Below are 115,343 nucleotides of genomic sequence, written 5' to 3'. Positions count from 1 at the left end.
TATTGAAGACATCAGTTAGACAGTCGGAGACGCTATGCCTGAATTACCCGAAGTCGAAACCAGCCGCCGCGGCATTGAACCGCATCTGGTTGGCGCAACCATCCAGTATGCGATTATCCGCAATGGACGTCTGCGCTGGCCCGTCTCCGATGAAATCCACCGCCTGAGTGACAAACCCGTTCTCAGCGTTCAACGTCGCGCCAAATATCTGCTGCTGGAACTGCCGGATGGCTGGATTATCATTCATCTCGGTATGTCGGGTAGCCTGCGCATATTGACGGAAGAACTCCCGGCTGAGAAACACGATCACGTCGACCTGGTGATGAGCAACGGCAAAGTGCTGCGCTATACCGACCCACGCCGCTTTGGCGCCTGGCTTTGGACTAAAGAGCTGGAAGGGCACAACGTGCTGGCACATCTCGGCCCTGAGCCGCTCGGCGACGAATTTAACGCCGAGTACCTGCAACAGAAGTGCGCGAAGAAGAAAACGGCGATTAAGCCCTGGCTGATGGATAACAAGCTGGTGGTCGGGGTAGGGAATATCTATGCCAGCGAATCGCTTTTTGCGGCGGGGATTCATCCTGACCGACTCGCCTCGTCGCTGTCGCCGCAGGAGTGCGCGCTGCTGGTCAGCACCATTAAGGCGGTCTTGTTGCGTTCGATTGAGCAGGGCGGAACCACCCTGAAAGATTTCCTGCAAAGCGACGGTAAGCCGGGCTACTTTGCCCAGGAGTTACAGGTATACGGTCGCAAGGGCGAGCCGTGTCGGGTTTGCGGAACGCCGATCATCGCCACCAAACACGCACAGCGCGCGACATTTTATTGCCGTCAGTGTCAGAAATGAGTGGGTTGCGAGCCGGATGATGTCATCCGGCAAACGGCTATTTGAGCTTTTCCATTAACGCCTGATGGACGTTAGGCGGCAGGAAGTCGGTGACATCACCCTGATGACGCGCCACCTCTTTGACTAAAGAAGAGGAGATAAACGACCACTCTTTTGACGGCATCAAAAACACGCTTTCCAGTTCTGGCATCAGATGACGGTTCATGTGCGCCAGCTGCATTTCATATTCAAAATCCGCCACCGCGCGCAGGCCACGAATCAAAATAGTGGCCTGCCGATCGCGAGCAAAATTGGCCATCAAATCGCTGAAACCGACAACTTCTACGTTATCCAGATCCGCAATCGCCTGTTGTGCCAGCGCGACGCGTTCATTGAGATCAAACATCGGTTTCTTGCTGGGGCTGGCGGCAATTGCCAGAATCACCCGATCGAACATTTTGCTCGCGCGGGTAATGATATCGATATGCCCGTTAGTGATGGGATCGAACGTGCCTGGATAAATCGCCCGTTTTTGCATGACAGCCTCAGTGCGCTCTGGGTGGCAGATAAGGTTCCAGCAGTTGCAGCATGCGCTGTAGCGCGCCCTGATTTTGGTAGAGCACTTCAACTGCGTGTCGACCGTAGAAATTACGATAATCTTCGTCGGTCAGTAAAGAGGAAATCTCTTTCACCAGCGACGCGGCGTCGGTCACCGTGATCAGGCCGCTGGCCTGATCGAGACGCGCGCAGATGTCTTTAAAGTTGAACGTGTGTGGCCCCATGAGAACCGGAATGGCGTGCGCCGCCGCTTCCAGCGGATTATGTCCACCACGCTCAACCAGCGATCCGCCTACAAATGCGAGGTCTGCAATGCCGTATAACAGCATCAGTTCGCCCATCGTGTCGCCCACTACAACCTGGGTGCTCGCCGAGGGAACTTCGCCAGAGGAGCGTGTGATAAAGCTTAAACCGGCCTGGCGGACCAGGTTGATGGTGTCCGGGAAACGTTCCGGATGGCGCGGGACCAGAATCAACAGCAGGTCGGGGAAGGTTTTCAGCAGTTGCTGATGCGCTTCCAGCATGATGCTCTCTTCGCCTTCGTGCGTACTGGTGGCAATCCATACCGGACGATGCGGCGCCCACTGGCGGCGCAGGGTAATGGCTTTCGTCGCCAGCTGTGGCGTCACGGAGATATCAAACTTCAGGCTGCCGGTGACCGATAGCTGATTGCGTTTCGCGCCCAGTGCAATAAACCGTTCGCCGTCTTCTTCGTTTTGCGCGGCAATGAGCGTTATTCGGCGCAGCAGCGTCTGCACAAACTTGCCGAGTTTGGCATAACCCGCAGCGGAACGCGCAGACAGGCGTGCGTTGGCAATTACCAGCGGGATTTTACGTTTATGCAGTGCGGCAATCAGGTTTGGCCACAGCTCGGTCTCCATAATCAGCACCAGCTTTGGATCGACTTTATCGAGGAAACGGTTGATGGCGTCCGGGAGATCGTAAGGAAGATAAACGTGCTGTACGTCGCTGCCGAAGGCGGAAAGGACGCGCTCAGAGCCCGTAGGCGTCATGGTGGTCACGGTAATCGGCAGATCGGGATAGCGATGGCGCAGGGCGCGCACCAGCGGAATGGCGGCCAGCGTTTCGCCAACGGAAACCGAGTGCAGCATAATGCCGCCCGGCATCAGCGGCTTACGATAAAAACCGTAGCGCTCGCCCCAACGTTTGCGATATGCCGGCGCTTTACGTCCACGCACCCAAAGCCGTATCCAGATCAACGGCTGAATAAGGTAGAGGAGTGATGTGTAGAGCAATTGAAGCATAGTACGCAGCTGGCTTAGGAATGTGCTGAGGATTCTAAGTATTTAGCCCAACCTTTACCATCATTTTTGCCGATTTGGGCTGATTTAGCGGGAAAAATGGCTTTGCGCCATTAAACGTTAAACTATATTTGCTTTTTTATATGATTAATTGAGGTTGTTCCGGCGCGACCCAACGGTCTCGCCCTTAAACAAAACCACTTATGCAATCATATTACTCATTGTTTTAACAGAGAATATACTTAAGTAAGGTTAAAAAATATTCAATTCGGTTTGCTCAGGAATAAGTGATACACTAAGCCGCAATTAGAGCACGACGTCAGTAATCAGGTAACTGTAAGCCTGGGGCGGTAGCGTGCCTTTTTTCAATTCCGACTGGTTATTATCATAAAGAGCCGCTTGTGGAAAAAACGTTCACCCGAATTCTGGTTATTAAAATGCGTTTTCATGGGGATATGTTGCTGACTACGCCAGTTATCAGCACGCTGAAACGTAATTACCCTGATGCGAAAATCGATATGCTGCTGTATCAGGATACGATCCCCATTATTTCGGAAAATCCGGAAATCAATGCGTTATATGGCATCAGCAATAAAGGCACAGCGGCAACCGCGAAAATAGCGAATTTTTACGGATTGGTGAAAACCCTGCGAGCGAATCAGTATGACCTGATTGTCAATCTGACGGATCAATGGATGATTGCGGTGCTGGTGCGTTTGTTGAATGCCAACGTCAAAATCTCCCAGGATTTCGCCCATCGCCAGTCGGCATTCTGGAAAAAAAGCTTTACCCACCTTGCGCCGTTTCAGGGCGAACACTGTGTGCTGCGCAACCTTTCTGCGCTGGCGCCGCTGGGGTTAACTCAAACCTGTCTGGAAACATCTATGCCTTACGCGCCGGAACATTGGGAGCGTATGCGAAAGCAACTGGATGCTTTCGGAGTGGGTGAAAACTATGTCGTCATTCAGCCGACCGCGCGCCAGCCGTTCAAGTGCTGGGATAACGATAAATTCGCGCAGGTCATCGATTCGCTCCAGCAGCGTGGCTATCAGGTGGTGTTGACCTCCGGGCCCGGCGCGGAAGACCTCGCCTGTGTAGAAGATATCGCGGCACAGTGTGCATCTCGCCCGGTGACGGGCCTTGCGGGTAAAACGCGCTTTCCCGAACTGGGCGCGTTAATCGACCATGCCGTACTGTTTATTGGCGTCGATTCGGCACCCGGTCACATTGCCGCTGCGGTAAAAACGCCGGTGATTTGTCTGTTTGGCGCGACTGACCATGTTTTCTGGCGTCCGTGGACCGAAGACATTATTCAGTTCTGGGCCGGGAATTATCAGGCGATGCCGCCGCGCTCGCAGCTCGATCGCAATAAAAAGTATATGTCCGTTATTCCTGCTGCCGATGTGATTGCGGCAACGGAGAAAATGTTGCCGTCGGGAGAGGCGCTATGATCATCGCCTTCTGTCTCTATAAATATTTTCCATTCGGTGGCCTGCAGCGCGATTTTTTGCGCATTGCTCAAACCGTTGCGGCGCGCGGTCATCACGTGCGCGTCTATACGCAATCCTGGCAGGGTGACTGTCCGGCTGAGTTTGAGCTGGTAACCGTTCCGGTGAAATCGCGGACCAACCACGGGCGCAACGCCGAGTATTACGCGTGGGTGCAGACGCATCTGAAAGCACATCCGGCGGATCGTATTATTGGTTTTAATAAAATGCCGGGTCTGGATGTGTATTACGCCGCCGACGTCTGTTATGCCGAGAAAGTGGCGCAGGAGAAAGGCTTTTTCTATCGCCTGACCGCCCGCTATCGTCACTATGCGGCGTTTGAACGCGCCACGTTTGAGAAAGGCAAACCAACGCAATTACTGATGCTGACGAATAAGCAAATCGCCGATTTCCAGAAGCATTATCAAACCGAACCTGAGCGCTTCCATATTTTGCCACCAGGAATTTACCCGGATCGTAAATATAGTCAGCAAATTCCCGACGCCCGCGCGGTTTATCGCGCGAAAAACGGTATTGGCGAACACGATTTCCTGTTGCTTCAGGTCGGTTCCGATTTCAGCCGAAAAGGTGTGGACCGCTCGATTGAAGCGCTGGCCGCGTTACCGGATGCCCTTCGCTGCAAAACCACGCTGTATGTTGTGGGTCAGGATAAACCCGGGCGCTTTGAAGCGCTGGCAACAAAGCGCGGCGTGCGTGAGAACGTCCACTTTTTCTCGGGGCGTAACGACGTCTCTGAACTGATGGCTGCCGCCGATGTTTTACTTCATCCGGCCTATCAGGAAGCGGCCGGGATTGTGCTGCTCGAGGCGATTACCGGCGGCCTGCCGGTACTGGTAAGTGAAGTTTGCGGCTACGCGCACTACATCGCGGCGGCAAATTGCGGTGAGGTACTGGGCGAGCCCTGGAAACAGTCGGCGCTAAATGATGCGCTACGCAATGCATTGACGAATCCGCAACTCCGCCAGGCATGGGCTGAAAATGCCCGCCATTACGCGGATACGCAGGATCTCTACAGCCTGCCTGAGAAGGCGGCTGATATCATAATTGGTGATGTTCATGGTTGAGTTGAAAGAACCTCTTGCGACCCTCTGGCGCGGAAAAGATCCGTTTGAAGAGGTAAAAAAATTGCAGGGGGAAGTTTTCAGAGAGCTGGAAACGCGTCGTACGCTGCGTTTTGAACTGGCCGGGAAAAGCTACTTTCTGAAGTGGCACCGTGGCACTGCGATGAAAGAAGTGGTGAAAAACCTGCTTTCTTTGCGTATGCCGGTACTTGGCGCAGACAGAGAGTGGAACGCGATTCATAAATTGCGTGATGTCGGCGTGGATACCATGTGCGGCGTAGGTTATGGCGAAAAAGGCCTGAATCCGGTGCGCAAAGTGTCGTTTATCATCACCGAAGATCTGACCCCGACCATCAGTCTGGAAGATTACTGCGCAGATTGGGTCAACAATCCGCCACAGCCGCGCGTAAAACGGATGATCATCAACCGTGTCGCGACGATGGTGAGAAAGATGCACCTGGCGGGGATTAACCATCGCGACTGCTACATCTGCCACTTTCTGCTGCATCTGCCCTTTGATGGCAATGAAGAGCATCTGAAGATTTCAATTATCGATCTGCACCGTGCGCAAATGCGTAGCCAGGTACCGCTGCGCTGGCGTGATAAGGACCTGATTGGGCTCTATTTTTCTTCAATGAATATCGGCCTGACTCAGCGAGACATCTTCCGCTTTATGAAGGTTTATTTTGCGAAGCCGTTGCGAGAGATTTTGCACGACGAGAAAAATCTGATGGCGCAGGCGGCAGCAAAAGCTGAACGTATCAGAGAACGAACAGAAAGAAAGCATTTGTAGCCTAAACTAATTATTTGTTTCGCAAGACGAAAATCTAACCTACGATTTATTCTGCAAGCCTGTCGGTTAGCCATAACAACAGATAACACAATTGCGAAACGTTGATTCATCGCGCTGATGAGAAAGAGTGATTAATGAACCAGACTTACTTTGATGAGAGAGACGTCATTCTCTCAGTCAATGATTATAATTATCTGCCTGATTCAGAGGGTAGCGCATTCGATATTGCTTACGGGATTGATAAAAACTTCCTGTACGGTTGCGGTATTTCAATGGCATCAATCCTGTTTGCTAATCGCAATAGTCGTCTGGCGTTTCACGTTTTTACTGATTTTCTGACCGACAGCGTGCGGGATAAGTTTGCTGCGCTCGCGAAGCAATATCAGACTCGCATTGTTATCTATCTGGTGAATTGCGATACGCTGAAGTCCTTACCCAGCACCAAAAACTGGAGTTACGCGACGTACTTCCGCTTCATCATCGCCGATTATTTTGCAGGTAAAAGCGATAAAGTGCTTTATCTGGATGCAGATATTGGCTGCAAAGGAAGTATTCAGGAGTTGATCGACCTTCGCTTTGCCGATAATGAGATTGCTGCTGTGGTGATGGAAGGCAATACCGCGTGGTGGACAAAACGCGCGGAAACGCTGTCGACGCCGGGCCTGGCTGAAGGTTACTTTAATGCCGGCTTCCTGCTCATTAACATCGCAGCCTGGAATGCTGAAGAGATATCGAAACAAGCGATTGAAATGCTGCGGGACCCAGAAGTTACCCGCAAGATAACGCACCTTGATCAGGATGTCCTGAACATGCTGCTGGTGGGCAAAGCGCGCTTTATTAATCCGAAGTTTAATACGCAGTACAGTCTCAACTATGAATTGAAAAAATCCGTTGTAAGGCCCGTGAATGATAAAACGGTGTTTATTCATTACATCGGCCCAACGAAACCGTGGCACCTTTGGGGAGACTATCCGGTTTCAGCCTGTTTTCTGAATGCAAAAAATCATTCACCATGGAAGGATGATGCATTGCTGGCACCGAAAACCGCTGCCCAATACCGATACTGTGCCAAGCATCAGCTCCATCAGAAGCAATTTGTTAAAGGTACATTGAGTTACATTCTTTATTTTAAAAAGAAAATCACAAAATAATATATATATAGGTGATGCTGTGAACTCACTTCCTGTAATTGAAATATCTGAGTATAAAGTCTTTGATGATAGAACTCATACTCATGATGATAATGATGTGCTTAACATTGCGTATGGCGTAGACCGAAATTACCTCGATTGGGTCGGTATTTCTATTACGTCTGTCGTTATCAATAACAGTATCGATATCAATTATCATATTGTTGCTGATGAGTATAACTCATCTTTTCTTACTAATATCGAAGCATTAGCTAAAAAGTATAAACTTAAAATAAGTTTATACTTGATCAATGCCGAAAGGCTGGACTGTCTGCCGAGAACCAAAGTCTGGTCTCGCGCCATGTACTTCCGGTTATTTGCGTTCGAACTCTTTAGCAACAAACTGGATAAACTGCTTTATCTGGATGCAGATGTGTTCTGTAAAGGGCGACTTGATGACCTCGCCGCCTGTGATCTGACCGAAACGATTGCGGCAGTTGTAAAAGATGTCGACTCGATGCAGAAAAAAGTGGTCGATCGGTTAAAAGACCCTGAACTTCAGGGAAACTATTTTAACTCTGGTGTGGTTTATGCCAACTTGCAGGAGTGGGTGAAAAATGATTTAACTCACCGAATTCTGGCAATGCTGACACATGAAAACTACGACAATATTGTCTATAAATATCCTGATCAGGACGTATTAAATATTTTACTTAAAGGAAAAATAAAGTTCCTGCCGAGGAAATTTAATACTATTTATACAATAAAAAGTGAGCTAAAAGACAGAACGCATCAAAAGTATAAAGAAACTATCTTTGATGAAACGGTACTTATCCATTATACCGGTGTTACCAAACCGTGGCATAAGTGGGCTGTTTACCCATCTGTACGTTATTACTTGCAGGCACTTGCGGTATCACCCTGGAAAGACCAGCCACCTCGCGATGCACAGACGATTGTTGAATTGAAAAAACGCTACAAACATCTGCTTGTTCAACACAAATATTACTCCGGATTTGTGGCTGGCGTGTCTTATCTACTGAGAAAACATTCCATTCGCTGAATATTTTATTAACTTTTGGTTTATTATGAGTATTAAACATCACATTAATGATTATGTCGTTTTCACAAAATCAGATGGTGAAAAATACATCGATGTGTTTAACGATTTTTTATCCTACAATATAAAAATTATAAAGGTCTTCCGTAATATTGAAGATACTAAGGTTTTGTTGATCGATACCCAGTACGGGAAAATGATCTTAAAAATCTTTGCACCAAAAGTTAAGCAGAATGAACGTTTCCTGAAAGCAATGGTAAAGGGCGATTACTACGAGAAACTGTTCGAACAAACTGAGCGTGTCAGAAAAGAAGGCCTCGACTCTGTTAACGATTTCTATCTCTTAGCGGAGAAGAAAACGTTACGCTTTGCGCATTACTACATCATGCTGATTGAGTATATTGAAGGTGTTGAACTGGTTGATATTCCTGAAATTGACGATGAACTTAAACAGAAAATAAAAGCATCAATTTCCGGATTACATCAGCACGGTATGGTTTCTGGCGATCCGCACAAAGGCAACTTTATCATTGAAGATGGCGTTGTCAGGATTATTGATTTATCGGGTAAGTCCCCTTCGTCTATGCGCATGGCCAAGGACCGTATTGATCTTGAACGTCATTATGGCATTGTTAATGAGGTTAAAGATGCAGGTTACTATCGCCTTATTTTTAAGAAAAAGTTCCGTAATTTTATTAGAAGACTTAAAGGAAAAGAAGTTCGGTAAACTCATTAGTTATTATATGCGTCACCAATAGTTTTAGAAAAATTTATACTTAAAAATTATTGATGATCCAGAAATATAGAGTCAACTGTGGACAAACCCTGGTTTTAATTGTATATGCTTTATACGTTTTTGTGGAGTTCATCGTAGTTTAAGTTTGCTGCATTTGCCGGCGAAAAGTAGCCTATCTCTACAGGTTTTTTATGAAACACATTAAATATATTACACATGCTGATGTTCAGAGCCTGATTGAGCAGAAAACATCGGACGATGCGATCATTTTTCTGTCAGGCCCAACATCAAAGAAGACGCCACTTTCTGTACTAGAAAGTAAAGATGTCATCACAGTAAATGGCTCTGCAGACTATCTACTCAGTCATAATATTGCGCCATTCATCTACATTTTGACGGATGCGCGTTTTTTGCATCAACGGCGTGACGATTTCTACCGTTTCAGCCGCGGTAGTCGCTTTACGATCGTAAACACGGATGTTTATGAAGAGGCCTCAGAAGAGGATAAAAAATATCTTCGCGAAAATTGCCATATCCTCAAAGCATTTTATAAGCGCGAGAAGGGTGGAATAGCGAAGAAAATTAAACTCGCGGTGTTAAGACGCTTGTATCGCAATTTATTGATTAAGGTACCCTTTTCGAAGAGAGGACGCCTTGTTGGTTTTTGTAAGGATATAGCGATTGGTTACTGCTCATGCCATACCGTTGCCTATACGGCGATTCAGATTGCTTACTCGTTATGTTATTCGCGGATTGTATGTTCCGGACTCGATCTTACCGGTACCTGTCAGCGTTTTTACGATGAAAGCAATAATCCGATGCCGTCTGAGCTCAGTAAAGATCTGCATAAAATTTTGCCGTTCTTTGAGTTTATGAGCCACAACGTGCCTGATATGCGTATCTATAATCTGTCTGATGACACCGCAATCAGTTACGACATTATTCCTTTTATCAAAGTCTCAGAGCTGGCTGATGCGGCGCCTCAAAAGAGTGTGAATGCTAAAAAAAAATTCACTTCTGACGATACGCGTGTTCATGCATGATCAACATCAAGAACCTTTTGTTCAATAAAACCATGTGCTGGTAAACAAGATGCGCCTTGGAACATTTCATAAGAAAAAAAGATTATTAATAAATAAAATTAAAATCAACTTTCTCTCTTTTCTTTTTAGATCTAAAGGTGTGAGTCCTGTACCTGCAAACTGTATCAAAAGCTGTTTGCTTATTCATGATAATAGTAAGCTCGGCGATCTTATTGTATTGAGTGCACTTTATCGTGCTCTCGCTGAGAGAAATATATCTTTATCTATTATCTCCTGTGGTGTCGGGCATGCATTTTTGAAAGCCAACCCAGGCATTACCCACTTCTTTATCAAAGATTCAAATAATATTCCGGACGTTCTGAAGCTGCGCGGGGAGCTTGCGCGGCATCAATTCGATGTTGTGTTGGATCCTTTTGAAACGCAGCCCAGCTTCGGCCATGCGCTGCTTCTGTCAGGATTAAGAAAGCATTATATCCTTGGCTTTGATAAGTGGTACAAACGCTACTACTCCAGCTATCATCCGCATGATGAGCAGCTAACGGAGCACATGGCCACGCGTACACGCGTTATCTGTGAGCATCTCTTCGGCGAAGGCGTTCAGTACGATGAGCGTTATGATTTACCGCTTCCTGCTGATGTGGAACAGCAGTTACAAGAGTTTGTCGGGGATTCAAAGGTGGTGATTGTTAATCCCATCGGAGCAAAGAAAATTTGTCGGATGTCGAATCAGCAAATCCAGCTTATCGATAGCTGGTTAAAAGAGAATCATCCGGAACTGCGAATTATTTATACGGGGCATCCAAAAGACCTTCCGCTGATCCCGGTTGAGAATATCGAGACGCTGCCCTTTAAAGATTTCATCCACGCCGTCGCGCTGACTAAATATTGCCAGTACGTTATCTCCGTTGATACTGCGCTGGTTCATATTGCTTCTGCTTATGACAGACCCACGCTAGCCTTTTATCCGAAAGCGAGGCATGAAGATTATCCGTCACCGATCATTTGGGCACCGAATAATCTACGAGCGCAGCAGGTGATATCGCCAACCTGTAGCGCATGCGATATCAAAGAGACAGTCTTGCTGGATGCTTTAAAACGCTTATTCCAGTAAAAAAGTGAGCCATTATGGCTCACTTTTTTTTGGTTTTATTATTCCGGTCTGGCGGGGAGTTCTCGCTGGCTCTGGAAGAAGAGCAGTACCGTTGTACCGCAGATAATAATGATTGGCACACTGCGTGACCAGATCAGTACATCGCTTAACCCCAGGCCAATGACGGCCAGAGTAAACGTAAACAGGCCGAGCGAACGGTAGTAATAGACGGCGTAGAATAATCCGGCATAGAACAGCAGCGTTGATAATACCCCCACCAGTCCTTTCAGCGAGCCCGCTTCAATAAACTCATTATGCAGGTGCACATTGAGGAAGGGCATTATTCCCATCAATGATTTATCCTTTGCAACCAATGCCTTCGCGCTCTGAGCGCGTTCCTCCGCACTGCGCCATGCCAGCGGCGCCTCTTCAAAAATATCAAACCCGACCTGATACATCGCCAGGCGTGCGCCTAATGAAGACTGGCTGTTGTTTTTGGTCTGGTATTTCTCGATATCGTGCATTGCACTTTCATAGCGTTGAGATATCGGCTTACTGAAGATGAAGCTCAGGACAACGAGTAAAGCGAGGAAAGTAATAACGGATAAAAAGAGCTTTTTGGGTGCCTTACTAAAGTAGAGCACCAGCGTGATGGCACAAATTACCGGGAATAGCAGTACCGCAGAGCGAGTTTGCGTGAAGATTAGCGCCGTGAAGATAGCAGCAGTATTCAGCAGAAACAGCAGAGGATGGCTTTTCTCGACGTAGAGAATTGATATCGCGCTGATAATGCCAATCAGCATGATGGAGTAGGCCGCGCCCGTTGCCGTACCGATACCGAAATCAATCCGCGCCATACCGGCATTAAATTTAAGCCAGGCGGCATAGCCAAAAATAATAAATGACACTGCGTAAAAGAGATAAAGCAGCGCATCCTTCTTTACTTTAAATTTTGATGTCGATGCCAGTAGAACAATAAATGTTCCGAACAGAAAGATTTTCGCGGTGTTCAGATAGCTGTGATACGTGGCCCGAAAGGGTGAGTTATCCACTTTGAACAGGGAATACCAGATAACATCTACGATACCGATCAGTAAGATAGCCGCTGGAAGAATGCAGGCTTTGCCTGTTAGCGCGGCTGTTTTTCCCCTTGCGATTAACGTCAATATGGCCAGAATCCCGGTAATATTAAATAACTTCATGCTTAAGTTATTATTAATTAGCGCGGTAATTAATGTCACAGCACAGAGCGCAAATGTGATGATTTCCAGGACAGAAGCGGTTTTTTGGGTATAACCCTTCCAGCCTGGTACGGTTGTAGAGGCTAACATACTGGTCCTTTATTTAAGGGCTGAGATCTCATGCCATACGGCGTTTGCAGTCAGATGTGCTAAATCACCATTGGTAGAACAGCACGCGACCTGGTTCTTCCCATAACCACCAATTAACCCAGGGTCCGTTGGGCCATACAACGTAATATTGGGTCGATCCAGTGCCGCCGTTAAATGGCTAAGCCCCGTGTCCACCGAGACAACATAGTTTGCGCCAGCCAGAACATGTGCGATGGCTTCGAGGCTCAGGCGCGGCAGTACTTCGACATAATCAAATCCTTCCGCTAACCGCTTTGCCCGCGCTTCTTCGTGCGGCGCGCCCCACGGCAACTTCACCTTTAGCCCGCTCTCTTTCAGCAAGCCAATTAACTCTCGCCAGTGTGTTTCCGGCCAGTGTTTGTCATCGCGCGTGGTGGCATGCAGGAATACGACGTAAGGCTCGGTCGCGGTTTGCGTCAGGAAATGACGTGCAATCGCGTAATCACCCTGCGTTTGCGGCTTCGCGTAACCCAGGCTTTTAGCAAACAATTCACGCGTGCGTTCGACGGCGTGTTGCTGCTTCGCAATATGATGACGACGGTTATAGAACAGGCTTGCCAGCGGTTCGCGGGCAGTTTGCCAGTCCATGCCGTGCTTGATGCCGTGGGCCAGGCGTGTGACGAGCGCGGCGCTTTTCACCAGCCCCTGCGCATCAATCACCGCATCGTATTTCACCGCCTGAAGCGTCTCGCGAAACACTTTGCGCTCGGCTTTAATCGGCGCGGAGAACCACGCTTTGCGCCAGCGACGAATCGCCACCGGGATAACGCGCTCGACGGCTTCGTGCCACGAAGGGATCTGCGCGAACCCTTCCTCGACCACCCAGTCGAAGCGAATGCCCGGAATTGCCTGCATGGCGTCAGTCAGTGCGGGCAATGTATGCAATACGTCGCCCATCGAGGAGGTTTTTACGATCAATACCCGCATCCGTCAGGCTTCCTCGTCCAGCAGCAGGGCGTTCAGCTCTTCCAGCACACGGGCTGGTGTGATGTCGATCAGGCTTTGATGGTAGCCTTCTGCGGCATCACCTTTTCGCACTTTGTGGTAGCCGGTAATCAGACGAATGACGCGGGCTTTGTTCGACAGCGGCGGAGTGAAATCCGGGCTGCTGGGGCCGTAAAGGGCAACCAGCGGGCGGTTCAGGGCAGCGGCGACGTGCATGAGACCGGAGTCATTGGTGACAACCGCTTTGCAGGCGGCAATCAGGACCACAGCCTGTTCCAGCTGGGTTTCTCCGGCCAGGTTACGACACCATGCCTGCTGTTCGGTACTCAGCGCGGCGAGGATTTCATTGCCGGCCTCATGATCTTTCGCGGAGCCAAACAGCGCGATTTGATAGCCTTCGTCGATCAGCTGTTTCGCCAGTTCAGCGTAATGGTAGTGCGGCCAGCGCTTCGCCGGGCCGAACTCTGCGCCAGGGCAGAAGCCAATTATCGGGCGTTCAGAGGAGATATTGAAGGTGTTGCACATCTGCGATTTCTCGCCTTCGGCAACGTGCAACTGTGGCCACAGCAGCGGCTGCGGTAAATCTTTCGCGCAGCGCATCACGCCTTTATCAAAGGCCAGCGCCACATAACGCTCGACCATCAGCGGCCAGGCGTCTTTATCCAGTACGCGCGCGTCGTTGAGCAGGCCATAGCGCATTTCGCCACGCCAGCCTGTACGCAGAGGAATACCGGCAAAGAAGGGAACCAGTGCCGATTTAAACGAATTTGGCAGCACGTACGCGCGGTCATAGCGGCGGTTACGCAGGCTGTGACCCAGCCTGCGACGTTCGCCCAACTCCAGCGCCCCGTGGCCGAGCGGCATCGGGATCGCGTCGTTGACTTCCGGCATACGTGCTAAAAGCGGACGGCACCACGCGGGTGCCATCACATCAATGACAGCCTGGGGATAACGCGCCCTGAGCGTGCGATAGAGACTTTGCGACATCATCATGTCGCCCACCCATGATGGGCCAATCACCAGTATCTTCATGTTGGTTTCTTACGCGTCGCGGTTCAACCAGGCCATATATTCCGCCACACCTTCGGCAACGGTTTTGAACGGTTTGTCGTAACCCGCAGCACGCAGGTTAGTCAGGTCTGCCTGCGTATATGCCTGGTAGCGGCCTTTCAGTTTTTCCGGGAACGGAATGTATTCCAGCGTGCCTTTTTTGTGATACGCCAGTGCAGCATCCGCCACGGCCTGGAAGGATTCCGCGCGACCGGTACCCAGGTTGTAGATGCCGGATACACCGTTTTCCCAGAACCACAGGTTCACATCTGCCACGTCGCCCACATAGACGAAATCGCGTTTGAAGCCATCGCTGCCTTCGAACAGTTTCGGGCTTTCGCCGTTATTCAACTGAGTGTTGAGATGGAACGCCACGCTCGCCATGCTGCCTTTGTGGCCTTCGCGTGGGCCGTAGACGTTGAAGTAACGGAAGCCGACAATCGGCGAGTTCGCTTCTGGCAGGATCTGACGGACATATTCGTCGAACAGGAACTTCGAGTAGCCGTAAACGTTCAGCGGTTTCTCATATTCGCGGGATTCGATGAAGTCGCTGGTGCGACCGCCGTAGGTGGCTGCGGAAGAGGCGTACAGGAACGGAATTTCGCGCTCCAGGCAGTAGTGCAGCAGCTCTTTGGAGTACTGATAGTTGTTATCCATTATGTACTTGCCGTCCCACTCGGTGGTGGAAGAGCAGGCGCCTTCATGGAAGATAGCGTCGATTTCACCGAACTCTTCGCCCGCCATAATCTGGATCAGAAAATCTTCTTTATCCATATAATCGGCGATATCCAGGTCGACAAGGTTTACGAACTTAGTGCCGTCTTTCAGGTTATCTACCACCAGAATGTCGGTGATACCTTTGTCATTGAGCGCTTTAACGATGTTGCTGCCGATAAAGCCAGCGCCGCCGGTAACGATGATCATAAATGTAACCTTTGAAATGTGAGTACCCTGGACAATCCAGGGCGCTAATGACTCTTATCATAACATCACATCGACCCGCCTTCAGCCTTTCGCCGTCAAAGCCCCGGGCGACGCGTGATTTATGCTACAAAAAATGTAACTGGTGCTGCGTCATCTCGTACATACGTATAGCTTTAGGTAATATGTGCCGACATTTGCCGAATCTGGAGAGTTGCAATGCGTGGTGATTTTTACAAACAGTTAGCCGGTGACCTGGATACCGCCCGCGCGGAAGGGTTGTTTAAAGAAGAACGTATTATCACGTCAGCTCAGCAGGCGGATATCACCGTGGGTGATGGCAGCCACGTGATTAACTTCTGCGCCAATAACTACCTTGGCCTGGCGAACCATCCGGCGCTGATTGCCGCCGCGAAAGCGGGCCTCGACAGCCACGGTTTCGGTATGGCATCGGTGCGCTTTATTTGCGGCACCCAGGATAACCACAAAGTGCTGGAGCAGAAACTGGCGGAATTCCTTGGTATGGAAGACGCGATTCTCTATTCCTCCTGTTTTGACGCCAACGGCGGTCTGTTTGAAACGCTGCTCGGCCCGGAAGATGCGATTATCTCCGACGCCCTGAACCACGCCTCCATCATTGACGGTGTGCGCCTGTGTAAAGCGAAGCGCTTCCGCTACGCCAACAACGATATGCAGGAACTGGAAGCGCGTCTGAAAGAGGCGCGTGATGCCGGGGCGCGTCATGTACTGATCGCCACCGACGGCGTGTTCTCGATGGACGGCGTGATTGCCAACCTGAAAGGCGTCTGCGACCTGGCCGACAAGTACGATGCGCTGGTGATGGTCGATGACTCTCACGCCGTCGGTTTTGTTGGTGAAAACGGCCGTGGCTCCCACGAATATTGCGACGTGATGGGCCGTGTGGACATTATCACTGGCACGCTGGGCAAAGCGCTCGGTGGCGCATCCGGTGGCTACACCGCGGCGCGTAAAGAGGTGGTTGAGTGGCTGCGCCAGCGCTCTCGCCCGTATCTGTTCTCCAACTCGCTGGCCCCGGCGATTGTTTCAGCTTCTATCAAAGTGCTGGAAATGGTGGCGTCCGGCGCTGAACTGCGCGATCGCCTGTGGGCTAACGCCCGTCTGTTCCGTGAAAAAATGAGCGCCGCAGGGTTTACTCTGGCGGGTGCCGATCACGCAATTATCCCGGTAATGCTGGGCGATGCGGTTGTGGCGCAGGATTTCGCTCGCCTGCTGCAAAAAGAGGGGATCTACGTGACCGGTTTCTTCTATCCGGTAGTGCCGAAAGGTCAGGCGCGTATTCGCACCCAGATGTCGGCGGCACACTCCCCTGAACAAATCGAACGTGCGGTAGAAGCCTTTATCCGCATTGGTAAACAACTGGGCGTGATTGCCTGAGGAAGCCAGATGAAAGCGTTGTCGAAACTGAAAGCGGAAGAGGGGATCTGGATGACCGACGTGCCGAAACCGGACGTGGGCCATAACGATCTGCTGATTAAAATCCGTAAAACGGCGATTTGCGGTACGGATGTGCACATTTATAACTGGGATGAATGGTCGCAGAAAACCATCCCGGTTCCGATGGTGGTCGGTCATGAATATGTCGGCGAAGTGGTCGGCATTGGCCAGGAAGTGAAAGGCTTTAAAATCGGCGACCGCGTTTCCGGTGAAGGCCATATTACCTGCGGCCACTGCCGTAACTGCCGTGGCGGCCGCACGCACCTGTGCCGCAACACTATTGGCGTGGGCGTGAATCGTCCGGGCTGCTTCGCGGAATATCTGGTGATCCCGGCGTTCAACGCCTTCAAAATCCCGGATAACATTTCCGATGATTTAGCCTCTATTTTTGACCCGTTTGGTAACGCGGTACACACGGCACTCTCTTTCGACCTGGTCGGTGAGGATGTGCTGGTTTCCGGCGCAGGCCCGATTGGTGTGATGGCGGCGGCGGTCGCGAAACACGTCGGTGCGCGCAATGTTGTTATCACCGATGTGAATGAATACCGTCTGGACCTGGCGCGTAAAATGGGTGTCACCCGCGCGGTAAACGTCTCTAAAGAGAGCCTGACTGACGTAATGGCTGAACTCGGTATGACTGAAGGCTTTGACGTCGGCCTGGAAATGTCCGGTGCGCCAGCGGCCTTCCGCTCCATGCTCGACACCATGAACCATGGCGGGCGAATTGCGATGCTGGGTATTCCGCCGTCTGATATGTCGATCGACTGGACCAAAGTCATCTTCAAGGGGCTGTTTATCAAAGGGATTTATGGTCGTGAAATGTTCGAAACCTGGTACAAGATGGCGGCACTCATTCAGTCTGGTCTGGATTTAACGCCGATTATCACCCACCACTATGGTATTGATGATTTCCAGAAAGGCTTCGACGCTATGCGTTCGGGTCAGTCCGGTAAAGTCATCCTGAGCTGGGATTAAGGCTCATAGCCTCATGTCTCTTCAGACATGAGGCGTATTTCCTGAAGGTAATCTTAAAATCGCCTGATATATGTAAAACTTTGTCATTGTCATAAATGTTTCGTATTCGGGCATTAGTCTTATTTCATTACAAACCCCTCTGTTGCACGCTAATTCCTGTTTATAAAAATAAACTTCGCCGGATCGACGGAATGACGCCGAAATATCTTTCACCCTTAATTCAATCTTAAGGTGAGAAAGGTACAACGTAACCTACACGTTAAGGTGATCAGGTAATGAAAAAGATGAATAGCCCAGGGACACTCAGTGTCATCGTCCCCCTTTATAACGCAGGCGATGCATTTAAAGCCTGTATGGAATCGCTGCTGGCGCAAACCTGGACGGCGCTGGAAATTATCATTGTGAATGACGGCTCTACGGATAATTCTGTCGATATCGCAACCTGGTATGCCGAGAATTACCCACAGGTTCGTTTGGTGCATCAGGCTAACGCCGGGGCGTCGGTTGCCCGTAATCGCGGTCTGGAACTCGCACACGGCGAGTACATCGCGTTTGTGGATGCCGACGATGTGACGTATCCGCAGATGTATGAAACCCTGATGACCATGGCGTTGCAGGATAATCTCGACGTCGCGCAGTGCAATGCCGACTGGTGTGAACGTGAAACCGGCAAAACCTGGCAATCCATCCCGCAGGAACGCATCCGCTCAACCGGCGTGATGAGCGGCCCGGCGTGGCTGCGTATGGCGTTAGCCAGCCGTCGCTGGACGCATGTGGTCTGGATGGGTGTATATCGTCATGAATTAATTAAGCAATGTAATCTGAAATTTGTACCCGGACTGCATCATCAGGATATTCTCTGGTCGACGGAATTTATGTATAACGCTACACGTGCGCGATATACTGAAGAATCGTTGTATAAATATTTCCTGCATGATGTTTCGGTGAGCCGTAAAAAACGTTTTGGGCGTAAAAACCTTTCCTATCAACGCCATTATATTAAAATTACCCGCTTGCTGGATAAATTAAATCGTGATTATGCGGATAAAATTAAGATGCATCCCGAGTTTTACCAGCAAATAACCTATGAAGCATTGCGGGTTTGTCATGCGGTGCGTAAAGAGCAGGATGTGATTACGCGTAAAATGATGATTGCCGAGATATTTGCGTCCGGAATGTATAAACGGATGGTGGCTAATATTCGTAGCCCGAAGCTGGCGTATCAGGTGCTGTTGTGGTCGGTGCGGTTATACAGCTGGCAGGATCGCGGTCTGGCGAGCCGCAGGTTGGCACGAAAGGCGCTTAGCCTGCGTTGATGTTCAGCGAGATCTGTAGGCCCGGTAAGCGAAGCGCCACCGGGCATTTTCGCAGGTTACGGCTTATCCCAACCCTGCCACTGTAGCCGCAGGTACTGCATCACGGTACTGTTGCTGATGCTGTCCGCCATCACGGTAAAGAACTGGGTAGCGTAAACCGGCTCCGGCGCTTTCTTCGTTTTACACAGCTTCACGCCGCGGAACGGATTGCGCGGTGCGTCTGGCGTTGTGCCTTTCGGTGGCGTCAGATTTGGCGTGGAGGTGTCCACCTGTGGTTCGTTAAGCAGATCGCTCGGGCGTACCAGGGTGATATCCGACGGCAATGTGGGCAGCATCTGTTGCAGTACGCGCACGGTTGAGGGATGCGGGTGACCAATCGCAATCGCCGAACCATTACGGCGCGCCACTTCTACCGCCCGGTTAAACTGACGGCGAATATCGGCTTCGTTCTGCGTATCGTCGAGGAACACTTTGCGTTTAATCACCTTCACGCCCGTACCGCTGGCGGCGCGCATCGCCTGGCTGTTGCCAATCGTCATGCTATCGAGGAAATAAAGGTTATAGCGGCTCAGCGCCTGCATCACTTTCTGCATGCCGAACAGGCTTGAGGTCATCGCGCTGCCCATGTGGTTGTTCAACCCCACGGCATAAGGCACTTTGTTTACCGCTTCGCGAATGATGCGTTCGATTTCATCACTGCTCATTTCCGGACGCAGCGTGTCTCTTTCCAGCGGCTGCTTGCTGAGTGGCGCCATCGGCAGATGGATGAGCACTTCATGCCCGCTGTTATGCGCTTTGGTGGCCATTTCATGGGCATGTGGCGCATTGGGGAGAACGGCGACGGAAACGGCTGACGGCATTGCCAGCACCTGATTTTCGTTGTGCGGGCGATAGCCAAAATCATCAATGACAATCGCCAGCTTCCCCGCAAAGACTGGCGCCGCTAAGGTGAGGGCGCCAAGAAGAAGGATCCTGCGAAATTGAAGCAAACTTATCTTCCCAACCACGGCAGTGGATTGACCGCCTGACCCTGGCGGCGAATTTCGAAATAGAGCGACGGTCGGCCCTGACCTCCGCTGTTACCAACCAGCGCAATCGGCTGTCCGGCGCGAACCTGCGTACCTACGCTGACCAGCGCACTCTGATTATAGCCGTAAAGACTCATATCGCCTTTCCCGTGCTCAACCACTACGACTAAACCGTAACCCTGCAACCAGTCGGCCAGAATGACGCGACCATCGGCGATGGCTTTAACCTCAGTACCTTCGGAGGCGCTGATCACCATCCCTTTCCAGCGGAGCTCGCCCTGCAACTGTTCGCCATAGCGGTGCAGCGTAGTGCCGCGAACCGGCCAGTAGGCCTGACCTCTCGGTGCGCCGAGGCCGCCAGTACGCGACATCAGTGAGCGTTCGCTTTCGGTAGGTTTGTAGGTTTTGCCTTTGCTGGTGGCTTCTTTCTGACGGTCGCGAACCGCATCAGCTTCGCGGGCTTCGCGATCGGCGCGCGCTCTAGCTGCGGCAGCTGCGCGGGCGATGCTGTTACGCAAACGGGATTCGTTAGCCCGCAGTTCACTTAACTGCTGCTGACCTTTCTGGATAGAGGACTCAAGCCCGGCGATAGTTTTCTGCCGTTCGCTGCGCGCCTGCTCAAGTTTCGCCTGCTGCGCTTTTTGTTCATACAGCAGGGTTTGTTGCTGGCTTTGTTTCTCTTCCAGCTCTGCTTTCTGCGTGGTAACCAGTTCGCGTGTCTGTTTCAGCTCAGCGATGGTCTCCTGGCGCGCCTGGTTAAGGTAGCCAAAGTAAGCCTGCAAGCGCTGGCCGCGCTGGCTCTCTTCACCGCTGAGAATGAGCTGAATACCGGTGTGTTCACCCTGACGGAATGCGGCGTCGAGCTGAGCGGCAAGATTACGCTCCTGCGTGGCGCGTTGTGCTTCCAGCTTCGCAATCGAGGCGTTCATTTCGTCGATTTGCTTATTGAGCTGCGTTAGCGTGGCTTGCGTTTCGCGAAGCTGACGCGCGGCGGCGGCGATGGCCTGATCCTGCGCTTTCAGTTGCGCGAGCAGAGAGGAACGTTGCTGTTGTTGCTGGCGTACTGCGCGCTCTTTAGCGGCAATATCGGCCTGAATAGATTGGAGCTGCGAGCGATCGTCGGCGTGGGCAGATGACGCGCACAGCAATACGCCAGCGCTGAGTGCGCTGGCGTATAATGTGGACCGCAGCGTAACCGCGGCACCTTTAAGTACAAAAATCGCCTTTCCCCTCATGGGGAGGGATTATTCCACGATGAACAGCGGCTTACCAGTCATCTCTTTCGGGATTTCCATGCCCATCAGCGTCAACATGGTCGGCGCGATATCGGAAAGCTTACCACCATCGACAGCTTTCAGATTTTTCTCGCCAACGTAGATCAGCGGAACGGGCAGGTTGGTATGTGCTGTGTGCGCCTGGCCGGTAGCCGGATCACGCATCTGTTCTGCGTTACCGTGGTCTGCGGTGATGAGCAGTTGGCCACCAACAGATTCAACCGCTTTGGCAACCTGATCAACACAATTATCCAGTGCTTCAACGGCTTTGATTGCCGCATCCATCACACCGGTGTGGCCAACCATGTCGCCGTTCGGGTAGTTACAAATGATGGTGTCGTATTTACCGCTCTTGATTGCCGCGACCAGTTTTTCGGTCAGCTCTTCGGAGCTCATTTCTGGCTGCAAATCATAGGTAGCGACTTTCGGGGAGTTGATCAGAATACGGTCTTCGCCTTTGAACGGTTCTTCTACGCCGCCGTTAAAGAAGAAGGTGACGTGTGCGTATTTTTCCGTTTCGGAGATACGCAACTGGGTTTTGTCGTTCTTCGCCATCCACTCGCCGAAGGTATTTGCCAGAGATGCTGGCGGATACGCGCACGGTGCTTTGATGTCGGCAGCGTATTCGGTCAACTGGATGAAGTCGCCCAGTTTCACTTCTTTCTGACGTTTGAAACCGTCGAAATCAGCGTTTACGAAGGCGCGGGTGATTTCACGCGCACGGTCAGCACGGAAGTTCATGAAAATCAGCGCATCGCCGTCTTCCATTGCGGCATCGGCCTGGCCTGCGGCGCGGATAACGGTCGCTTTCACGAATTCATCGTTTTCATCACGCGCGTAGGCTGCCTGCAGGCCTTCTACCGCGGTGTCGAACTGGAACTCGCCTTTGGCCTGGGTCATCAGGTTGTAGGCTTGTTCAACGCGATCCCAACGGTTGTCGCGGTCCATGGCGTAGTAACGACCAATGATGGACGCCACGCGGCCTTTGCCCAGTGCGGCAAATTTGTCTTCGAATTTTTTCAGTGAACCTTCAGCGCTACGCGGCGGGGTGTCGCGGCCATCCAGGAAAGCGTGCAGATAGATTTTTTCCGCACCGCGTTCGGCGGCCAGTTCAACCATCGCCAGAATGTGATCTTCGTGGCTATGAACGCCGCCCGCAGAAAGCAGACCCATGATGTGCACGGCTTTGCCTGCTTTCGCGGCTTTATCGACTGCGCCGCACAGAACCGGGTTAGCGAAGAAAGTGCGTTCTTTAATTTCCACGTCGAGACGGGTCAGGTCCTGATACACGATACGGCCTGCGCCCAGGTTAACGTGACCGACTTCGGAGTTGCCCATCTGACGATCCGGCAGGCCAACTTCCAGACCGGATGCGTCGATCAGGGTGTGAGGACGTTTTGCCCACAGAGCGTCCATGACAGGGGTTTTTGCGCTGAAGATAGCGTTATCCTGGTGTTCTTCGCGATAGCCGTAGCCATCAAGGATTACCAGTACCATAGGTTTTTTAGAAACCGACATTGCGACAACCTCATGCTCGAAGGAGATAAAAAATTTTGCGTAATTTTACTACAGCTGAATCGATCAAACAGCCACTGAAGATCAAAAAAAGAGGAAGGATTAAGCAATGAAAGGGCGCTTTTGTGGCATTTTTTCCGGAGTACGCCGCAGAAAATGCATTACATCGCGCGGCCTGGCTGTATTTGCTCCACTGCACAGGTATACTCCTTCCCTGGTTTTTTAATCATTAAGTCGGGAGTCGTTACCCCCCATGCAAGAAATTATGCAATTTGTTAGCCGTCATCCTGTGCTGAGCATCGCATGGATCGCCTTACTGGTGGCCGTTCTGTTCACCACATTCAAAGGCCTGGCGTCTAAAGTTAAAGTGATCACCCGCGGTGAAGCTACACGTCTTATCAACAAAGAAGACGCGGTGGTTGTCGACCTGCGTCAGCGCGATGATTTCCGTAAAGGCCACATCGCAGGCTCTGTTAACCTGCTGCCGGCGGAAGTGAAAGCCAACAACGTGGGTGAGTTAGACAAGCACAAGAACAAGCCGGTGATCGTCACCGACGCCTCTGGCATGCAGGCTCAGGAATCAGCAAACGCGCTGCTTAAAGCGGGTTTTGAACAGGTTTATGTGCTTAAAGAAGGTATTGCAGGCTGGAGCGGCGAAAATCTTCCTTTAGTTCGCGGTAAGTAAGGATAATTGTCATGGCTACTATCGAAATCTACACCAAAGCGACCTGCCCGTTCTGCCATCGTGCAAAAGCATTGCTGAGCAGCAAAGGCGTTACTTTCCAGGAGCTGCCGATCGATGGCGACGTGGAAAAACGCGAAGAGATGATTAAGCGCAGTGGCCGCACGACGGTTCCGCAGATTTTTATTGATGCACAGCACATTGGCGGCTGTGATGACTTGTATGCGCTTGATGCACGTGGTGGACTTGATCCCCTGCTGTAATAGCGCATGTGCGTGAGCGTCACGCCGACACGTATCGGCCTGAAGAATAACGCGTATTTTAAGGACAACACGAAAGGGTTTTTACACATGTCTGAGCAAAACAACACTGAAATGAATTTCCAGATCCAGCGTATCTACACCAAGGACGTATCTTTCGAAGCGCCAAATGCGCCGCACGTTTTCCAGAAAGATTGGCAACCAGAGGTTAAACTTGATCTTGATACGGCTTCCAACCAACTGGCGGAAGGCGTGTTTGAAGTGGTGCTGCGTGTCACCGTAACGGCGACGCTGGGCGAAGAAACGGGCTTCCTGTGTGAAGTTCAGCAGGGCGGTATTTTCTCCATCGAAGGTATCGAAGGTACTCAGATGGCGCACTGCCTGGGTGCATACTGCCCGAACATTCTGTTCCCGTATGCGCGTGAATGCATCACCAGCCTGGTTTCCCGTGGGACTTTCCCGCAGCTGAACCTTGCGCCGGTTAACTTTGATGCGCTGTTCATGAACTATTTGCAGCAGCAGTCCGGTGAAGGTGCAGAACAACATCAGGATGCCTGATGAACGCACTTAATGCTTCAATGACTGTGATCGGTGCCGGCTCGTACGGCACCGCTCTTGCCATCACGCTGGCAAGAAACGGCCACCAGGTCGTACTCTGGGGCCACGATCCTGAACATATCGCGACCTTACAGCGTGACCGCTGCAACGTGGCGTTTCTTCCCGATGTTCCCTTCCCGGATTCACTGCACCTCGAAAGCGATCTCGCGACGGCGCTGGCCGCCAGCCGCAATGTGCTGGTGGTGGTGCCGAGCCATGTCTTTGGTCTGGTGCTGCGCCAGATGAAACCGCTGATGCGCAGCGATGCGCGCGTGGTGTGGGCGACGAAAGGGCTGGAAGCGGAAACGGGGCGTCTGTTGCAGGACGTCGCGCGCGAAGCCCTTGGCGATGATATCCCGCTGGCGGTCATCTCCGGGCCGACGTTTGCCAAAGAGCTGGCGGCCGGTTTGCCGACCGCGATCTCCCTGGCATCAACCGATCCGGTATTTGCTGATGACTTGCAGCAACTGCTGCACTGCGGCAAAAGCTTCCGCGTTTACAGCAACCCTGATTTTATCGGCGTACAGCTGGGCGGCGCGGTGAAAAACGTCATTGCCATTGGCGCGGGGATCTCTGACGGCATCGGTTTTGGCGCGAATGCCCGTACGGCGCTGATCACCCGTGGTCTGACCGAAATGTCACGGCTGGGTGCCGCACTGGGCGCCGATCCTGTCACCTTTATGGGGATGGCAGGGCTGGGCGATCTGGTACTGACCTGTACTGACAACCAGTCGCGTAACCGTCGTTTCGGCATGGCGCTCGGCCAGGGCGCAGACGTTCAGGATGCGCAGGATAAAATCGGCCAGGTGGTCGAAGGTTACCGTAATACCAAAGAAGTTCGCGAATTGGCGCACCGTGTGGGTGTCGAAATGCCAATAACCGAGGAAATTTATCAGGTATTATATTGCGGAAAAAGCGCGCGCGAGGCAGCATTGACGTTATTAGGTCGTGCTCGCAAGGACGAACGCAGCGGCAAGTAAATACAGGAAACCTTTGTCACCTTAAATGACCCGGCCGGCACAGAACTGGCCGGTCATTCATCATCGTCTGGAGTATGCAATGTCGTGTGAAGAACTGGAGATTGTCTGGAACAACATTAAAGCTGAAGCCCGGGCACTGGCCGATTGTGAGCCGATGCTGGCCAGCTTTTATCACGCGACGCTACTCAAGCATGAAAATCTCGGCAGCGCCCTCAGCTACATGTTAGCCAATAAACTGGCATCGCCGATTATGCCTGCTATCGCCATTCGCGAAGTGGTTGAAGAGGCCTACGCGGCTGACCCGGAAATGATCGCTTCTGCCGCTTGTGATATTCAGGCGGTGCGCACGCGCGACCCGGCGGTAGATAAATACTCAACGCCGCTGCTTTATCTTAAAGGTTTTCACGCGTTGCAGGCCTACCGAATCGGCCACTGGCTGTGGTTGCAGGGGCGTCGCGCGCTGGCGATTTTCCTGCAAAATCAGGTCTCTGTGACGTTCCAGGTTGATATTCACCCGGCTGCGAAAATCGGCCGCGGCATTATGCTCGACCACGCTACCGGGATCGTCGTGGGTGAAACGGCGGTGATTGAAAACGACGTCTCGATTCTGCAATCCGTCACCCTTGGCGGTACCGGGAAAACCAGCGGCGATCGTCACCCGAAAATCCGCGAAGGCGTAATGATTGGCGCAGGCGCGAAAATTCTTGGCAATATTGAAGTTGGTCGCGGTGCGAAAATTGGCGCGGGCTCTGTGGTTTTGCAACCGGTGCCGCCGCATACGACCGCCGCAGGCGTACCGGCACGTATTGTCGGTAAGCCAGACAGCGATAAGCCATCGATGGATATGGACCAGCACTTCAACGGCATTCACCATACGTTTGAGTATGGCGACGGGATTTGATTTAACCGCGTAAAATGGCGCCCGGATATCCCAACTGGCGCCATGCTTCATACACCACTACCGATACCGCGTTAGACAGGTTCATGCTGCGGCTGTCCGGCATCATCGGAATACGAATTTTTTGTTCTGGCGGCAGGGCATCCAGAATAGACGCTGGCAGGCCGCGCGTTTCCGGGCCAAACATCAGATAGTCGCCATCCTGGTAGCTCACCGCGCTGTGCGCAGGCGTACCTTTGGTGGTCAGGGCAAACAGACGCTGGGGTTTCTCTGCCTCAAAAAACGCGTCATAGTTTTGATAACGCGTGACAGCAGTAAATTCGTGATAATCCAGCCCCGCGCGGCGCAGACGCTTATCGTCCCAGGTAAAACCCATCGGTTCGATGATGTGCAGACGAAAGCCGGTATTGGCGCAAAGGCGGATGATATTGCCGGTATTTGGCGGAATTTCTGGTTCGAATAAAACGATGTTAAGCATGCTGCCCCCTTAAGTGCGGTGGGCAGGATAGCAGAAAATAACGTCACCCTCACCCTAACCCTCTCCCTGAGGGAGAGGGGACAGATAGTGCAGGGTGAGGGTTTTCTCCCTCTCCCTGTGGGAGAGGGCCGGGGTGAGGGGCCTACGCCGCATTCCCCTTCGTCAGTGGCGCCAGCGCCGCAGGCAAGGTTTTCCCCAGTTCCTGCACAAGCGAATCACGGCTGATTTCGCTGATCGTTTTCGCGCCCGTCAGCGTCATCGCCACCTTCATCTCTTTCTCAATCAGGCTCAGCAGATTGGCTACGCCCGCCTGGCCCGCCGTGGCAAGCGCATAAAGATATGCGCGGCCCAGCAGAACGGTATCTGCGCCCAGGGCAATCATGCGCACCACGTCCAGCCCGTTACGAATACCGCTGTCGGCCAGAATCGCGATATCGCCTTTTACGGCATCGGCAATCGCAGGCAGCGCGCGGGCAGAGGAGAGTACGCCATCCAGCTGGCGGCCACCATGGTTGGAAACCACAATACCGTCTGCGCCAAAGCGTACCGCATCGCGCGCATCTTCCGGGTCGAGGATCCCTTTGATCACCATCGGGCCATCCCAGAATTCACGGATCCACTCCAGGTCTTTCCACGAAATGGACGGATCGAAGTTGTTCGCCAGCCAGCCGATGTAATCTTCCAGTCCGGTCGGTTTGCCGAGGTAGGCGGAGATATTACCCAGATCGTGCGGACGCCCGTTCAGGCCCACATCCCACGACCATTGTGGATGCGTGACAGCCTGCCAGTAGCGGCGCATTGCGGCATTTGGGCCGCTCATGCCTGAGTGGGCATCACGATAACGAGCGCCCGGTGTTGGCATATCAACCGTAAACACCAACGTGGAGCAGCCCGCCGCTTTTGCGCGTTCCAGCGCGTTACGCATAAAACCCCGGTCGCGCAGCACGTATAGCTGGAACCACATCGGGCGCTTGATGGTAGGCGCGACCTCTTCGATGGGGCAAACAGATACAGTAGAGAGCGTGAATGGAATACCGTGCGCATCGGCAGCTGCCGCAGCCTGTACCTCGCCGCGACGTGCGTACATACCGCACAGGCCCACCGGCGCAAGGGCGACCGGCATAGAGAGCTTTTCGTTAAACAGCGTAGTTTCCAGGCTGAGGTCGGCCATGTTCTTCAGTACGCGCTGGCGCAGGGCGACCTGAGATAAATCTTCCACGTTGCGGCGTAGGGTATATTCCGCATACGCGCCGCCATCGATGTAGTGGAACAGGAACGGCGGCAGAATGCGCTCGGCGGCGGCACGGTAGTCACTCGCGGCTGAAATAATCATGCTTTTTTCTCCCTGGAATTTTCAGCGTGGTCGTCGGGCAGGCGGGTGATGCGTGCCTGGCGAGCCAGATCTTCATCAAAACGTTTAATGGTGGTGTGAACGAAACCTAGATGGGCCATCATCGCCTGGCGTGCGCCTTCGGCGTCACCGGCCACAATGGCATCAAGAATGGCCTGATGTTGTTCGGTCAGGCGGGCGAAGACCGGCGGCACCAGATACATGCGCTGACGGCTCAGTTTGACTGAGGATTGCAGCAAGTCGAAGAAACCGCGCATGGTTTGCAGTAGCACCACGTTGTGCGAGGCTTCGGCAATCGCCAGATGAAAACGCACATCGGCCTGCGAGGCGAGATCCGGGTCTTCACTGAGCGTCGCTTCAAAGCAGAGGGCGATTTTCTCTTTGTCGGCATCCGTTGCGCGCATGGCGGCGTGCCAGGCGGTGCTGCCTTCAATGGCGTGTCGCGCTTCCAGAATATCGAAGCTGTAATCCGGGTCATCGGCCAGCAGCGTTTTTAGCGGCTGAACGATGTTTTGCTCTGACCACGCTTCATGTGGCCAGCGCACAAACGTGCCGCCGCCGCGACGGCTGAGCAGCACGCCTTCACTGACCAGTGTCGCCAGCGCCTCGCGCAGGGAATTGCGCGACACGCCAAGCTGAGCGGCTAACTGGCGTTCAGCGGGCAACTTCATGCCCGCCTCCAGCTGTTGTTCTTCAATCAGCGCCCGCACGCGAGAGGCAATCTCGTCGGACAGGCGTCTGGGCATCACTATCATGGGATCATCCAGGTTAAGACATAGGCCTGAAGCGTGGTAATTACGCCCACCATGCAGGTGAAAATCAGGCTGTGTTTCACGGTAAAGCGGAACAGATCGGACTCTTTGCCCACCAGACCCACTGCCGCACAGGCGATGGCGATGGACTGTGGCGAAATCATCTTGCCAGTAACGCCGCCGGTGGTATTGGCAGCAACCAGCAGTACGTCAGAAACGCCAATCTGCTGTGCGGCGGTGGCCTGCAACGCGGCAAACAGGGCGTTGGATGAGGTGTCTGAACCGGTCAGGAAAACGCCCAGCCAGCCGAGGAACGGCGAGAAGAAGGTAAATGCATGCCCGGTATGGGCCAGTGCCAGCGCCAGCGTTGAAGAGAGGCCGGAGTAGTTCGAGATAAACGCGAAGGCCAGCACCATCCCGATGGAGTAGATAGGCAGCGCCAGTTCTTTCAGTGTGGTACCGAAAGTGCTGATAGCGTCTTTCGGCTTCATGCGCAGCCAGACGATAGAGAGCAGCGCGGCAAACAGAATCGCTGTACCTGTAGCCGACAGCCAGTCGAATTTGTAGACCGCCGCGTAGGCCGTAGCTTCGCTCACAACAGGCGGCATGCGGGCCACGAGTTTGTCGAGGAACGGAACCGGAATATTAATTACAAACTCGTACATCGCCCCGCCCGGTGCGAAGAGGGCTTTAAACGGCGGAATACTCCACAGCGTAACGGTGGCGGTCAGGAACAGGAAGGGTGACCAGGCGCGAACAATCTGCCCGGCGGTATAATTGGTGCGCGCCAGCGTCTGATCGACCTGTGATGCGCCCATATCGCCAAAGCGGAAGATACGTACCGGCTGCCAGCGTTTCAGGAACAGCGTCAGGCACACCAGAGAAACCAGCGAAGAGATAATATCTGGCAGCTCCGGGCCAATAAAGTTAGAGCTCAGGTACTGGGCAATCGCGAACGAACCGCCCGCAACCATCACCGCAGGCCAGGTTTCTTTAATCCCGCGCCAGCCGTCCATAATCGCCATGATCCAGAACAGCACGATAATCGTCAGGAACGGCAACTGGCGACCCACCATCTGGCCAATCTCAAAGCTATCCAGACCGGTGACCTGCCCGGCAACCAGAATCGGGATGCCCATCGCGCCAAAGGCGACCGGCGCGGTGTTGACGATCAGACACAGACCCGCGGCATACAGCGGGTTAAAGCCTAAACCGACCAACAGCGCAGCGGTAATGGCTACCGGAGCGCCAAATCCCGCGGCCCCTTCAAGGAAAGCACCGAAGGAGAAACCAACGATCAGCATCTGTAAACGCTGGTCGGGTGTAATTGACAATATTGATGAACGGATGATGTCGAACTGCCCGGTTTTCACCGAAATTTTGTAGACAAAAACGGCGGCGATGATGATCCAGGCAATCGGCCACAGGCCGTAGAAGAAGCCATACACCACCGATGCCAGGGCGTTATCCACCGGCATTTTGTAGAACAGCAGGGCGACGGCGAGCGCGATGGCGACGGTCCAGCTGGCGGCGATGTAGCCTTTCAGCTTGAGCTTAATCAGCGCGAAGAAGAAAAAGAGGATCGGAAGCGATGCTATCAGGCTCGACAGCCAGATGTTATTGGCCGGGTCGTAGTTTTGTTGCCAGAGGCTCATTGTGCAGGTCTCCTGGGGGCCTAAACCCGTTTCGCGGTGAGTCTGCGCTCATCTCGGCGTCACAGATTTTGTAAAAGTGGCCCTTCCAATGTGATGGTGTAGGGATAATGACAATGAATGGTTAACTAATTGTTATGTTCTAGCAACGGTATTGTATGAATAAATAGCGAAAATGTGAACCACTGGAAGGAAAGATGAGAATTGGTTGGGCCAATTGGCAGGCGAAAAGAAAAGGGCAACTCAGTTAACGAGTTGCCCTTATTAGCATCAGTTTAACGACTTTTTACCACTGAATACCTGCGCCGATGGCGGCAGAATATTCACCCTGGCTATTGGTACTACCCTGTAATTTATAGACCCAGCGACCATTCGCGCTGACCATTGAGACGCCTAATGCCACGGCAGATTCACCGTTATAAGAGCCGCCACCAATCGATGCCATGCTGGCTCCTGGTGAATAGGCTTGAGGCAGGCCGGTCATGGCCATTGCGGAGGCAATCCCGCCGCTCAGCTTGCTTTCCGTTTTGGACAGTTTGCTATCCATCTGCGCCATCCGCTGATCGGTGTATTGCTTGGTTTCCTGGACGCTTTGTTTCAACTGCGCGTAGTTAACCGCGTCGTTGTTTTCCACGCCAGCGGACACGTTGCTGATACGCGTTGTCCCTCCGTTGCCGCCGCCAAGCGTGATATTACTGTAGTCGATAGACCCGTCCGCTTTGGTGTCGTAACGTACGCTGCCCGCTTCAGAAGACTTCAACTGCGAAACGTTAACGGCATCGGTATCATTGATACCGGCAGCCACGTTGGTGATTCTGCGTTGGTTGGTTGAGGAGCCGACGGAGACGGTATTTGCTTCATTGGCGACAGACCCGGTCCCCAGCGCCACGCTGTTGTCAGCGGCGGCAATGGAGCCTGAGCCCATCGCAACACTGTCTGCACCCTGCGCATTGGCATCCGCGCCGGTGCTGTTGGCCTTGAAGTACTTGGTGCTGCCGGTGGTGATAATGTCGCCCATTCCGTTCTCAAGGTCAGTCACACGGGTATCGAGATTGCTGACCTGATTGTTGAGATACGAGATGTTCTGGGTGTTTTGCGACACACGCTCATCCGTCACTTTCAACTGACCCACGTTGACGGCATCGGTATCTGCCGAACCCGCTGCAACGTTAGTGATCTGGCGCTGACCGTCTTCGCTACCTACGGAGAATTCACCGACGGAGTTTTGCGGTGCGTCCATATTGTAAGCGGTATAGCCTGTCTGAGCCCCGCGCGTGGTTTGAGAACCGTTACCCATCGCAATACTATTCGCGTGATTTGCCTGGGCGTAGCTCCCTATCGCGATACCGTTGATGGCATCTGCCATCACCAGTGTATTCAGGCCAATACCAATACCGGCATTGCCGTTAACGATAGTTTTCGCGCCCATTGCCAGCGAGTCTTCACCGATAGCCAGTGAGTCTTCCGCCGTTGAATTGGCGTGATAGTATTTGGTCGGCGTGGTCGCGACTGCACCAATCGCATTCTGCAACTGGCGAACCGTAACGGCGTCATGGGCTTCAGAACCATCGGCTACGTTGATGATTTGACGATACTTACCGTCGTCACCGATCGACAGCGCGCCAAGCAGTTCGCCGTCAGTTGTGTCGTAACCGATCTCGACCCCATTTTCCGTCACGCGGGTATTACGGGAGCCTGTCTCAATGACACGGCTGGAAACGGAGCTGCTACCCAGCGCGATACCTGTTTCAACGCTGCTATAGCTGTCCTGACCGATGGCCACGCTGCTATCGCCTTTGGCCACAGAGTTATACCCCACGGCGGTAGAGCCAATACCCGCTGCGCTGGCATCGGTGAAGGTTAAACCGGTGTCATTGGTGCGGACGTAGTTAATACCTGCACCGTTTTCTTCGATATAGGTGTTGTCGGTATTCCCGGCGAGTTGATTAATGATCTCACTGTTTTGAGTGATCAACATATTGGTGGCGTACAACTGAGAACCATTGACCGCGTCGGTACTGGTATCCGAAATCGTACCGGCTGCGACGTTGGTGATCTTGCTGGTGGCCTCGGAACCATGAGCAGCACTGAATGCGCCCGCGGTGTTATCCCATTGCAGCGCATCCTCGCCAAGACTGTCCACAACGTCAGTCAGATTGGTGATATTGGTGGTGTTAGTGGCAATGTTGGTGGTGTTAGTCGCCACATTGTCGTTCGTGGCTTTTAACTGAGCGCCGTTCACGGCATCGGTGCTGTCATCACTGAGTTCACCTGCGGCAACGTTGGTGATTTTAGCGGTGGTTTCCGTGCCGTGTGCCGCGCTAAATGCGCCCGCTGTGCTATCCCACTGCAGAGCATCAGCCAGAGAAGCGCTGGTGGACGTGTTAATTGCCGTCAGTGCATCGCCGATACTGTTGTAACTTACACCGTCGATGGTATAGGTAGGGCCTGTAAAGGTCCCATTGGCATCAACTGTGGCGTTCCCCCCGAATGAGTTGGCGATAGAGCTACTCAAATCATAGAGTTGCCCACCGTTAATGGCATCGGTGCTGGATGATGACACTGTCCCTGCGGCGACATTCGTAATTTTATTGAGGGTATTGGCACCGTGAGAGGCACTGAATGCGCCTGCCGCACTGTCCCACAGCAGAGCATCATCGCCAAGGCTGTCCACGGCGTCGGTCAGGTTGGTGATATTGGTGGTGTTGGTGGCGATGTTGGTGGTGTTAGCCGCCACGTCGTCATTGGTGGCTTTTAACTGTGAGCCGTTAACCGCATCGGTACTGGTGTCAGTGAGATCGCCCGCTTTGACGTTAGCGATTTTACTGGTGGCCTCAGAGCCGTGCGCCGCACTGAAGTGCCCTGCCGTATTATCCCATAGCAGTGCATCACCCAAAGAGGTTCCAATTGAAGTATTAATCGCTGACAGGGCATCACCAACACTGTTGTAGCTTGTACCGTCAATGGTATAGCTCGGGCCTGTAAAGTTCCCATTCGCATCAACGGAGGCATTTCCCCCTAAGTAGCTGGCGACGGAGCTGCTTAAGCCATAGAGTTGCCCACCATTAATGGCATCGGTACTGGATGATGACACCGCCCCGGCTGCGACATTGGTAATTTTATTAATGGTGCTGCCGCTATGCGCGGCGCTGAATGCGCCTGCGGCGTCATCCCATTTCAGGGCGTCTTCACCGAGGTTAGTCACCGTATCAGTCAGGTTAGTGATATTGGTGGTGTTGCCAGCCACTTCGCTCGTCAGGTTAGTGATGTTGGTGGTGTTGGTCGCCACGTTATCGTTAGTGGTTTTCAACTGAGAACCGTTAACGGCGTCGGTGCTGGTGGCGGAAAGGTCGCCAGCGGTGACGTTAGTGATTTTGCTGGTGGCATCTGTACCATGTGCCGCACTATATCCCTTTTTAAGGGTGTCCCATTGTATCGTATTCGTGTTTAGATCCGCTAAGGCGTCGCCAACATTGCCATAAATACCATTTTTCAGTCTGTAATTCGGGGAAGTCACGACGCCCTGTGAATTGACGGTCGCACCTCCACCAAGATTATCCGCTACTGACTTACTGATAGCATAAAGCTGTGATCCATTGATGGCATCAGTACTGTTAGTATCGATATCACCTTTTGCCATATTGACAATTTTTCGCTGAACGGTTGTGTTACCCACAGAAACGGTATCCGCTTCAGTCGCGACAGAACCAGCACCCAGAGCAATTGAATTTTTACCTTGAGCAGTGGCCTGAGCACCAATTGCAATGCCATTTTCTAAACCGGCATAACTGCCTTGTCCAAGAGCAATGGCATTTGCCCCACCGGTAATACTCCCATTTCCCAGTGCGATTGCATTTACGCCGTCAGCTTTATTCCCCTGACCGATGGCAATGGCGCCCGCAGCGATTGCCTGGCTTTGGTTACCCAGAGCAATCGTGTTATCGGTATTAGCAATACTCCCGTAGCCCAACGCGATACTGTTAAGCCCATTTGCCTCCGCTTTAGTACCCACTGCCGTCGCATTTTCAGCGGCTTCGGTCTCAGCGCCAATCGCAACCGCGTTAGCGGCGCTGGCGACGGACAGTCTCCCGAATGCAAGGGCATTCGCAGCACTTGCTACCGTATCCTTGCCCAACGCCACGGCGCCTTCACCTTTAGCTTGAGCAGAGTTTCCTAACGCGATGGTATAATCGCTGGTCGCTTTAGCCGCACTGCCGATGGCGATGGATCGGCTACCAGTCGAAGAAGTTGCTTGCCCTAAGGCTACCGATCTTTCTCCTGATGAGATACTTGAGAAGCCAATTGCGGTACTTCCCATCCCTGCGTTCGCTTTTGCCCCGATCGCAACACTTCCCGTGCTTGTAGGTCCTGTGCCGTTTGAATTTGATGATGCGACTGCCTCCTTACCAATGGCAATCCAGTTATCACTCAGTGGCGTTGCCTCTGCGCTTTTACCACCGTCAAGTGAAACCGAAGCATTGGCCCCAACTGATGAGAGTAATCCACCCGCAACCAATGCAGAAATTAACAGCTTACTGCGCCCGCTCTTCTTTCCACGACTTTTCGCCGTTTCGCTGGCAACGCTATAGCTGCCCGTCGCAGGATTCCAGATAACTTTAAATATTTTGTTCATTCGTGATGCTCTCTATTCCTTGATATAAGCGCAGAAGCTGCATTTATTTTTTGTTTTTCCGCTGCCGGGTTTCAGCAGGTTGAACAGTGTCGAACTGGAGATTGGCCATGTTGATGGACAATTTCAGATACTTCAGGTTATTAGGTGAAACGCCTTTTAATGTCAGGTTAATGTCTTGCCATTGACCAGGCATTAATTGTAGGGTGGAGTTCATGGTGGTGTTGAAAAGCAGTTGCTGCCATTTCGCCAGTGCGTTGATATCGACAGGGCGCTCATTTCCCCACGTGGCATTGAAACCGATATTTGATACAGGAACGCTTAATAAGTTGACCAGCGAGATGCGAATAACGCTGCCGTTCTCGATGGCATCGATTGATAAGATGCGCCCGGCTAAACCCACTGAGCCATTATTCAGGATGAAATATTTTGTTTGCGCGGGATTAAATTCTGTGAAGACAAATTCGTCCTGTTTGTTTTTAATTGCTCTTATAATGGTCGAAAGTGCCTTGTCATTGGATGACATTGCAAGTTGTTGTTTTTCAATTATTTCAATTTTATTTTTGTATTGTTCCTGCTGTTTTTCAATTGCAGCAATTTGATTTTTTTGTTGCTCTTGTTGTTTGGCAAGATCGTTAATAAGCGTTGTTTTTTCAACATAATCACATCCTGTTGAGGCAACGAGAAAAAATGTAAATGAAACACGTAACAACGCACTATTGATATTCATATAATGAATCCCTTCATGGTCAAACTAAAGACATAGACGATGTAATCATTTTATGAATGATTTACGCGTCGTATGTTCGCAATGGGTTCTGCAAAGAGTGAGTGTAAAAAGGTTGCATCGCGAACAAGCGATCTATTATCAAAAAAATATAAATTGCAGCCAAAGATATTAATCGCGCGGATTTTAATGATCGGTGCAGTTGAGTGTCAAATATTTAATGGTATCGGCAAACAAAGAGGATTTGTTTTTATTCATTTTATTGATGTTTTAATCTAGAAATTATAATTTTATTTGATAATCATATGAAAATAATATGGTTTTAAGCCGATTAATTTGAGTATTCATTTAGGAGGGGTATGTATTGGCATTTTGCAGACAACGCATTTTCGGAATTTTGCCTGAAAAATACCGCAGGTAAACAGGTGAGTTGTTTAAGAAAGGTGAATAGATTTAGCGGAATTTCCCCACAAAATTACGCTCCTGTAAAAAAACAGGAGCGTAAAGCAAGAGGGCAAGCAACGTTGATATCGACGTGAAAGAAAATCAGAACGCCGTTTTTGAGAAACCGGTCATTACCTGCAGGCCCATTTCACGGCCCAGTGCCGTCATTGGGTGAACCACAATCAGCCCGCGCACGCTTTTCTTCAGCTTGCCCATATCAGCCTGTTCTTTCTTGGTGATCGGACGGCTGAACGCCATTTTGGTGAGCTTTTGGGCCTCTTTACTGAGCTTCTGGGTATGAACCTCACGCAGACGCGCGATTTCCACTTCCAGTTTCTCTTTCTCGCTTTCGAGCTCGGCATACTTCTCGGCGTTTTCGACCAGCGACAGTTCTGCCTGCTGATGACGGATGGCGTCCAGGCGGTCGCTCAGGCGTTTAATTTCGTTTTTTTCGATTTCTTTCATTTGGCGTATATCTGATAAAAAATGACGTAATAGTGGGTAGTATGCGCGACAGCGTTCATAACCGATAGCGAAGAATCGTAAAAAGTCACCTTTTGTCGCGATCTCTCATGCTGCATATAAGAACTAATATTATGAATTTATTATGAATTATTGAAAAGTGTTAGACAGGTCTCTTTTTGACGTTTTGCCAACAAGAATACGCACATTTACCCCAAACGCGTCACTCTAAATTGGTCATTCTTAAAGCAGGAATCATGAGGAGGATGACGTTATGGGCAAACTGGGTGAAAACGTACCGCTTGTCATCGATAAAGCCATAGATTTTATGGCATCCAGTCAGGCATTTATGGAGTACCTGAAAAAATCGCCTCGCCTGAGCCACGTACCGGAGGAAATCCCGGAAGAGAAAGCGGCGATATTTCTGGAGCGATTAGAGCACTATCGCAAACTTTATCAGCCGGTCGAAAACCAGGCGAAAGAAGTTTGAGTCCGTTATTTCTGGAAGGCTTTTTTCAAGCTGATTCGGGAAATCAGCTCGGTCAGAGAAAGTACCATCGTTGAGCGAACGACCTGTTGATAACGCTGTTTTTGCATTGCCAGCAGGTCGGCATCGCTATCGTCAAAGAGCGGCGCGGGCGGCAGGGCAGAGACACAGTGCAGCTCACCCAGCGGCCCGAGAATCTCATCATCGGTAAAGGCGTATTCGCTGCCATCATGATTTAGCTCTTCACGTAACGCCATCAGCAATTCCGCATCTTCATACTCCGGTCGACTGATTACGCCCAGCCCATAGATAAGCTTGAGCCGGACCGAAAGGTCGCCCAGCGGGCCGCTACCGTCCAGCAACGGTTCGACAGCGTATTTCACCGCGTAATCGTCTTTGCGGAAGACCTGAAGCACCAGAATATTGACCGCCTCGGTCAGCAGCTCGACGGCGGCAATCAGGAAACTTCTGACGGTTTTGCCAGCATTCAGACGCTCAAGCACACGGTTTTCAAAAGCCTGTGTTTCTTCCATTATTGCCTGCATATCTGACAATCTACTGTTCAGGCGCAGGATAGCCTGCGCCGGGTCTTGCATCATTTGCTGGCGTTATAGAGAGCGACAGCGGCTTTCACCACGTCGCTGTTAGCATCCAGACCAGAGATCTGCGCCAGCGCGGCCTGCGGGCCTTTTTCATCAATCAGCGCAGCCAGTTCCTGTGCCTGCGGATCTTCTTCACTGCGGAAATGCATCGCCGCGGCAATCCCTTTCACCAGATTAACGTGCGGCAAACCGTATTCCAGCGTACCCAGCAGCGGTTTAATCAGACGATCGCCCGCGCTCAGTTTACGCAGCGGCTGACGGCCCACGCGCTCAACGTCATCTTTCAGATACGGGTTTTCAAAACGACCGAGGATTTTCTGAATGTATGCCGCATGTTTCTGCGCATCAAAGCCGTAGCGTTTAATCAATACCGCGCCGCTTTCTTCCATCGCGCCATTTACCACCGCGCGGATTTTCTCATCGAGGATCGCGTCGCGGATAGTTTGATGCCCGGTCATTTTGCCGAGGTACGCGGTTATAGCATGACCTGTGTTCAGCGTGAAGAGTTTACGTTCGACAAATGCCATCAGGTTATCGGTTAATTCCATACCTGGAATATTCGGCAACGCGCCCTTGAACTGGGTTTTATCGACGATCCACTCGCTGAAGGTTTCGACGGTCACTTCCAGTGGATCATTGGTTGCAGAGGCAGACGGCGGTACGATGCGGTCAACGGCGGAATCCACGAAACCGACATTGGCTTCTACCCACGCCTGATCTTCTGCTGCAACGGCAGCCATCACGTGGCCTTTCAGCTGGCTGGTGCCGCGCACCATGTTTTCACAAGCGATGATGTTCAGCGGGGTATTTACGCCCTGCGCTTTACGTTTCGCGAGACCTTTGGCGATAGCCGGTGCAATACGCTCCAGTACAACCGGGCCCACCGCAGTGGTGACCAGGTCAACCTGGGCAATCAGCTCCACAACGTCGTCACCGATGCTGCTGACGGCGTTTACGCCTGAAACCGTATCAACCTGCTCATTTTCACCCACGACGTGAACCTGATAGCTATGACGGGCATTCAGGGCATCCAGAACGACCTGGTTTACATCGGCGAACGTCAATGTAATGCCCGCGTCGGCCAGCAGTTTGCCGATAAAGCCACGTCCGATATTACCTGCGCCAAAATGTAATGCTTTCATAGTATTAACCTTCATTAATGTTTTTGACCCGAGAGGGCTGGGGTGAGGCTTTTCCCTCACCCTAACCCTCTCCCGATGGGAGAGGGTATAGCGTCTTACTTCTGCAACAGCGCCAGAACTTCGTCTACGCTGGTGGTTGTGGCCAGGCGTTCGATGACGGACTCGTCATCCAGCGCGTTGGTCAGGCCGGTAATCACCTGGATGTGCTCGTTGTTACGCGCAGCAATACCAATCACCAGACGGGCAATGTCGTCCTCGTCTTCGCCGAAGCGCACGCCTTCCGGATACTGACAGAACACGATACCCGTTTTCAGCACGCGGTCTTTAGCTTCGATGGTGCCGTGTGGAACCGCGATGGACTCGCCCAGGTAAGTCGGGGTCAGTTTTTCGCGATCCAGCATCGCTTGCACATACTCTGGCTCGACGTAACCGCCTTTTACCAGTTGCTCACCGGCAAACAGAATGGCTTCTTCTTTGGTAGCAGCTTTGCGGCCCAGGAAGATGTTTTCTGCACCCAGCTTGAACAGGTTAGCGCTGCTGTCGTCAAAGCTGTCTTTCAGGCTGTCTTTCACCTTCACTTCGTTGTCAGTATGGCGCTGTGCAGCAACCAGACGCTCGGTCAGGTTGGTATACAGACCGCTGTCGAGGAAGTTGGTCAGCGAAATATGCTGTGCCTGCGGAACCTGACGCATTGCACGCTCGGTCAGGTCGCGGTGGGTGATGACCAGGTCAACATCCGGCGGCAGGTTGTTAATCGCGCAGTTGGTGACCGAGATGTTGCTCAGGCCCGCATCCTGCACTTTCTTACGCAGCACGCCCGCACCCATTGCGCTGGAACCCATACCGGCATCGCAGGCAACGATGATTTTGCGCACGTGGCTCAGGTCGTTAGTGACATCGCCAGCCGCCAGCGGAGTACCGCCTTTGGATTCTGCTTTCATGTCATTCATACGACGAGTTGCCGCTTCAATGTCATCTTCTTCTTTCACTTTGCTGGTTTTCAGCAAGATGGCAGATACGATGAAGGAGACCGCCATTGCCGCAACGATAGCCGCGATGTTCGCGAAGTACGCGCCTTTTGGCGTCATCGCCAGTACGGCCAGGATGGAGCCCGGGGAAGCCGGAGATACCAGACCGCCGTTCAGCAGCGTCAGGGTGAACACGCCAGTCATACCACCCAGAATGACCGCCAGGATCAGACGTGGGTTCATCAGCACATACGGGAAGTAAATTTCGTGGATACCACCCAGGAAGTGGATGATTGCCGCGCCGCCTGCAGACTGTTTAGCACTGCCGCGACCGAAGAACATGTACGCCAGCAGAACGCCCATACCCGGACCTGGGTTGGCTTCAATCAGGAAGAAGATAGATTTGCCAAGGTCATGAGACTGCTGAATACCCAGCGGTGAGAAGATACCGTGGTTAATCGCGTTGTTCAGGAACAGAATTTTCGCCGGTTCTACGAAGACAGATGCCAGCGGCAGCATGTCGTGTACAACCATGAAGTTAACGCCAGCTGCCAGCAGCTTGGACAGGACTTCAACCGCCGGGCCGATGCCCATGAAGGCCAGAATGGCGAGGATCATACCAATGATGCCAGCGGAGAAGTTATTCACCAGCATCTCAAAACCAGATTTGATTTTACCGTCTACCCAGATGTCGAATTTCTTGATTGCCCAGCCGCCCAGCGGGCCTGCAATCATGGAACCCAGGAACATCGGCATGTCTGCACCGACGATAACGCCCATGGTGGTAATCGCACCGACCACGCCGCCACGTTCGCCGCCAATCAGCTTACCACCGGTATAACCGATGAGCAGCGGCAGCAGGTAGGTGATCATCGGGCCAACCAGCTTCGCCAGCGTTTCGTTCGGCAACCACCCTGTTGGAATAAATAACGCGGTGATAATACCCCACGCGATAAACGCGCCGATATTTGGCATCACCATGTTGCTGAGGAAGCGACCAAAGCTTTGCACCTTGATCTTGATATCGGATGACATAAAACACCCCTTGTTTCTGTTTGCCCGCAGGTGGATCACCTGAAGTTTATTGTTAATTGGCGGCAGAGGTAGTAGCCGAACCCTGGTTGATGATGCGAAATCTGGCACTGAATCGTTAAGCTGTCCAGATAGCGGGTCTTCATGTGACTTAGATCACACAAATATAGGAGATACCTGATGATTTTGAGTGATCATCATCACAAAACTACTGTGTAAAAAAACAACACAGCAGGAAAAAGCACCGCAGAACACATGTAAATGTGATGTTAATCACATTTTGCTCTTGGTTGTTTGTTTCTTTTTTGTGATTGAGTTCACAAGATATTTTCAGGTCGCCAAAACAAGATGTGATCCGTGGCAAGTTCTGCCGCTGTGATGAGCGCCCTCTGTAACTGAGTAACATCACACAAAAAAGAATAATGAATGAGGAGTATGGCAGAACGATAAAATGCCGATTATGTTCAAAGTAGACGCCCGCTACGTGTTATTTCGTATAGCGTGCTCACTATCGACAGCGTGAATTCGAGGTTACGGCTATGTTCCTGAATTACTTTGCGCTTGGCATCCTGATCTTCGTTTTCCTGGTTATCTTTTACGGCATTATTATTATTCACGATATTCCCTACATGATTGCGAAGGCACGCAATCATCCCCATGCCGATGCGATTCACGTTGCAGGCTGGGTGAGTCTTTTTACATTACATGTTCTCTGGCCGTTCCTGTGGATTTGGGCAACGCTTTATCGCCCCGATCGCGGCTGGGGGATGCAGCATCCTCCTGCGTCTGAAGGTGAAGAGGCGCTGCGACAACGCGTTGAAGAACTTGAAAAACAACTGAAAAAAATGCAAACGCCTTCAGGGGAATAGCCATCATGGATCTGCTTATTATATTGACCTACGTCGCGCTGGCATGGGCGATTTTTAAGATATTCAGGATCCCGGTAAATAAATGGACGGTGCCTACTGCAGTATTAGGCGGAGTATTTATTGTCGGTGCGCTGATATTAGGGATGAACTATAACCACCCCTATACCTTTCAGGCACAGAAAGCGGTTATCTCTATTCCGATCACCCCACAGGTGACCGGCGTGGTGAGTGAGGTGACGCATAAACAAAACCAGCTGATTAAAAAGGGCGAGGTGCTCTTTAAGATTGACCCGACACGCTACCAGGCGCGCGTTGATAGGCTGGAGGCTGATTTAGTCACAGCGGTGCACAATACGCAGGTATTAAAAGGGCAACTGGATGAAGCGCTGGCAAATACCACGCGCGTCTCGGCAGAACGCGACCGTCTGTACAAAGATTACCAGCGCTATTTGCAGGGCAGTAAGGCGCGAGTGAATCCATTTTCGGAAAGCGATATCGATAACGCGCGGCAAAACTATCTGGCGCAGGACGCGCTGGTCAAAGCGTCTATTGCCGATCAATCGCAAATTAAAAGCCAACTGGACAGCGTGGTGAACGGTGATCAGTCGCAGGTTGCCAGCCTGCGCGCGCAGCTCACCGAAGCCAAATTCAATCTCGATCAAACCGTGATTCGCGCCCCCAGCGATGGTTTCGCCACCCAGGTGCTGATTCGTCCGGGCACGTATGCGGCGGCATTGCCATTGCGCCCGGTAATGGTGTTCGTGCCGGAACAAAAACGCCAGATAGTGGCCCAGTTCCGCCAGAACTCATTGCTGCGCCTAAAACCGGGCGATGAAGCCGAAGTGGTGTTTAATGCGCTACCGGGGCAGATTTTCAGCGGCAAACTCACCAGCATTTTGCCCGTTGTGCCCGGTGGTTCTTATCAGGCTCAGGGCACATTGCAGGCGCTGACGATTGTCCCCGGCACCGACGGCGTGATGGCCCTGATTGAACTGCAACCGAGTGAAGAGGTGGACTCCCTGCCGGACGGTATTTATGCGCAGGTCGCGGTCTATTCGGATCATTTTGAGCACCTGTCGATTATGCGTAAGGTACTGCTGCGAATGACAAGCTGGATGCACTATCTTTACCTTGATCATTGAGGGTGAAGGCATCTTTTTGCCAATGGCTGGGCCATACTTACCCTTTCGTTGGCAAAAAGGACATGGCATGAAACTCATTGGCAGCTATACCAGCCCTTTCGTTCGCAAAATTTCTGTTTTATTGCTGGAAAAGGGCATCTCTTTCGAATTTATCAATGAACTGCCCTATAACCTGGAAAACGGCGTGGCGCAGTACAATCCGCTGGGCAAGGTCCCGGCATTGATGACGGATGACGGTGAGTGCTGGTACGACTCGCCGATTATTGCCGAGTACATCGAACTGCTGAACGTTGAGCCTGCCATGTTGCCGCGCGACCCGCTGGCGCGGCTGAAAGTGCGTCAGCTGGAAGCGCTTGCCGACGGCATTATGGACGCCGGGCTGGTGGCGGTGCGTGAACTGGCCCGCTCGCCGGCACAGCAGTCGGAAGCGGAGTGTGTGCGCCAGCGCGAGAAAATCAGCCGCAGTCTCGATGCGCTTGAAACGCATCTCAAAGAAGGGACATTCAACACCGACACGTTAAACCTGGCGACGATCGCCATCGCCTGTGCGATTAGCTATCTCAACTTTCGTCGCATTGCGCCGGGCTGGTGCGTTGACCGGCCCAATCTCGTCAAACTGGTGGAAACGTTGTTCCAGCGCGAGAGTTTTGCCCGCACGGAACCGCCAAAGGCTTGATTCTACCCTATAACACTTCATGGTCGTACGCTGTACAATCCCTCCTCACTATGGACTCCCTCTCCCGTCGGGAGGGGGGAAAATCGTTAACCGCCAGGCCAACTCATGACTACCGATACTCGCTCACTGTACAGCCAGCTTCCTGCGACCGACCGCTTACTGCGCGATGCCGCCTTTGCTTCCCTTCTGGAAAACCACGGTCATTCGCAAGTGGTGGAACAGCTCCGCCAGCTTCAGGATGAAGCCCGCCTGGCTATCCGCGATACCGGCGCGCTGCCGGGCTGGTGCGGCGACTGGGCTGGCGAAGTGACGCGTCGGCTTGCGATGGGTACACAAAGCGCCATCCGCCCGGTAATTAACCTGACGGGGACGGTGCTGCACACGAATCTTGGGCGAGCCCAGCAGGCGGAAGCCGCTATTGCTGCCGTTTCGCAGGTGATGCGCGACCCGGTGACGCTGGAATATGACCTCGACGGTGCCGGGCGAGGTCATCGCGATCGCGCGCTGGCGGATTTACTCTGCCGTCTGACCGGTGCGGAAGATGCCTGCATTGTTAACAATAACGCTGCTGCCGTCCTGCTGATGCTGGCGGCAACGGCGAGCGGTAAAGAGGTCGTCGTCTCACGCGGCGAGCTGGTGGAAATTGGCGGCGCGTTCCGCATCCCGGACGTGATGCGTCAGGCGGGGTGCGAATTGCATGAAGTGGGAACGACCAACCGTACGCACGCCAAAGATTATCGTCAGGCGGTGAATGAAAATACCGGGCTGCTGATGAAGGTGCATACCAGCAACTACAGCATCGAAGGATTCACCAAAACCGTAGAAGAAGCCGAGCTGGCCGAAATTGGCCGTGAGCTGAATATCCCGGTTGTCGCGGATTTAGGCAGTGGTTCGCTGGTCGATTTAAGCCAGTACGGTCTGCCGAAAGAGCCGATGCCGCAGGAGATGATCGCCGCGGGCGTCAGCCTGGTGAGTTTCTCCGGCGACAAACTGCTGGGCGGCCCACAGGCGGGGATTATCGTTGGTAAGAAAGCGATGATTGCTAAGCTTCAGCAGCATCCGCTCAAGCGCGCGCTGCGTGCCGATAAAATGACGCTGGCAGCGCTGGAAGCGACATTGCGCCTCTATCTGCACCCTGAACGCCTGGCGGCTGACCTGCCGACGCTACGTCTGCTCAACCGCCGCGTGGATGCGATTCACGCACAGGCCGAACGTCTGCGTGAATCGCTGACGCAGCGCTACGGTGACGAATTTTCTGTTACGGTGATGGAATGTGCCTCGCAAATCGGCAGTGGCTCTTTGCCCGTCGATCGCCTGCCGAGCGCCGCCATCACCTTTACCCCTAAAGACGGGCGCGGTAGCCGCCTCGACGCGCTGGCTAACCGCTGGCGAAGTCTGCCGGTGCCGGTTATCGGGCGCATATACGATGGGCGATTATGGCTCGACCTGCGCTGTCTTGAGGATGAATCACGTTTTCTGGAGATGTTGCTGAAATGATTATTGCCACCGCCGGGCACGTTGACCACGGCAAAACCACGCTGTTGCAGGCGATTACCGGCGTTAACGCCGACCGCCTGCCGGAAGAGAAATCACGCGGGATGACCATCGACCTGGGCTACGCCTACTGGCCGCAGCCGGATGGCCGGGTGCTCGGATTTATCGATGTGCCGGGGCACGAGAAATTTCTCTCTAACATGCTGGCGGGCGTGGGGGGTATCGATCATGCCCTGCTGGTGGTGGCCTGTGACGATGGTGTGATGGCGCAAACGCGCGAACATCTGGCGATTCTACAACTGACCGGCAAGCCGACGCTGACGGTGGCGCTGACTAAAACCGATCGCGTCGATGCGGCGCGCGTGGCGGAGGTGCGTCACGAGATAGACGCCGTATTGCGTGAATACGGTTTTGAAGACGCCACGCTGTTTGAAACTGCTGCCACGCAGGGGCTGGGTATCGATGAATTACGCGCGCATCTGCTGCAACTTCCGGAGCGTGTGAACCCGGAAAATCAGCGTTTCCGTCTGGCTATCGACCGCGCATTTACCGTGAAAGGCGCCGGGCTGGTGGTCACCGGTACTGCGCTTTCCGGCGATGTAACGGTGGGCGACACACTGTGGCTGACGGGCGTCGATAAACCGATGCGCGTGCGCGGTATCCATGCGCAAAACCAGGCGACCGAACAGGCGCACGGCGGGCAGCGTATTGCGCTGAATATCGTCGGCGATGCGCAGAAAGAAGAACTGAATCGCGGCGACTGGCTGCTATCGCAGCAACCGCCCGCGCCCGTCGAGCGGGTCATCGTCGCGCTGCATAATCACGTGCCGCTAACCCAATGGCAGCCGCTGCATATTCACCATGCCGCCAGCCACATTACCGGGCGCGTCTCGCTGCTGGAGAACAATCTGGCCGAGCTGGTGCTGGATACACCGCTGTATCTGGCGGACAACGACCGTCTGGTGCTGCGTGATATCTCTGCACGTACCACGCTTGCTGGCGCGCGCGTGGTGACGCTCAACTCCCCTCGTCGTGGCAAACGTAAAGCCGATTATCTGGCGTGGATTGCTGAACTGGCGAATGCAGAGGACGACGCACAGGCACTCTCCATCCACCTGCAACGTGACGCGGTACAGCTCAGTGAGTTTGCCTGGGCTCGCCAGTTGAGCGATCAGGGTTTGCAACAGCTGATTTCTCAGCCGGGCTACATTCTGGCCGGCAATGCGTTGCTGGATGCGCCACTCGCCGCCCGCTGGCAGCGTAAACTGCTGGATGCGCTGGCGACGTACCACGAGCAGCATAAAGATGAACCGGGGCCAGGCCGTGAACGTCTGCGTCGTATCGCGCTGCCTATGGAAGATGAAGCGCTGGTACTGACGTTGATTGAGCAGATGCGCGAAAGCGGTATCGTGGCCAGTCATCATGGTTGGCTGCATCTGCCGGATCACAAAGCCGGGTTTACCGATGAGCAAAATGCCGTATGGCAAAAAGCCGCATCGCTGTTTGCGGATGAACCCTGGTGGGTGCGCGATTTAGCGCAGCAAACCGGCACCGATGAGCAACTGATGCGCGCGGTATTACGCCAGGCGGCGCAGCAGGGGATGATTACGGCGATCGTCAAAGATCGTTATTACCGAAACGATCGCATTGTCACGTTTGCGAGCATGATCCGCGAACTGGATCAGGAAAAAGGCTCAACCTGTGCCGCAGATTTCCGCGATAAACTCAACGTCGGGCGGAAGCTGGCTATTCAGATTCTGGAATATTTCAACCGCATTGGTTTTACGCGCCGTCGGGGAAATGACCACTTATTACGCGATGCGTTACTTTTCCCTGACAATAAAAGTAACGATTAATTTAAATATTAAATGAATTAATACAAAAATCATATTGATTAATATCAGATGTGCAAAAATAGCGCATCTGATATTTTTTGAATTCCAAAAATAGAATATTGATCATACTTTTTATTTTTTCCTTCCCGTACGCTAGCCGCCAATTTTCTGTTAATTAAGGAACGATCATGGCAGCATCCACTTTTTATATTCCTTCTGTGAATGTTATTGGCGCTGATTCATTAAACGGTGCAATGGATACAATGCGCGACTACGGCTATCGCCGCGCGTTAATTGTAACGGATGCGATTCTGAATAAACTCGGCATGGCGGGCGATGTACAGAAAGGCCTGGCAGAACGTGATATTTTCAGCGTAATTTATGACGGCGTACAGCCGAACCCGACCACGGCGAACGTCAACGCGGGCCTGGCAATTCTCAAAGAAAATAACTGCGACTGCGTGATTTCTCTGGGCGGCGGTTCTCCGCACGACTGTGCCAAAGGTATTGCGCTGGTGGCCTCCAACGGCGGGAAAATTAGCGATTACGAAGGCGTTGACCGCTCGGCAAAACCGCAGTTACCGATGATTGCTATCAACACCACCGCAGGTACTGCTTCTGAAATGACTCGTTTCTGCATCATCACCGATGAAGCGCGTCATATCAAAATGGCGATCGTGGATAAACACGTGACGCCAATTCTGTCTGTGAATGACTCTTCCCTGATGACCGGCATGCCTAAATCGCTGACTGCGGCAACCGGGATGGATGCGCTGACCCATGCCATCGAAGCCTACGTGTCTATCGCAGCAACGCCAATCACCGATGCCTGCGCACTGAAAGCAATCACCATGATTGCTGAAAACCTGAGCGTGGCCGTCGCCGATGGCGCGAATGCCGATGCGCGCGAAGCAATGGCCTACGCGCAGTTCCTGGCGGGTATGGCATTTAACAACGCATCGCTCGGTTATGTTCACGCGATGGCACATCAGCTGGGTGGTTTCTATGACCTGCCGCACGGTGTCTGCAACGCCGTTCTGCTGCCGCACGTTCAGGCGTTTAACAGCAAAGTGGCTGCTGCGCGCCTGCGTGACTGCGCACAGGCAATGAACGTCGATGTTGTGGGTCTGAGCGATGAGCAGGGGGCGAAAGCCTGCATCGACGCTATCTGCAAACTGGCGCGCGAAGTGAACATTCCGGCGGGCCTGCGCGACCTGAACGTGAAAGAAGAAGATATCCCGGTTCTGGCGACCAACGCCCTGAAAGACGCCTGCGGTTTCACTAACCCGATTCAGGCGACTCACGACGAAATTATGGCGATTTACCGCGCTGCAATGTAATTCGTGACCGTTGTCGTAAACCTATGAACGGCTGGCGAAAAAAACGCCAGCCGCGTCTACCCTTGTAAGACTGCAACAGCAAGGAGAGACGGCGATGACTAACAATCCCCCTTCAGCCCACATTCAACCGGGCGAGTACGGTTTTCCCCTGAAGCTTAAACCTCGTTATGACAACTTTATCGGCGGCGACTGGGTTGCGCCCGTCGACGGCGAGTATTACCAGAATTTGACGCCGGTAACCGGGCAACTGCTTTGCGAAGTGGCCTCCTCCGGCAAGCGTGATATCGACCTGGCGTTAGATGCCGCGCATAAAGCGAAAGAAAAATGGGCGCAGATGTCGGTGCAGGATCGCGCGGGGATCTTGCTGAAAATTGCCGATCGCATGGAGCAAAATCTCGATCTGCTGGCGACGGCGGAAACCTGGGATAACGGTAAACCGATCCGCGAAACCAGCGCCGCCGATGTGCCGCTGGCGATTGACCATTTCCGCTACTTTGCGTCGTGCATCCGCGCGCAAGAGGGCGGCATCAGCGAAGTGGATAAAGATACCGTGGCGTATCACTTCCATGAACCACTCGGCGTGGTGGCACAAATCATTCCGTGGAACTTTCCGCTACTGATGGCGAGCTGGAAAATGGCCCCGGCGCTGGCCGCAGGCAACTGCATCGTGCTGAAACCAGCGCGATTAACGCCGCTGTCGGTGCTACTGCTGATGGAAATCATCGGTGATTTACTGCCGCCGGGCGTCATCAACGTGGTGAATGGCGCGGGTGGGGAAATTGGCGAATATCTGGCGACCTCTAAACGCATCGCCAAAGTTGCCTTCACCGGCTCGACCGAAGTCGGCCAGCAAATCATGCAGTACGCGACGCAGAACATCATTCCGGTCACGCTGGAACTGGGCGGAAAATCGCCGAACATCTTCTTTGCCGACGTGATGGATGAAGAGGACGCATTCTTTGATAAAGCGCTGGAGGGCTTCGCACTTTTCGCCTTCAACCAGGGCGAAGTCTGTACTTGCCCAAGCCGCGCGCTGGTGCACGAATCTATTTACGATCGCTTTATGGAGCGGGCGATTCGCCGGGTGGAAAGCATTCGTAGCGGTAACCCGCTGGACACCGTCACGCAAATGGGCGCGCAGGTGTCGCACGGTCAGATGGAGACCATTCTCAACTATATCGACATTGGCAAAAAAGAGGGTGCGGATGTGCTGACCGGCGGGCGACGCAAACGCCTCGACGGCGAGCTTCACGACGGCTACTACCTGGAGCCGACGATTCTGTTTGGCCAGAATAGTATGCGTGTCTTCCAGGAGGAGATCTTCGGCCCGGTGCTGGCGGTCACCACCTTTAAAACCACCGAAGAAGCGCTGGCGCTGGCTAACGATACTCAGTATGGCCTGGGCGCGGGCGTCTGGAGCCGCAACGGTAATCTGGCATACAAAATGGGGCGCGGTATTCAGGCCGGGCGCGTCTGGACCAACTGCTATCACGCCTATCCTGCACACGCGGCATTTGGCGGTTATAAGCAGTCAGGCATTGGCCGTGAGACCCACAAAATGATGCTGGAGCATTATCAGCAAACCAAATGCCTGCTGGTAAGCTACTCGGACAAACCGCTCGGTCTGTTCTGATTACCCCGCGTTAATGGCCCGGCGGTGTTTCGCCGCTGGGTCTGTTGTATATGAAAACTCATATGGCATTATATAAATTAGATATTTGCATCAGGTCTAATAACTCCTCTATTATTTCCCATCCCCCGATTATTTATTTTAATCTCTGAGGATTTATGTTTCTTAATTATTTTGCGCTGGGTGTACTGATATTTGTATTCCTGGTAATTTTCTATGGGATTATCATCTTACATGATATTCCCTATTTGATTGCTAAAAAGCGCAATCATCCCCACGCTGACGCTATTCATGTTGCGGGCTGGGTGAGTCTTTTTACGCTGCATGTTATCTGGCCTTTCCTGTGGATTTGGGCAACGTTATACCGTCCTGAACGCGGCTGGGGAATGCAAACCCCGGATTCGTCGCTTATCCAGCTTCAGGCGCGCGTGGCTGGGCTGGAGAAACAACTGGCTGAGGCGAAGGCTTCCTCAGCGGAGTAATATTTATGGATTTACTGATTATCCTGACCTATGTGGCTTTCGCATGGGCGCTGTTTAAAATATTCAAAATTCCCGTTAATAAATGGACCATTCCGACAGCGGCATTGGGCGGTATATTTATTGTCAGTGGTCTAATTCTGCTTATGAATTATAACCACCCTTATACCTTTAAAGCGCAAAAAAGCGGTGGTATCAATTCCTGTTGTTCCGCTGGTGACCGGTGTGGTAACGGAAGTCACGGACAAGAAAAATACCCTGATTAAAAAAGGCGAGGTGTTGTTTAAGCTTGATCCCACTCGCTATCAGGCACGTGTCGACCGCCTGAAGGCCGATATCGTGACGGCGGAGCACAAGCAACAGGCGCTGGTGGCACAGCTTGATGAGATGATGGCCAACACCCAGCAGGCGAAAGCGACGCGTGACAAACTGGCGAAGGATTATCAGCGCTATCTTCAGGGGAGCCAGGCTAAAGTAAACCCGTTCTCTGAACGCGATATCGACGCAGCGCGGCAAAATTACCTGGCACAGGAAGCGTCGGTTAAGTCATCGGCGGCGGAACAGAAACAGATTCAGAGCGAGCTGGACAGCATGGTTATGGGCGAGCATTCGCAAATCGCCAGCCTGAGAGCGCAGCTTGCGGAAGCGAAGTTTAACCTGGATCAGACGGTTGTTCGCGCCCCCAGCGACGGCTACATCACGCAGGTTCTGATTCGACCGGGGACCTACGCTGCCGCGCTGCCGCTGCGCCCGGTGATGGTCTTTATTCCAGACCAGAAACGGCAGATCATCGCCCAGTTCCGCCAGAACTCTCTGCTGAGGCTGGAGCCTGGCGATGAGGCTGAAGTGGTGTTCAATGCGCTGCCGGGCCAGGTATTCAGCGGCAAGCTGGCGGCCATCAGCCCGGCGGTACCCGGCGGGACTTATCAATCCACGGGCGTGTTGCAGTCGCTGAATACGACGCCGGGTTCGGAAGGGGTGATTGCGACGATTGAGCTGGACGAAAATGCTGACCTCAGCGTGCTACCGGACGGTATTTACGCGCAGGCGGCGGTTTACTCCGACCATTTCAGTCATGTATCGGTGATGCGTAAAGTGCTGCTGCGAATGACCAGTTGGGTGCATTACCTCTATCTCGACCACTAATTATCGTTTGAAGGCACTTGCTGTGGCGGCAACTGACGCGTCACAGCAAGCTGTTTGCGTATTTCATTGAGCATGGCATCCAGAATAAACTGCACCCGCCACGGCTGATATTCGCGTTTGCGGAAGATAGCCACCAGATCCAACCACCACTCCTGCTGGTCAGGGAAACAGGCCACCAGCGTACCCGCCTGAATATCGTTTCTGACGCTCTCTTTGGGCGCAAAAACGATACCAAGATCGTTACGCGCCAGCTCCAGTGCAGACTGCGTATTATCACAAACGTAATTGCCTTTCACCCGATAGTCGACCGCAGATTTATTTTCTCCGTCACTGAATCGCCAGATATTTGACTCACCAATCATCATCGAATCAATCAAAATACACGAATGCTGCACCAGTTCTTCCGGGCCATGAATTGGATGTTTATTGAGATAATTGGGGCTTGCAAACGCGGTAACGGAATATTTTGTAATAAAACTGGCGACTAATGATTCATCTTTGGGTTGTGCGTAAGTAATTAAAACATCGCAATCGTCCGGGAACTCGACACCATCATAAAATGCCTTGGGTTCCAGATTGTATGTTTTTAGCGAAAAGGTAATGTCACCAATATCCATAATATTGGCAATGACATTCTTCGCCAGATAAGCGACTATCCCGGTGGGGGCATAAACCGTCACCCGACCACGTTTCTCATGCTTATAGTCAGCAATGAAATTGTTAAGCTGCTCGTGTCTATCGAGCATGTCATTGATGTAGGGAAGCAAGGCCGTACCAAAAGGCGTCAGGGTTAGTTTTCGCGGTGAACGCTCAAAAACTTTAAGCCCAACTTTTGATTCAAAATCAGCAAGATACTTACTGACGTTAGCCTGTGCAATGCCAAGGATTGTGGCGGCATGGCTGATATTTTCACTGGCCGCGATGACCGAGATAATCTTCAGTTCTCGGGGCTTAAGTTGTAAATTATTCATCGCTAAACCTAATATATATATGATTTTATATATTACTATATAAATATGAACGTTGCATGGATGAATTTGTAAGCATTATTATTCCCGCGATTTATTTTCCTATACCCTAAATAATTCGAGTTGCATGAAGGCGGCAAGGGAGAGAGTCCCGATGAGCTTACTCAGGTAAGTGATTCGGGCGAGCGAGCGCAGCCAACGCACAGGCAACTTGAAGTATGACGGGTATATTTTAAAATGGACAGCCGGGAATGTTAAATACACGCAATGTTACGGCGCTGATTGCTTTGTCGTTTATGGCAACTGCAACAGCGTCTGAATTATCTATTGGTGCGGGGGCGGTATATAATGAATCACCGTACCGTGGTTATAATGAAAATACCCATGTCGTGCCGCTTATCAGTTATGAAGGTGAATCGTTATATATTCGCCAGACAACCTTAGGTTACATTCTTTCAAAGAGTGAAAAGAATGAAATTAGTATCACTGCGTCATGGATGCCGCTGGAGTTTTCGCCTTCCGATAACGACGATCATGCGATGAGCCGTCTGGATAAGCGTGACAGCACAGCAATGGCGGGCGCCGCGTGGTATCACCACCAAAAATGGGGCAGCCTGAAGGTCTCTGCCGCGACCGATATTCTGGATAACAGCGATGGCTGGGTGGCTGAAATGTCATTGTTTCGCGTGATGCCGCTCGGCAAGCTGACGCTCACGCCTTCTGCGGGCGTGCTCTATTACGATAAAAACTTTAACGATTACTACTACGGCATCTCTTCCGGGGAGTCTCACCGTAGCGGGCTTTCCTCTTATTCTCCGGACGACAGCTGGACGCCATACGTAGCTATCGGCGCGAAATACCCTTTAACGAAGAACATCATTTTACAGGCGAGCGCGATGTACAGCGTGCTGCCAGATGACATTAAAAACAGCCCGATGGTCGATCGTGAGGACAGTTTTACCTTTCTGACCGGTGCGAGCTGGCGTTTCTGATGAGCATGCTAACCCGGCGAGTGTTGCCGGGTTAATCCAACGTTTTCACCTCAAGCGGGCGGAAACGGCTGTAGATCCACAACCCCAGACAAGCGACTGAGCCCAGGAATGCGGTAAAGAGAACGGTAACGAACAGGGCGCTGAATATCGCGGCAGGCAGCGCGAGAATGCCATGTACCGGCTGATTATTCCATTTCACCATATCAGCGCCAAAGATCCCCATTACGCCGCACACCACCGCAAAAATTTGCAATGGAATACCCAGACCTATCAGCATCAGCCGATAGATAGATGACGGTTTGATACGTTTCAGGGTGACGTTGGTGCTGCTGTCCTTGCTCATTTTTATTTTCTCATGGGAAGGTAAGGTGGCGTGATTATATCATGAGGAAATGAGATTGACCCGGCAAGCACCTGTTATGCTGCCGGGTGGGTAATGAGTTACTGCCCGTAATACGCCTTGGCCCCATGCTTACGCAGATAATGTTTATCAAGCAGCGTATTTTGCATTTCTGGCAATGTTGGCGCGAGCTGACGAGAGAACAGCCCCATATACGCACACTCTTCCAGCACAACGGCGTTGTGAACGGCATCGGCGGCATTTTTTCCCCAGGCAAACGGGCCGTGAGAATGGACCAGCACTGCCGGAATCTGCATCGGATTCAGCGCGCGTTCCTCGAAGGTTTTAATGATGACTTCACCGGTCTGATATTCGTATTCGCCGTTGATTTCATCGTCGGTCATCAGCCGTGTACAGGGGATGGCACCGTAAAAGTAGTCGGCATGCGTGGTGCCCCATGCCGGGAGATCAAGCCCGGCCTGCGACCAGATCGTGGCGTGGCGCGAGTGGGTATGCACAATGCCGCCGATTTCCGAGTAGCGGCGGTAGAGCGCCAGATGCGTTGGCGTATCGGAAGAGGGTTTTTTGCTGCCTTCAACGACCTGACCGGTGGCGATATCCACCACCACCATATCCTGCGCACTCATCACGTCGTATTCAACGCCGGACGGTTTAATCACCATCAGTTTGCGCGTTTCATCCACCGCGCTGACGTTGCCCCAGGTGAAAGTCACCAGTTGATGCGCAGGCAGCGCCAGATTTGCCGCCAGCACTTCAGCTTTCAATTTTTCTAACATGTGAATCCTCCTTCCTGCATGCGCGCCTCAATCCAGCGTCGTGCCTGAATAATTTCCAGCACCGGCTCTTTGGCTTTTTCCGTCCACATCTCAATCAGGAAGGCGCCGCGATAGTTGAGTTTTTGCAGCGTATTGAAGACGCCGACAAAATCCACGCACCCTTCGCCAAAGGGCACATCGCGGAACTGGCCAGGGCTTTGCTCGGTAACCGGCTGCGTGTCTTTCAGGTGGATTGCGGCGATGCGGTCAATGCCTAACGCCAGCTCGGCGGGCACGTCGTTGCCCCAGGCGCTCAGGTTGCCGACGTCCGGGTAGACGCTGAACCACGGTGAAGAGAGCATCTCATCCCATTTCTTCCACTTGCTGATGGAGTTCATAAACGCGGTGTCCATGATTTCCACCGCCAGCATGACCTGTGCGGCGGCGGCTTGCTCTACCGCCCACGCCAGCCCTTCGGCGAAGCGTTGCTGCGTGCCCTCGTCATGATCTTCGTAATAGACGTCATAGCCAGCGAGCTGGATGGTGCGAATGCCAAGGTCGCGCGCCAGCTTGATAGCTTTGGTCATGATCTCGCGCGCACGTTCGCGCGCATTTTCATCGCGACTGCCAAACGGAAAACGGCGGTGTGCAGACAGGCACATCGATGGGATCGCGACGCCGGTTTCCAGCATCGCTTCTACCAGCGAGGCGCGTTGTGCGGTGCTCCAGTCGAGGCGGGACAGCCGTTCATCGGTCTCATCAACGGACATCTCGACAAAATCAAAGCCGCAGCTTTTTGCCAGCACCAGGCGTTCTGGCCAGGTGAGATCTTTCGCCAGCGCTTTTTCATAAATGCCTAACGGGTGACGACGCATTATTTCTCTCCCCAGATAGCGTGGATCTGCGCGTGGAATTCCGCCGCGACCTGCGCAGGGTTCGCCGCGCCAGCCAGCGCTCGTCCGGCAATAAAGGCTTTGGCGTTGATCTCTTTAAACAGCGGCAGGTCAGCAGGTGTTACGCCGCCGGTGATGGAGAGTTCCAGCCCGATATCGGAGAGCGCTTTCATGCGCGACAGGTCAGCTTCGCCCCACTGTTGCCCGCTGGCCTGCGCATCGCGGCCCCGATGGTAGATGGCCTGACGGATACCAGCAGCATACCAGGCACGCGCGTCGTCGAGCGTCCAGTTGCCGAACAGCTCAATCTGAATTTCAGCGTTGTGTTGCTGCGCTACTTCGTGACCTTTAATGACGGTCGCCAGCGGGGCGGCGCAGATAATGGTCATCCAGTTTGCGCCGGCATTAAACGCCTGCTGCGCCAGGGTTTCACCGGCGTCCGCGACTTTCCAGTCGGCAACAATGATTTTATCGGGGCATTGCTCACGCAGTGCGCGAACGGCGTTCAGCCCTTCCGTCAGGCAGAGGATGGTTCCGGCTTCGACGATATCCACATGGTCGCGCAGTAGCGCAACGTCGTGCTGGGCAGCCTGAAGGCTGGTGTGGTCGAGCGCCAGTTGTAACAGAGGGATGCTCATGCGTTGGACTCCTTGATGCGGGCATGGAAGCCCTGAAGGGCTTCAATAAGAAATTGATAGTGCTGATATTTTTTCTGATAGGCCGCGTGAGCAGCGGCGTCGGGCTCAAGCGTGCGGACGGTCAACTGACGGCTACGTTGCGCCGCATGAAAATCGGCAAAGAGGCCTGTTCCCACCTGAGCGGCCAGCGCCGCGCCAAAACAACCGGTCTCTTCAACCTGCGGCAGTTCGACCGTCAGGCCGCTGACGTCGGCGAGTATTTGCATCCAGACATCGGAGTGGGCCGGGCCACCGGTGACGCGCAGAGCGTGAACGTTGGTGAAGCGCTCGCGCATCCGGTTGAGATGGGTCATGTGGCAGAACACTACGCCTTCGTAAACGGCCTGAAGTAAGTGCGCGCGCGTATGCAGCGACTGCATGCCGTAGAAACCGCTGGTCATCTCCAGCCCGGCGTTACTGCCGTAGAGAAAAGGCAGAAAGAAAAGGTCACTTCCCGCTTTTGGCAGGCTGGCGACGGACTGGTTTATCTCGTCAAACGAGATATCACCCCATTGCGCCGTGAGCCATTCCAGATTGCCGGATGACGTGGGGCTGGCTTCGTGCACGATGTATTCGCCATCGTTGACATAGCGGCCATAAACATAAGGGTGTGGTTCATGGTTGCGCAGCCCCCGGGTGATTCCGCTGGTCACCGCCCAGGTGCCCATTACGGCGTTGAGGGTGTGCTCATCTTCAAGGCCCGCGCAGAGTGCGGTGGAAACCACGTCAAACAATCCGCCGACAACGGGAGTTCCCGCCGCCAGACCGGTAATAGCGGCCGCCTGAGGCGTGATTTCCCCGCAAATTTCTGCTGAACCGACGATAGGGGGCAGCGCGTCATCAATTTCGCTGATACCCAGCCAGCGCGTGAGTTGTGGATCGTAGCGCCCGCTGTCCATGTTGTAGAGATTGGATTCAGAGATATTGCTCTCTTCCGCGCCTTTCACGCCGGTGAGGCACCAGCGCAGAAAATCGTGGCCCATCATTACGCAGCCGATTTGTGCGTAACGCTGCGGCTCGTTCTCTTTTAGCCAGCGCAGCAGCGAAACGGGGTGACCGGTCCATAAGGTCTGGCGGGTGTGTGGGTAGAGTTTTTCGGGGATGCCATCCTGCTGCCAGCGACGGACGATCTCCAGCGCCCGGCGATCGGACGACAGAATTGCATTACCGAGCGGTTTATCCTGTTTATCAAGAGGAAACAGCCCTTTACCCTGAGCGGAAATGCCTACACCTTTCACCTGATATCCGCGAATGCCGCTGTTTTGCATCAGCCTTCGTAGGGTGTCGGCGCAGGCCTGCCACAGCGACGGCATATCCCGCTCGGCATAACCCGGTTTTGGGCTGAGCGTCTGAAGCGACTGGCGCTCCACGCGGAACTCCTCTCCCTGGCGGTTATACAACCCGGCTTTAAGATAAGTACCGCCACAATCGATACCCAGCCAGAAGGTTTCTTTATCACTCATCTTTCTTTCCCGTGTGCTGACGCGCCCGGTGAAGAGTGCTCACCGGGCGAATTTCTTAGGCTGCGTGTTTGCGTGGTGTGACGGCTTTCGTTGGTGCTGCGCCGGCATCGCATTTCGCTGGCAGCAGCAGGGCCATAAGTGCCGCCAGTGCCAGAGATATCGCCAGGCAGTAAACGCCCGCGTCTTTGCTGTAGAGGGTAATCAGCACGCCGACTGCGTAAGGGCCGCAGAAGCCGCCGAGGTTACCGAGGGCGTTAATCACGCCGCGTGCGCCACCGGCCATTTCGGCGCTGAACAGGCGGGCCGGAATGGTCCAGAACACACCCGCTGCGGATTGCAGGAAGAAACCACAGCCAACCAGAGCGGCATAGGCCAGCCAGACGTTCTCTTTCAGGGCTACAGAAAGGAACATGCAGAGCGCGAAACCAATCAGCGGCAAAGAGACGAACAGCTTACGTTTGCCGGTTTTGTCCGACAGCGAGGAGAAAAGGAACATCCCGGCAATAGCGCCGACATAAGGCAGAATCGCCAGCATCCCCACCTGACCCATGCTGGAGTGGGTTAACTCTTTGAGAATGGTTGGCAGCCAGAGGGTGTAGCCGTAAATTCCGGTCTGATAGAAGAAGTTGAGCGCGATAAGCTGCCACATAGTTTTATCGGAAAGCACCGCGCCGAGTGAAGCATTGCGCACTTCTGTGCCAGCGATAGCCTGTTGCTCTGCCGCCAGCGTTTTCACCAGCCAGTTTTTCTCGGCTTCGCTTATCCAGCGCGCTTCCTGCGGGCGGTCATAGATCGTCAGCGACCACAGCACCAGGACGACGATAGAGAGCAGGCCTTCAATGATAAACAGCCAGCGCCAGTCGAGCACCGTGATGATCCAACCTGACAGCGGGGCCGTGATAATTCCGGCGATAGGGACGAACATAATGACAATCGCGTTCGCACGCCCACGCTCGGCATCCGGGAACCAGTTGCTGATCATGGTGAGCACCACTGGCAGCATGCCACCTTCTGCCACACCGAGTAAGAATCGCAGAACCAGTAATTGATACTGATTGGTGATCACGCCCGTGAGGACGGAAATAACCGCCCATGCCACCAGTGACCAGCCGATAAATTTCTTACCGCTACCGTGAACGGCAATTTTGCCGCCGGGAACCTGCAAAAAGAGATAACCAATAAAGAATATCCCGCCCGCCAGCCCTGCCATAGTGGCGGAAATACCAAGTTCTTCATCCATACCGCCTGGCATAGCAAAGGCGATATTGACGCGGTCCATATAGGAAATAATACAGGCAATCAGAATCGGTGGAATAATTCTGAGCCAGCGCTGGTGTGGTATTACTGTAGGTACAGATGATGAAGTATTCATAATAATGTTCTCTTAAAGAGGATAAGTATTTTTATTATTAGATTTTCTGTAACTGGCTTATGCCGTCGCGCAGTATTTCTACGCGGTGATTAACGGAGGCATTAGCATTAATTTCCAGTAATTTGATACCGGAGAATTGTAAGGTTGCAGGCCCCGCCGCATTAAAGAGTGATTTGGCGTGTTCTGCGGTCATTAAACTGTCCGGGCAGAAGGGCGCGAACGGTGCGTGCAGATCCTGCCACTCGCCATACTCGCCCTCCAGCGTGGTGCCGGAGAACATCAGCGCGCGCAGTTTCCCGGCCTGTTTGGCCTTCAGGGTATGCTCAAGCGGTAAAGCGGTGTTGCGGCCTTCAATGGCGGAGCGTGCCCAGTTGATGCAGACGCCAACGTCTCGGTTGGAGAGCACGTCCAGCACGTTTTCCAGCGGAAGAAAGCCTTTGCGCGGCGCGGCGGAGGTCATCGCATCGCAATGTTCCAGCACCAGTTCGCACGGCCAGTCCCAAGTTGTCATCTCAGTGATTGAGCGGGCAAAAGCATCGGTGGCCTGTTGGACATTGCTGTTTCCCGCCTGCGGCGCGGCCTGCATTTCCAGTGCGATAACTTTACCGGGGTGTGCCTTATTTACCGCCGTAATTTTATTGAGCAGATGGCGATAATACGCCACGCACTGCTGGCGCTGCTCTTCATCGGCAGAGGCCAGGCCAAAGGCACCATTTCCCCCACGACGGCGCATGGTTTCCATGATGGCCGTGACCACAATTTGCCACTCGCCTGGCGTATGTTGCCATAACCATTCATCACCAAAAGGATGCAGATTTTCCAGGCACGGTTGTTCCAGTCCGCGAATATGCGGCGTGTCGGCAAGTTGCTTCCAGAATTCAGCTTCCTGCTCTTCACTTTGCTGGTGGAATGACGGCGCGCAGGGATACGCGCCGATAATATAACCGGCGTTATGAGTATTCATTTTTCACTCCTGAAAATTGAGTTCGTTAATTCAGTGCCGACACCGCGACTTTAACCACAATTTTCCTGATTGGCGTTGCCCCGTTTTTATTACACGCCGGGCGATGAACGTCTTGTGGGAAAAAGATGGCGTAGCTTCCGGGAATCATTTCAATAAACGATTCATTTTCGCTGTGGTGATAGAAAATAATATCGCGCTGTTCAAGAAGTTCTTCGCTCACTTCATTATTGCCGGTGTCGATGGCAATACCGATTTTCTCTTCTCCCCACGCCAGAAACTGAATATCCAGATAGCGGCGGTGTACTTCAGGGCGATTTTCATGTGGTTCGCGCGTGGTTAAATCGATGACCTGGGCAAAAATCGTTTTACCGTCGATTTCCACCACGCCCGGGGACAATTCGCTGAAATCGGTCGTGCGCAGGAAATTGAGCGCTGTTTCAATCGCTGCCGGAAGTCGGCAGAGATTTGGCTGAGAAATATGACCAAAAATCATGGCGTATCTCCTTACAGGGCTTTAATTTTCGCCCATACGCTGTCGTCAACGGTAATACCGTTGCGGCGGTTTTCTTCCAGCAGTCGGGTAAATTCATGGCCCGGCAGGCGAATGGCGACGTTCTCATCCGCGCGTTCGGCGCTGGTGATGTAATCCATGATGCGTTGCAGCTTGGCGTCGCGAGTTTCGCCGTCGATCAGTTTGTCGACTTCAATGGCGATGAAGATTTGCGATATACCGTATTCGTCGCTGTTGTCTTCGGTGACTTCGGCAACGGATGCACCGTTAGAGAGGAGGGTGGCAATCATGTCGAGCACGATAGAGAGGCCGGAACCTTTCCAGTAACCCATCGGCAGAATGCGGCGGTTTTTCTCAATCACGCCCGGTTCTTTGGTGAGGTTGCCTTCGTCGTCAAAACCGCCATCGACCGGAAGCTGGCGACCTGCCAGACGATTCACTTCCAGCATGCCGTAAGAGAACATCGACATCGACATATCCACCATGGTGATCGGCGAGGAAGGAATGGCGACGATCAGTGGGTTGGTGCCGATGTTGCATTCTTTTGCGCCCCAGGACGGCATCACCGCGATAGAGTTCGTCCAGCAAATGCCAATGTAGCCTTTCTCCGCCGCCTGCCAGCCGTAGCTGCCGCCGCGCATCCAGTGGTTGGCGTTACGCACCGCAACCAGCCCAATGCCGTGATCGGAAGCCAGTTCAATGGCCCGATCCATCATCTTTTTCGCCGTCAGGTTGCCGATAGAACGCTGCGCATCCCACTGCTCAATCGCGCCAAGGCTGGTGATGCGCTCAGGTAAGGCATCGGGAATGATATCGCCATTTTCCAGTTGTTGGATAAAGCGCGGGAAGCGGTTGACGCCGTGTGAATAAACGCCTGACTCGGTGGTGCGGGCGAACATGTCGGCACAAGCTTCTGCTGTATCTGCCGCCACGCCACGCGTCAGCAGGACGCGGGTGAACTCGTTTTTCAGGTCTGCAAAGCTAACTAACATACGTCATCTCCAGTACATCTTGCTCGATTTTTCATCAGCGCAAGCATCCGTTTGGAAGCTGTTTCTGGGTGCTTGTTGATCTGTATATTTCACATTGCGAAATCTGATTTCAAATATAGCGATCGTTTTTTAACAAAGCAATCCGTTCCATATTTTTCAAAACACAGTAAAATCAAGTGATTACAAAATTTCTGTCCAGATCGTGAACTAAGCCACACTTTGCGCTACCATCAGAGCGCGATAAAAACGGGAGCAGCGGCATGAGCGATAAAGAGGTTGAGGTGACGTCAGAAAAAGAGCGGCCAGCAGGAAGTCAGAGCCTGTTTCGTGGGTTGATGCTGATTGAAATCTTAAGTAACTACCCCAACGGTTGCCCGCTGGCGCATTTGTCTGAGCTGGCGGGGTTAAACAAGAGTACTGTTCACCGCCTGCTGCAAGGTTTGCAGTCCTGCGGTTATGTGACGCCTGCGCCCGCAGCCGGAAGCTATCGGCTGACCACGAAATTTATCGCCGTCGGGCAAAAAGCGCTGTCGTCGCTCAATATCATTCACGTTGCCGCACCGCATCTTGAGGCGCTGAACCTCGCGACGGGTGAAACGGTGAACTTCTCCAGCCGTGAAGACGACCACGCGATTTTGATCTATAAGCTGGAACCGACCACCGGTATGTTGCGTACGCGTGCCTATATCGGCCAGCACATGCCGCTCTACTGCTCGGCGATGGGCAAAATTTACATGGCATTTGGTCATGCGGATTATGTCGCAAGCTACTGGGAAAGCCACAAGGAACAAATTCAGCCGTTGACCCGCAATACCATTACCGGCCTGCCGGCGATGTACGATGAGCTGGCGCAAATCCGCGAAAGCAGCATGGCGATGGACCGGGAAGAGAATGAGTTAGGCGTGTCCTGTATCGCGGTGCCGGTGTTTGATATCCATGGCCGCGTGCCTTACGCCATTTCAATTTCGCTCTCGACGTCACGCCTTAAACAGGTCGGCGAGAAAAATCTGCTGAAGCCGCTGCGTGAGACGGCGCTGGCTATCTCTAACGAACTCGGTTTTAGCGTTCGCGATTAGCGTTTCAGGCATACCGCCAGATCCTCTCTGGCGTCTGACAAAAAACACGCCTTTCCCGCGTGGGATCAAGGCGTGCCTGCCATCCGCTCTGGCACTCTTAAGGCTGGAGCCCCGGATGGAGTGGAGTATGAACCCGTTTATTGTTGCGGATGCGCAGAAGTGCATCGGTTGCCGTACCTGTGAAGTGGCCTGCGTGGTGTCGCATCAGGCACAGCAGGATTGCGCAGCCGTGTCGCGCGAGGCTTTCCTTCCCCGCATTCAGGTGGTGAAAGGCGATACCTTCTCGTCTGCCGTGGCGTGTCATCAGTGTGAAGATGCGCCGTGCATGAACGTGTGCCCAACGGGCGCGATTCGCCGTGAAAAAGAGTACATTTCCGTTGAACAGCAGCGTTGCATTGGCTGTAAAAGCTGTATGGTGGTGTGCCCGTTTGGCGCTATGCGTGTGGTGGTGCAGAATGCGCGGCCCCAGGCGATTAAATGCGATTTATGTCAGCATCGCGCGCAGGGGCCAGCGTGTGTTGAGGCGTGTCCAACATCGGCATTACGCTGTGTGGACACGAGTAAGATTGGCATCAAGGCCATGTTTGCCTGAAGCGGTCAGATACAGTTACTTTCCTGCCACGCGCGTTCCACTTCTTCGGCCAGAATTTTCACGCCAGCTTCGATTTTATCCGGCTCCGGCACGTAGTTCATGCGCATGCACTGATGCGTATGCGGCCACGGTTTTTCCAGACCTGGGAAGAAGTAATCGCCTGGTACCATCAACACGCCACGTTTTTTCAGGCGTTGATAGAGCAGTTCGGTGGTAATCGGTAAATCTTTAAACCACAGCCAGAGGAAAATTGCGCCTTCTGGTTTGTGGATCAGGCAGCGTTCTTCCGGCAAATAGCGGCGAATAATCGCGATCGTTTCCTGAACGCGCTGATAGTAGAACGGTTTGATAACCGTTTCTGACAGCTTTAGGAGATCGCGACGTTTGATCATTTCGCACATCATCGCCGGGCCCATTCCGCCAGGCGCGAGGCTGATAATGCCGTTCATGTTACTGATGGCGGTGATGATCTCTTCGTTGGCGATGATAATCCCGCAACGGCTGCCCGGCAGGCCGAGCTTGGAAAGGCTCATGCACAGCACAATGTTCGGGTTCCACAGCGGGCGCGCTTCGCTGAAGATAATGCCGGGGAACGGCAGGCCGTAGGCGTTATCAATCACCAGCGGAATGCCGTGTTGATTTGCCAGCGCGTCCAGACGCAGCACTTCTTCATCGGTGATGACGTTGCCGGTCGGGTTGGTCGGGCGCGAGACGCAAATCATCCCCGTCTCTTCATTAATCGGCAGGCGGTCAAAATCGACGTGATATTTGAACTGGCCATCCGGCAGCAGCTCGATATTGGGGCGCGTCGAAACAAACAGGTCGTCTTCCAGACCAGAATCGGCATACCCGATATACTCCGGCGTCAGCGGGAACAGCACCTTGCGGGTGGTGCCATCGGCACGGCGACCGGCGAAGAGATTGAACAAGTAGAAAAACGCGCTCTGGCTGCCGTTTGTCAGTGCAATGTTCTGCGGTTCAATATCCCAACCTAATTCTTCGCGCAGCATTTCTGCCAGCGCCGCGAGTAGCTCACTTTTCCCCTGAGGACCGTCGTAATTACAGAGCGCATCCGTGGCTTTACCGCTTTCAAGCATATCCGCCAACAGGTTTTTGAAGTACGTATTCATCTGGGGGATTTGCGCGGGGTTACCGCCGCCGAGCATGATTGCGCCGGGAGTGCGCAGGCCATCGTTCAGGTCTTCCATCAGGCGCGTAATGCCTGAATGGCGGGCGAATTTATCGCCGAAAAGTGAAAATTTCATCGCGGATCATCGACTGCTATTGCTGTAAAGAGGCTCACCATAACGCCACCGCCCGCGCGGTGCAAATGGCTTAATGACAGGTGCGTCGGAATAACTACCTACGATTATCTACGTATGTGGAGCTTTATGTTGCGGTGGCCCGCTCTGCGTAGAACGGGCCACATAGCGGATTTTTAGCGAATCCCGGCCCAGATAACCATCACGCTATCGTCACCGTTTTGCCGCACAAAACCATAGCCCTGCGGGAGCGTTAGCGTCGTCTGTTTGCCTGCGCCCACCGCCGGGTGGCGCGCGCGGAACTGGCCTAAACGCTGCCAGTGCGCGACGCTGGCGGCCGATTTCCCGCTGACATCCTGCCAGTTCATCTCTGAGCGCGTACCCTGAAGCGGGTCCGAGCCGGTTGGGCCAAACGGACGATTCGACTCGTCGCCATAGAAAATCTGCACTGCGCCGGGGGCCAGCAGCAGAAGTTCGGCGGCGTGGTTACCTGTCTCGCGGAACAGGCGGGTATCGTGCGATGAAAGGTAGCTCAGCACATTGAACGACTGTAATTTGTCGGCCATTTGTTGCCAGGTGAGGTCGATATTCGCCAGGCAATCTGCCGCCTTCGCTGCCTGGTCCTGATAATCGAAGTTAATCATCGCGTCAAAGCCGTGGCGGTAATAGTCGCTCTCCATCACGCCGTGGCCCCAGGCTTCGCCGGTCATCCAGAAGGGGGCGTTATCCAGCGCTTTGTCCGGGTTGGCTTTTTTCCACTCGGCCAGCGCCTGGCTGGATTGCGTCTTCAGTTGCTGCCAGCCCGCCATTTCTACATGTTTGGCGGTGTCCACGCGGAAACCGTCGATGCCGTAATCGCGCACCCATTGGCTCAGCCAGTGAGTGAGGTAATCGCGCGGCGTGAAGCCGGCCAGCGCTTTGGCCTGCGTATCGGGTTTATGGGCATAGAAATTGGGCAGGCCCACGGCGGCAGTGGATTCGGTTTTTAAATCTGGCAGGAAAGCCAGCGACATGGTGAGATCGTCAAAACCGGGGCTGTCGTAATCGCCGATATCGGTGCGGATCCAGCCTTTCCCCCACCATTTTTCCCATGCGGCTTTATCGCTGAAGTTGATGTAATCGTTAAAGCTATGCCAGGTTTGACCTGGGCCCGGCGTCCAGTCCGTCCAGTTCTTCCCGAGCGTTTTTTCGATGTCGCTACCTTCCAGATAGAGCGCGCCAAACTGGAACGTTTGCATATCGGCGAGCGTGGCATAGCCCGTGTGGTTCATCACCACGTCAAACAGAATGCGCATGCCGCGCTGATGGGCGCCCTCAACCAGATTACGCAGGTCGTTTTCGTCGCCCATATTGGCGTCGAGTTTTGTCCAGTCCTGGGTGTAGTAGCCGTGATAGGCGTAGTGGGGAAAATCGCCCTTGGTACCGCCGCCGACCCAGCCGTGAATTTGCTCCAGCGGCGAGCTTATCCACAGTGCGTTAACGCCCAGTTGTTGCAGGTAATCCAGCTTGCTGGTGAGTCCTTTCAGGTCACCGCCGTGGAAAGTGCCTATCTCCTGCATGCCGTCTTTGCGACGACCATAGCTGTTGTCGTTACCCGGATCGCCGTTAACAAAACGGTCAGTCAGTACGAAATAGACCGTGGCATTGTGCCAGCTAAAGGGGGCCGGTTTGGTGGTGTCTGCGCTTTCCAGCAGCAACAGGCCATTACTTTCTGGTGCCGGTTGCAGCGTGATTTTTCCCTGTTTTACCTGCGCCGTTTGGCCGCTGTAGAAATCCCGCACGTTGCTGCCTTCGGCAAAGGTCTGGCTGACGTCAAGGGTTAACGGTTTACCATCCCAGCGCGGACACTGACGAATCGCTGTCTGTACGCTGCTGGTTTGCGCTGCGCTTTGTACTGAAATCGACAGCGTCGGCGTGCCAGAGCGGGTGTCTATCTCCAGTTGATAATTGCCGTCGCGGAAGATGCGCCACTGCGGTGCATCGCCTTTGCAGGGCTCCAGCGACAGCATCTGATTAAGCTTAATGCTCGCGGCAGGCTGCCAGCACTGTTGGTCAAAATTTATCGTCAGGGGGCGAGTACCCTTCGTGAGTGTTTTTTGACTGACGAATTTGCCGGTTCCTTCGGGAGTAAAAGCCGGGAAGTCATTCACTGTCCAGGCGGCGAAGGCGTAAGTCGGAAGCAGTAGCGGTACAAGCGCAGCGAGTTTCATGTCGGGTCCTGTCGCGGTTTTTTTCAACAGTGTGGCAGCAATTGACCGCGCAAGCCTCATCCTCTCAGGGGGAGGATAAAAAGGGGTGAGTGACGGGCGTCAAAATTCAGTAAAAAGTGCGATAACCGTATCATTTCTAATGATTACTATTAGGACTATGGTTTTTGCCCATGGCAAAGTTGTGCCATTGTTTAGGACTAAGACTATTCAGCAAGGTGCGCAGGCGGGCTATTTTTGGTATGATTTGAGATTCAACTCTCAATTTCGAGACAAAAATAAGGTGTTGGAATGCATAAATCCGACCAGGAGACCTAATGATATCGACTCCCATTCGACGATATGGGGCAGCGATACTTATGTTACTCACCATGATTTTTTCTGGTGGGGTGTTAGCGAAGACTCACACAGTAACAGAGCATCATAAAGCCTCAGTTAAAAAGGTTAGTAGTACTAAGGTTAGCAGTAAACAAGAGTATTCTCGCAATAGTGTAAAGAGCAGTTCACTTCCTGATTTGCGAAAATACCCTTCCGGAACCCCAAGGAAAAGAGCGTTTCTCCGGACGGTAATGCCTTATATTACAAGCCAAAATGCAGCAATCACTGCCGATCGTAACTGGCTGGTTTCAAAGCAGTACGAAGGCCGCTGGTCGCCGTCTGAGCGTGCGCGTTTGAAAGACATCACCACGCGCTACAAGGTGAAGTGGAACGGTAACACCCGCAAGGTGCCGTGGAATTCACTGCTTGAACGTGTCGACATCATCCCTGGCAGCATGGTGGCGACCATGGCTGCGGCAGAAAGCGGTTGGGGGACGTCAAAGCTGGCACGCGCCAACAATAATCTGTTCGGGATGAAGTGTGGTTCCGGTAAGTGTAAAAATGGTTCCGGTAAAGTGAATGGCTACTCGCACTTTGACTCTGTCAAAGCGTCTGTCCAGGCCTACGCGATGAACCTGAATACCCATCCGGCGTACTCGTCATTCCGTAAGTCTCGCGCGCAGTTGCGTAAGACGGACCAGGAAGTCACCGCCAGCGCGATGATTCATAAGCTGAAGGGTTATTCCACTAAAGGTTCGAGCTACAACAACTATCTGTTCGCGATGTACCAGGATAACCAGCGTCTGATTGCGGCGCATATGTAATCCTCATCTGGAATGCTAAAGGGAGCGAAAGCTCCCTCAGATTGCTGACAACGTGCGCTTTGTTCTTGCCGGATGCGGCGTAAACGCCTTATCCGGCCTACAAAATAGTGCAAATTCAATATATTGCAGAAACTTTGTAGGCCTGATAAGCGTAGCGCATCAGGCGATGTTGCGTTTGTCATCAGTTTCAGGGAGCGAAAGCTCCCTTTTTTACGCCTCTAACAATGCATTCTCCAGTATATCCAGAAACGGTCTTAATCCTCCAGGCTGATACTCCCGCGATAAATACATACCATAAATCGCCAGCCTGGCCGGTTCATACTTCGCCAGCAGTGTTACCACACTTCCTTTGGCCAATGCTTCTCTGGCTTCCATTTCCGGCACCATGGCAATACCACAGCCTGCCACGGCGGCATCCAGTAACACTGTTGAAATCGTGGCACTGAAATTGCCGCTGATATCGACCGACACCGCTGTTCCTTCGGCAGTGGTAAAGTGCCAGCTCTGCCCGGCGAAACGGCTGTAGTGCAGGCAGTTATGATGGGCGAGCTCGGCAGGCGTTTGCGGCGTGCCGTGGCGTGCCAGATAACCCGGTGCGGCGCAAAGCACTGAACGGCACTCGCCGAGGCGGCGGGCGATGGTACCGGGCTCCGGGTTATTGGTAATGCGCACTGCCACGTCAATGCGCTCGCCCACCAGGTTCACCGGATGATTGTTCACGTCCAGTTCCAGACGTAGCGCTGGATAACGCGTCAGAAATTCGCTGACAATCGGCCCAATGATGCAGGTAGCCGTCAGGTGCGCACAAGCAACGCGCAGCACGCCGGAGGGTTCATCCTGCTGATTACGCAGCTCAATTTCCTGAGCGAGTTGAATCAGATGGCGCGTCTTAAGCAAAATTTCCTCGCCCGCTGGCGTCAGCGTCAGACGGCGCGACGTGCGATGAATCAGGCGCGCGCCTGCCCATTGTTCCATCTGTTCCAGATAACGGCTGACCATGGGCCGCGAAATCCCCAGCGCGCGTGATGCGGCGCTCAGGCTGCCCAGTTCGCAGATGCGATTAAATACGCGAGCGGCGGTGACTCTGTCCATTGACGGCTCCAGCTGATCGTTTTATGAAACCAAGCATATCGGTTTTCGGGAATTCTGACAGGTAGGGAAATCCGTAAAATGGACGGTCTCACACATAACAACATCAGGTTCATCATGAAACGTGCATTCACCGCCATCGCCGCCCTTGTTATCAGCAGCACGACTTTTGCCGCTCCGCTGACGATGAAGACGTATAACCCTCAGGAAAATGCCGTTTTTCCAGTCTCATCGACGCTGGTCTACGGCCCCTCAGAAGCCGTGCTGTTTGATGCCCAGTTCAGCGTGAAGGACGGTGAAAAGCTGGTCGCCATGATCCGCGACAGCGGTAAAAAACTTTCGCGCATTGTGATTACCTCGGGTGATCCTGATTTCTATTTTGGCCTTGAGCCGATAGTCAAAGCCTTCCCGAATGTGGAGATCGTTGCGACGCCTGCGGTGGTCTCTCACATTGAGGCCACGCGTGATGCGAAGCTGGCCTACTGGGGGCCGCAGCTGAAAGCCGATGCGCCGCACCAGTTGTATACGCCGAAACCGCTCCACGACATGCGTTTCACCATTGATGGTGAAGCGGTCGAAATCAAACACCCGGAAAGCTATGCCGCCTACGTTTGGATCCCGGCGAATAAGGCGATTCTTGGCGGCACCGGTGTGGCGTCCGGTATTCATATCTGGAGCGCAGATACACAGACCGTGACGCGCCGTAATGAATGGCGCAGAGTGCTGAAAGCGATGCAGGCTGAACAGCCGCAGACGGTGATTCCGGGCCATTACCTTGGCAAACTGCCCTCCGGGGCGAAAGCCATCACCTTTACCCTTGATTATCTGCAAAAATTTGAGCTGGCGCTGAACAGCCAGAAAGATTCGGCTGGCGTGATTGGGGTGATGAAAAAGGCATATCCGGATCTCGCCGATGAGAGTTCGCTGGAACTGAGCGCAAAGGTCAATACCGGCGAGATGGCCTGGAAGTAAGCCGGACGCGCGCAGCGCCATCCGGCATCAAAGCGGCTACAACCGCACTTCGCTGTGTTGTTCGCGGTACTCTTTCGGCGTGGTGTCGTACTCTTTTTTAAACACCGAATAGAAATATTGCAGGGAAGGGTAGCCGCACATTTGCGAAATTTCGTTAATCGACAGCGAGGTGGAAATAAGCAGACTGCGTGCTTTTTCCAGCTTTTCGCTGTGGATCACGGCGTGAATGGTTTCGCCCACTTCTTCTTTGAAGCGTTTCTCAAGGTTTGAGCGTGAAATGCCGACAGAATCGAGCACCTGCTCCACTTTAATGCCTTTGCAGGCGTTGTTGCGGATGTAGTGCATCGCCTGAATAACCGCAGGGTCGTTTAGCGAGCGGTAGTCGGTGGAGCGTCGTTCGATGACGCGCATCGGGGGCACCAGCAGGCGCTGTAGCGGTAATTCCTCGTTATCCAGCAGGCGGTGCAGCAGTTTGGCGGCCTGATACCCCATCTGCCGCGCGCCCTGTGCCACAGATGACAGCGCCACCCGTGAAAGATAGCGGGTAAGCTCTTCGTTATCGATACCAATGACGCACAGCTTCTCCGGCACCGGAATGTGCAGGTGTTCGCAGGCTTGCAGAATATGGCGCGCGCGCGCGTCGGTTACGGCGATAATGCCGGTTTGCGGCGGCAGCGTTTGCAGCCAGTCCGCCAGGCGGTTCTGCGCGTGCTGCCAGTTCTCTGGCGCGGTCTCTTGCCCCTGATAAATCACGCCGCGATATTTCTCTTTAGCCACAATCTGGCTAAAGGCATATTCTCGCTCAACCGCCCAGCGTTTACCGCTGGAGCCCGGCAAGCCGTAGAACGCGAATCGATGTACGCCTTTCTCTTTCAGGTGCAGGAAAGCGGTTTCAACCAACGCATAGTTATCGGTGGCGATGTAATGGACGGGCGGATACTGATCCGGGCGATGATAGGAGCCGCCTACGCCGACAATGGGCACTTTCACGTCGGCCAATAACGCTTCGATGTGGGGATCGTCATAATCGGCAATCACGCCATCGCCAAGCCACTCTTTGATGTTTTCGATACGCGCGCGGAAATCTTCCTCAATGAAAATATCCCACTCCGACTGCGACGCCTGTAAATACTCACCAACCCCTTCGACCACCTGTCGGTCATAGGCTTTATTCGCGTTGAATAACAGGGTAATACGGTGACGCTTTTCAAACATGGTTCAATTTCCCTGGTGAATCATGAATGACAATACCGGCATCATTCGCCGGTATCGACATTATTACATCGTATCAAGCGCGGCGTTTGGTGGCCGAATCCATCCAGACTGCCAGCAGCAAAATGGCGCCCTTAACGATATATTGCCAGAAAGTGGGCACGTCCATCATGCTCATTCCATTATCCAGCGATGCCATGATAAACGCGCCCATTACCGCTCCGGCCACGCTCCCCACGCCGCCCGCCAGACTGGTGCCGCCAATCACGCAGGCGGCGATAGCGTCCAGCTCGGCAATGTTGCCTGCCGACGGTGAACCTGCGCCAAGACGCGAGCTGAGGATTAACCCGGCAATCGCCACCATCAGGCCGTTGATGGCGAAGACGGCAAGCTTGGTGCGCTCGACGTTAATCCCTGACAGGCGCGCGGCTTCGATATTACCGCCGATGGCGTAAATGCGACGTCCAAACGCCGTGCGCGTTGCCATGAACATCCCGCCCAACAGCAGCAGCGTCAGCAGCAGAACCGGCGTCGGCACGCCGCGATAATCGTTCAACAGCCAGATCGCACCCAGTACAATTATCGCCGTCAATGCCTGACGCCCGACCACGCCGGTAGAGGCCGGTGTAGCGAGCCCAAGATTCTGACGTCGCATGCGCCCGCGCCACTGCCAGACAACAAATGCCATCAGGCCAATCGCCCCGAAGGAGAAGCCAATGCCGTCAGGCAGGTAGCTTTGACCAATTTGCGACATCGCGGCGCTGGTAGGCGACACGGTGGTACCGTTGGTGATGCCAATCAGAATACCCCGGAAGGCCAGCATCCCGGCGAGGGTGACGATAAACGACGGGACTTTCCGATAGGCAACCCACCAACCGTTCCATGCGCCGAGTACCAGGCCCATCGCCAGCGTCACGATGATGGTCAGCGGCAACGGCCAACCGAGCCAGACGTCGAAAATCGCCGCTACGCCGCCGAGCAGACCCATCATTGAGCCGACAGAGAGGTCGATTTCGGCGGAGATAATCACAAACACCATCCCCACCGCCAGAATGCCGGTGATGGCTGTCTGGCGTAGCAGGTTAGAGACGTTACGGGCGCTGAGGTACGCGCCTTCGGTCGTCCAGGTGAAGAACAGCATGATGACCACAATAGCGGCAATCATCACGAAAACCTGCAAATTCAGCGACTTCAGGCTAAATGTGGGGGCCGGCGTCGGCGCCGCCAGCTTGATTTCAGACGGGTTGTTTTTCGACATGACGTTCGCTCCTTAATGCGGCTTCCATCACTTTTTCCTGCGTCAGGTTGTGGTTCACCAGGTCCGCTTTCAGTTTCCCTTCGTGCATCACCAGCACCCGGTCGCTAAGACCCAGTACTTCCGGCAGTTCGGAAGAGATAACGATAACGGCGATCCCCTGTTGCACCAGTTGGTTGATCAGCTTGTAGATTTCATATTTCGCGCCAATGTCGATACCGCGCGTCGGTTCGTCGAGGATCAGAATGCGCGGGTTGAGCAACAGGCAGCGTGCCAGAATTGCTTTCTGTTGATTACCGCCGCTGAGGCGACCAATCGCCAGCTCTGGTGAGGATGTTTTGACTTTAAGCCGTTGCAACGACTGTAAAATACATTGCTGCTCGCGGGCATCATCCAGGCTGCTTAGCACACCGCTGAACTGATCAAGCGCCGCCAGCGTCATATTTTTACCCACAGCCATCACCGGCACGATGCCATCTTTTTTGCGATCTTCCGGCACCATTGCAATACCGTGGGCAATCGCCTGCTGGCAGGTGTTAATGGTCACGGGTTTGCCATCCAGAAAGATTTTCCCCTCCCAGCGCCCGCGCCAGACGCCAAACAGGCACTGTACCGCCTCGGTACGTCCGGCGCCGACCAGCCCGGCAATCCCGAGAATTTCCCCGCGCCGAAGGCTGAAAGAGATATCGTTTACCCGCTTGATGTGGCGGTTAACCGGATGCCACGCCGTGAGGTGTTCCACGCGCAGGATTTCGTTACCGGTGGCGTGCGGTTCGTTGGGGTAGAGCGCCGTCAGTTCGCGGCCCACCATCATGGTGATGATGTCGTCCTCGCTCATGCTGCTGGCGTCGCGCGTGCCGATGTGCTGACCATCGCGGATCACGCAGATGGTGTCGGAGATAGCCTTCACTTCATTGAGCTTGTGCGAAATATAGATGCAGGCAATGCCGTGGTGCTGAAGGTCGCGGATGATATCCAGCAGCACGGCCGTTTCCTGCTCGGTGAGCGAAGCGGTTGGCTCGTCGAGGATCAACAGGCGCACCTGTTTATTCAGCGCTTTGGCAATTTCGACCAGTTGCTGTTGCCCCAGCCCTAAATCGCCCACGCGAGTGTCGGGCGAAATTGCCAGACTGACCTGGGCAAGTAATTTTTCGCAGCGCAGGGTCATAGCGTCGTAGTCGAGAATACCGTGGCGGCTGATTTCTGCGCCAAGAAAAATATTCTCCAGCACCGTAAGGTGTTTCACCAGCGCCAGCTCCTGGTGAATTATGGCGATACCTTTGCGTTCGGTGTCGCGAATATGCGTCGGGGTAAGCGTTTCTCCGGCAAAAATAATCTCGCCGTCGTAGCTGCCGTGCGGGTAAATTCCGCACAGCACTTTCATGAGCGTCGATTTTCCGGAGCCATTTTCACCACACAGTGACACTACTTCGCCAGGATTTAAACGCAAGCTGACGTTATCCACTGCTTTCACCGCGCCAAAGGCTTTGGTGATATTTTTCATTTCAAGTAAATAAGACATAGCTGCTCCACGTAAGCCGATAATTCAGGCCGAACGAGAACGACTGCCCCGTTACCGGGGCAGAGAAATTAAAGTTCGCTCTTCTTATGGAACCCATCTTTAACGACGGTTTGGTCGATATTGCTCTTATTCACTTCGATTGGCGTCAGGAGGCGAGACGGCACATCTTTCAGGCCATTATTCAGCGTGGCATCTGACTTCGGCTGTTGATCGTTGCCGAGCTCGACAGCGATTTCAGCGGCGGTTGTCGCAAGCGTGGTGATCGGTTTATACACGGTCATGGTTTGCGTGCCCGCAATAATGCGTTTTACCCCCGCAAGGTCCGCATCCTGCCCGGAGATAGCGACTTTGCCCGCCAGGCCCTGTGCGCTCAGTGCCTGAATCGCACCGCCTGCGGTCGCATCATTAGACGCCACCACAGCATCAATTTTGTTGTTATTGGCGGTGAGGGCGTTTTCCATAATTTTCAGGGCGTTTTCAGGTAACCAGCCATCGGCCCATTGATCGCCTACGACTTTAATTTTGCCGCTATCGATATACGGTTTTAAGACTTTCATTTGACCCGCGCGGAACAGTTTGGCGTTATTATCCACCGGTGAGCCACCCATCAGGAAATAATTACCTTGTGGAACCTGATTGACCAGGCTTTGGGCCTGCATTTCGCCCACTTTTTCATTGTCGAAAGAGATATAGAAATCGATATCAGCGTTATTGATCATGCGATCATAAGCCAGGACTTTAATACCTTCCTGTTTGGCTTCTTTAATGACGTTACTGAGTACCTGACCGTTGTAAGGAATAATGACCAGAACATCGACGCCACGGTTGATCATATTTTCAATCTGCGACATCTGGGTTTCTTCGTTACCGTTAGCCGACTGTACAAATACTTTGGCGCCTAACGATTCTGCTTTATTAACAAAAATATCGCGGTCTTTCTGCCAGCGCTCAAGACGCAGATCGTCGATAGCCATACCGATTTTGACTTCTTTTGCGCTGCTCGCCATGCTGGTAAGCAGAAGGGATGCACAGAGCGTGAGGCAAAGGTTCTTGATTTTCATAGTCGTAATGCCTTTTGTAGGGTAGGTAATGAGATTGGCGATAAAAGAAACAAGCACGACTTAACACGCAGCAAATTTTTAACATAGAAAGCGGTGCTGGCAATTACAGATTTTTATCTTCCCATTACGATATTTGGTTTAATTGTCAATTTATGAGCTTGATCGAGTTTTATATATCGCCTAAGAGAAATTTACATAAATTTTGCGAGCCGTTTTATTTTGCGAGCCAGCGCACGTTTGTGGATTCTCTTAATCGCAGTGTGAAATAACGTAATTGAGGAACAGGAAATCTGAACTCAGTATTAGACAACGAATTATTCCTCGCCGCGTATCTGATTATGGAGTTCATTATGCAAGCTTATTTCGACCAACTGGATCGTGTTCGTTTCGAAGGCCCTAAAACGGAAAACCCGCTGGCTTTCCGCCACTACAACCCTGACGAACTGGTGCTGGGTAAACGGATGGAAGATCACCTGCGCTTCGCCGCCTGCTACTGGCACACCTTCTGCTGGAATGGCGCAGATATGTTCGGCGTGGGCGCATTCGACCGCCCGTGGCAGCAGCCGGGTGAAGCCATTGCCCTGGCGAAACGCAAAGCGGATGTCGCATTTGAATTCTTCCATAAGCTGAACGTGCCTTACTACTGCTTCCATGATGTTGACGTATCGCCGGAAGGCGCGTCGCTGAAAGAGTATCTGAACAACTTCGCGCAGATGGTAGACGTGCTGGCCGAAAAACAGCAGCAGAGCGGTGTGAAACTGCTGTGGGGTACGGCGAACTGCTTTACTAACCCGCGCTACGGTGCAGGCGCGGCCACGAACCCTGACCCGGAAGTCTTTAGCTGGGCGGCGACGCAGGTCTTCACCGCCATGAATGCCACCCACAAACTGGGCGGCGAGAACTACGTATTGTGGGGAGGCCGTGAAGGCTACGAATCCCTGCTGAATACCGACCTGCGTCAGGAACGCGAGCAGATTGGCCGCTTCATGCAGATGGTGGTGGAGCATAAACACAAAATCGGTTTCCAGGGCACCCTGCTTATCGAACCGAAACCGCAGGAACCGACCAAGCATCAGTATGATTACGATGCATCGACCGTTTATGGCTTCCTCAAACAGTTCGGCCTGGAAAAAGAGATTAAACTGAACATTGAAGCGAACCACGCGACGCTGGCGGGGCACTCTTTCCATCACGAAATTGCCACCGCGATCGCGTTGGGCCTGTTCGGTTCCGTTGATGCCAACCGTGGCGACGCGCAACTGGGCTGGGATACTGACCAGTTCCCGAACAGCGTGGAAGAGAATGCGCTGGTGATGTACGAAATTCTCAAAGCGGGCGGCTTCACTACCGGTGGCCTGAACTTCGATGCGAAAGTACGTCGTCAGAGCACCGACAAATATGATCTGTTCTATGGTCACATTGGCGCGATGGACACCATGGCGCTGTCGCTGAAAGTGGCGGCGCGTATGATTGAAGGCGGCGAGCTGGATAAACGCGTGGCGAAACGTTACGCGGGCTGGAACGGTGAACTGGGCCAGCAAATCCTGAAAGGGCAGATGTCGTTGCAGGACTTGGCAAAATATGCCGAGCAGCATCAGCTGGCGCCGCATCATCAGAGCGGTCACCAGGAACTGCTGGAAAACCTGGTCAATCACTATCTGTTCGACAAATAATGGAAACCGCCGGGCGATTATTTCGCCCGGCCTGATTATGCAGGCCCGGTAAGCGCGAGCGAAACCGGGCTTTTTTTAAGGAACGATCGCTATGTATATTGGGATTGATCTGGGTACATCCGGCGTTAAAGCTATCCTTCTGAGTGAAGAGGGCGATGTCGTCGCCTCGCAAACGGAAAAACTTACCGTTTCTCGCCCGCATCCACTGTGGTCTGAACAGGACCCGGAGCAGTGGTGGCTGGCGACCGACCGCGCGATTAAAGCGCTCTCGCAGCAGCACAGTTTACAGGGCGTTAAAGCGCTGGGCATTGCCGGGCAGATGCACGGCGCAACCCTTCTCGACAAGCAGCAGCGCGTCCTTCGCCCGGCGATTCTGTGGAACGATGGCCGCTGTGCACAAGAGTGCCAGTTGCTGGAAGACGCGGTGAAAAATTCACGCCAGATTACCGGCAACCTGATGATGCCGGGCTTTACCGCGCCGAAACTGCTGTGGGTGAAGCGCCATGAGCCGGAGATTTTTGCCCAGGTCGATAAGGTCCTGTTGCCAAAAGATTATCTGCGCCTGCGTATTACCGGTGAATTCGCCAGTGATATGTCCGACGCGGCGGGTACGATGTGGATGGACGTGGCAAAACGGGACTGGAGCGATGTGATGCTCGCGGCCTGTGGACTGAGCCGTGACAACATGCCTGGGCTATTTGAAGGCTGTGAGATTACTGGCACGCTGCTGCCATCCGTCGCGCAGGCGTGGAATATGCCCGCGGTGCCTGTGGTTGCGGGTGGCGGTGACAACGCGGCGGGCGCAGTCGGTGTAGGTATGGCCGATGCCGGGCAGGCGATGCTCTCGCTCGGCACGTCAGGCGTTTACTTTGCGGTAAGCGAAGGATTCCTCAGCAAGCCAGAAAGCGCGGTGCACAGTTTCTGCCATGCGCTGCCGGGGCGCTGGCATTTAATGTCGGTGATGCTTAGCGCTGCGTCGTGCCTCGACTGGGCAGCAAAACTCACCGGGCTGGAAAACGTACCTGCGCTGATAAGCGCAGCGCAATCCGCCGATGAGAATGCCGGGCCGGTGTGGTTCCTGCCGTATCTTTCCGGTGAGCGTACGCCGCACAATAACCCGCAGGCAAAAGGCGTCTTCTTTGGCCTGACGCACCAGCATGGCCCGGCTGAACTGGCGCGCGCGGTGCTCGAAGGCGTAGGTTTCGCACTGGCCGACGGGATGGATGTGGTTCATGCCTGCGGCGTCACACCGAAAAGCGTGACCCTGATTGGCGGTGGTGCGCGTAGCGCTTACTGGCGTCAGATGCTGGCGGATATCAGCGGTCAACAGCTGGATTACCGCACTGGCGGCGATGTCGGACCGGCATTGGGCGCAGCGCGCCTGGCGCAACTGGCGATTCACCGCGATAAACCGTTCGCTGATCTGCTGCCGCAGTTACCGCTTGAGCAGGCGCACTACCCGGACGCACAGCGGCATGCACACTATGCCCCGCGTCGTGAAACCTTCCGCCAACTTTATCAGCAGCTATTGCCGTTGATGTCCTGATGTTTTCCGCCCCTTATGGGGCGGATCTCCCGTCTGAATTGATGAATTCCGAATTTGCTGGAAATTTCGTGTTGCTCTAATGTTGCGCTGCGGTTTCCGTTCATAATGCATTTGCTATGGATAAGGAGATCGCCATGAAGTTAGCGCTAAAGGCCCCGCAGGGTGTGTTGTTTTTTGGAGTTATTCTCTACGTCGTATGTCTATGGGGCGACTGCCCGCAGTTAACCGATAAAGGCTATTTCCTGGCCGTGCTGGTCCTTGGTGTGTTCACCGTGCTGGCGTACCAGCGATTATCCGGAAAAGACAAAGACGAGACACGTTTTGCTGGGCTGTGTCGCCTGGTGCTACTGCTGGCAACAGGATTAATGCTGGTGGGCATCTGGAACTTACCCCTTAACCTGACAGAAAAGGGGCTTAGCGTTATCGCCTGGTTTGCCGCGATGTCCGGCGCGGCGCGCTGGCGTTAGCTGACAAATCGCTTGCTATCCACGCGTTGTACCAGCATCGAAAGCAACAAACTCCCCGCCAGCGTGGCGCAGAAAATCCACACAATATCGAGCAGCGGCCAGCTTTTAATGTCTGCGCCGCTGCTTCGCAGGGCATGAATAATCAGGGCATGAAAACCATAAATACCCAGCGAATGGCGCGAAATCAGCGCTAATCCCGGCAACACGCGATGATTAAGACAATTTTTGACGACCACAAACAGCGTCGCCGCGCAGATAAATACCATTGGCCCACAGTACAGATACCAGGTGTCGGCAAAGTTGCCGCGCCAGTTCAATTCATGCAGCGTGCCACGCGAAATCACCGCCACCGCCAGCACAAAACCGATCCCGCACAGCCAGCTTAATCCACGTTTTTGCGTCTCCATCATACCGATAGCGCGCCCTAACAGGCCGTAAATCAGGTAGTAAAAGGTGTCGCCGTTGATATAGAGATTTACCGGCAGCCATTCGATGCCGTCGGCTTTCAACGTCACAGTATTCGGGTTAGCAACAATACCAATCACCACCATCAGCGCCAGTAGCATTTTGCCGCTTATCGCTTTCACCTCAATCAGCGGCGAGACCAGATAAATCACGATAATGGCAAAGAAAAACCACAGGTGATAGAAAACAGGCTTCTGTAGGATGTTCTTAAGCGACCCTTCGATATTGATATGCGTGAAGGCCGCGATATAAATAAGCGCCACGACGCTGTAAAACAGCAGGCACAGTGCAATCCGCAGAAAATGGCGCGGCTGGGCGCTGCGTGGCCCGAAAAAAAGATAGCCGGAAATCATGAAGAACAGCGGCACGCTTACGCGTGAGGCAGAGTTGAGAACATTAGCAATATCCCAGTTCACCGGGCTGATACTGTGCGCGTTGGTAATGTACCAGGTTGTCGTATGGATCATCACTACCATCAGGCAGGCTATTCCGCGTAGGTTATCAATCCAGTTTATTTTGGGCTGCATTGGGGCCGGTTTCTCCTTTCAAACAAAGTGTGACTCAATATTTATTAGGCTATTTGACTGGATTATTCTGAGTTTTTCACCCCACACTTGTATACCCTTCATATTTCGAGTTGCCTATGCGTTGGCTGCACTCGCTCACCCCAGTCACGTACTTATGTACGCTCCTGGGGTGAGCTCGTTTGCCGCCTTCAGGCAACTCGAACTATTTTGGGTATAAGATTGTGGTGTGATTCGCAAAATGCGGGCGCATCAGAGACCACAAACTAAAATAACAGCCCGATCGTAAGGCGGTAATGAAAAATGATGATGAAGCGACTTCTTCCCCTGCTAATGGGGCTATTACTGGCGGGATGCGCTACGCACGAAAATGCTGCGCCGATGAAAGCGCAAAATGCGAAAGCGAACCCCGCGCGCTCGCTGGGCATGGAAAATTTATGCAAGGAGCGGGCAGCGGAGCGCTATAACACAGTGGCGCAGAAAATTGATGTCACGGGCTTTGAGCGTTTTCAGGGCAGCTATGAATTACGCGGCTATACTCCCCGCAATGAAGGTTTTGTCTGCTCATTTGACGCAAATGGTGATTTTTTACACTTATCGATGCGTTAAACGCGGCAATATGGCACGAAAAGACGGCCTGTTTTCCTCTATTTTCCCTAAACAGGCCGCTTTCATACTGTATATCTTCCAGCCAGCGGGTATACTGATCCCTTCCTTTAAATCCACACGTATCCAGCACGAAATAATATGCAAAAGTTTGATACCAGGACCTTCCAGGGCTTGATCCTGACCTTACAGGATTACTGGGCTCGCCAGGGCTGCACCATTGTTCAACCATTGGACATGGAAGTTGGCGCGGGTACCTCTCACCCAATGACCTGCCTGCGCGCGCTGGGCCCAGAGCCGATGGCGACTGCTTATGTGCAGCCTTCTCGTCGTCCGACCGATGGCCGCTACGGCGAAAACCCGAACCGTTTACAGCACTACTATCAGTTCCAGGTGGTCATCAAGCCATCGCCGGACAACATTCAGGAGCTGTACCTCGGTTCCCTGAAAGAGTTGGGCATGGACCCGACCATCCACGATATCCGTTTCGTGGAAGATAACTGGGAAAACCCGACGCTGGGTGCCTGGGGTCTGGGTTGGGAAGTGTGGCTGAACGGCATGGAAGTGACGCAGTTCACTTACTTCCAGCAGGTTGGCGGCCTGGAATGTAAACCGGTTACCGGCGAGATCACCTACGGTCTGGAACGTCTGGCGATGTACATTCAGGGCGTAGACAGCGTTTACGACCTGGTCTGGAGCGACGGCCCGCTGGGTAAAACCACCTACGGCGACGTGTTCCATCAGAACGAAGTGGAGCAGTCCACTTACAACTTTGAATACGCGGATGTGGACTTCCTGTTCACCTGCTTCGAGCAGTACGAGAAAGAAGCGCAGCAGTTGCTGGCGCTGGAAAATCCGCTGCCGCTGCCAGCCTACGAGCGTATTCTGAAAGCCGCCCACAGCTTCAACCTGCTGGATGCGCGTAAAGCCATCTCCGTCACCGAGCGTCAGCGCTATATCCTGCGCATTCGCACCCTGACCAAAGCAGTGGCAGAAGCTTATTATGCTTCCCGTGAAGCCCTCGGCTTCCCGATGTGCAACAAAGACAAGTAAGAGGCGGCCATGTCTGAGAAAACTTTTCTGGTGGAAATTGGCACTGAAGAGCTGCCACCAAAAGCACTGCGCAGCCTGGCTGAGTCCTTTGCTGCGAACTTCACTGCGGAGCTGGATAACGCCGGCCTCGCACACGGCAACGTTGAATGGTTTGCTGCCCCGCGTCGTCTGGCGCTGAAGGTTGCCAACCTGGCGGAAGCTCAGGCCGATCGCGAAGTTGAAAAACGCGGCCCGGCGATTGCCCAGGCGTTCGACGCCGAAGGAAAACCAAGCAAAGCGGCAGAAGGCTGGGCGCGTGGCTGCGGTATTACCGTTGACCAGGCTGAGCGTCTGACCACTGACAAAGGCGAATGGCTGCTGTATCGCGCCCACGTGAAGGGCGAAAGTACCGAAGCGCTGGTGCCGAATATGGTCGCTACTTCGCTGGCAAAGCTGCCAATTCCGAAACTGATGCGCTGGGGCGCGTCTGACGTGCACTTCGTGCGTCCGGTTCACACTGTGACCCTGTTGCTGGGCGACAAAGTCATTCCGGCAACCATTCTGGGTATTCAGTCCGATCGCGTGATTCGTGGCCACCGCTTTATGGGCGAGCCGGAATTCACTATCGATAACGCCGATCAGTATCCGGAAATTCTGCGCGAGCGCGGGAAAGTCATCGCCGATTACGCTGAGCGTAAAGCGAAGATTAAAGCTGATGCCGAAGAAGCCGCGCGTAAGATTGGCGGTAACGCTGACTTAAGCGAAAGCCTGGTGGAAGAAGTCACCTCGCTGGTGGAATGGCCGGTTGTACTGACTGCGAAGTTTGAAGAGAAATTCCTCGCGGTGCCGTCTGAAGCGCTGGTTTACACCATGAAAGGTGACCAGAAGTACTTCCCGGTGTATGCAAACGACGGCAAACTGCTGCCGAACTTTATCTTCGTTTCCAACATCGAGTCGAAAGACCCGCAGCAGATTATCTCCGGTAACGAAAAAGTGGTTCGCCCGCGTCTGGCCGATGCGGAGTTCTTCTTCAATACCGACCGTAAAAAACGTCTGGAAGATAACCTGCCGCGCCTGCAAACCGTGCTGTTCCAGCAACAGCTGGGCACGCTGCGCGACAAAACTGACCGCATCCAGGCGCTGGCTGGCTGGATCGCAGAACAGATTGGCGCTGACGTCAACCACGCTACCCGTGCGGGCCTGCTGTCCAAGTGTGACCTGATGACCAACATGGTCTTCGAGTTCACCGACACCCAGGGCGTGATGGGTATGCACTACGCGCGTCACGATGGCGAAGCGGAAGATGTCGCCGTGGCGCTGAACGAGCAGTATCAACCGCGCTTTGCCGGTGATGACCTGCCGTCTAATCCTGTGGCTTGTGCGCTGGCGATCGCTGACAAGATGGACACCCTGGCGGGTATCTTTGGTATCGGCCAGCATCCGAAGGGCGACAAAGACCCGTTTGCGCTGCGTCGTGCCGCGCTGGGCGTGCTGCGCATTATCGTTGAGAAGAACCTCAACCTCGATCTGCAAACACTGACTGAAGAAGCGGCGCGTCTGTACGGTGATAAGCTGACTAACGCCAACGTGGTTGATGACGTTATCGACTTCATGTTGGGCCGTTTCCGCGCCTGGTATCAGGATGCCGGTTACACCGTCGACACCATCCAGGCTGTGCTGGCTCGTCGTCCGACGCGTCCGGCAGATTTCGATGCGCGTATGAAAGCGGTATCTCACTTCCGTACTCTGGAAGCGGCATCTGCGCTGGCTGCGGCTAATAAGCGTGTTTCTAACATCCTTGCGAAAACAGACGAAGTGCTGAATGACCGCGTAAACGCCGCCACGCTGAAAGAGCCGGAAGAAATAGCGCTGGCCATGCAGGTTGTGGTTTTACGTGACAAACTGGCACCTGCTTTTGCAGAAGGGCGTTATCAGGAAGCGCTGGTAGAACTGGCGGAGCTGCGTGAGCCAGTCGATGCCTTCTTCGACAAAGTGATGGTTATGGTTGATGACAAAGAACTGCGTATCAACCGTCTGACTATGCTGTCGAAGCTGCGTGAACTGTTCCTGCAGGTTGCGGATATTTCGCTGCTGCAATAAGTTTACTGCTGATAAATAAAAACCTGCCGAATGGCAGGTTTTTTTATGCGCTAATATAAACAAGTAATAATTATTCGATTAATGTGTGTGTACTTACACATTTATTACGCAAAATTTTTTTCAGAATACATTAATTCTTTTGCGTGAGCGGTGTTTGCTAGAATAGCGACGGGTGCTTGAGACTGTTTGTCTCAGGTATCACCGAAAGGCAGACAGAGAAAAGCCCCACCTGACTATAAATCAAAGTGAGGCCCCTCTATGCATGAACACCATAAAGGTAGCCTCTTGCTTGTTGGAAATCAACACCGGAGGCTGGGAATGCCGCAAAAATATTTGTTATTTAGCTTAGTAGTGATTTGTTTCACGCTATTATTATTTACCTGGATGGTGAGAGATTCACTGTGTGAATTACACATCAAACAGGGAAGTAATGAGCTGGCGGCATTTTTAGCCTGTGGGAATAAAAAGTAAGGGCAACTGGCGGGGAGAAATCTCTGCCTTTCTTGTGGCGTGATGCATTCTCAATGCACCCTTTTATTTATGCTGTGAATGACCCTATTGTGGATGGCCACAAATGGCTATGTTTATGGGGTAATCATAAAAAGTAACAATCATTTTATAAATGTGCATGTACTTACACATTTATTTCTCAGAAACTTTTTCAGAATATATTCATTCTTTCGCCTGAGCGGTGTTTGCTAGAATAGCGGCGGGTGCTTGAGACTGTTTGTCTCAGGTATCACCGAAAGGCAGACAGAGAAAAGCCCCACCTGACTATAAATCAAAGTGAGGCCCCTCTATGCATAGACACCATAAAGGTAGCCTCTTGCTTGTTGGAAATCAACACCGGAGGCTGGGAATGCCGCAAAAATATTTGTTATTTAGCTTAGTAGTGATTTGTTTCACGCTATTATTATTTACCTGGATGGTGAGAGATTCACTGTGTGAATTACACATCAAACAGGGAAGTAATGAGCTGGCGGCATTTTTAGGCTGTGGGAATAAAAAGTAAGGGCAACTGGCGGGGAGAAATCTCCGCCTTTCTTGTGGCGTGATGCATTTTCAATGCACCCTTTTTATTTATGATGTGAATATCACTAAAGTCTACGACGACAAATCGCAGGCAAAAAAAATCCCCGCCCGAGGGCAGGGATTCGAATTCTTAGCGGCTTAAACTTACAGAGAAGTTACGTTGCCAGCTGCCGGGCCTTTAGCGCCGCTTTCGATGGTGAAGGACACTTTCTGACCTTCGTCCAGAGATTTGTAACCATCGTTCTGGATAGCAGAAAAGTGTACGAACACGTCTTTAGAACCATCGTCAGGAGTGATGAAGCCGAAACCTTTATCAGCGTTGAACCATTTTACGATACCAGTCATTTTACCGGACATAGAAATTACCTTTATAAATTAAGTGAGCCTTACGGCGTTATGGCATGCTTTACAGAATTTAAAGCGTAAAGGAAATGTCGCTACGAGGGGTACCAATGGATAACCTTGAAGGGAACTGCTTTACTCAACTGCTTTGTGGTCTGTGCGTCAAACCGTGAAGCTATTAACGCATACTTCGGCCACTAAACGCAAACGTTATCTGAGAAAAACATAAAACGGCCCAAGAAAAGGACCGTTAAATAAGAGATAAATGCATATGAATCAGATTGTTATCTGTTTGTAATTTGTTGGTCGGCCTGAATCAGACGGAGCAATTTAAGTTCGGTAACTGAAGGTTTTACCCGTCTGGACTCCCATTCCTGCACCAGAGAAACACTTACGCCCATCGCTTTAGCGAACTCAGCCATCTGCAAACCGGTATCTTTGCGTAGCTCCTCAAACTCGGAAAAGATCGATGGCTTTGGTGTCAGGTTAATCATTGATGAAGCATCTTTGAAGACAATCTCTTCCAGACTGCTCAGCAGTTCAAATGTAGAATCTTTTTCTTCCATTGATAACTCCTATATACACACAGCGTGATCGTGAATAGGTACAGCCAGTTAAGAATAGTCGGGAAATCCGTTCAAAAGTTGGTTGCTGAAGTGATTATTCGTGAGATCGATTTCTATACAGCGCAAATAGCGTAAAAATTGTACACAAATCAAGGTCAGTGGCGGGAAGTATAATTTTGTAAAAAAGCGCTAAAACCGACGGCTGAGCCGCCGGTTCGCTTTATCAGGCTTTCTGCGTATTTTGGTTTAACGCAGGCGTTTCTGCTTCGTTCTTTCGCATCTGCCGCTGGCTGACGATGTGTTTTACCAGCAGCGCAAGCGCTGACACCAGCGCGGGAATGGCCAGCAGTGTAAAAATGGTCTGGAAGGAGAGTTCCGCTTGCATCAGGAATGCCCCGCTGAATGCGCCCAGAATGCCACCGAATCGGCCCAGCCCCAGCATCCACGCCACGCCCGTTGCGCGCCCCTGCGTCGGGTAGAAACCCGCTGCAAGAGCCGGCATCGAGGATTGCGCGCCGTTCATGATGGTACCGGCAATAAAGACCATCACGCCCATCAGCACCAGGCTGTTGGTTGAGAAACCGACCAGGCAGACGAACACGCCTGTCAGTACGTAGCCTACCGCCACTACCTTATTGGGATTGAGTTTATCCATCAGCACGCCGAGGATAAGCACGCCAATCCCGCCGCCCAGCGGAAACAGGGCAGTGATGACCGACGCCTGGCTTAAGGATGCACCGGTTTCGCGAATTAACAGCGGTAGCCAGCTGGTCAGTAAATAAAAAATCAACAGGCCCATGAAGTAGGTCAGGCACAGCATCACCGTGCCGACAGCATAGCGAGGCGAGAAAATCACCCCCAGCGCCGATTTCTCTTTCACCTGTCCGGCTTCCTGCAGGACAAAACTCGCGTTATCGGCCACCGGGGCGATACGTTTGAGAATGGCGGCAATTTTATGTTGAGGCTGGTTTTTGACCACCATATAGCGCGCGGATTCCGGCAGCAGGAAGATCAGCAGCACCGCCAGCGCCAACGGCATGACGCCGCCAAGGATCAGCACGCTCTGCCAGCCGTAGTGTGGAATGAGCCACGCTGAGATAAACCCGCCCATCGACGAGCCAATGGGGAAGCCCACAAACATCAGATTCACCAGCAGTGCGCGGCGACGCTCTGGTGCATATTCGCTCATCAGCGTGGCGGCATTGGGCATCGCCGCACCCAGCCCCAGTCCGGTCAGGAAACGCAGCAGCGTAAGCTGGGTGAGGTTGGTGGCAAACGCGGTGACAAGGCTAAAGCCACCGAAAACCAGAATCGACAGCACCAGTACTTTCTTGCGGCCAATACGGTCCGCCATTGGGCCTGCCGTTAATGCACCCACCGCCAGGCCAACCAGCGCGGCGCTCATCACCGGCCCGAGATCTGATTTCTGCACGCCCCATTCCTGCACCAGGTCAGAGGCGATAAAGCCAATAATCGCAGTGTCGAAACCGTCCATGGCGACGGTCACAAAGCATAATGCGAGGATCATCCACTGATATTTAGAAAAGGGATGATCGTTGATAAAAGCCTGAATATCCGTGGTTGTCTTCGTCATGCGGCAATTCCTGAAAACAGCGGGGAGAAGGATTCTCCCGCATGCGGTTGTGCGATTATCGAACCTATTTCCGGTAATCGTTCAATTCATCAAAACACTTAACGTATGCGGCGACAATGCAGGGGAAATCAGGAAGTGTGCGATTATCGTACTCCCTACGGGAAAGGATTTAAGAAATAAGATTAAAGTCATTTTAAAACAATGGATTAATGACAATATTTCGCGTAAATGTAGTGGCCATAAATGTGATGTATGCAACATTGCATTAACATCTTGAAATTCTCCCTTTCCTCATCGTGATTTCATGCCATAACTTGTCAGGAAAAGGTATCCTGCGGCGCGCTGCTGGACTATCCTTGTCAGCGTCGGGCACGCGGGTGCCTGTTTGCGTTTTTTTGGCTGAAGGAGTAATAAAATGGCGACAGGAAAGTCCTGCTCTCGCTGGTTTGCGCCTGTTGCGGCGTTGTTGATGGTTGTTAGCCTGAGTGGGTGTTTTGATAAAGAAGGCGATCAGCGCAAAGCGTTTGTCGATTTCCTGCAAAATACAGTGATGCGCGGGGGCGAACGTCTGCCAACGCTGACCGCTGACCAGAAAAAACAGTTTGGTCCCTTTGTCTCCGATTACGCCGTCATTTACGGCTATTCGCAGCAGGTGAGCCAGGCGATGGATGCGGGTTTGCGTCCGGTTGTCGATAGTGTTAACGCCATTCGCGTTCCGCAGGATTATATGACTCAGCGCGAGCCGCTGCGTCAGGCGAACGGTTCGCTGGGTGTACTGAGCCAGCAACTGGAAAATGCAAAGATGCAGGCCGATGCGGCACATGCCGCGCTGAAACAGGCGGATGATCTGAAGCCGGTCTTTGATCAGGTATACAGCAAAGTGGTGACGGCACCTGCAAATGCGATGCAACCGTTGATTCCGGCGGCGCAAATCTTCACGCAGCAGCTGGTTCAGGTGGGTGATTTTGTCGCACAGCAGGGTGAGCAGGTGAGCTTCGTGGCGAACGGCATTCAGTTCCCGACTTCGCAGCAGGCAAGCCAGTACAACTCGCTGATCGGCCCGCTGGCTTCCCAGCATCAGGCATTTACTCAGGCCTGGACTGCGGCGGTCGACGCGACCAAATAAAATAAGCCGTGTCGACGTAACACACCTGATGTGATGCGTCGTCTCCTGACACCGGGTTTGATTTCAGGCCCGGTATTATCTTTAGTCTGTACCTTTCTCCCTTATTCCCCCCTGAAAACCGAAACCAGTATTCAAACTGAGATGCTTTGTACCTATTTTTTGGCACAGGTTTAAACGCCAATCGTTGATTGATATAAAACAAGCGTAAAAGAAGTCATGAATTTATTTTCTATATAAATACATGGATTGCTTTAATTGTTTTGAATGATAAATAAATATCATTAATGTTTTGTTTATCGTGGGAACAGATGTCTCAATCGGCAATCCGAATGATTCGGTGTCTATATTTCAGGGATTCTTATGAAAGAAAGATTGCAAATGTACGGCAAGTCGATGCTGGTACCTATATCACTGGTTGCTATTGGTGGTTTATTATTGGGTGTGGGTGGGGCGCTGACTTCTGAGACAACGATAAACTCTTTTGGACTTGATTGGGGAAGTTATTCTCACTCTGTATGGTATAAATGCTTCACCGTTATTAAAGGATTAGGTGATGTCATTTTTAAAAACCTGGGGATCCTTTACGCAGTTGGTGTGGCGTTTTCATTAGCAAAAAAAGAACAGGGATGGGCGGCATTTTCTGCAATGGTCGCATACTTGTCGATGCTTATGACCCTTTCTATTTTACTGAAAAATGAAGGGCTGAATGCCGAAAATACCACGATAGCGGGTTTCGTTGCTCAGGGGCAGAGCGCTATAGACGCGACGAAATCCTCGGCGCTTTTCACGACTGAATTAGGCTATTTTAGCTATCGGACGGGTGTCTTTGGCGGTCTGGCAATCGGGTTCTGCATCGCCGCTATTCATGCGCGCTTTTACAATACGAAGCTCCCTCTGGCGCTATCATTCTTCTCCGGAACGCGCACGGTGCCTATTCTTTCGTTGCTGGCAGGCGGCGTTTTGGGGGCATTTTTCTTTGTCTGCTGGCCATTTATCGGCGGAACACTGGGCAGTTTTGCGGGATTCGTACATGACTCAGGATTGTTAGGCACATTTGTTTATCGGGCCGTAAACGAAATTCTGATTCCGTTCGGAATGCATCCCCTGATTTCTCTCCCGATTCGCTGGACTCAACTGGGGGGATCGGAAATGGTTGATGGCGTTCTTGTTTCCGGTACGTCAGCGATACAAATGGCGCAACTTGCCTCACCTGAACCAGGTAAGCTGTTGGTTCGCGGATTTATGGGGGGCAATGCCATCATCAACTTTGCTATTTATCCAGGTATTGCGTTAGCGATGTATCATGCCACGCGAAAGGAAAATAAGAAAAAAGTCGCTGCTTTGTTGATTTCAGTTGTTATCTCTACCATCGTTTTTGGTATTACTGAGCCTATTCTATTTACTTTTCTGTTTATTGCGCCATGGTTATATTTCTTTATCTATGCACCGCTTGCGGCGTTAGGTGAAGTGCTTTCTGAACTGTGTAAGGTGTCGATTTATCAGGGTAATATCAAAGACTGGATACCCTTCTTTTTTAGACCGGAAAAGCTCAATATCTGGCCTTTTCTCTATCTTTTCCCTGCTTTTTTTGTTGCCTCTTATGCCTTATTCAGAGTGCTTATTACTCGCTTTAATATTCAAACGCCGGGGCGTGAAGATGTTGGCAGTGATGATGAAATAAGGTTATATACCAAACAAGATTACAGCGAAAAATTGAACAAGAAATCGACTGGTGGTGAAATTAAGAAAGCGAGCACAGAGGGTTCTCTGGCCGAAGGAATTATCTCCGCATTAGGCGGACGTGAAAATATCGTTGAGGTTGATAACTGCATCTCACGGTTGCGAATTGTGCTGGTGAATGCTGAGCTGATGGCTCCCGATCGTCACTGGAAAGAGAATCTGGAAGCGATGGGTATTGTTCGTATCGGCAAGAATGGCGTCCAGATTGTGTACGGTCCAAACGTATGCAGTATTGCGGTTGATGTGCGTGAATTGCTGGAGGGACATTAATGCGCATAAGGTTCGCGTTTTCGTCTGAACCTTTCGAGGTGCAGTCAGCAACTTTTACGGTTCAGCATGCAACATGTATTGATATTTTTCTCGTGGATGTCCCCTTTGAACACCTCTTTTTAGTGTTGAAAGATCCTGAACAGCAAATACGAGCTTTATTGACCTGTAAAACGCGAACGAAACATTTCATCGTAAGCGAATCGGCAGCATCAAGTTCTAACAATACCCTGGCAGGAAAAATCCTGCCGGGTATCTGGACAATAACATTCGTAAGGCCTGCGCTACATGTGGGGGCCGTGGTGCTCGACGTTATTCCTGGCGATACGCCGACCGGCGTGACGACGCCCGATAATTTTTCAGTGTTGTCGCAGCGCCCAAACCGTGTTCTTCAGCACGCTGAAAAATGGTATCGCGGCGATCTCCATTGCCATAGTTATTACTCTGATGGCCGAGTTTCGTTGTCTGATATTTGCGATAGTGCAGAGGACAACGGTTTTGATTATCTGGCGGTCACCGATCATTCAGTCATCACAACGCGCTTACCCCATCGTCCCTTTTTGGTGCTTCCGGCAACGGAAATCACGCTGGACAATGAAGTGCATTACAACGCGTTTGGTTTCAACAAGCTCATCGATTACGGTCATTATTTCTCGTGGCACAACGTGTCAAAAAATACGATTTTGACCCAACTGTTTCATGATCTGAGTGGTGAAGGGGTTTTAATTTCCATTAATCACCCCTTTTCTGAGGGAATGACGTTACAGCACGATTTTGATGTGCGAGATATACATTTATTCGAAGTCATTAATGCACCACATCTTGCAGGGCATCCTATTGATAACGATAAGGCGATACGGTTTTACGATTTTTTGTGGAACCAGGGTTTTAGGCTGACGGCGACCGGTGGAAGCGATGCGCATAAACCTGACGGTAATGGTGTCTATCCTTTGGGGAAACCGACAACAGCCATATTTTCCAGAGAACTGAGTATTGCCGGGCTATTGGCTGGCCTCAGGGCTGGCAGAACAACAATAAGCAACGAGGTCGATTGCCAATTACATCTACGGCAGAGTGGCCGGACGATATATCCGGGCGATGAAGTCTCTGGAGAGGTTAATTTTGCCGCCAGCTGTTCCGCGCATGCACTGTCCTGGCGATTAATGAAAAATGGCGACTGTGTTGAGGAAACGTATGCTCAAACGTTCATACGGAATATCTCTTTACAAAAAGGCGATGTAATTCGTCTGGAGGCCCGCAGGAACGAAGAAATTGTCTTTTTTATGACACCGATACACTACGGGATAACCCTACCGTCAGTGTTCCAGTTTGCTGCACTACTCGCGCAGTTTTTACTAACCCAGAAAGATTAGCTATTCGTTTTAGCGTCCGATTACTGTTCAATACGTCATTTTCGGGCTCAGAATGGTCGATTCTGAGCCCGAAATAATTAGCTTAACACCTGCGGATTCACACAGTTCTTCTCAACTTTCCCCTGCAACGCATCAATCAGGTTATCCACCGCGCAGGCCGCCATATTAAAGCGCGTCTCATGCGTGGCAGAGCCGATATGTGGTAGTGCAACGACGTTCGGCAGCGTCAGCAGAGGGGAATCGACAGACAGCGGTTCCTTCTCAAAGACATCCAGCCCGGCGGCATGAATTTCACCCGCTTGCAGCGCGGCAATGAGCGCCTGCTCGTCTACCACCGGGCCGCGCCCAGCGTTGATAAAGATGGCGGAGGATTTCATCTTCGCGAACTGTTCTTTACCGAAAAGATGATGCGTCTCTTCGCTGAGTGGCAGGATCAGACACACGAAATCGGATTCCTGCAATAGCGTGTCGAGGTCACAGTAACGCGCGCTGAAGCGCTCTTCGGCCTGCGGATGCTGGCGGCGAGCGTTATACAGAATCGGCATGCCGAAACCGCAGTGCGCGCGCTGAGCCAGCGCCATACCGATGCGGCCCATCCCGACAATACCCAGCGTTTTATGGTGCACATCGGTACCGAACCAGTCCGGCCCGATGCTTTTTTTCCATTCGCCGGCTTTTACGCGATCGGCGACTTCCACCACCCGGCGCGCGGTACTGAGCATCAGCGCCATCACCGTATCCGCGACGGTTTCCGTCAGAACAGTGGGGGTATGCATCAGCAGAATGTGACGCGCGTTGAGGGCATCGACATCAAAGTTGTCATAGCCCACGGAGACGGTCGAGGTCGCACGCAGCTTCGGCATTTTCTCCAGTAGCGCTTCGTTAACGGCTTCGCTGGAGCCCAGCAGGCCGACGGCGTTAGCAAACACCTCTGCATGCTGTTGGACGGTTTCCGGGCGCAGGTTAGGCACCTGCGTAACGGTAAAGTGGGCTTCCAGGCGATGCAATAAATCGTCAGGCAGTGCCTTGTAGAGAATAATGGACGGCTTCATGCGACTCTCCGTAAGTGTGATTTAAGCGTGGCGTGCGCCAACGGGAAGTTGTTGATTCTTAGCAGGCTTAACAATCAGAGTAAGCCATACCGAGGCGAAAAGTGCCACTCCCATAAAAATGTAAGAGGCGGACGGCGAACCGGTCGCGCCGTTGAGGTAGCCGACGAACCAGGAGCCAAAGAACGATCCCAGCGCGCCCATACTGTTGATTAAGGCCATGGCGCCGCCAGCGACGTTGCGCGGCAGCATTTCCGGGATGATGGCAAAGAACGGGCCATACGGCGCGTACATTGCGGCACCGGCGACAACCAGCAGAGTGTAGGAAATCCAGAAGTGGTTAGCGCCCACCGCCCATGAGCCGATAAAGGCGAAACCGGCAATCAGCAGCAGCGGCCAGACAAACAGCTTGCGGTTCTGCATCTTATCGGAAGCCCAGGAGACCAGAATCATCGCCGCTGTGGCGGCCAGATACGGCACAGATGACAGCCAGCCCACTTCTACCATCCCCAGGTTTGCGCCACCGCTGCGAATAATTGACGGCAGCCACAGCACGAAACCGTATACGCCGATGCTCCAGGCGAAATACTGCATACACAGCAGAATCACGTTGCGGGAACGGAACGCTTCGCCGTAGTTACGCACCGCTTTAATGCCCTGCTGCTCTTTATCGAGCTCGGCCTGCAACGCCGCTTTTTCGGATTCAGACAACCAACCCACCTGCGCCGGTTTGTCTTTTACCAGCACCCACCAGCAGAACGCCCAGATGATGGCCGGAAAGCCTTCGATAATGAACATTTCACGCCAGCCGAGCGCCTGAATCAGGTAGCCGGAAACCACCGACATCCACAGCACCGTCACTGGGTTACCGAGTATCAGGAAGGTATTGGCGCGCGAGCGTTCAGATTTGGTGAACCAGTTACTGATATAAATCAGCATGGCGGGCATCACCGCCGCTTCCACCACGCCGAGAATAAAGCGAATGGCGGCAAGCATTGGAATATTGTTGACCATCCCGGTGAGCGAGGCGCAGGCTCCCCACAGGATCAGGCAGACGAAAATCAGTTTGCGCACGCTGCGGCGTTCCGCATACATCGCGCCGGGGATCTGGAAGAAGAAGTAGCCGAGGAAGAAAAGGGCGCCCAGCAAGGAAGAGATCCCTTTGGTGATGCCTAAATCTTCGTTAATGCCTGCGGCGGAAGCGAAACTGAAGTTTGCGCGGTCGAGGTACGCCAGGCTGTACGTGATAAACACGATTGGCATGATGTACCACCAGCGTTTGGCTGCATTGGTTGAGCTATTCATAGTCCTGCCTCTGTAGTTGTAGGGTCAGAGTGTTATTAGGGGAAGGTGCGCGCTGATGCCCTCACCCCGGCCCTCTCCCACAAGGAGAGGGGGAAAACCAATAATGTGCACATTCCGTTCCTCTGCCTTGAGGAAGGGGGAAAACCAATAATGTGCACATTCCGTTCCTCTGCCTTGAGGAAGGGGGGAAAACCAATAATGTGCACATTCCATCCCCTCTCCCTTGAGGGAGAGGGTTAGGGTGAGGGGGACGGCACTATTCCCCCAACGCCTCACGCGTCGGTAATCCTTCACTGTCGCCCTGAACCTGAATGGCCAGTGCGCCAATCTTATTTCCGCGGGTTACTGCATCACGCAGTGAGCGTCCTTCCAGCAGGGCGCTAATAACCCCGACGGCGAAGCCATCGCCCGCGCCCACCGTATCAACCACCTTGTCGACTTTTACTGGCGCGACGCAGCCTTTCTCGCCCTCTGCGGTTTTATACCAGGCACCGTCTGCACCGGTTTTCAGTACCACCGCTTTTACACCACGCGTCAGATAGAAATCGGCAATAGCTTCCGGCGTTTGTTGACCAGTCAGAATCATCCCCTCTTTCAAACCGGGTAAAACCCAATCGGCCTGGAACGCCAGGTGATTAAGTTTTTCCACCATCTCTGCCTCGCTTTTCCACAGTACCGGGCGCAGGTTCGGGTCGAAGGAGATTGTTTTGCCCAGCGCTTTCATCGTACGGGCCGTGTGATCGAGCAGGGCGTAGGACGAGTCAGAGAGGGCCGCCGCAACGCCGCTTAAGTGTAGATGGCGTGCGCTGGCGAAATAGTGGTCGTTGAAGTCATCAAGTGAAAGATGGCTGGCCGCTGAGTTTTTACGGAAGTATTCCACAATGGGATCGGTTCCATTTTCGACCTTAGATTTAACCTGAAAGCCGGTAGCGAAACGCGCGTCGCAGGTGACACCTGTCGCATCAATACCTTCTTTTTTAAGGCTATTGATCATAAACTGGCCGAAGCTGTCGTCTCCAATGCGGCTGACCCAGCCAACATTCAGGCCCAGGCGCGCCAGTCCGGTCGCGACGTTGAGCTCAGCCCCGGCGACACGTTTGATAAACTGCTCAACCTCACTAAGATCGCCCGTTTGTGTTGCCACAAACATCGCCATGGCTTCACCGATGGTGATGACATCCAGTTGTTTATTCATTGCTTAATCCTCGCGTAACAGTTCGACATAGCGACGGGTTACTGCGGTCAGGTCGTTGCCTTCGAGCGGAAACTCAATTCCACGCGGCGCGTCGGCAGGCAGGGCGCGCAGTACGTCCAGCCAGTCGGTATTGATGGGGTCCGGCGGCACGGCGCGGAAGCTGTCATGGTGAGGCGTCGCCGCTTTAACGTGGATGTAGCACACGGCCGGAGCCAGTTGCTGTGCGGCTTCCTGCGGGCAATTCCCCACCCACAGCCAGTTACCCATATCAAAGGTCAGACGCACAGGCAGATTGAGCACACGGCAGGCGGCTTTGAAACGCTGCATCGGCGGCAGCTGGCCGCATTCGGTTTGGTCGTTTTCCACCACCAGCGCCATGCCGCTGACCTCCAGCCAGGTACGCAGGGTTTCCAGCGGCGCTTTGCGCTCAAAATGGCCAAGGGAGACTTTCAGCCAAAGAGCGTTCAGCGTGCGGGCTTCTTCGAGCAGGGCGGGAAGGTGCGGGTTAAGCGTGCCGTCGGCAAGAAACAGTGGCTCAGGGGCCGAATAGCAGGCCAGTAATTTTTGCGTTTCTATCGCGCGGGCCAGCTCTGGCAGGGCATTTAGTTCGGCGTCGTTAAACATCTCGCGGCGGATTTCAACACCATCCGCGCCCGCTTTCGCGATTATCGGCAGCATCGCCGCTTGGCCACCCGCGGCGCGGACCTGGTCATGTCCGTAAGCGGCGGTAACCACGATAATTTGTCTTTTCATGGAGAACTCCAGCGTCATCGTATAGTTAATACGCTAGATGGAACCGGTTCCAAAGAAAAGCTCAGAATGTTGAATTTATGATCGTCATCACGAAGGATCGTTAACGGGAGGTTGATCCCCTGATAATCAGTTCGCCGGAGAAAACCTGTTCATGGATGGCTGTGCTACCGCCTTCGATGCGGCGCACGACCTGTTCGACCGCCGCAAAACCGATCTGCCAGGTGGGCTGTTTGAGGGTGGTGATGCCGACGCCCGCCAGCTCTGCCCATTCGAGTTCATCGAAACCCAGCAGCCCAATGTCGCTGCCCCAGTTCAAGCCGATGCGTTTGAGCGAGCGGGCAACCTGTAGCGTGAGCGCGCCGTTGGCAGAAATAATCGCTTTGCGCATACCGCGATAGCGTGTGTGGAACTGACGCAGGGTGTTATCTAGCTGCGCATTTTCGGCCAATGGCACTTCTGCATTTTCAGCCAGCACCCCGGGGTGGCGCGCCAGCGTGGCATTAAACGCCGCCAGACGCTCGCGGCGGGTATTGACGGTGCCCAGCGGTTCGCTGAGAAACAGCAGGGCTTCGAAGCCCTGGTCAATCAGATGTTCGGTAGCGGTCGTTGCCGCCTGGGTGTTATCGAGCCCCACCACGTCGCAGGCGAAATCGGGAATTTTGCGGTCAATGAGGACCATCGGCAGCGAGGATTGTTGCAGGCGATTGAGCGCCTCTTCGCGCATCCCGACGGCGTTGACCACAATCCCTTCCACCTGATAACTGCGCAGCAGGTCGAGGTAATGCTGCTCCTGATCGACCTCGTTGTTGGTGTTACACACCAGCGGGGTGAAACCTTTCTCGCGACAGGCGGCCTCGATACCGCTTAACACGTTAACCGAGTAGGGGTTGGTGATATCGGCGATAATCAGGCCAATCAGGCGAGTGCGGCCACGCTTCAGGCTGCGCGCCATCAGGCTGGGGCGATAATCGAGTTCGGCAATGGCGTTTTCAATACGCGCCAGAAGCGCATCGGAAAGCAGATGTTTCTCGCCGTTAAGGTAACGGGAGATGCTGGTTTTACCGGTTTTTGCTGCTTTTGCGACGTCGCTTATAGTCGGGCGTGTTGATTTCGCCATAGATGCCTCTCTTTGCAAAGTGAGAACACCTTAGCGCGAAAATCTGGCTAAGCAAGTGATTTGCCCGGTAAACGAGGCGTTACCGGGCCGTTGTATTACTGAAGAGGGCTTAAGGTGATTTCAACGCGACGGTTCTGCGCTTTGCCTGCTTCGGTGCTGTTGCTGGCGATAGGATTCGCCGGGCCCATCCCGCTGGTGCGAATACGTGTTGCCGCTACGCCCTGAGTAATCAGCGAGCTGGCGACGGAATCAGCACGCTGCTGAGACAGTCGCATATTCAGGTCCTGGCCGCCGGTGCTGTCGGTGTAGCCAATCACATTTACCGCGGTTTTTTCATACTCTTTCAGTACCATCGCCACGCCGGTCAGGGTATTTGCGCCCGCCGGTTTCAGCGTTGCGCTGCTGCTGTCGAAGGTGACATTGCTCGGCATGTTTAACACGATGTTGTCGCCATTTCGCGTCACGCTGACGCCCGTTCCCTGCATTTTATCGCGCAGTTTGGCTTCCTGCACATCCATGTAGTAACCGACGCCGCCGCCGAGGGCCGCGCCTGCTGCCGCACCAATCAATGCACCTTTACCGCGATCTTTCTTCGACGAAGAGAGTGCGCCAACGCCCGCCCCGACCAGAGAGCCGATCCCGGCGCCAATGCCGGATTTGCCCGCTTCGCGCTCACCGGTATAAGGGTTAGTGGTGCAGCCAGAAACTGCCAGAGCTCCGCTCACAACGGCAGCAATCATCAGTACGCTTTTTTTCATCTTAATTCCTTAATCCTTTTTTATTCTTTGCCACGGCGACCGTGACGGTTGATTATGACGTGGAAAGAAGCGGAAAATTCCCTCTATAACTCCGATTTATGTAAAAAATAATGAGTGATGGTTAATTCATCACCACAACACCTGCATCGAATACTCAGGAGCACGCTTTGGCTACTACAGCGAAAACGCACACCATTTTAACTGCCGCCCACTGGGGCCCCATGCTTGTCGAAACGGACGGTGAAACCGTTTTTTCCTCGCGCGGGGCGCTTGAAACCTCGTTTGTTAACTCTTTGCAAAGCGCCGTGCGCGATCAGGTGCACAGTAAAACGCGGGTACGTTACCCGATGGTGCGCAAAGGCTATCTGGCCTCGCCAGCGTCACCTAAGGGGGTGCGCGGGCAGGATGAATTCGTGCGGGTGAGCTGGGACGAGGCGCTGGATCTCATACACGCGCAGCACAAACGTATTCGCGAAACGTATGGACCGTCCTCAATTTTTGCCGGTTCCTACGGCTGGCGATCCAATGGCGTGCTCCACAAAGCGGCGACGCTGCTACAGCGCTATATGAGCCTGGCGGGCGGTTACACCGGGCACCTGGGGGATTACTCGACTGGCGCGGCACAGGCCATCATGCCGCACGTGGTCGGCGGCAACGAAGTGTATCAGCAGCAAACCAGCTGGCCGCTGGTGCTGGAGTGTACGGACGTGGTGGTGCTGTGGAGTGCCAACCCGCTGAATACCCTGAAAATTGCCTGGAATGCTTCGGATGAACAAGGCATTCCTTACTTTGAACAATTGCGCAAAAGCGGCAAGCGCCTGATCTGCATCGATCCGATGCGATCGGAAACGGTTGATTTCTTCGGCGAGTCGATGGAATGGATTGCGCCACACATGGGCACTGACGTGGCGATGATGCTTGGCATTGCCCATACGCTGGTGGAAAACGACTGGCATGATGCGCAATTCCTCGCGCGCTGTACGACCGGATTTGACACGTTCGCCGCTTACCTGCTCGGCGAACGAGACGGGCAGCCCAAAACCGCCGAATGGGCATCAGCAATATGTGGTGTTAGTGCAGCTAAAATCCGCGAACTGGCGAAACTTTTCCACGAAAATACCACCATGTTAATGGCGGGGTGGGGCATGCAGCGCCAGCAGTTCGGCGAACAAAAGCACTGGATGGTGGTGACGCTCGCCGCCATGCTGGGACAAATCGGTACGCCGGGCGGGGGCTTCGGGCTCTCTTATCACTTTGCCAATGGCGGCAACCCGACGCGCCGCGCTGCTGTGCTGGCATCGATGCAGGGTGCGGTAAAAGGGGGAGTGGATGCGGTTGATAAAATTCCCGTCGCGCGGATTGTCGAGGCACTGGAAAACCCCGGCGCACCGTATCAGCACAACGGCATGGACAGGCACTTCCCGGATATCCGTTTTGTCTGGTGGGCGGGTGGCGCCAACTTTACCCATCATCAGGACACCAACCGCTTAATTCGCGCCTGGCAGCGCCCGGAGCTGGTGGTGATTTCCGAGTGCAACTGGACGGCGGCGGCGCGTCATGCCGATATTGTTCTGCCCGCCACCACCTCTTTTGAGCGCAACGATCTGACTATGACCGGTGATTACAGTAATCAGCACCTGGTGCCGATGAAGCGCGTGGTGATGCCACGGGGTGAAGCGCGCGATGATTTTGAGGTATTCGCTGAGCTGAGTGAGCGCTGGGAAACGGGTGGGCGTGAGCGTTTTACCGAAGGCAAAAGTGACCTGCAATGGCTCGAAACGTTCTATCGCATCGCCGCAGAGCGGGGCGCCAGCCAGCAGGTTACGCTGCCGCCGTTTGCAGATTTCTGGCAGGCGAATCAGCTAATCGAAATGCCGACCAGCGAACAAAACGCGCAGTTTGTCCGTTTCGCGGCCTTCCGTGCCGATCCGCAGGCCAATCCGTTGAAAACGCCGAGCGGGAAAATTGAAATTTATTCCGAGCGCATCGCCAGTTTCAACTATGCCGATTGTCCGCCGCATCCGATGTGGCTGGAGCCGGACGAATGGCACGGCAATGCCGAACCGCAGCAGTTGCAGCTGCTCTCCGCGCATCCGGCTCATCGTCTGCACAGCCAGCTCAATCACACTTCCCTGCGCGAGCAGTACGCGGTCGCGGGGCGTGAACCGCTTACCCTGCATCCGCAGGATGCGCGTGCACGAAATATTCAGGATGGCGATGTGGTGCGCGTATGGAATCACCGCGGGCAGGTGCTGGCGGGCGCGGTGGTGAGCGATGGCATAAAGCCTGGCGTGATGTGCCTGCATGAAGGCGCATGGCCGGATCTGGATCTTCAGGCCGGGGGCATCTGTAAAAACGGTGCAGTCAACGTACTGACCAAAGACCTCCCCAGCTCGAAGCTGGGGAATGGCTGCGCGGGCAATACGGCGCTGGCGTGGGTAGAGAAATACAGCGGCCCGGCGCTTACGCTAACGGCGTTTGATCCGCCTGCCAACGCATAATCCAGGTGGGATGCTTGGTCTCTTCCTGCCATGCGCCGTCTTCAATGCGAAAGCCGAGCGCATGGTAGAAATTCACCGCGCGGCCGTTTTTCTGATACACCTCCAGGCTTAACATCGGGTAGCGCTGCTTAACTTCGTTGAGCAGCGCGCTGCCAATGCCGCGATGCAGCGCCTGCGGTGCCACGAACAACGCCCCAACAAACTGGTTATCCATCACGCTGATAAACCCCAACAGGGTGTCATTTTCTTCCCACACCCAGGTTTGTGCCGCCGGTAGATAAACGTCGCGTACCAGCGCGAGGCTGTCGTGCCAGTACTGCTCATCAATAAAAGGATGCGCGAAGGTGGTGCTTTCCAGCCACAGCGTGAGCACCGGGTCGAGAGATTTAGCTGTCCACTTGCGGATCATGCTGGCCTCCGGGATGGCAGAAACAGCCCGTTACGTGATCGTTCACCAGCCCGCACGCCTGCATAAAGGAGTAGCAAATGGTCGTGCCGACAAATTTAAAGCCACGTTTTTTCAGCGCTTTTGATAAGGCATCGGAGGCGGGCGTCGAGGTAGGAATGCCGGAGAGCTCTGCCGCCTGGGTGACGATGGGCGTGTTATCCACGAACGACCAGACGAAATCGACAAAGGGCTCGCCATTCTCTTCCATCGCCAGATACGCGCGTGCGTTACCAATGATGGCCTGAATTTTCCCGCGATGGCGAATAATTCCGGCATCCAGCACCAGCCGCTCAACATCTTCTTCCGTCATGGCCGCAACCTTGCGCGGGTCGAAATGGTGGAAAGCGTGACGGTAGTTTTCGCGTTTCTTAAGTACCGTTATCCACGAAAGCCCGGCCTGCTGGCCTTCAAGGCAAATCATTTCAAACAGCTGCTGCCCGTCTTTCTGCGCAACGCCCCACTCCTTGTCGTGATAGTCGATATAGAGTGGGTCCTGACTGACCCAACCACAACGCTGCATACCCTTCTCCTGTTTCATGGTCCTGACCTGATAATAAAACCTGCAAATCATGCTTGACGCCAGAAATAAAAAGACAATATTTAATACAGGGATACACACCCCCTAAAAACATAACAATATCGCCGGGTTCGGCTCTTTTCTGGAGTCGCTTGAATGATTGATAAGAAATGCACTGGCTTTCGACCAGGTGTTTTGACGGCGCCTGTCTTTATTTGCTTATTATTTGCAGCTTCGGCGCACGCCTGGCAGCAAGAATATATCGTGACTGACACAGAAAGTCGTACCGCTGAACGCTATACATGGGATAGCGATCACCAACCGCGCTATGACGATATTCTGGCGGAACGTATCAAGGCTGCCAGCGATGGGCCCGGTCTGGCGATGACGATGCCGGACGAGACGCCGCTGGACGCGACCAAATCAATGAGCATTGGCTGGAACATGCCGCTGACCACGGGCCTGACGACCGGGCCGGTTGCTGCATGGCGTTACGATGGCTCGCCTGCCTCTGTGTTTAATGACTCGGGTGATATTGGCAGTTATACCGACCCAATGTGGCATGCCAGCATCAGTACGCTGGGCTGGCGAGTGGACTCCCGCTCCTGGTGGGGGGTTCATCCGTGGGCGCAGGTCAGTTATAACCAACAGTATGGCGAAAATCAGTGGAAAGCCCAGTCCGGCCTTAATCGCATGCCGGGCACCAATCAGGAAGGCAACTGGGTCGATGTGACGCTGGGTGCTGATATGCTTCTTAATCAACATGTTGCTGCGTATGCGGCTCTGTCGCAGGCGGACAACATGACCACCGGTTCCAACTACCTCTATACCATGGGGGTGAGCGCGCGTTTTTGAATTATCCGATGGCGCGGCCTGTTGCCCGTGCCATCGGGCATAAGCTGCACGCAATGTCATTCATTCCACTCTCAGTGCATTTCATTCCGTCCTCAACGCACTTCATGCCTTTTTCCCCCATGGAATACGCGGGTTTCGTTATCGTAGCCGCAGTTAATTCAAGAAGGCATCTTCATCATGAACGCTGCAACTCAAAATCATACTCGCTGGCTGACGCTTATCGGCACCATCATTACCCAGTTCGCGCTGGGGTCAGTTTACACCTGGAGTCTGTTTAACAGTTCGCTCTCGAGCAAGCTGGATGCGCCGGTCAGCCAGGTCGCTTTCTCCTTCGGTTTATTAAGTCTCGGCCTCGCGCTTTCGTCCTCTGTGGCCGGCAAATTACAGGAACGTTTTGGCGTAAAACGCGTCACCATGGCTTCCGGGATTTTGCTGGGCGTCGGCTTCTTCCTGACGGCGCACTCTAACAGCCTGATGATGCTGTGGCTGAGCGCAGGTGTGCTGGTTGGCCTCGCCGACGGCGCGGGCTATCTGCTGACGCTCTCTAACTGTGTGAAATGGTTTCCGGAACGTAAGGGGCTGATTTCCGCGTTTGCCATCGGTTCTTACGGTTTAGGTAGCCTCGGTTTTAAATTCATCGACAGCCACCTGCTGGAAACTGTCGGCCTGGAAAAAACCTTTATGATTTGGGGCGCGATTGTACTGGTGATGATCGTCTTCGGCGCGATGCTGATGACCGATGCGCCGCAGCAGGAAGTGAAAAGCGTTAACGGCGTGGTCGAAAATGACTTCACTCTGGCGCAGTCCATGCGTAAACCACAGTACTGGATGCTGGCGGTGATGTTCCTGACTGCCTGCATGAGCGGCCTGTATGTCATTGGTGTGGCGAAAGATATTGCCCAGGGCATGGTACATCTGGATATCGCAACGGCGGCGAACGCAGTGACCATCATCTCTATTGCTAACCTGAGCGGTCGTCTGGTGCTGGGTATCCTGTCCGATAAAATCTCCCGTATCCGTGTCATTACTATTGGTCAGGTGATTTCGCTGGTGGGGATGGCCGCGCTGCTCTTCGCCCCGCTTAATGCCACCACCTTCTTCGCCGCCATCGCCTGTGTGGCCTTTAACTTCGGCGGTACCATCACCGTGTTCCCATCGCTGGTGAGTGAGTTCTTCGGTCTGAACAATCTGGCGAAAAACTACGGTGTGATTTACTTAGGTTTCGGTATCGGCAGCATCTGCGGTTCGTTGATTGCCTCACTGTTCGGCGGCTTCTACGTGACCTTCTGCGTTATCTTCGCTCTGCTGATTATCTCGCTGGCGCTGTCTACCACGATTCGTCAGCCGGCCCAGCCAACACTGCGCCAGATTCACGCGCACTAATTGCAAGTCCGAAAAAAGAGGAGCTATGCTCCTCTTTTGCTGTTTTTAACCCCTCTTTTGTCCGCTACCGCACTTGCTTTTTTGTAAATATCTGTAGCCAAAACACACATCATTGCCACTTTTCCCTCTGACTGTGGTCTACTTAGCCGCGCGTGTACCGAATGGACTCTATTACTTCCGCACAATTTGCCTGATGCGCGTACCCGGATGGTATAGCGCTGATCTGTTGTTCCCTTTTTTCAGGGTTATTTGCATGCGATATTTAAAAACGATGTCTCAGCAGACGCTGTGCTGGCTGCTGGCGGTCTACATCGGTCTGTTTATGAATGCTTCCGTGTTCCTGCGTCGCTTTGAAGGCTACGCTCAGGATCTCACTTTCTGGAAAGGCGTCGCTGCCATCGTTGAGATGATTGCCGCCGTTCTGATCTGCTTCTTCTTGCTGCGTGTTCTGTCGTTACTCGGTAGACGGGTCTGGCAGGTACTTGCGTCGTTGCTGGTGCTGATCTCCGCTGGCGCCTGTTATTACATGACCACCATGAACGTCATGATTGGCTACGGCATTGTCGCGTCGGTGATGACGACGGATATCGATCTGTCAAAAGAAGTGGTTGGCTGGACACTGGTTATCTCAGTGGTGCTGATAAGCGCTATTCCGCTGTTCCTCATCTGGTTTAACGGCAGCAACATGACGCTGTGGCGTCAGATTCGCACCCCGAAACAGCGCTGGCGCAGCGTGCTGGTCGTGCTGCTGGCCGGCCTGATGGTCTGGGGCCCCGTTCGTTTTCTTGATACGCGCCAGAAGCGTGATGACCGTATCGCAGGCGTGGATATGCCGAGCTACGGTGGCGTACTGGCCAACTCCTACCTGCCGTCTAACTGGCTCTCAGCGCTGGGGCTTTACGCTTTTGCCCAGGTGGATGAGTCATCGGATAACAAATCGCTGATGAATCCGGTTAAGAAATTCACCTATACGCCGACGCAAAACCTCGACGATACCTATGTGATTTTCATCATCGGCGAAACCACTCGCTGGGATCACATGGGGATGCTGGGTTACGAACGCGACACTACGCCAAAACTCTCTAAAGAGAAGAACCTGGTGATGTACCGTGGTTACTCCTGTGACACCGCGACCAAGTTGTCGCTGCGCTGCATGTTTGTGCGTGAAGGTGGGGCGGAAGATAACCCGCAGCGTACGCTCAAAGAGCAGAACGTCTTTGCGGTGCTTAAGCAGTTAGGTTTCAGTTCCGACCTGTATGCGATGCAGAGCGAGATGTGGTTCTACACCAACACGATGGCGGATAACATCGCCTACCGTGAGCAGATCGCCGCTGAACCGCGTAACCGGGGTAAAGCCGTGGACGATATGCTGCTGTCGAGCGAAGTTCAGCGTTCGCTGGATGATAACCCGCAGGGTAAACACCTGATTGTGTTGCACACTAAAGGGTCGCATTACAACTATACCCAGCGTTACCCACGCGCATTCGCTAAGTGGGGGCCAGAGTGTTATGCCGTCGATCGTAAGTGTCCGAAAGACCTGATGATCAACTCGTTTGATAACTCCATCACCTATGTCGATCATTTTATCGATACCATTATTGATCAGGTGCGCGATAAGAAAGCGATCGTGTTCTACGCCTCTGACCACGGTGAGTCGATTGAAGAACGCGAGCACCTGCACGGCACCCCGCGCCATATGGCCCCGCCAGAGCAGTTCCGCGTGCCGATGATGGTGTGGATGTCGGATAAATATCTGGAGAATCCTTCGAATGCTGCGGCCTTTTCCCAGTTGAAGAAGGAAGCGGATATGAAGCAGCCGCGTCGTCACGTTGAGCTGTACGACACCATTATGGGCTGCCTCGGTTACACCTCGCCAAACGGCGGGATTAACGAGAATAACAACTGGTGTCACATCCCGGATGCCAGCAAGAAAGCCACGAATTAACCGGGATGGCGAGTTTCTCGCCGAACGAATGGCTTTTTTAAGGTAAGGGATTGACGGGGATGCATCACAGCAGTAAGATGCGCCCCGCATTCGGTGATTGGCGCAGCCTGGTAGCGCACTTCGTTCGGGACGAAGGGGTCGGAGGTTCGAATCCTCTATCACCGACCAAATTTGAAAAGCCCGCTCTTTGAGCGGGCTTTTTTGCGTCTGGTGTTTGAAGACAACCCTCACCCTAGCCCTCTCCCTGAGGGAGAGGGGACCGATTGCACGCGGGTTTAGGTTCGTGCCGGTTTTCTCCCTCTCCCTGTGGGAGAGGGCCGGGGTGAGGGCAACAGCGTGCGACGATCACACATAAGGCCCTTTACGCATCTGAATCACCGCGACCTCTCCATTTTGTGACCTATTCCATTGCTTTTTTTTATACATAGTCAGATCTTTTTTTTCGTTGCTTATGGATAACCTCAGCATTTTCCCCTGTGCGTTTTAACGTTCGCGGTATTTATCGCTCAGATAATCACCGTTCTGTGATTATTTTTTCATAATGTGATTAAACGTTAATCACTGACCACCCGGAAATATCAAGAACAAAACTCTGGCTCGTGGCGAGTAGCATAAATTTCTCTGCTGAAAATACCGCTCTGGAGTTTTTTTAATCTTTGCCTGCCAATTCTCACCCTCGTTGTAAATCCCGGATGAGTGTATTGACGTTTTCACATTCTGTTGACAGATTGTAGGGCACGAGGGGCATTTCAGGGAGGATCTGCGCTGCAACTCACACGCTCACCTGAAAGGAATCTCCATCCCCTGTAACGCCTTCGGGCACTACCGACCAGACCGGTTAAAAAACAAATAAAGGCTGGCGGAATAACAACAACACAACACACATAACCTGGAGCACAATAATGAGTATTTCCTTGAAGAAGTCAGGGATGCTGAAGCTTGGTCTCAGCCTGGTGGCGATGAGCGTCGCAGCGGGCGTGCAGGCCAAAACCCTGGTTTATTGTTCTGAAGGCTCGCCGGAAGGCTTTAACCCACAGCTCTTTACCTCGGGAACCACCTATGACGCCAGCTCGGTGCCAATCTATAACCGTCTGGTGGAATTCAAAACCGGTACTACCGAAGTTATCCCTGGCCTCGCTGAAAAGTGGGAAGTCAGCGAAGATGGCAAAACCTACACCTTCCACCTGCGTAACGGTGTGAAGTGGCAGGACAGCAAAGATTTCAAACCGACGCGCGACTTTAACGCCGATGACGTTGTGTTCTCATTCGATCGTCAGAAAAACGACCAGAACCCGTACCATAAAATTTCTGGCGGCAGCTATGAATACTTCGAAGGCATGGGCCTGCCGGAGCTGATTAGCGAAGTGAAAAAAGTCGACGATCACACGGTTCAGTTCATCCTGACTCGCCCGGAAGCGCCGTTCCTTGCTGACCTGGCAATGGACTTCGCCTCTATTCTGTCAAAAGAATATGCTGACAACATGCTGAAAGCCGGTACGCCGGATAAAGTCGACCTGAACCCAATCGGTACCGGACCATTCCAGCTGCAGCAGTACCAGAAAGACTCCCGTATTCTCTACAAAGCCTTCCCGGGCTATTGGGGCACCAAGCCGCAGATCGACCGTCTGGTCTTCTCCATCACGCCTGACGCTTCCGTGCGTTACGCCAAACTGCAGAAGAACGAATGCCAGGTGATGCCGTATCCGAACCCGGCGGACATCGCACGCATGAAGCAGGATAAAAATATTACCCTGCACGAGCAGGCAGGCCTGAACGTGGGCTATCTCTCCTACAACGTGCAGAAAAAGCCGCTCGATGAAGTGAAAGTTCGCCAGGCGCTGACCTACGCGGTGAACAAAGAAGCGATCATCAAAGCTGTTTATCAGGGCGCTGGCGTAGCCGCGAAAAACCTGATCCCGCCAACCATGTGGGGCTATAACGACGACGTTAAAGACTACAGTTACGATCCTGAAAAAGCCAAAGCGCTGCTGAAAGAAGCAGGCCATGCAGACGGTTTCACCATCGACCTGTGGGCAATGCCGGTTCAGCGTCCCTATAACCCGAACGCTCGCCGTATGGCTGAGATGATTCAGGCTGACTGGGCGAAAGTGGGCGTGAAAGCCAACATCGTTACCTATGAGTGGGGCGAGTACCTGAAACGCGCCAAAGCGGGTGAACACCAGACGGTGATGATGGGCTGGACAGGCGATAACGGGGATCCGGATAACTTCTTCGCCACCCTGTTCAGCTGTGCGGCCTCAGAGCAAGGCTCCAACTACTCGAAATGGTGCTATAAGCCGTTTGAAGACCTGATTCAGCCGGCGCGCGCCACCGACGATCACAACAAGCGTATTGAACTGTACAAACAGGCTCAGGTGGTGATGCATGACCAGGCTCCGGCACTGATCATCGCCCACTCCACCGTATACGAGCCGGTGCGTAAAGAAGTCAAAGGCTATGTAGTCGATCCGTTGGGCAAACACCACTTCGACAACGTCTCCATCGAATAATTAAAAAGCTGGATTGCTGCGCTTGTCCTCACCTGCACCTGTAGGCCGGATAAGCGCAGCGCCATCCGGCGTAATACTTAGCCCGTGGCAGTGTACGTGCGGGCCAGGATTTGTGAGCAATACAGACACCCAGTTCCAGGCTGAGTGTCACTAGAGAGAATCCGGGTTATGTTGCAGTTTATTCTCCGACGTTTGGGACTCGTCATCCCCACGTTTATCGGTATTACCCTTCTCACGTTTGCGTTTGTCCATATGATCCCCGGCGACCCGGTGATGATTATGGCGGGCGAGCGTGGTATCTCCCCTGAACGCCATGCCGAACTGCTGGCAGCACTTGGCCTTGATAAGCCGATGTGGCAGCAGTACCTCCACTATATCTGGGGCGTGTTGCACGGTGATTTAGGGATCTCGCTGAAAAGCCGTCTCCCGGTGTGGGACGAGTTCGTGCCGCGTTTTAAAGCGACGCTGGAACTTGGTATCTGCGCCATGATGTTCGCCGTTGCCGTGGGTATCCCGGTGGGCGTGCTGGCTGCGGTGAAACGCGGCTCTATCTTCGATCACACTGCGGTTGGCCTGGCGTTGACCGGCTACTCCATGCCTATCTTCTGGTGGGGCATGATGCTGATTATGCTGGTCTCGGTGCAGTGGAACCTGACGCCGGTTTCAGGGCGCGTGAGCGACATGGTGTTCCTTGATGACTCGAACCCGCTAACCGGTTTCATGCTGATTGATACCGCCATCTGGGGCGAAGAGGGCAATTTCATCGATGCGGTGGCGCATATGATTTTGCCTGCCATCGTACTCGGTACCATCCCGCTGGCGGTGATTGTGCGTATGACGCGTTCTTCCATGCTGGAAGTATTAGGTGAAGATTACATCCGTACCGCGCGCGCCAAAGGGCTGACCCGCATGCGGGTCATCGTGGTGCATGCACTGCGTAACGCCATGCTGCCGGTGGTGACCGTTATCGGCTTGCAGGTCGGTACGCTGCTGGCAGGTGCCATCCTGACAGAAACCATCTTCTCCTGGCCGGGGCTGGGCCGCTGGTTAATCGACGCCTTACAGCGTCGCGACTACCCGGTGGTACAGGGCGGCGTGCTGCTGGTCGCGACGATGATTATCCTCGTCAACCTGCTGGTTGATCTCCTCTATGGCGTGGTGAACCCGCGTATTCGGCATAAGAAGTAAGGGGCCATCATGTCACAAGTTACTGAAAATAAAACGGTGTCCGCACCGGTGCCGATGACGCCGTTGCAGGAGTTCTGGCACTACTTTAAACGTAACAAAGGCGCCGTGGTTGGCCTGGTTTATGTGGTTGTTGTGCTGTTTATCGCTATTTTTGCCAACTGGATTGCGCCGTATAACCCGGCAGATCAGTTCCGTGATTCCCTGCTCGTGCCGCCGGTCTGGCAGGAAGGCGGAAGCTGGGCGCATTTGCTGGGAACGGATGACGTCGGCCGCGATGTGATGACACGCTTAATGTATGGCGCGCGTTTATCGCTGCTGGTGGGGTGTCTGGTCGTGGTGCTGTCGCTGGTGCTGGGGATTGTTCTTGGGCTGGTGGCGGGCTACTTTGGCGGCCTGGTCGATAACGTCATTATGCGCGTGGTCGATATCATGCTGGCGCTGCCGAGCCTGCTGCTGGCACTGGTGCTGGTAGCCATTTTCGGCCCATCGATTGGTAACGCCGCGCTGGCGCTGACCTTCGTTGCGCTGCCGCACTACGTGCGCCTGACGCGTGCTGCCGTACTGGTGGAAGTGAACCGCGACTACGTCACCGCGTCTCGCGTGGCGGGGGCGGGGGCGATGCGCCAGATGTTCGTCAATATCTTCCCGAACTGCCTTGCACCGCTGATTGTTCAAGCGTCGCTCGGTTTCTCTAACGCCATTCTCGATATGGCCGCCCTTGGCTTCCTCGGCATGGGTGCGCAACCGCCAACACCGGAGTGGGGCACGATGCTCTCCGACGTGTTGCAGTTCGCGCAAAGCGCCTGGTGGGTCGTGACCTTCCCCGGTCTGGCGATCCTGCTGACGGTGCTGGCATTTAACCTGATGGGTGACGGTCTGCGTGACGCGCTCGATCCCAAACTGAAGCAGTAAGAGGTTCGAGATGGCGTTATTAAATGTAGATAAATTATCGGTGCACTTCGGTGAAGTGGGTGCTGAATTCCGCGCCGTAGACCGCATCAGTTATAGCGTGGATCAAGGCGAAGTGGTCGGGATTGTTGGCGAATCTGGTTCCGGTAAATCCGTCAGCTCGCTGGCGATTATGGGGCTGATTGACTATCCGGGCCGGGTGATGGCAGAGAGCCTTGCCTTTAATGGGCAGGATCTCAAGCGTATCTCGGAGAAAGAACGCCGCAATCTGGTCGGGGCGGAAGTCGCGATGATCTTCCAGGATCCGATGACCAGCCTTAATCCGTGCTACACCGTCGGTTTCCAGATAATGGAAGCGATTAAGGTGCATCAGGGCGGTAACAAGAAAACACGTCGTCAGCGGGCGATTGACCTGCTGAATCAGGTCGGCATTCCTGACCCGGCCTCGCGTTTAGACGTTTATCCGCATCAGCTTTCCGGTGGGATGAGCCAGCGCGTGATGATCGCCATGGCGATTGCCTGTCGACCAAAACTGCTGATTGCCGATGAACCGACAACGGCGCTCGACGTGACCATTCAGGCGCAAATTATCGAACTGCTGCTGGAGTTGCAGCAGAAAGAGAACATGGCACTGATCCTGATTACCCACGATCTGGCACTGGTGGCGGAAGCCGCGCATAAAATTATCGTGATGTATGCCGGCCAGGTCGTGGAAACCGGGGCGGCACATGATATTTTCCGCGCGCCGCGCCACCCATACACCCAGGCGCTGCTGCGTGCGTTGCCGGAGTTTGCTCAGGACAAAGCGCGTCTGGCGTCGCTGCCAGGCGTGGTTCCGGGCAAATATGACCGTCCGAACGGCTGTCTGCTTAACCCGCGCTGCCCGTATGCGACGGATAAATGCCGCAGCGAGGAGCCGGACCTGAACCTGCTGGACGGCGCGCGTCAGTCTAAATGTCACTACCCACTCGATGACGCCGGGAGGCCTACACGATGAGTACGCAAGAGGCCGCACTGCAACAACCGCTGTTGCAGGCAACCGATCTGAAAAAATACTACCCGGTGAAGAAAGGGCTGTTTGCCCCTGAGCGTCTGGTGAAAGCGCTGGACGGCGTGTCGTTTACCCTCGAACGCGGTAAAACGCTGGCGGTAGTGGGGGAATCCGGCTGCGGGAAATCGACGCTGGGGCGCCTGCTGACGATGATTGAAACGCCTACCGGGGGGGCGCTTTCTTATCAGGGGCAGGATCTGTTGAAACACGATCCGCATGCGCAGAAATTACGTCGGCAGAAAATCCAGATTGTCTTCCAGAACCCCTACGGCTCGCTGAACCCGCGAAAAAAAGTGGGGCAGATCCTGGAAGAACCGCTGCTGATTAACACCTCACTCAGCAAAGCCGAACGTCGTGAAAAAGCGCTGGCGATGATGGCGAAAGTGGGCCTGAAAACGGAACACTACGACCGCTATCCGCATATGTTCTCCGGCGGCCAGCGTCAGCGTATCGCCATCGCGCGTGGGTTGATGCTCGACCCGGACGTGGTGATTGCCGACGAACCGGTTTCCGCGCTGGACGTTTCGGTGCGCGCGCAGGTGCTCAACCTGATGATGGATTTGCAGCAGGAGCTGGGGCTGTCTTATGTCTTCATCTCCCACGACCTGTCGGTGGTCGAGCACATTGCCGATGAAGTGATGGTGATGTACCTCGGCCGCTGTGTGGAGAAGGGGACGAAAGACCAAATCTTCAATAATCCGCGTCATCCGTACACCCAGGCACTGCTTTCAGCGACACCGCGTCTGAATCCGGACGATCGTCGCGAGCGCATTAAGCTCACCGGTGAACTGCCAAGCCCGCTGAATCCACCGCCGGGTTGCGCTTTCAATGCCCGCTGCCGTCGTCGGTTTGGGCCCTGTACCCAACTCGCGCCGCAGCTGAAAGAGTATAACGGTCAACTTGTTGCGTGCTTCGCTGTAGACCAGGATGAAAACCCTGAAAAGGCGTTATAAGGTCTGGAAGGCAGTGCGCAAATTGCGTGATTGCCTGGTGAAGGGAATAAACAGATAAGCGTAGTATCGACGCCAGGCCGGGTTCGCCCGGTCAGGCGCAATGTTGCGGGGGCTTGATCCCCGGCGGCATTGGTTGCTGGAAAGAGAAAACCCCCGCACGTTGAAAGGTTTAACCTGACAACATAACGGGGGCCAATTCTTGCATCTAGACAATTCAAGAATAGCCGCGAACCGTTGTCATTTCAAGCAAGGCGGCTATATGACGTTCGCACAACTCTGTGTGATCTTCTGGCACGATCTGGCAGCGCCGATTCTGGTGGGGGTTATTACCACCGCAATCGTGAGCTGGTGGCGTAACCGGAGATAATCCGCAGGCGGGCGTCAGGCTGTCGAGATGGCAACGTGCGCCCGAAACAGGCCGCAGGGGTAATAGCCTGCGGCCTTTTTTGCTTACTGCGGATACGGTACCCAGTCGCCGCCGTTCAGGCGAACGTACGGTTTACCCTGGTATTGCATCACAACGGCGTTGGAGTTCTCGGAGACCGGAGCCGTTTGCGGCAAGCTGTTGGTGTAGGCCTGCCAGTCCACGCTGTCTTCATTGAACATCTTACCGTCAACGGCGCGGGCAACCAGTTCGGAGACCGCAAGGTAGCTGCTCGGCTGATCGATGACGATCGGCGCACCCTGATGCGGCGCTTTCATACCGAAGAATTTCACCGCGGCGGGAACATGCGTAATGGACGGGCTCGGGATATCGCGCAGGCCAGACACCTGCATTTTATCGCCCTGCAGCGCCGCGCCGTGTTCCGGCACCACGACGACCATCACTTTACGCCCTGATTTTTCCAGCTCGGTAAAGAAGGTATCCAGCTCATCAAACAGCTTCTGCGCACGCGCTTTGTAATCGGCGGTTTTGCTCTGGCCCTGATAGTGGTTACCGTCGTGCAGCGGTAGAATGTTGAAGAAGGTTGCGGTGCGTTTTTCCGCACCCTGACCTTCCGACTCCTGCCAGCGTTTCAGGACGGCAAGATCGTCATACACCGGCGAGCCGTCGAAGGAGAGCAGGTTAACCGGCAGTTTGCTTTGATCCATCAGCGGGCTTTGCACGCCCCCGTTATCACGTATTTCTTTCAGGAAGCCACCAAAGACGCCGTTGTGATCCAGCATCAGTTGCTGCGCGAAGCCCAGTTTGCTCAGGTTATCAAACAGGTAGCACTGATTCCCGGCGGGTTGATACAGATTGGTATGCGACGGTTGGCCGCAGCTGGCACGCAGCAGGCGAATCGCCGCCGGGCCGCTGTAGGAGGTTGCTGAGTTGAAGTTGGTAAAGCGAATATCAAAGTGCGACCACAGCGGGTGCTGCATCAGGCCAGCCGCTTCAATATCGGCGTTAGAGAGCGAGCAGATGTTGATCACCAGCAGTTCAAACGGCTGGGCATCGGCAGGCAACGCGTCCGGGAATTTGGTCGAGCGTTTCTCTTCAGATTGATAGAAACTGCTCAGCCAGGCGTTGAGATTGGCCGAGGTCGGCGGCGCAGTTTGCGCAGGGATATCTCCGACGACCGGCGTATTGCCCGCCGTAGCGACCGTCGCGGCAGCCGTGCCGCCGGTGGTGGTGACGGTATTGGTTGGCTGGCCGCCAGGGAACAGGCTAAAGGAAGGGCCAACCAGCGTAATCAGGTTCAGCCAGACCATCGCGGCAACCACAAACACGGTCACGCGGATCCACTGGGTTAAGAACAGCCAGGCGACCAGCAGCACAAAGAAGGCGCCGACCATCTGCCAGTTAATAAAGCGAGTGACCAGATCCCACATGTAGTCCGCACTGAAGCCAGCAATTTGCGAGCCCTGGCTCATGATGCTTTCCGGACCCGGCAGCCAGGTATCATGCCAGAAGAGGGCAAAGCCTATCGGGATGGCAATCCAGTTACGCCATTTATGCAGGCGGCGATTGGGCAGCGGAAACAGCAGAAACGCCATAAACACCAGGTTCTGCATGGCGTGGAAATTGAGGTAACCGGCCCACAGCAGGCCGAATTTTACCAGGAAATAGAAGTTCCAGCCGGACAAGCCGCGCCAGTATTGCCAGAGCGGCGATGAGGCCGTGGCGGTTTGGGTTGATTGGGTCATTTTTCTGTTTTCGCTCTGGAACTGGAACCCCGGCGGACGACGCCAGCCGGTTTGACATAACGCGGTTTAAAGAACATCAGCCGGAAGGCGTTTTCGATGCGACGCTGATAGTGGCGCGTCAAATATCCCAGCGGGAAGAAAAGCAGCGCGCACAAGACAACTAACTGAATAATATCGCTTATCGACATCATGATGACTGTTCTCCCGTGTCAGCGGATAAACGATGCGGTTCCGGATACCGACGCCAGTGACGGCCATCGTGCGTGGCGTTAATAATTTTGCCCGGCTGGGTGGTCACCGGCAGCGGCTTCGTCCAGCGCTCCGGTTTCACGTCCTGCATATTCACCAGTTCTGCCGCAATTTGTTTATCTTCAAACCAAATCACCCGGTTAGAGAAAATGTCGCCCGTCGGCAGCGGGAAAATATGGTTCAGGGCGATATCGAGATCGTTGACCCGACAAAACGATAAAAAGATCATCAGGCGCTTATCTGCAATGGTAGCAATATCGCCCATACGGTGCGGACGGCACAGGGTCAGCGCTTGTTCAACGCGCAATCCCGGCGCCGGACGCAGCGCGACCAGCACGCCTTTACCATCGGCAGGCAGCAACGGATTGCTGACGATTTTTTGTACCGCATCGCAGAATACATCCCACTTCTGGTAACCTTTAAGTTTCAGGGGTTCGGTATTACTGAACAGCGTAGTCAAATCTTCCGGTACGCGGCGGCTGAATTGCTGATTTTGCACGCTTTCAATTAACGTCAGGCAGCGCGAAAGCGCCGAACTGTGAGAGATCACAAGGTTCGCCCCGCAGCTTAACAGCAGGCGCTCGTCGGTGGCGCGCAGGCTGGGCACGCTTTCGCGCACCACGATTTTCAACGCTGTACCGCGCTGGCGTCGCAGCGTATGAATATAGCGTGCGAGCTGTTCAATCTGGCTATTTTGGCCCATCACGAAAATAACTGTCGCGGCATGTGCGCTGCGTGCGGCATTAAAGACGGCATCGTTGGTGTCGAATACGGACCAGTGCTCAGAAAGCGGCGGAGCCCCTTCCAGAAAAGCAATATTGCTAAATACCGCTTTTTCATCAGTACGCGGCTGAACATTTGCCAGCTCTTCCTGAACTAATTCCAGACCGTTATCGTTTTGCCTGATGAGAAGTTGCTGACGGGCGCTAACGCCTTTTTCATTTGCCCAGAAAGCAATGTCAAAAAGCATTCCATCGCCCTGGTAACGTAAACTTGCCAGACCGGCAAGCGAACCGTACTCACTTAAGGAAGGTGCGAACAAGTTCC

The 115,343-nt window shown here is 53.3% G+C and carries 103 protein-coding genes, 1 tRNA gene and 1 pseudogene; 54 read left to right on the top strand and 51 right to left on the bottom strand.

Annotated features, from left to right (window positions below; translation table 11 throughout):
• The first annotated feature begins 34 nt into the window (after positions 1-34).
• Positions 35-844, top strand: coding sequence for a bifunctional DNA-formamidopyrimidine glycosylase/DNA-(apurinic or apyrimidinic site) lyase (mutM, locus tag F0Q32_RS14900; RefSeq protein ID WP_149463709.1), 810 nt, complete (start codon positions 35-37; stop codon positions 842-844).
• Positions 845-881: 37 nt separating this feature from the next.
• Here mutM and coaD read toward each other — a convergent pair whose 3' ends face one another.
• Positions 882-1,361, bottom strand: a complete 480-nt coding sequence (gene coaD, locus F0Q32_RS14895) for a pantetheine-phosphate adenylyltransferase (protein WP_149463708.1) — start codon at positions 1,359-1,361, stop codon at positions 882-884.
• A 7-nt stretch (positions 1,362-1,368) separates the two neighbouring features.
• Positions 1,369-2,646: a lipid IV(A) 3-deoxy-D-manno-octulosonic acid transferase gene (waaA, locus tag F0Q32_RS14890; RefSeq protein WP_149463707.1), complete on the bottom strand. Its 1,278-nt coding sequence runs from the start codon at positions 2,644-2,646 to the stop codon at positions 1,369-1,371.
• Between the two features lie 398 nt (positions 2,647-3,044).
• Here waaA and rfaQ point away from each other — a divergent pair, with 398 nt between their 5' ends.
• The 8 genes from rfaQ (at position 3,045) to F0Q32_RS14850 (ending at position 11,085) form a co-directional block, all read left to right on the top strand.
• Positions 3,045-4,094 (top strand): lipopolysaccharide core heptosyltransferase RfaQ, encoded by a 1,050-nt coding sequence (gene rfaQ, locus F0Q32_RS14885; protein ID WP_149463706.1) that lies wholly within the window; start codon positions 3,045-3,047, stop codon positions 4,092-4,094.
• Positions 4,091-5,215, top strand: a complete 1,125-nt coding sequence (locus tag F0Q32_RS14880) for a glycosyltransferase family 4 protein (RefSeq protein ID WP_149463705.1) — start codon at positions 4,091-4,093, stop codon at positions 5,213-5,215. Before rfaQ ends, F0Q32_RS14880 begins: the two co-directional genes overlap by 4 nt.
• On the top strand, positions 5,208-6,005 hold the full coding sequence (gene rfaP / locus F0Q32_RS14875) for a lipopolysaccharide core heptose(I) kinase RfaP (RefSeq protein WP_149463704.1): 798 nt from the start codon (positions 5,208-5,210) through the stop codon (positions 6,003-6,005). Before F0Q32_RS14880 ends, rfaP begins: the two co-directional genes overlap by 8 nt.
• Positions 6,006-6,139: 134 nt before the next feature.
• Positions 6,140-7,156 (top strand): lipopolysaccharide 3-alpha-galactosyltransferase, encoded by a 1,017-nt coding sequence (waaO, locus tag F0Q32_RS14870; RefSeq protein WP_149463703.1) that lies wholly within the window; start codon positions 6,140-6,142, stop codon positions 7,154-7,156.
• Between the two features lie 19 nt (positions 7,157-7,175).
• A complete protein-coding gene (locus F0Q32_RS14865; protein ID WP_149463702.1) occupies positions 7,176-8,198 on the top strand; it encodes a glycosyltransferase in 1,023 nt (340 codons plus the stop codon).
• 25 nt (positions 8,199-8,223) lie between these two features.
• Complete coding sequence (gene rfaY, locus F0Q32_RS14860) at positions 8,224-8,922, top strand: lipopolysaccharide core heptose(II) kinase RfaY (RefSeq protein ID WP_149463701.1); 699 nt, start codon at positions 8,224-8,226, stop codon at positions 8,920-8,922.
• A gap of 200 nt (positions 8,923-9,122) precedes the next feature.
• Positions 9,123-9,974: a 3-deoxy-D-manno-oct-2-ulosonate III transferase WaaZ gene (gene waaZ / locus F0Q32_RS14855; RefSeq protein ID WP_149463700.1), complete on the top strand. Its 852-nt coding sequence runs from the start codon at positions 9,123-9,125 to the stop codon at positions 9,972-9,974.
• A gap of 49 nt (positions 9,975-10,023) precedes the next feature.
• Complete coding sequence (locus F0Q32_RS14850) at positions 10,024-11,085, top strand: glycosyltransferase family 9 protein (protein ID WP_149463699.1); 1,062 nt, start codon at positions 10,024-10,026, stop codon at positions 11,083-11,085.
• A gap of 38 nt (positions 11,086-11,123) precedes the next feature.
• Here F0Q32_RS14850 and F0Q32_RS14845 read toward each other — a convergent pair whose 3' ends face one another.
• The 4 genes from F0Q32_RS14845 to rfaD form a co-directional block, all read right to left on the bottom strand.
• The gene (locus F0Q32_RS14845; protein WP_370516885.1) at positions 11,124-12,266 is read right to left on the bottom strand and encodes an O-antigen ligase family protein; all 1,143 of its coding nucleotides are present in this window, start codon (positions 12,264-12,266) and stop codon (positions 11,124-11,126) included.
• A 138-nt stretch (positions 12,267-12,404) separates the two neighbouring features.
• Complete coding sequence (gene rfaC, locus F0Q32_RS14840) at positions 12,405-13,361, bottom strand: lipopolysaccharide heptosyltransferase RfaC (RefSeq protein WP_149463697.1); 957 nt, start codon at positions 13,359-13,361, stop codon at positions 12,405-12,407.
• Positions 13,362-13,364: 3 nt separating this feature from the next.
• Entirely contained in the window at positions 13,365-14,411 is a 1,047-nt protein-coding gene (gene rfaF, locus F0Q32_RS14835; protein ID WP_149463696.1) for an ADP-heptose--LPS heptosyltransferase RfaF, read from the bottom strand.
• A gap of 9 nt (positions 14,412-14,420) precedes the next feature.
• Entirely contained in the window at positions 14,421-15,353 is a 933-nt protein-coding gene (gene rfaD / locus F0Q32_RS14830) for an ADP-glyceromanno-heptose 6-epimerase (protein WP_149463695.1), read from the bottom strand.
• Between the two features lie 216 nt (positions 15,354-15,569).
• On the opposite strand from rfaD, the gene kbl reads away from it, so the two are divergent.
• From kbl to F0Q32_RS14815, 3 genes are all read left to right on the top strand, one after another.
• A complete protein-coding gene (gene kbl, locus F0Q32_RS14825) occupies positions 15,570-16,766 on the top strand; it encodes a glycine C-acetyltransferase (protein WP_149463694.1) in 1,197 nt (398 codons plus the stop codon).
• A gap of 9 nt (positions 16,767-16,775) precedes the next feature.
• Positions 16,776-17,801, top strand: coding sequence for an L-threonine 3-dehydrogenase (gene tdh, locus F0Q32_RS14820; protein WP_149463693.1), 1,026 nt, complete (start codon positions 16,776-16,778; stop codon positions 17,799-17,801).
• 284 nt (positions 17,802-18,085) lie between these two features.
• Positions 18,086-19,117 (top strand): glycosyltransferase, encoded by a 1,032-nt coding sequence (locus tag F0Q32_RS14815; protein ID WP_149463826.1) that lies wholly within the window; start codon positions 18,086-18,088, stop codon positions 19,115-19,117.
• A gap of 56 nt (positions 19,118-19,173) precedes the next feature.
• Here F0Q32_RS14815 and F0Q32_RS14810 read toward each other — a convergent pair whose 3' ends face one another.
• The 3 genes from F0Q32_RS14810 to gpmM are packed head-to-tail and all read right to left on the bottom strand — an operon-like array spanning position 19,174 to position 22,937.
• Entirely contained in the window at positions 19,174-20,106 is a 933-nt protein-coding gene (locus F0Q32_RS14810) for a divergent polysaccharide deacetylase family protein (protein ID WP_149463692.1), read from the bottom strand.
• 2 nt (positions 20,107-20,108) lie between these two features.
• The gene (envC, locus tag F0Q32_RS14805; RefSeq protein WP_149463691.1) at positions 20,109-21,380 is read right to left on the bottom strand and encodes a murein hydrolase activator EnvC; all 1,272 of its coding nucleotides are present in this window, start codon (positions 21,378-21,380) and stop codon (positions 20,109-20,111) included.
• Between the two features lie 9 nt (positions 21,381-21,389).
• Positions 21,390-22,937 carry a 2,3-bisphosphoglycerate-independent phosphoglycerate mutase gene (gene gpmM, locus F0Q32_RS14800; RefSeq protein ID WP_149463690.1) on the bottom strand — a complete coding sequence of 516 codons (1,548 nt, stop codon included), beginning with the start codon at positions 22,935-22,937 and terminating at the stop codon, positions 21,390-21,392.
• 250 nt (positions 22,938-23,187) lie between these two features.
• On the opposite strand from gpmM, the gene F0Q32_RS14795 reads away from it, so the two are divergent.
• The 5 genes from F0Q32_RS14795 to cysE all read left to right on the top strand — a co-directional run bounded on the left by F0Q32_RS14795 (position 23,188) and on the right by cysE (position 26,354).
• Complete coding sequence (locus F0Q32_RS14795; protein WP_149463689.1) at positions 23,188-23,619, top strand: rhodanese-like domain-containing protein; 432 nt, start codon at positions 23,188-23,190, stop codon at positions 23,617-23,619.
• A gap of 11 nt (positions 23,620-23,630) precedes the next feature.
• On the top strand, positions 23,631-23,879 hold the full coding sequence (gene grxC / locus F0Q32_RS14790; RefSeq protein ID WP_149463688.1) for a glutaredoxin 3: 249 nt from the start codon (positions 23,631-23,633) through the stop codon (positions 23,877-23,879).
• Between the two features lie 87 nt (positions 23,880-23,966).
• Positions 23,967-24,434, top strand: coding sequence for a protein-export chaperone SecB (secB, locus tag F0Q32_RS14785; RefSeq protein WP_041686358.1), 468 nt, complete (start codon positions 23,967-23,969; stop codon positions 24,432-24,434).
• On the top strand, positions 24,434-25,453 hold the full coding sequence (gpsA, locus tag F0Q32_RS14780; RefSeq protein ID WP_149463687.1) for an NAD(P)H-dependent glycerol-3-phosphate dehydrogenase: 1,020 nt from the start codon (positions 24,434-24,436) through the stop codon (positions 25,451-25,453). Before secB ends, gpsA begins: the two co-directional genes overlap by 1 nt.
• 79 nt (positions 25,454-25,532) lie before the next feature.
• Positions 25,533-26,354 carry a serine O-acetyltransferase gene (gene cysE / locus F0Q32_RS14775; RefSeq protein ID WP_015962494.1) on the top strand — a complete coding sequence of 274 codons (822 nt, stop codon included), beginning with the start codon at positions 25,533-25,535 and terminating at the stop codon, positions 26,352-26,354.
• 1 nt (position 26,355) lies between these two features.
• Here cysE and trmL read toward each other — a convergent pair whose 3' ends face one another.
• The 7 genes from trmL to F0Q32_RS14740 all read right to left on the bottom strand — a co-directional run bounded on the left by trmL (position 26,356) and on the right by F0Q32_RS14740 (position 36,850).
• The gene (gene trmL / locus F0Q32_RS14770) at positions 26,356-26,829 is read right to left on the bottom strand and encodes a tRNA (uridine(34)/cytosine(34)/5-carboxymethylaminomethyluridine(34)-2'-O)-methyltransferase TrmL (RefSeq protein ID WP_015962495.1); all 474 of its coding nucleotides are present in this window, start codon (positions 26,827-26,829) and stop codon (positions 26,356-26,358) included.
• A 142-nt stretch (positions 26,830-26,971) separates the two neighbouring features.
• Positions 26,972-28,162 carry a quinone-dependent L-lactate dehydrogenase gene (gene lldD, locus F0Q32_RS14765; RefSeq protein ID WP_149463686.1) on the bottom strand — a complete coding sequence of 397 codons (1,191 nt, stop codon included), beginning with the start codon at positions 28,160-28,162 and terminating at the stop codon, positions 26,972-26,974.
• Entirely contained in the window at positions 28,159-28,935 is a 777-nt protein-coding gene (lldR, locus tag F0Q32_RS14760; RefSeq protein WP_149463685.1) for a transcriptional regulator LldR, read from the bottom strand. The genes lldD and lldR overlap by 4 nt, the downstream gene beginning before the upstream one ends.
• A complete protein-coding gene (lldP, locus tag F0Q32_RS14755) occupies positions 28,932-30,587 on the bottom strand; it encodes an L-lactate permease (protein WP_149463684.1) in 1,656 nt (551 codons plus the stop codon). The genes lldR and lldP overlap by 4 nt, the downstream gene beginning before the upstream one ends.
• A 283-nt stretch (positions 30,588-30,870) precedes the next feature.
• The gene (locus tag F0Q32_RS14750; protein ID WP_149463683.1) at positions 30,871-35,217 is read right to left on the bottom strand and encodes a YadA-like family protein; all 4,347 of its coding nucleotides are present in this window, start codon (positions 35,215-35,217) and stop codon (positions 30,871-30,873) included.
• Positions 35,218-35,260: 43 nt separating this feature from the next.
• Positions 35,261-35,944 (bottom strand): DUF3251 domain-containing protein, encoded by a 684-nt coding sequence (locus F0Q32_RS14745; protein ID WP_149463682.1) that lies wholly within the window; start codon positions 35,942-35,944, stop codon positions 35,261-35,263.
• Between the two features lie 543 nt (positions 35,945-36,487).
• Entirely contained in the window at positions 36,488-36,850 is a 363-nt protein-coding gene (locus F0Q32_RS14740) for a YibL family ribosome-associated protein (protein WP_149463681.1), read from the bottom strand.
• Between the two features lie 271 nt (positions 36,851-37,121).
• Between F0Q32_RS14740 and F0Q32_RS14735 the strand changes: the two genes are divergently transcribed.
• Positions 37,122-37,337: a hypothetical protein gene (locus F0Q32_RS14735; RefSeq protein WP_149463680.1), complete on the top strand. Its 216-nt coding sequence runs from the start codon at positions 37,122-37,124 to the stop codon at positions 37,335-37,337.
• A 5-nt stretch (positions 37,338-37,342) separates the two neighbouring features.
• Here F0Q32_RS14735 and mtlR read toward each other — a convergent pair whose 3' ends face one another.
• The 3 genes from mtlR to mtlA form a co-directional block, all read right to left on the bottom strand.
• Positions 37,343-37,933, bottom strand: coding sequence for a mannitol operon repressor MtlR (mtlR, locus tag F0Q32_RS14730; RefSeq protein WP_149463679.1), 591 nt, complete (start codon positions 37,931-37,933; stop codon positions 37,343-37,345).
• The gene (gene mtlD, locus F0Q32_RS14725) at positions 37,930-39,078 is read right to left on the bottom strand and encodes a mannitol-1-phosphate 5-dehydrogenase (RefSeq protein WP_149463678.1); all 1,149 of its coding nucleotides are present in this window, start codon (positions 39,076-39,078) and stop codon (positions 37,930-37,932) included. The genes mtlR and mtlD overlap by 4 nt, the downstream gene beginning before the upstream one ends.
• A 95-nt stretch (positions 39,079-39,173) precedes the next feature.
• Positions 39,174-41,081, bottom strand: a complete 1,908-nt coding sequence (gene mtlA, locus F0Q32_RS14720) for a PTS mannitol transporter subunit IICBA (RefSeq protein WP_149463677.1) — start codon at positions 41,079-41,081, stop codon at positions 39,174-39,176.
• A 536-nt stretch (positions 41,082-41,617) separates the two neighbouring features.
• On the opposite strand from mtlA, the gene F0Q32_RS14710 reads away from it, so the two are divergent.
• From F0Q32_RS14710 to F0Q32_RS14670, 9 genes and pseudogenes are all read left to right on the top strand, one after another.
• Positions 41,618-41,947 carry a DUF3302 domain-containing protein gene (locus F0Q32_RS14710; protein ID WP_149463675.1) on the top strand — a complete coding sequence of 110 codons (330 nt, stop codon included), beginning with the start codon at positions 41,618-41,620 and terminating at the stop codon, positions 41,945-41,947.
• A gap of 5 nt (positions 41,948-41,952) precedes the next feature.
• Positions 41,953-43,089: an HlyD family secretion protein gene (locus F0Q32_RS14705; protein ID WP_149463674.1), complete on the top strand. Its 1,137-nt coding sequence runs from the start codon at positions 41,953-41,955 to the stop codon at positions 43,087-43,089.
• Positions 43,090-43,156: 67 nt separating this feature from the next.
• A complete protein-coding gene (locus F0Q32_RS14700) occupies positions 43,157-43,765 on the top strand; it encodes a glutathione S-transferase (RefSeq protein ID WP_149463673.1) in 609 nt (202 codons plus the stop codon).
• Between the two features lie 105 nt (positions 43,766-43,870).
• A complete protein-coding gene (gene selA / locus F0Q32_RS14695) occupies positions 43,871-45,262 on the top strand; it encodes an L-seryl-tRNA(Sec) selenium transferase (protein WP_149463672.1) in 1,392 nt (463 codons plus the stop codon).
• Entirely contained in the window at positions 45,259-47,115 is a 1,857-nt protein-coding gene (gene selB / locus F0Q32_RS14690; protein WP_149463671.1) for a selenocysteine-specific translation elongation factor, read from the top strand. The genes selA and selB overlap by 4 nt, the downstream gene beginning before the upstream one ends.
• A 167-nt stretch (positions 47,116-47,282) precedes the next feature.
• Positions 47,283-48,434, top strand: a complete 1,152-nt coding sequence (yiaY, locus tag F0Q32_RS14685) for an L-threonine dehydrogenase (RefSeq protein ID WP_149463670.1) — start codon at positions 47,283-47,285, stop codon at positions 48,432-48,434.
• 94 nt (positions 48,435-48,528) lie between these two features.
• Positions 48,529-50,067: an aldehyde dehydrogenase AldB gene (aldB, locus tag F0Q32_RS14680; RefSeq protein WP_149463669.1), complete on the top strand. Its 1,539-nt coding sequence runs from the start codon at positions 48,529-48,531 to the stop codon at positions 50,065-50,067.
• A 155-nt stretch (positions 50,068-50,222) separates the two neighbouring features.
• On the top strand, positions 50,223-50,546 hold the full coding sequence (locus F0Q32_RS14675) for a DUF3302 domain-containing protein (RefSeq protein ID WP_149463668.1): 324 nt from the start codon (positions 50,223-50,225) through the stop codon (positions 50,544-50,546).
• A gap of 5 nt (positions 50,547-50,551) precedes the next feature.
• Positions 50,552-51,689: pseudogene (locus tag F0Q32_RS14670) on the top strand (HlyD family secretion protein).
• Here the strand turns inward: F0Q32_RS14670 and F0Q32_RS14665 are convergent.
• The gene (locus F0Q32_RS14665; RefSeq protein ID WP_149463667.1) at positions 51,686-52,660 is read right to left on the bottom strand and encodes a LysR family transcriptional regulator; all 975 of its coding nucleotides are present in this window, start codon (positions 52,658-52,660) and stop codon (positions 51,686-51,688) included. The pseudogene F0Q32_RS14670 and the gene F0Q32_RS14665 sit on opposite strands and share 4 nt — an antisense overlap.
• 248 nt (positions 52,661-52,908) lie before the next feature.
• Between F0Q32_RS14665 and F0Q32_RS14660 the strand changes: the two genes are divergently transcribed.
• Entirely contained in the window at positions 52,909-53,649 is a 741-nt protein-coding gene (locus F0Q32_RS14660) for a MipA/OmpV family protein (protein ID WP_149463666.1), read from the top strand.
• A 31-nt stretch (positions 53,650-53,680) separates the two neighbouring features.
• Here F0Q32_RS14660 and F0Q32_RS14655 read toward each other — a convergent pair whose 3' ends face one another.
• The 9 genes from F0Q32_RS14655 to yiaK all read right to left on the bottom strand — a co-directional run bounded on the left by F0Q32_RS14655 (position 53,681) and on the right by yiaK (position 61,637).
• Positions 53,681-53,992, bottom strand: coding sequence for a hypothetical protein (locus tag F0Q32_RS14655; protein WP_149463665.1), 312 nt, complete (start codon positions 53,990-53,992; stop codon positions 53,681-53,683).
• 98 nt (positions 53,993-54,090) lie between these two features.
• Positions 54,091-54,786, bottom strand: a complete 696-nt coding sequence (araD, locus tag F0Q32_RS14650) for an L-ribulose-5-phosphate 4-epimerase (RefSeq protein WP_149463664.1) — start codon at positions 54,784-54,786, stop codon at positions 54,091-54,093.
• Positions 54,780-55,640 carry an L-ribulose-5-phosphate 3-epimerase gene (locus F0Q32_RS14645; protein ID WP_149463663.1) on the bottom strand — a complete coding sequence of 287 codons (861 nt, stop codon included), beginning with the start codon at positions 55,638-55,640 and terminating at the stop codon, positions 54,780-54,782. The genes araD and F0Q32_RS14645 overlap by 7 nt, the downstream gene beginning before the upstream one ends.
• Positions 55,640-56,296 (bottom strand): 3-keto-L-gulonate-6-phosphate decarboxylase UlaD, encoded by a 657-nt coding sequence (ulaD, locus tag F0Q32_RS14640; RefSeq protein ID WP_149463662.1) that lies wholly within the window; start codon positions 56,294-56,296, stop codon positions 55,640-55,642. The genes F0Q32_RS14645 and ulaD overlap by 1 nt, the downstream gene beginning before the upstream one ends.
• Positions 56,293-57,798: an FGGY-family carbohydrate kinase gene (locus F0Q32_RS14635; protein ID WP_149463661.1), complete on the bottom strand. Its 1,506-nt coding sequence runs from the start codon at positions 57,796-57,798 to the stop codon at positions 56,293-56,295. The genes ulaD and F0Q32_RS14635 overlap by 4 nt, the downstream gene beginning before the upstream one ends.
• A 55-nt stretch (positions 57,799-57,853) precedes the next feature.
• Complete coding sequence (locus tag F0Q32_RS14630) at positions 57,854-59,170, bottom strand: MFS transporter (protein ID WP_149463660.1); 1,317 nt, start codon at positions 59,168-59,170, stop codon at positions 57,854-57,856.
• A gap of 37 nt (positions 59,171-59,207) precedes the next feature.
• Positions 59,208-60,134 (bottom strand): DUF4862 family protein, encoded by a 927-nt coding sequence (locus F0Q32_RS14625; protein WP_149463659.1) that lies wholly within the window; start codon positions 60,132-60,134, stop codon positions 59,208-59,210.
• A gap of 25 nt (positions 60,135-60,159) precedes the next feature.
• Complete coding sequence (locus F0Q32_RS14620) at positions 60,160-60,627, bottom strand: YhcH/YjgK/YiaL family protein (RefSeq protein ID WP_149463658.1); 468 nt, start codon at positions 60,625-60,627, stop codon at positions 60,160-60,162.
• Positions 60,628-60,638: 11 nt separating this feature from the next.
• Positions 60,639-61,637 carry a 3-dehydro-L-gulonate 2-dehydrogenase gene (gene yiaK, locus F0Q32_RS14615; protein ID WP_149463657.1) on the bottom strand — a complete coding sequence of 333 codons (999 nt, stop codon included), beginning with the start codon at positions 61,635-61,637 and terminating at the stop codon, positions 60,639-60,641.
• 260 nt (positions 61,638-61,897) lie between these two features.
• On the opposite strand from yiaK, the gene yiaJ reads away from it, so the two are divergent.
• Complete coding sequence (gene yiaJ, locus F0Q32_RS14610) at positions 61,898-62,713, top strand: IclR family transcriptional regulator YiaJ (protein ID WP_149463656.1); 816 nt, start codon at positions 61,898-61,900, stop codon at positions 62,711-62,713.
• A 127-nt stretch (positions 62,714-62,840) separates the two neighbouring features.
• The gene (locus F0Q32_RS14605) at positions 62,841-63,305 is read left to right on the top strand and encodes a 4Fe-4S binding protein (protein ID WP_149463825.1); all 465 of its coding nucleotides are present in this window, start codon (positions 62,841-62,843) and stop codon (positions 63,303-63,305) included.
• A gap of 5 nt (positions 63,306-63,310) precedes the next feature.
• Here F0Q32_RS14605 and avtA read toward each other — a convergent pair whose 3' ends face one another.
• Together avtA and F0Q32_RS14595 are read right to left on the bottom strand one after the other, a co-directional pair.
• Positions 63,311-64,570, bottom strand: a complete 1,260-nt coding sequence (gene avtA / locus F0Q32_RS14600) for a valine--pyruvate transaminase (RefSeq protein WP_149463655.1) — start codon at positions 64,568-64,570, stop codon at positions 63,311-63,313.
• Positions 64,571-64,743: 173 nt separating this feature from the next.
• Entirely contained in the window at positions 64,744-66,777 is a 2,034-nt protein-coding gene (locus tag F0Q32_RS14595; protein ID WP_149463654.1) for an alpha-amylase, read from the bottom strand.
• 314 nt (positions 66,778-67,091) lie between these two features.
• Between F0Q32_RS14595 and F0Q32_RS14590 the strand changes: the two genes are divergently transcribed.
• Positions 67,092-67,916: a protein bax gene (locus tag F0Q32_RS14590; protein WP_149463653.1), complete on the top strand. Its 825-nt coding sequence runs from the start codon at positions 67,092-67,094 to the stop codon at positions 67,914-67,916.
• 210 nt (positions 67,917-68,126) lie between these two features.
• Here the strand turns inward: F0Q32_RS14590 and F0Q32_RS14585 are convergent, their stop codons facing one another.
• On the bottom strand, positions 68,127-69,008 hold the full coding sequence (locus tag F0Q32_RS14585) for a LysR family transcriptional regulator (RefSeq protein ID WP_149463652.1): 882 nt from the start codon (positions 69,006-69,008) through the stop codon (positions 68,127-68,129).
• 114 nt (positions 69,009-69,122) lie between these two features.
• Here F0Q32_RS14585 and F0Q32_RS14580 point away from each other — a divergent pair, with 114 nt between their 5' ends.
• Positions 69,123-69,977, top strand: a complete 855-nt coding sequence (locus F0Q32_RS14580; RefSeq protein WP_149463651.1) for a Vmh family MBL fold metallo-hydrolase — start codon at positions 69,123-69,125, stop codon at positions 69,975-69,977.
• Positions 69,978-70,013: 36 nt separating this feature from the next.
• Here the strand turns inward: F0Q32_RS14580 and xylR are convergent, their stop codons facing one another.
• From xylR to xylF, 4 genes are all read right to left on the bottom strand, one after another.
• Positions 70,014-71,192, bottom strand: coding sequence for a D-xylose utilization transcriptional activator XylR (gene xylR, locus F0Q32_RS14575; protein WP_149463650.1), 1,179 nt, complete (start codon positions 71,190-71,192; stop codon positions 70,014-70,016).
• 73 nt (positions 71,193-71,265) lie between these two features.
• On the bottom strand, positions 71,266-72,447 hold the full coding sequence (xylH, locus tag F0Q32_RS14570; RefSeq protein ID WP_149463649.1) for a xylose ABC transporter permease XylH: 1,182 nt from the start codon (positions 72,445-72,447) through the stop codon (positions 71,266-71,268).
• Positions 72,425-73,966 carry a xylose ABC transporter ATP-binding protein gene (locus F0Q32_RS14565; protein ID WP_149463648.1) on the bottom strand — a complete coding sequence of 514 codons (1,542 nt, stop codon included), beginning with the start codon at positions 73,964-73,966 and terminating at the stop codon, positions 72,425-72,427. Before F0Q32_RS14565 ends, xylH begins: the two co-directional genes overlap by 23 nt.
• Before the next feature lie 68 nt (positions 73,967-74,034).
• Complete coding sequence (gene xylF, locus F0Q32_RS14560; RefSeq protein WP_149463647.1) at positions 74,035-75,027, bottom strand: D-xylose ABC transporter substrate-binding protein; 993 nt, start codon at positions 75,025-75,027, stop codon at positions 74,035-74,037.
• Positions 75,028-75,377: 350 nt separating this feature from the next.
• Here xylF and xylA point away from each other — a divergent pair, with 350 nt between their 5' ends.
• From xylA to F0Q32_RS14545, 3 genes are all read left to right on the top strand, one after another.
• Positions 75,378-76,700: a xylose isomerase gene (xylA, locus tag F0Q32_RS14555; protein WP_149463646.1), complete on the top strand. Its 1,323-nt coding sequence runs from the start codon at positions 75,378-75,380 to the stop codon at positions 76,698-76,700.
• A 91-nt stretch (positions 76,701-76,791) separates the two neighbouring features.
• The gene (gene xylB / locus F0Q32_RS14550; RefSeq protein ID WP_149463645.1) at positions 76,792-78,246 is read left to right on the top strand and encodes a xylulokinase; all 1,455 of its coding nucleotides are present in this window, start codon (positions 76,792-76,794) and stop codon (positions 78,244-78,246) included.
• A 134-nt stretch (positions 78,247-78,380) separates the two neighbouring features.
• Positions 78,381-78,713 carry a YiaA/YiaB family inner membrane protein gene (locus tag F0Q32_RS14545; RefSeq protein ID WP_188016868.1) on the top strand — a complete coding sequence of 111 codons (333 nt, stop codon included), beginning with the start codon at positions 78,381-78,383 and terminating at the stop codon, positions 78,711-78,713.
• Here the strand turns inward: F0Q32_RS14545 and F0Q32_RS14540 are convergent.
• Positions 78,710-79,705 carry an acyltransferase gene (locus F0Q32_RS14540; RefSeq protein ID WP_149463643.1) on the bottom strand — a complete coding sequence of 332 codons (996 nt, stop codon included), beginning with the start codon at positions 79,703-79,705 and terminating at the stop codon, positions 78,710-78,712. The two genes, F0Q32_RS14545 and F0Q32_RS14540, sit on opposite strands and share 4 nt — an antisense overlap.
• 300 nt (positions 79,706-80,005) lie before the next feature.
• Here F0Q32_RS14540 and F0Q32_RS14535 point away from each other — a divergent pair, with 300 nt between their 5' ends.
• The 5 genes from F0Q32_RS14535 to hokA (F0Q32_RS14515) all read left to right on the top strand — a co-directional run bounded on the left by F0Q32_RS14535 (position 80,006) and on the right by hokA (F0Q32_RS14515) (position 84,452).
• Complete coding sequence (locus tag F0Q32_RS14535) at positions 80,006-80,311, top strand: YsaB family lipoprotein (protein WP_149463642.1); 306 nt, start codon at positions 80,006-80,008, stop codon at positions 80,309-80,311.
• Positions 80,312-80,449: 138 nt separating this feature from the next.
• Positions 80,450-81,361 (top strand): glycine--tRNA ligase subunit alpha, encoded by a 912-nt coding sequence (gene glyQ, locus F0Q32_RS14530; protein ID WP_001168551.1) that lies wholly within the window; start codon positions 80,450-80,452, stop codon positions 81,359-81,361.
• Positions 81,362-81,370: 9 nt separating this feature from the next.
• Positions 81,371-83,440, top strand: coding sequence for a glycine--tRNA ligase subunit beta (gene glyS, locus F0Q32_RS14525; RefSeq protein ID WP_149463641.1), 2,070 nt, complete (start codon positions 81,371-81,373; stop codon positions 83,438-83,440).
• Positions 83,441-83,758: 318 nt separating this feature from the next.
• Entirely contained in the window at positions 83,759-83,911 is a 153-nt protein-coding gene (hokA, locus tag F0Q32_RS14520; protein WP_149463640.1) for a type I toxin-antitoxin system toxin HokA, read from the top strand.
• A gap of 388 nt (positions 83,912-84,299) precedes the next feature.
• Positions 84,300-84,452: a type I toxin-antitoxin system toxin HokA gene (gene hokA / locus F0Q32_RS14515; RefSeq protein ID WP_149463639.1), complete on the top strand. Its 153-nt coding sequence runs from the start codon at positions 84,300-84,302 to the stop codon at positions 84,450-84,452.
• 164 nt (positions 84,453-84,616) lie between these two features.
• Here the strand turns inward: hokA (F0Q32_RS14515) and cspA are convergent, their stop codons facing one another.
• The 3 genes from cspA to F0Q32_RS14500 form a co-directional block, all read right to left on the bottom strand.
• The gene (gene cspA, locus F0Q32_RS14510) at positions 84,617-84,829 is read right to left on the bottom strand and encodes an RNA chaperone/antiterminator CspA (RefSeq protein ID WP_000014594.1); all 213 of its coding nucleotides are present in this window, start codon (positions 84,827-84,829) and stop codon (positions 84,617-84,619) included.
• 269 nt (positions 84,830-85,098) lie between these two features.
• Positions 85,099-85,380 (bottom strand): HTH-type transcriptional regulator, encoded by a 282-nt coding sequence (locus F0Q32_RS14505; RefSeq protein WP_149463638.1) that lies wholly within the window; start codon positions 85,378-85,380, stop codon positions 85,099-85,101.
• 223 nt (positions 85,381-85,603) lie between these two features.
• Complete coding sequence (locus F0Q32_RS14500) at positions 85,604-86,974, bottom strand: MFS transporter (RefSeq protein WP_149463637.1); 1,371 nt, start codon at positions 86,972-86,974, stop codon at positions 85,604-85,606.
• 415 nt (positions 86,975-87,389) lie between these two features.
• On the opposite strand from F0Q32_RS14500, the gene F0Q32_RS14495 reads away from it, so the two are divergent.
• The 3 genes from F0Q32_RS14495 (at position 87,390) to F0Q32_RS14485 (ending at position 91,480) form a co-directional block, all read left to right on the top strand.
• Positions 87,390-88,100: a DUF3053 domain-containing protein gene (locus F0Q32_RS14495; RefSeq protein ID WP_149463636.1), complete on the top strand. Its 711-nt coding sequence runs from the start codon at positions 87,390-87,392 to the stop codon at positions 88,098-88,100.
• Between the two features lie 360 nt (positions 88,101-88,460).
• Positions 88,461-90,110: a PTS transporter subunit EIIC gene (locus F0Q32_RS14490; protein WP_149463635.1), complete on the top strand. Its 1,650-nt coding sequence runs from the start codon at positions 88,461-88,463 to the stop codon at positions 90,108-90,110.
• Entirely contained in the window at positions 90,110-91,480 is a 1,371-nt protein-coding gene (locus F0Q32_RS14485) for a CehA/McbA family metallohydrolase (protein WP_149463634.1), read from the top strand. The genes F0Q32_RS14490 and F0Q32_RS14485 overlap by 1 nt, the downstream gene beginning before the upstream one ends.
• Positions 91,481-91,557: 77 nt before the next feature.
• Here F0Q32_RS14485 and ghrB read toward each other — a convergent pair whose 3' ends face one another.
• From ghrB to F0Q32_RS14455, 6 genes are all read right to left on the bottom strand, one after another.
• Positions 91,558-92,532, bottom strand: a complete 975-nt coding sequence (ghrB, locus tag F0Q32_RS14480) for a glyoxylate/hydroxypyruvate reductase GhrB (protein ID WP_149463633.1) — start codon at positions 92,530-92,532, stop codon at positions 91,558-91,560.
• Between the two features lie 21 nt (positions 92,533-92,553).
• Positions 92,554-93,834: an MFS transporter gene (locus F0Q32_RS14475; protein WP_149463632.1), complete on the bottom strand. Its 1,281-nt coding sequence runs from the start codon at positions 93,832-93,834 to the stop codon at positions 92,554-92,556.
• A 256-nt stretch (positions 93,835-94,090) separates the two neighbouring features.
• Entirely contained in the window at positions 94,091-95,029 is a 939-nt protein-coding gene (locus F0Q32_RS14470) for a sugar kinase (protein ID WP_149463631.1), read from the bottom strand.
• A 3-nt stretch (positions 95,030-95,032) separates the two neighbouring features.
• Complete coding sequence (locus F0Q32_RS14465; RefSeq protein ID WP_149463630.1) at positions 95,033-95,782, bottom strand: sugar phosphate isomerase/epimerase; 750 nt, start codon at positions 95,780-95,782, stop codon at positions 95,033-95,035.
• Between the two features lie 100 nt (positions 95,783-95,882).
• Positions 95,883-96,899: a LacI family DNA-binding transcriptional regulator gene (locus F0Q32_RS14460; RefSeq protein ID WP_149463629.1), complete on the bottom strand. Its 1,017-nt coding sequence runs from the start codon at positions 96,897-96,899 to the stop codon at positions 95,883-95,885.
• A 95-nt stretch (positions 96,900-96,994) separates the two neighbouring features.
• On the bottom strand, positions 96,995-97,657 hold the full coding sequence (locus F0Q32_RS14455; protein WP_015962556.1) for an OmpA family lipoprotein: 663 nt from the start codon (positions 97,655-97,657) through the stop codon (positions 96,995-96,997).
• A 221-nt stretch (positions 97,658-97,878) separates the two neighbouring features.
• Between F0Q32_RS14455 and F0Q32_RS14450 the strand changes: the two genes are divergently transcribed.
• Positions 97,879-100,158, top strand: coding sequence for a molybdopterin guanine dinucleotide-containing S/N-oxide reductase (locus tag F0Q32_RS14450; RefSeq protein ID WP_370516888.1), 2,280 nt, complete (start codon positions 97,879-97,881; stop codon positions 100,156-100,158).
• Here F0Q32_RS14450 and F0Q32_RS14445 read toward each other — a convergent pair.
• The gene (locus tag F0Q32_RS14445) at positions 100,121-100,567 is read right to left on the bottom strand and encodes an N-acetyltransferase (RefSeq protein WP_149463627.1); all 447 of its coding nucleotides are present in this window, start codon (positions 100,565-100,567) and stop codon (positions 100,121-100,123) included. The genes F0Q32_RS14450 and F0Q32_RS14445 overlap by 38 nt on opposite strands.
• Entirely contained in the window at positions 100,545-101,126 is a 582-nt protein-coding gene (gene tag / locus F0Q32_RS14440) for a DNA-3-methyladenine glycosylase I (protein ID WP_149463824.1), read from the bottom strand. The genes F0Q32_RS14445 and tag overlap by 23 nt, the downstream gene beginning before the upstream one ends.
• Before the next feature lie 153 nt (positions 101,127-101,279).
• Here tag and F0Q32_RS14435 point away from each other — a divergent pair, with 153 nt between their 5' ends.
• The 10 genes from F0Q32_RS14435 to F0Q32_RS14385 all read left to right on the top strand — a co-directional run bounded on the left by F0Q32_RS14435 (position 101,280) and on the right by F0Q32_RS14385 (position 112,284).
• Positions 101,280-101,978, top strand: coding sequence for an autotransporter domain-containing protein (locus F0Q32_RS14435; RefSeq protein ID WP_149463626.1), 699 nt, complete (start codon positions 101,280-101,282; stop codon positions 101,976-101,978).
• A 177-nt stretch (positions 101,979-102,155) separates the two neighbouring features.
• Entirely contained in the window at positions 102,156-103,361 is a 1,206-nt protein-coding gene (locus F0Q32_RS14430; RefSeq protein ID WP_015962561.1) for an MFS transporter, read from the top strand.
• Positions 103,362-103,614: 253 nt separating this feature from the next.
• Positions 103,615-105,306, top strand: a complete 1,692-nt coding sequence (gene eptB, locus F0Q32_RS14425) for a kdo(2)-lipid A phosphoethanolamine 7''-transferase (protein ID WP_149463625.1) — start codon at positions 103,615-103,617, stop codon at positions 105,304-105,306.
• 91 nt (positions 105,307-105,397) lie between these two features.
• Positions 105,398-105,474 (top strand) — tRNA-Pro (locus F0Q32_RS14420).
• 734 nt (positions 105,475-106,208) lie between these two features.
• Entirely contained in the window at positions 106,209-107,816 is a 1,608-nt protein-coding gene (dppA, locus tag F0Q32_RS14415) for a dipeptide ABC transporter periplasmic-binding protein DppA (RefSeq protein WP_149463624.1), read from the top strand.
• A 168-nt stretch (positions 107,817-107,984) separates the two neighbouring features.
• Positions 107,985-109,004, top strand: a complete 1,020-nt coding sequence (gene dppB / locus F0Q32_RS14410) for a dipeptide ABC transporter permease DppB (RefSeq protein ID WP_149463623.1) — start codon at positions 107,985-107,987, stop codon at positions 109,002-109,004.
• A gap of 9 nt (positions 109,005-109,013) precedes the next feature.
• A complete protein-coding gene (dppC, locus tag F0Q32_RS14405) occupies positions 109,014-109,916 on the top strand; it encodes a dipeptide ABC transporter permease DppC (RefSeq protein WP_149463622.1) in 903 nt (300 codons plus the stop codon).
• A gap of 10 nt (positions 109,917-109,926) precedes the next feature.
• On the top strand, positions 109,927-110,910 hold the full coding sequence (gene dppD, locus F0Q32_RS14400) for a dipeptide ABC transporter ATP-binding protein (RefSeq protein ID WP_149463621.1): 984 nt from the start codon (positions 109,927-109,929) through the stop codon (positions 110,908-110,910).
• Positions 110,907-111,917: a dipeptide ABC transporter ATP-binding subunit DppF gene (gene dppF / locus F0Q32_RS14395; RefSeq protein ID WP_149463620.1), complete on the top strand. Its 1,011-nt coding sequence runs from the start codon at positions 110,907-110,909 to the stop codon at positions 111,915-111,917. The genes dppD and dppF overlap by 4 nt, the downstream gene beginning before the upstream one ends.
• A 259-nt stretch (positions 111,918-112,176) precedes the next feature.
• The gene (locus F0Q32_RS14385; RefSeq protein WP_149463619.1) at positions 112,177-112,284 is read left to right on the top strand and encodes a type I toxin-antitoxin system toxin Ldr family protein; all 108 of its coding nucleotides are present in this window, start codon (positions 112,177-112,179) and stop codon (positions 112,282-112,284) included.
• 83 nt (positions 112,285-112,367) lie between these two features.
• Here F0Q32_RS14385 and bcsG read toward each other — a convergent pair whose 3' ends face one another.
• The 3 genes from bcsG to bcsE form a co-directional block, all read right to left on the bottom strand.
• Positions 112,368-114,047 (bottom strand): cellulose biosynthesis protein BcsG, encoded by a 1,680-nt coding sequence (gene bcsG / locus F0Q32_RS14380; protein WP_149463618.1) that lies wholly within the window; start codon positions 114,045-114,047, stop codon positions 112,368-112,370.
• Positions 114,044-114,238, bottom strand: coding sequence for a cellulose biosynthesis protein BcsF (gene bcsF, locus F0Q32_RS14375; RefSeq protein WP_015962569.1), 195 nt, complete (start codon positions 114,236-114,238; stop codon positions 114,044-114,046). Before bcsF ends, bcsG begins: the two co-directional genes overlap by 4 nt.
• Positions 114,235-115,343, bottom strand: a 1,109-nt coding sequence (gene bcsE / locus F0Q32_RS14370) for a cellulose biosynthesis protein BcsE (protein WP_149463617.1), incomplete at its 5' end; no start/stop codon positions are given. The genes bcsE and bcsF, both read right to left, overlap by 4 nt.

It is taken from the genome of Pseudocitrobacter sp. 73 (assembly GCF_008369545.1).
Classification (GTDB): domain Bacteria; phylum Pseudomonadota; class Gammaproteobacteria; order Enterobacterales; family Enterobacteriaceae; genus Pseudocitrobacter; species Pseudocitrobacter vendiensis.
The sequence above is the reverse complement of the archived record's forward strand: the minus strand, read 5'-3'. Positions and strand labels throughout refer to the sequence as shown.

Bases quoted from the DNA above. Each gene is read 5' to 3' on its own strand.
- mutM (WP_149463709.1), top strand. From the start codon at position 35: ATGCCTGAATTACCCGAAGTCGAAACCAGCCGCCGCGGCATTGAACCG.
- coaD (WP_149463708.1), bottom strand. From the start codon at position 1,361: ATGCAAAAACGGGCGATTTATCCAGGCACGTTCGATCCCATCACTAAC.
- waaA (WP_149463707.1), bottom strand. From the start codon at position 2,646: ATGCTTCAATTGCTCTACACATCACTCCTCTACCTTATTCAGCCGTTG.
- F0Q32_RS14880 (WP_149463705.1), top strand. From the start codon at position 4,091: ATGATCATCGCCTTCTGTCTCTATAAATATTTTCCATTCGGTGGCCTG.
- rfaP (WP_149463704.1), top strand. From the start codon at position 5,208: ATGGTTGAGTTGAAAGAACCTCTTGCGACCCTCTGGCGCGGAAAAGAT.
- waaO (WP_149463703.1), top strand. From the start codon at position 6,140: ATGAACCAGACTTACTTTGATGAGAGAGACGTCATTCTCTCAGTCAAT.
- rfaY (WP_149463701.1), top strand. From the start codon at position 8,224: ATGAGTATTAAACATCACATTAATGATTATGTCGTTTTCACAAAATCA.
- waaZ (WP_149463700.1), top strand. From the start codon at position 9,123: ATGAAACACATTAAATATATTACACATGCTGATGTTCAGAGCCTGATT.
- F0Q32_RS14850 (WP_149463699.1), top strand. From the start codon at position 10,024: ATGCGCCTTGGAACATTTCATAAGAAAAAAAGATTATTAATAAATAAA.
- F0Q32_RS14845 (WP_370516885.1), bottom strand. From the start codon at position 12,266: ATGAAGTTATTTAATATTACCGGGATTCTGGCCATATTGACGTTAATC.
- rfaC (WP_149463697.1), bottom strand. From the start codon at position 13,361: ATGCGGGTATTGATCGTAAAAACCTCCTCGATGGGCGACGTATTGCAT.
- rfaF (WP_149463696.1), bottom strand. From the start codon at position 14,411: ATGAAGATACTGGTGATTGGCCCATCATGGGTGGGCGACATGATGATG.
- rfaD (WP_149463695.1), bottom strand. From the start codon at position 15,353: ATGATCATCGTTACCGGCGGCGCTGGCTTTATCGGCAGCAACATCGTT.
- kbl (WP_149463694.1), top strand. From the start codon at position 15,570: ATGCGTGGTGATTTTTACAAACAGTTAGCCGGTGACCTGGATACCGCC.
- tdh (WP_149463693.1), top strand. From the start codon at position 16,776: ATGAAAGCGTTGTCGAAACTGAAAGCGGAAGAGGGGATCTGGATGACC.
- F0Q32_RS14815 (WP_149463826.1), top strand. From the start codon at position 18,086: ATGAATAGCCCAGGGACACTCAGTGTCATCGTCCCCCTTTATAACGCA.
- envC (WP_149463691.1), bottom strand. From the start codon at position 21,380: ATGAGGGGAAAGGCGATTTTTGTACTTAAAGGTGCCGCGGTTACGCTG.
- gpmM (WP_149463690.1), bottom strand. From the start codon at position 22,937: ATGTCGGTTTCTAAAAAACCTATGGTACTGGTAATCCTTGATGGCTAC.
- F0Q32_RS14795 (WP_149463689.1), top strand. From the start codon at position 23,188: ATGCAAGAAATTATGCAATTTGTTAGCCGTCATCCTGTGCTGAGCATC.
- grxC (WP_149463688.1), top strand. From the start codon at position 23,631: ATGGCTACTATCGAAATCTACACCAAAGCGACCTGCCCGTTCTGCCAT.
- secB (WP_041686358.1), top strand. From the start codon at position 23,967: ATGTCTGAGCAAAACAACACTGAAATGAATTTCCAGATCCAGCGTATC.
- gpsA (WP_149463687.1), top strand. From the start codon at position 24,434: ATGAACGCACTTAATGCTTCAATGACTGTGATCGGTGCCGGCTCGTAC.
- cysE (WP_015962494.1), top strand. From the start codon at position 25,533: ATGTCGTGTGAAGAACTGGAGATTGTCTGGAACAACATTAAAGCTGAA.
- trmL (WP_015962495.1), bottom strand. From the start codon at position 26,829: ATGCTTAACATCGTTTTATTCGAACCAGAAATTCCGCCAAATACCGGC.
- lldD (WP_149463686.1), bottom strand. From the start codon at position 28,162: ATGATTATTTCAGCCGCGAGTGACTACCGTGCCGCCGCCGAGCGCATT.
- lldR (WP_149463685.1), bottom strand. From the start codon at position 28,935: ATGATAGTGATGCCCAGACGCCTGTCCGACGAGATTGCCTCTCGCGTG.
- lldP (WP_149463684.1), bottom strand. From the start codon at position 30,587: ATGAGCCTCTGGCAACAAAACTACGACCCGGCCAATAACATCTGGCTG.
- F0Q32_RS14750 (WP_149463683.1), bottom strand. From the start codon at position 35,217: ATGAACAAAATATTTAAAGTTATCTGGAATCCTGCGACGGGCAGCTAT.
- F0Q32_RS14745 (WP_149463682.1), bottom strand. From the start codon at position 35,944: ATGAATATCAATAGTGCGTTGTTACGTGTTTCATTTACATTTTTTCTC.
- F0Q32_RS14740 (WP_149463681.1), bottom strand. From the start codon at position 36,850: ATGAAAGAAATCGAAAAAAACGAAATTAAACGCCTGAGCGACCGCCTG.
- F0Q32_RS14735 (WP_149463680.1), top strand. From the start codon at position 37,122: ATGGGCAAACTGGGTGAAAACGTACCGCTTGTCATCGATAAAGCCATA.
- mtlR (WP_149463679.1), bottom strand. From the start codon at position 37,933: ATGATGCAAGACCCGGCGCAGGCTATCCTGCGCCTGAACAGTAGATTG.
- mtlD (WP_149463678.1), bottom strand. From the start codon at position 39,078: ATGAAAGCATTACATTTTGGCGCAGGTAATATCGGACGTGGCTTTATC.
- mtlA (WP_149463677.1), bottom strand. From the start codon at position 41,081: ATGTCATCCGATATCAAGATCAAGGTGCAAAGCTTTGGTCGCTTCCTC.
- F0Q32_RS14710 (WP_149463675.1), top strand. From the start codon at position 41,618: ATGTTCCTGAATTACTTTGCGCTTGGCATCCTGATCTTCGTTTTCCTG.
- F0Q32_RS14705 (WP_149463674.1), top strand. From the start codon at position 41,953: ATGGATCTGCTTATTATATTGACCTACGTCGCGCTGGCATGGGCGATT.
- F0Q32_RS14700 (WP_149463673.1), top strand. From the start codon at position 43,157: ATGAAACTCATTGGCAGCTATACCAGCCCTTTCGTTCGCAAAATTTCT.
- selA (WP_149463672.1), top strand. From the start codon at position 43,871: ATGACTACCGATACTCGCTCACTGTACAGCCAGCTTCCTGCGACCGAC.
- selB (WP_149463671.1), top strand. From the start codon at position 45,259: ATGATTATTGCCACCGCCGGGCACGTTGACCACGGCAAAACCACGCTG.
- yiaY (WP_149463670.1), top strand. From the start codon at position 47,283: ATGGCAGCATCCACTTTTTATATTCCTTCTGTGAATGTTATTGGCGCT.
- aldB (WP_149463669.1), top strand. From the start codon at position 48,529: ATGACTAACAATCCCCCTTCAGCCCACATTCAACCGGGCGAGTACGGT.
- F0Q32_RS14675 (WP_149463668.1), top strand. From the start codon at position 50,223: ATGTTTCTTAATTATTTTGCGCTGGGTGTACTGATATTTGTATTCCTG.
- F0Q32_RS14665 (WP_149463667.1), bottom strand. From the start codon at position 52,660: ATGAATAATTTACAACTTAAGCCCCGAGAACTGAAGATTATCTCGGTC.
- F0Q32_RS14660 (WP_149463666.1), top strand. From the start codon at position 52,909: ATGTTAAATACACGCAATGTTACGGCGCTGATTGCTTTGTCGTTTATG.
- F0Q32_RS14655 (WP_149463665.1), bottom strand. From the start codon at position 53,992: ATGAGCAAGGACAGCAGCACCAACGTCACCCTGAAACGTATCAAACCG.
- araD (WP_149463664.1), bottom strand. From the start codon at position 54,786: ATGTTAGAAAAATTGAAAGCTGAAGTGCTGGCGGCAAATCTGGCGCTG.
- F0Q32_RS14645 (WP_149463663.1), bottom strand. From the start codon at position 55,640: ATGCGTCGTCACCCGTTAGGCATTTATGAAAAAGCGCTGGCGAAAGAT.
- ulaD (WP_149463662.1), bottom strand. From the start codon at position 56,296: ATGAGCATCCCTCTGTTACAACTGGCGCTCGACCACACCAGCCTTCAG.
- F0Q32_RS14635 (WP_149463661.1), bottom strand. From the start codon at position 57,798: ATGAGTGATAAAGAAACCTTCTGGCTGGGTATCGATTGTGGCGGTACT.
- F0Q32_RS14630 (WP_149463660.1), bottom strand. From the start codon at position 59,170: ATGAATACTTCATCATCTGTACCTACAGTAATACCACACCAGCGCTGG.
- F0Q32_RS14625 (WP_149463659.1), bottom strand. From the start codon at position 60,134: ATGAATACTCATAACGCCGGTTATATTATCGGCGCGTATCCCTGCGCG.
- F0Q32_RS14620 (WP_149463658.1), bottom strand. From the start codon at position 60,627: ATGATTTTTGGTCATATTTCTCAGCCAAATCTCTGCCGACTTCCGGCA.
- yiaK (WP_149463657.1), bottom strand. From the start codon at position 61,637: ATGTTAGTTAGCTTTGCAGACCTGAAAAACGAGTTCACCCGCGTCCTG.
- yiaJ (WP_149463656.1), top strand. From the start codon at position 61,898: ATGAGCGATAAAGAGGTTGAGGTGACGTCAGAAAAAGAGCGGCCAGCA.
- F0Q32_RS14605 (WP_149463825.1), top strand. From the start codon at position 62,841: ATGAACCCGTTTATTGTTGCGGATGCGCAGAAGTGCATCGGTTGCCGT.
- avtA (WP_149463655.1), bottom strand. From the start codon at position 64,570: ATGAAATTTTCACTTTTCGGCGATAAATTCGCCCGCCATTCAGGCATT.
- F0Q32_RS14595 (WP_149463654.1), bottom strand. From the start codon at position 66,777: ATGAAACTCGCTGCGCTTGTACCGCTACTGCTTCCGACTTACGCCTTC.
- F0Q32_RS14590 (WP_149463653.1), top strand. From the start codon at position 67,092: ATGATATCGACTCCCATTCGACGATATGGGGCAGCGATACTTATGTTA.
- F0Q32_RS14585 (WP_149463652.1), bottom strand. From the start codon at position 69,008: ATGGACAGAGTCACCGCCGCTCGCGTATTTAATCGCATCTGCGAACTG.
- F0Q32_RS14580 (WP_149463651.1), top strand. From the start codon at position 69,123: ATGAAACGTGCATTCACCGCCATCGCCGCCCTTGTTATCAGCAGCACG.
- xylR (WP_149463650.1), bottom strand. From the start codon at position 71,192: ATGTTTGAAAAGCGTCACCGTATTACCCTGTTATTCAACGCGAATAAA.
- xylH (WP_149463649.1), bottom strand. From the start codon at position 72,447: ATGTCGAAAAACAACCCGTCTGAAATCAAGCTGGCGGCGCCGACGCCG.
- F0Q32_RS14565 (WP_149463648.1), bottom strand. From the start codon at position 73,966: ATGTCTTATTTACTTGAAATGAAAAATATCACCAAAGCCTTTGGCGCG.
- xylF (WP_149463647.1), bottom strand. From the start codon at position 75,027: ATGAAAATCAAGAACCTTTGCCTCACGCTCTGTGCATCCCTTCTGCTT.
- xylA (WP_149463646.1), top strand. From the start codon at position 75,378: ATGCAAGCTTATTTCGACCAACTGGATCGTGTTCGTTTCGAAGGCCCT.
- xylB (WP_149463645.1), top strand. From the start codon at position 76,792: ATGTATATTGGGATTGATCTGGGTACATCCGGCGTTAAAGCTATCCTT.
- F0Q32_RS14545 (WP_188016868.1), top strand. From the start codon at position 78,381: ATGAAGTTAGCGCTAAAGGCCCCGCAGGGTGTGTTGTTTTTTGGAGTT.
- F0Q32_RS14540 (WP_149463643.1), bottom strand. From the start codon at position 79,705: ATGCAGCCCAAAATAAACTGGATTGATAACCTACGCGGAATAGCCTGC.
- F0Q32_RS14535 (WP_149463642.1), top strand. From the start codon at position 80,006: ATGATGATGAAGCGACTTCTTCCCCTGCTAATGGGGCTATTACTGGCG.
- glyQ (WP_001168551.1), top strand. From the start codon at position 80,450: ATGCAAAAGTTTGATACCAGGACCTTCCAGGGCTTGATCCTGACCTTA.
- glyS (WP_149463641.1), top strand. From the start codon at position 81,371: ATGTCTGAGAAAACTTTTCTGGTGGAAATTGGCACTGAAGAGCTGCCA.
- hokA (WP_149463640.1), top strand. From the start codon at position 83,759: ATGCCGCAAAAATATTTGTTATTTAGCTTAGTAGTGATTTGTTTCACG.
- hokA (WP_149463639.1), top strand. From the start codon at position 84,300: ATGCCGCAAAAATATTTGTTATTTAGCTTAGTAGTGATTTGTTTCACG.
- cspA (WP_000014594.1), bottom strand. From the start codon at position 84,829: ATGTCCGGTAAAATGACTGGTATCGTAAAATGGTTCAACGCTGATAAA.
- F0Q32_RS14505 (WP_149463638.1), bottom strand. From the start codon at position 85,380: ATGGAAGAAAAAGATTCTACATTTGAACTGCTGAGCAGTCTGGAAGAG.
- F0Q32_RS14500 (WP_149463637.1), bottom strand. From the start codon at position 86,974: ATGACGAAGACAACCACGGATATTCAGGCTTTTATCAACGATCATCCC.
- F0Q32_RS14495 (WP_149463636.1), top strand. From the start codon at position 87,390: ATGGCGACAGGAAAGTCCTGCTCTCGCTGGTTTGCGCCTGTTGCGGCG.
- F0Q32_RS14490 (WP_149463635.1), top strand. From the start codon at position 88,461: ATGAAAGAAAGATTGCAAATGTACGGCAAGTCGATGCTGGTACCTATA.
- F0Q32_RS14485 (WP_149463634.1), top strand. From the start codon at position 90,110: ATGCGCATAAGGTTCGCGTTTTCGTCTGAACCTTTCGAGGTGCAGTCA.
- ghrB (WP_149463633.1), bottom strand. From the start codon at position 92,532: ATGAAGCCGTCCATTATTCTCTACAAGGCACTGCCTGACGATTTATTG.
- F0Q32_RS14475 (WP_149463632.1), bottom strand. From the start codon at position 93,834: ATGAATAGCTCAACCAATGCAGCCAAACGCTGGTGGTACATCATGCCA.
- F0Q32_RS14470 (WP_149463631.1), bottom strand. From the start codon at position 95,029: ATGAATAAACAACTGGATGTCATCACCATCGGTGAAGCCATGGCGATG.
- F0Q32_RS14465 (WP_149463630.1), bottom strand. From the start codon at position 95,782: ATGAAAAGACAAATTATCGTGGTTACCGCCGCTTACGGACATGACCAG.
- F0Q32_RS14460 (WP_149463629.1), bottom strand. From the start codon at position 96,899: ATGGCGAAATCAACACGCCCGACTATAAGCGACGTCGCAAAAGCAGCA.
- F0Q32_RS14455 (WP_015962556.1), bottom strand. From the start codon at position 97,657: ATGAAAAAAAGCGTACTGATGATTGCTGCCGTTGTGAGCGGAGCTCTG.
- F0Q32_RS14450 (WP_370516888.1), top strand. From the start codon at position 97,879: ATGCTTGTCGAAACGGACGGTGAAACCGTTTTTTCCTCGCGCGGGGCG.
- F0Q32_RS14445 (WP_149463627.1), bottom strand. From the start codon at position 100,567: ATGATCCGCAAGTGGACAGCTAAATCTCTCGACCCGGTGCTCACGCTG.
- tag (WP_149463824.1), bottom strand. From the start codon at position 101,126: ATGCAGCGTTGTGGTTGGGTCAGTCAGGACCCACTCTATATCGACTAT.
- F0Q32_RS14435 (WP_149463626.1), top strand. From the start codon at position 101,280: ATGATTGATAAGAAATGCACTGGCTTTCGACCAGGTGTTTTGACGGCG.
- F0Q32_RS14430 (WP_015962561.1), top strand. From the start codon at position 102,156: ATGAACGCTGCAACTCAAAATCATACTCGCTGGCTGACGCTTATCGGC.
- eptB (WP_149463625.1), top strand. From the start codon at position 103,615: ATGCGATATTTAAAAACGATGTCTCAGCAGACGCTGTGCTGGCTGCTG.
- dppA (WP_149463624.1), top strand. From the start codon at position 106,209: ATGAGTATTTCCTTGAAGAAGTCAGGGATGCTGAAGCTTGGTCTCAGC.
- dppB (WP_149463623.1), top strand. From the start codon at position 107,985: ATGTTGCAGTTTATTCTCCGACGTTTGGGACTCGTCATCCCCACGTTT.
- dppC (WP_149463622.1), top strand. From the start codon at position 109,014: ATGTCACAAGTTACTGAAAATAAAACGGTGTCCGCACCGGTGCCGATG.
- dppD (WP_149463621.1), top strand. From the start codon at position 109,927: ATGGCGTTATTAAATGTAGATAAATTATCGGTGCACTTCGGTGAAGTG.
- dppF (WP_149463620.1), top strand. From the start codon at position 110,907: ATGAGTACGCAAGAGGCCGCACTGCAACAACCGCTGTTGCAGGCAACC.
- F0Q32_RS14385 (WP_149463619.1), top strand. From the start codon at position 112,177: ATGACGTTCGCACAACTCTGTGTGATCTTCTGGCACGATCTGGCAGCG.
- bcsG (WP_149463618.1), bottom strand. From the start codon at position 114,047: ATGACCCAATCAACCCAAACCGCCACGGCCTCATCGCCGCTCTGGCAA.
- bcsF (WP_015962569.1), bottom strand. From the start codon at position 114,238: ATGATGTCGATAAGCGATATTATTCAGTTAGTTGTCTTGTGCGCGCTG.